This window comes from Microbulbifer maximicatervae (SeqCode) (genome assembly GCF_052467505.1).
The window spans coordinates 3,465,001-3,580,343 of sequence record NZ_CP174313.1 but is presented as its reverse complement, the minus strand read 5'-3'; the positions used below and the strand labels follow the sequence as shown (position 1 = coordinate 3,580,343).

Here is a 115,343-nt window from a genome sequence, read left to right as displayed (position 1 = left end):
CTGCTTTGTGGAACGAGATGGCTGGCCGGGCATGGCCGAGAGCACTTTCAAGGCATTTTTCGATGCTTTTACATCATCTCCGGAGAGTACCTGGGAGCGATTTTGCTCGCTGCAGGCGCGGGGTGATAGCGCCATGCGCTCTTTACTTAAAGACCTTAAGGCACAAACACCTCAAATAAATAGTGATGCCTGGCGGGAAGCATTGTGCTGTCTGGCAGAGTTGGATAATCGCAAATACCTGGAAAATCTGTCCGTGCCGGCACAGCATCTGTTTGGCAGCAGGGATGCCCTGGTTCCCATTGAAGCTGCTCGGTCCATTGAGGCGTGTGGGGACACCGTCAAAGTCATACCCGAGACGGGCCATTTACCCCATTGCACCAAGGCTGACATCGTCGCTGAATATCTATTCGAGCTTCTTGAGTCTATTGGAAATCCCCCGGCTGAGCCGTTTGATAAGGCTGCGGTAGCTCGCTCTTTTACCCGGGCAGCACAGGGCTACGATGATTGCGCCCATCTGCAGCGGGCAGTCTGCCGGCAACTGTTGGCCCAAGCCGATGACAGCTGGGCACCCCGTACGATCCTCGATTTGGGCAGTGGCACCGGATTCGGTACTGAACTGTTGCGGCGGCATTTTCCTAAGGCGCAAATTATTGCCCTGGATCTGGCGGAGGGGATGCTGAAATTTGCCCGGACGCAAAGACCCGAAGCTGATGGTTACATTGCGGCCGATGCCGAACAATTACCCCTGGCGGCGGGTAGTATTGATTTGGTGTTTTCAAGTATGGCGCTGCAATGGTGCTACCGCCTGCCACAGTTGTTTGCTGAGTTGCAGCGAATACTGGCCCCTGAAGGGCGGTGCCTGGTTGCCACCCTTGGCCCTAAAACCCTGGTGGAATTGAAACAGAGTTGGGCTCAAGTGGATGGGGGTGTACATGTCAATCAGTTTCTGGCCGCCGAGCAATGGCGTGAAGCGGCGCTGCACAGTGGTCTCGGCGGATTGGTTACGGATGAACTGCGCCTGCTGCACTTTGATAGCCTGCGGCAGTTGATGCGGGAGCTTAAGGGAGTGGGTGCACACAATATTAACCGGGCGGCGGATAAAGGTATGACAGGTCGCCGCAAACTGCAGTACTTGTCCGTAGCCTATGAAAATAAGCGGGAAGAGCGAGGGTTGCCGGTAACTTACGAGGTGATCTATATGAATCTCACCGCTTGCAGGGCAAAAAAATCCGGCTGACCTGCGCCTATTGCAACGCAGGGAGCCGGGTGCAAGATTGAAGAGATCAGGGGTAGATGTCGATAGGGATTGGCGTCTTCACCAGAGCCCAGATTTCGTCCATTTCACGGTTGGAGGCCACCGCGATGCAACCATCGGTCCAGTTGGTGCGGCGCAGATGTCTTTCCATATAGGACCACTGGGGCTTGATACCGTGGATCATAATGTCACCGCCGGGACTGACTCCCATTTTGGCTGCCCGTGCACGGTCCTGCTTGTTGGGATAGGACACGTGGATTGAACGGTAAAAGCGGCTGTTGGGATTCTTCCAGTCCAGTGTGTAGCGGCCTTCAGGGGTGCGCTCGTCCCCCTGGCGAACTTTGTGTCCCCTGGGGTTATCCCCAAAAGACACGGTATAGCTTTTCACGACACGGCCGTCCCGTATCAGCTGCATGAGTTTCTTGGACTTATAAACTACGACGTGGTCAACGGGATCAACTTTCGCTGAAGCAAAGATTGGCACCAGCAGGAGCAGGGCAAAGGTCAGGTATCGCATGGTCTTTAAGCAGTTCGGGTAGTTGTCGGTTATTTCGCAATGACACCGCATCCCTGCTGTCTGTCCCCTTTAAAAGGGGGTTATTGTGTGAGCGCAATCCCGTGCCTTCTTATCGATGTACGGCTTGATTTGTTCAAAATTTGCGCTACCGGGTTAATTTATCACCATCTAAGTGGCGTGAAAAGTCACGTCATGAAAAAAGTTAACTTTTATTGGAGGAGGGGGTTAGGCCTTGGCAAAAACCTATTTTATCGCCGGTACTGACACCGAGGTCGGCAAGACATATGTGAGCGCCGCACTGCTATCGGCAGCGGCGGAGGCAGGCTTGCAAACGGCGGCAGTGAAGCCTGTGGCGTCTGGATGCGAGCACACGGATGGTGGCCTGCGCAATGAAGATGCCCTTTTGCTCCAGGAAGCGATGACTCTGAAGCTGCCTTACCAGCAAGTAAACCCCTTTGCCCTGGAGCCCGCTATTGCCCCACATATAGCGGCCGCAGAAATTGGCAAACAGTTAAATGTTGCGCGGATGGCTGGCGTCTGCCGGGGAGTGATGTCTGCAGGGGCCGACCTGGTTTTGATTGAAGGTGCTGGTGGCTGGCGCACCCCGCTGGGCCCAAGAAGCTTCCTTTCACAATTGCCTCGGGAGCTGAATTTACCGGTAATACTGGTGGTGGGTATGCAGCTCGGTTGTATCAACCACGCACTGCTCACCGCTGAAGCGATCCGTCGCGACGGTCTGCCGCTGGCGGGTTGGGTAGCTAATTTCGCCCGTGATGGGATGGCTCGAGCCGATGAGAATCTGCAGACATTGAAGGCCCTACTGCCCGCCCCTCTGCTAGGTACCCTTCCATTCGACACCGCTGCGGACTATCGCAATGGTGCACAATATCTGGATATAACTCCGCTTCTACCTCACTGATCGCTGCAGATGTCGGGCTCGCAAGGGCCCGAGACTGTTGACATTGGGACGCTTCGGCCCTAGATTCAAACGAGCGTTTGAAACACTTGAATGAGGACCGGGAGCATGGCCGACTATAAGGCGCCACTAAGGGAGATGAACTTCCTACTTCACGAGGTATTTGCTGCGGAAAAACTCTGGGCGAAATTGCCCGGGTTGGCTGGAGCGGTAGATCGTGAGACCGCAGATGCGATTCTCGAAGAGATGGCCAAGCTGGCTGCCAACACCCTGGATCCGATCAATCGCACTGGCGACGAAGAGGGCTGCCAGTGGAATGATGGTGTGGTGACCACGCCGAAAGGCTTTAAAGAAGCCTATGCCACCTTCTGTGAAGGTGGTTGGGGTGGACTGCTGGGCAATCCGGAATACGGCGGCATGGGTATGCCGAAAATGCTGGGCGCTCAGGTTGAGGAGATGATCAATGCTTCAAATATCTCTTTTGCACTCTACCCGGTTCTGACTAACGGCGCCTGCTTGGCAATTGATGCCCACGCCAGTGATGAGCTGAAAGAAAAATACCTGCCCAAGATGTATGAAGGCACCTGGGCTGGTGCCATGGGCCTTACCGAGCCTCACGCCGGTACAGACCTGGGTATTATCCGCACCAAGGCTGAGCCCCGTGGCGATGGCAGCTTTAGCATCAGCGGCAGCAAGATCTTTATTACCGGCGGTGACCAGGATCTATCCGAAAATATTATCCACCTGGTATTGGCAAAATTGCCGGACGCGCCCAAGGGGCCGAGAGGCATTTCGCTGTTCCTGGTGCCCAAATACAAGGTGAACGAAGACAACAGCATCGGCGAGCACAACGATGTGAACTGTGGCTCGATCGAGCACAAAATGGGTATCAAGGCCTCCGCTACCTGTGCGATGAACTTCGACGGCGCCCAAGGCTGGCTGGTCGGCGAGGAGAACAAAGGACTCGCGGCCATGTTTACCATGATGAACTACGAGCGCCTGGGTGTTGGTATCCAGGGCCTCGGCGCCTCAGATCGCTCCTATCAAAATGCTGTTGAATACGCTCGCGACCGTATCCAAAGCCGTTCTCCAGCGGGCGCCAAGCAGCCGGAGAAAGCCGCAGACCCCATCATTGTGCACCCGGATGTGCGCCGTATGCTGCTCACCCAAAAAGCTTTGGTGAACGGCGGCCGCGCTCTGTCCACATACGTGGCCAAGTGGTTGGATATTTCCAAGTTCGGCGAGGGTGAAGAGAAAAAGAACGCGGAGAATATGGTTGCCTTGCTGACCCCGGTAGCCAAAGCCTTTACTACCGATATGGGATTGGATTGCACCATCCTCGGTCAGCAGGTCTTCGGTGGCCACGGTTATATCCGCGAATGGGGCCAGGAACAGTTGGTGCGCGATGTGCGTATTACCCAGATCTATGAAGGAACCAATGGTATCCAGGCTCTGGATCTGGTGGGTCGCAAGACTGTAGCTACCGGCGGTGCTCTGTTCGAGTTGTTTGCTGCAGATGTACAGGGCTTTATCGATGCCCAGATTGATCGCGAGGAAATGGCCGAGTTTATCCAGCCGCTTATCGCTGAGATGCAACGCCTGCGTGAAGCAACTGAGAATATGGTTGCCGCCACTCAGCAAGACCCCCACGCACCGGGTGCGGCTTCTGTAGAGTACCTGCACCTGTTCGGCTACGTCGCTTACGCCTTTATGTGGGCGAAAATTGTGTCTGCGGCGCTGCCGAAAGCGGAAGCGGATAGCTTCTACAACGGCCAGATAAAGACAGCGCGCTTCTACTTCGCTCGCCTGTTGCCGCGCACCCAGGCATTGGCCGGCAGTGTCAATGCAGGCAGCGCTAGCTTGATGGACTTGGAGGAAGAGCTGTTCTAACAGCCCCCAAAGAAAGTGTTAAAAAGCCCCGCATCGCGGGGCTTTTTTGTGGAGCTGTAGAAAGCTTTCTCCTAAACTCAGGGCACAAAAATAACGAGCGAAAGTGCCCATGTTAGATCCCTCCGAAAAGAAACTCTCCGATGAAGACCAAGCCAAGGTCGATAAATACCTGCAGTCCGGCATCAACAGTGTCGAACGCAAGCCTTTCCGCCCCTGGGTACTGTTACTCGGCTTGTTAGCGTTATTGACCTTGCTATCGTTGCTGAGCCTGTATATCGCCCAGACAAAAGGTATCGTTTAGCGCGGCGTGGAGCTTCCCAAGTGCTGGAGTAGCTGCCATTCATCACCGGAAACTGGCTGGATAGACAGGCGCCCCTGTTTTACCAGCACCATCTCAGCCAATTGGGGGATGCCTTTGATTTCTGCGAGGGGCACCGGCCGTTGGAACTCACTTCGCCAGCGAATATCGACGCAGTACCAGCGCGGTTTATCCTCGCTGGCCTTGGGGTCAAAGTACTTGCTTTCCGAGTCGAACTGGGCCGGATCGGGGTAGGCAGAGCGAACCACTTCAGCGGTGCCCACAACTGCCGGCACCTTACAGGCACTGTGATAAAACAGCACGCCATCTCCTTCCTTCACCTTATCGCGCAAAAAATTGCGTGCCTGGTAATTGCGGATACCATCCCAGCGACCGCAACCGCTGGATTCGGCAGCGAGGTCCTGGAGGCTGTATTCATCGGGCTCAGATTTAAATAACCAGTAGGTCATGCGGCAGTTTGTCTCTTTGCTGCGCCGGTTGGTGTTTCGCCGGCTTTCGACGCCATTTAGTATGAAGCTGCCGATTAGTGTCAAATCGGCGCATAGATTTTTACCCAATAAGCGGGAGATTATGGGAAGCAAAACACTTCAGTGGCTCTCACAGAAGCTGGCCAGTCGTCGTTCACAGTACTGGGCCCTGCAGCTCTCTGGTTGGGGGGGATATACGCTGTTGACCTTTGTAGGCAGTTTTTTCTGGGTGAATGACCACTGGGTTCACTCTGGCTACATCATAGTTGCCACTACTGCGGGGGTTATTCTCAGCGAGAGCATGCGTTTGGGTTTTCACCGCCTGTGGAGCAAGCCTCCAGCAATGCGATTGCTAGGCTCTTTACTGCTGGTGGTCATGGCGGCGGTGATTTGGGCAGCAATAAAATTCACCGGCTCCCTGTGGCTTTATGGTCACGATGGTGATGAGCACCCGGCACTCCTGGCTATCTACTGGTTCACCTATTCATTTCTGATTCTGATGACCTGGGCGGCGCTCTATTACGGCATCAAGTATTACCGCTCCTCTCAGGCCCAGCAGGAGAAGGCGCTGCGGGCGGAATCAATGGCGCACCAGGCTCAATTAAAAATGCTGCGCTACCAGTTAAACCCGCACTTCCTGTTTAATACGCTCAACGCAATTTCTACTTTGATCCTCGATAATGACGGGCGCACGGCCAACAATATGGTGACGCGCCTGTCCCAATTCTTGCGCCACTCCCTGGATAATGATCCTATGCAGAAGGTCACCCTGGCGAAGGAAGTTGAGGCGCTGATGTTGTACCTGGACATTGAAAAGGTGCGCTTCGCCGATCGCTTAGGGGTGAATTTGGATTTGCAGGGAGAGTCCCCCCAGGCCTTGGTGCCGAGCCTTCTGTTGCAACCGCTGGTTGAAAACGCGATCAAATATGGGATTTCACAGCTGGAGTGGGGCGGTGAGATTGGCATCAAGTCACGGGTTTTCGCCGGCGAATTGTTGTTGGAGGTCAGCGATAACGGTCCCGGCATGTCGGAAGAGGAGCTGCGCCTGATTGGCAAAGGCTACGGAGTGGGTATTCGCAATACCTGTGAGCGCCTTAAGGCCCTTTATGGCGATGACCAGAGAGTGCGTTTCCGCAACCGCCCAGAAGGGGGCTTGTCGGTAAATATTCGTATTCCCTTTGAACAGGAATAAAGAGATGAGTGGAGTAGAGACCCTGAGGGCGATCGTTGTCGATGATGAACCCCTGGCTCGTCGCGGATTGCGGCTGCGCCTGGAGCAGATGGCTGATATCGAGGTAGTTGCAGAGAGCGGCAATGGTCGCGATGCGCTGGAGAAAATACTGGAGCTGAAGCCCGATGTAGCATTTGTGGATATCCAGATGCCCGGCGTAAACGGTTTGCAACTGGTTCAGTTGATTCCGGTGGACTCTCTACCTCATGTAGTTTTTGTCACGGCCTACGACCAGTATGCGGTAGAGGCTTTTGAAATCAATGCGGTGGACTACGTATTAAAACCCATCGAAGAAGAGCGCTTGGAGTTGGCTCTTACCCGAGTCAGGGAACAGAGAGCCAACGCTGATATCGCTAACCAACGAGAGCAATTACTCGAAGCTGTTGCCGATTTGACCAAGGAATCCCCTGATGTGCTGGAGCAGAAGCTGGTTAGCGGGCAATTTGCCGGCAGTGCCTATCCGGACAAAATTGCAGTGAAAGATGCGGGCAAAATAACTTTGGTGCCCTCCAGTGAAATCGACTGGATCGATGCTGCCGGTGATTATATGTGTGTGCACGCTCGGGGTGAGACCCATGTGATGCGTATCACCATGAAAGAACTGGAGCAGCAGTTGGACCCGAAACTTTTCCAGCGCATACATCGTTCGACTATCGTCAATTTAAGCCGGGTAAGGGAAATACGTGCCCATATTAATGGCGAATACCATCTGGTATTAGATAGCGGCGAGTGTTTAAAAATGAGCCGCAGCTATAAAAATAAAGTCCAGCACTTCCTCTGATCTATAAATTTTTTATGGCTCTCAGGTGAGGCAGCAAAGCAGATGGGTTTTCCACTGTAACGCTGCCTCTTAAGGCATGGATTTCATTTTGTGAATTTTTATTTTCTTTCCGGCGAATAAACGGGCTCTTCATGGCCTGATCGAATTTTCCTGGCAACTAGTCGCAACTGCCTTGTAAGGAATTCATATTCCGCTAGCCTTCAATCCCAATAAAAAACTGGGGCTGAAGTAATGGCATTAACACGCGCCGCGTTAAAAAATCCCGCTGCTGCGGGGGTCGCTGTGGTTATGGCTGTTCTGCTTGGAGCTTTCCTCGCCAGCCAGCTGCCGGTTCAACTTTTCCCCGATATCGACAATCCTCGCATTGCTATCCAGGCGGGCTGGAGAGCGGCCGCACCGAAAGAGGTGGAGGCGGAAATTGTCGAGCCGATCGAATCCGTATTACAGGGCCTCACCGGTCTGGAAATGATGCAAGTCAACGCCGGTCGCGGTGGCGCCTGGGCAAATCTGGAATTTGCCATGGGCACCGATATGAACAAGGTGCTGATTGATGTTATCAGTCGTATGAGCAGTCTGCCGCCATTGCCCCGGGATGCGGAGCCACCCCGAGTAATGCTGGGTGGCTGGGGTGGCGATGCCACAGCGCTGACCTATTTCTTTCTGCAAAAATTACCTGATAACCAGAATAACCTGGATGACTACGCTGGCCTGATCGAAGATGTACTGCGCCCGGAGTTGGAGTCGGTGCCCGGGGTTGCCAGTGTCCAGGCCCAGTCTGGGAGTGCGGCACAGGAAGAGTTGCAGATTATTTTTGATCCCTGGAAAGCAGCTGAACTGGGAGTAGAGCTGCCTACAGTGAGTCGGCAGCTGGCGTCGGCCAGGGATGTCTCCGGCGGATTTACCGACGTGGGGCGGCGTCGCTATACCCTGCGCTTTGTCGGCGAGTATGAACCCAAAGACTTATCCGAATTAGTGTTGGAATGGCGCAATGGACAGCCGGTGCGCCTGGGCGATATTGCTGAGGTCAAGGTGGGGCCTTCCGAATCCCGCGGTGTCACTACGCAAAATGGCAACCCAGCAGTTTCCCTCCGTATTAACCGCACCAACAATGCCAATATGCTGGCTACTTTGGAGCGGGTTAAGCAAAAAGTCGCTGAGCTGAATGAAACTAAATTGAAAGCTGAGCAGCTTGTACTGGTGCAATCATTTGATGCATCAGTATTTGTTTATCGGGCTTTAAATCTGCTCGGCGGTAATATGATTTTAGGTATCGTATTAGCTGTCGGAGTGCTCTGGTGGTTTATGCGACGCATGCGTGCGACCTTGATCGTTGCCGCAGCGATTCCAATTTCATTACTTTCGACCTTTGTGGTGCTGTCGGCCGCAGGCCGCAGTGTGAATGTAATTTCTCTGGCGGGACTGGCCTTTGCTACCGGTATGGTGCTCGATGCTGCGATAGTAGTGTTGGAAAATATTGTGCGCCTGAGAGAGAAAGGTCGGGGGGCAGAGGAGGCTGCGGAGCAGGGTGCAGGCCAGGTGTGGGGTGCACTGTTGGCCAGTACTGCGACAACCGTTGCGATATTCCTTCCTGTATTTTTCCTTAACAGTGTCGAAGGGCAGGTCTTCGGTGACCTGGCACTGACTATTGCTGTGGCTGTGGTGTTTTCCCTGTTGGTTGCGGTGGCTGTGGTTCCCCTGGCTGCGCGTCTGTGGCTACCCACTATCTCTACTGAAGACCGTCTCTCCCGAGTGTGGGAAAAAATAACTTCGCGGGTAATGGCTTTGACGAGTACCAGGACCCGCCGTTGGCAGGTGATCGGGGGGCTTTTATTAATGCCCATGGTTGCGACTTATTTATTCTTACCAAACCTGGATTATTTACCGCCGGTAAAAAGAGATGCAGTTGATGTGTGGATGAATTTCCCCGCATCCACTAATACCAAAACTTTAGAAACAGAAATCGTCAACGAGTTGGATAAGCGCATGGCACCCTACATGAGTGGTGAGCGCGAACCAGCCCTGAAGAACTACTACGTGATCACTTGGCCCAATGGCGGCACTATGGGAGTGCGGGTTAAGGATATGGATCAAGCCAAGGAGATGGAGAGAATCCTGCGGGAAGAAATCCTGGTGGATATTCCAGATTTCCAGGGATTCGCCGCGCGGGGTAATCTGTTTGGCCAATTCGGTGGTGACCGCAACATTGCTTTACATCTGCAATCCCGTGATGCCGAAGCATTGATGCGTGCGGCTGCCCTTGGGGTTGAGGTTGTTGAAGAGGTGATGCCGGGAACGCCGGTGCAGACCAACCCAGGCTTATCTTTATCAGAACCTGAATTGACAGTGCGCCCCAATGATCGCGCAATGCTGGAGCAGGGCTGGAATCGCCAGGATATGGGCGGACTGGTTCGAACGCTGGGCAATGGTCTCTATGTCGGCGAGTATTTTGACGGTGAAAAGCGCCTGGATATTATTTTTAAAGCGCAGCCCTGGAGTACTCCAGAACAACTGCAAAATACGCCGTTGGTAACGCCCCGTGGAGAAGTGGTGCCGCTCAGTCAGTTGGCCAGTGTGGAGCGGACTGTGGGGCCGGGCAGTTTGCGCCGGGTCGATGGTCGGCGCACTATTACACTGAATATAGTACCGCCGGAAGATGTGTCCCTTGAAGAGGTGCGCGCACAGCTGGAGGCGGATGTATTGCCGAAGATTCGCGAAGCTCTTCCTGCTGACGGGAGTATTTTGGTGGGAGGAAATGCCAGTGACCTGGATAAGGCGTTGGCTTCGCTTTCCAAGAATTTCCTGTTAGCGCTGCTAATTTTATTCCTGCTGATGAGTGCACTGTTCCGCTCCTTGCGGGATGCCTCTCTGGTACTGCTCACCGTGCCCCTGGCGACAGTGGGCGGCGTGTTGGCGCTACAAATTTTAAACTTGATCGATTTCCAACCACTGGATCTGCTCACCATGATTGGCTTTGTGATATTGCTAGGCCTGGTGGTGAATAATGCTATTTTGCTGGTACACCAGACGCGAGCGGCAGAAATGGCGGGTAGCACTCGGGTGGACGCTGTAGAGCAGGCCTTGCGCCTGCGTTTACGCCCTATTTTTATGAGTACCCTGACCAGTGTATTTGGCATGTTGCCACTGTTGGTTGCTCCCGGTGAGGGCAGTGTTATTTACCGCGGCCTGGCCGCAGTGATTGTGGGCGGCATGGCAGTGAGCACGCTCTTTACCCTGGTTTTATTGCCGGCATTACTGCAAACCGGCAGCCTGCCACTACCCAAATTTACGGCTATGCGTGAAAGGTTTGCCCTGAGGAGTTCACAATGAAGAAATTGCTCGCAGGTATCGTTTTATCTCTGGGCGCTAATAGCGTTTGGGCGCAGGGCGATCCAATTGCGGTATTGGTGGATCGGGCCCAAGTTCGGGAAATTGCTCCGAGCCAGTGGTCTGCAGGTGAGGTGGTGAGCCGACGAGATATCCTGGTTTCTTCTGAACTGGATGGTGTGTTGGAATTTGTCGCTGAACCCGGCAGCTTTATTAAAAAGGGTGAGCGCCTAGCCGAGTTGGACAGTACTCATTGGCGATTACAGCTGCGCAATAGTGACAGCCGTATTGCACAATTGCGTGCGCGGTTGACCTATATGGATGCTCAGTTAAATCGACTGAGTAAGTTGGCGGAAACCAATAGTACCTCCCGAGCCGCATTGGAAGAGCAACAGGCTGAGCGCGAGGCAATGGCTCAGGACCTGATTGCAGCTCAAATTGAGCGCGACCGACGGGCCTATGAATTATCTAAAACAGCCATTGATGCACCCTTTGATACTTTAGTGGTGAGCCGCGAATTACAGGCGGGAGAATATGTGCGCACCGGTTCGGAATTACTGCGAGCCCTGGATATGTCACAGATGGAAGTGGAGGCGGATATTCCCCTGACGGCCCTGCCGCTGATTCGCATCGGTGACACAGTGGCGCTGCGCAGTGATTCTGTCTCTCTGCCGGGAGAGGCTCGGGTGGATGATCAATTATTTAGCGGACGGGTACGCCAATTTGTGCCTGTGGCAAGCGATCGCTCCCGGCGAGTTAAGCTGATGGTAACTTTGCCACAGAGTGCGCCGGAGCAGTGGGACTGGATTGTCGGTATGCCGGTACAGGTCTCTGTGCCCATTGCGCAGGCGCAGGCCACCATGTCTGTGCCAAGGGATGCCTTGGTTTTAAGAAATGGCGATACCTTCGTATATCGAGTGGGCGAGGAGGATAAGGCTGAGCGATTATCTGTGCGTATCGGCAGTGGCGATGGTGAATGGGTGTCGGTAAGCGGTGATCTCACCAAGGGCGATCGTGTGATAGTGCGTGGTGCTGAGCGCTTGCAGCCTGGACAGGAAGTTAAAGTGCTGTCGGAAGTGGTGCGAGATAAAGAGCCATTACAGGCGGGCAGTGGCTAATTCCTGATTTTCCCTGAAGGCCTTCTGATCAAATACAGGGTGACTCGCTGCTTGTGATCGCCCTGGCCCTCCTGATCTTTCGCCAAGCAATGATGTTCCCTCCCCATCCAAACTATTTGTGGGTACATCAATTAAATAATAATCATTCTCATTGACTGACGTATATTTCTTCAAATATCATCCGCTCCGTTTATGGTGCCCCTGCACCGTTCACTGATTTGGAATGAGGTTTTAGCCGATGAAAATTAACGGCTTAATGAAGAAAAAAGCGCTGTCAGCCTGGGTTGCTGCCGCCGTGCTCGCCCCGCTGGGAAGTTCTGCTTGGTCTGCTGAAACCATGGAAGAAGTCAGTGTCTACGGAGAGCAGGAGGAGACCAGTACTGCCTCTCGCCTAAGCCTATCTGTTTACGATACTCCGCAAACGGTAACAACTGTATCCCAGGCTCAAATCCAGGACTTTGCCCTACAGGATATTAATGAGCTGCTGAAATATACCCCTGGGGTAACCGTAGAGAACGTAGAGACGGATCGTACTTATTACACTGCTCGTGGCTTTGATATTGTGAACTTCCAATACGATGGTATCGGTGTTCCCTTTTCCTCTGGTTTATCCCATGGGCATCAAGACACAGCGATATTTGATCAGGTTGAAGTGGTGAAGGGCGCAGCAGCTCTGACCACAGGTCTGGCTAACCCCTCCGCGACGGTTAACTTTATCCGCAAGCGTCCGACAGAAGAGTTCAAGGCGGGTGTAGACCTGGTTGTCGGTGAAGAGGGACGTTTGCGCACCCAGGGAGATATCTCAGGTTCTATCAGCGATAACGTCCGAGGACGGTTGGTGGTTGCAGAGGATCAGGCTGACTCTTATCTTGACCGCTACGAAACTGACGGCAGTGTCTACTACGGTATTGTGGAAGTAGATTTGACTGATTTCACCATCCTGACCTTAGGCCACAGCCAAAATCGCAGTGAAGCCGATGGCAGTATGTCTGGTGCCCTGCCACTTTTCTATACCAATGGCAGCGCTACCGATTACGATGTTTCCACAAGTACGGCACCAGACTGGGCTTTCCGCAATGTAGACAGAATCCAGACTTTTGTTGAACTGAAGCAGGATCTTTCCGCAAACTGGTCCGTCACTGCATTACTGACCCAGAATGAAATCGATATGGATGTCGAGGAGATGTATGTCTACGGTACTCCAGACAGAGAGACCGAACTGGGTTTATATGGATATGCATTTGGCTACAAGTTGGATGAAAAGCAGAAGATTGCGGATGTATTCCTGTCAGGAACCTACAATTTGTTCGGCCGCGATCACGAATTGGTGGTGGGTGCCAACTATGCAGATATCGAACTAACCGGCCAGTCTTTCTACAGCTACTCCGACGGTTATCCGGTTCTTGGCAGTGACTGGGCTAATGGCACAACGGCGCGGCCTGACTTTGTTGATTTTGATCCTCATGAAGATGGCCACGAAGACGATCAAGAACACAAGTCCCTGTACTTTGCCACTCGTTTGAATATTACCGACAGCCTGTCTTTATTGGCCGGCGCACGCAAAATGGAAGTGGAACAATCCGGCTACAATTATGGTGTTGATGCTGACACTTCGGCGGATGAAACTGTTCCCTATGTAGGGGCCACTTTTGATTTGAACGATAGTTTCTCATTCTACGGTAGCTATACTGAAGTCTTTACCCCGCAGTCTTGGGTTAACCCTGAATTTAAACCACTGGGCGCCGCAGAGGGAGATAGTTCCGAGGTGGGGTTTAAGTACACCCTTGCGGGTGGACAAGCAACGGCTAGTGTTGGGCTATTTGAATCCAACCTGAATAATCTCGGTGAATACCTAGATAAGGTTGATGGAAAGAATGTTTACGAGAGTGGTGATTTCACTACAAAGGGCGTTGAGCTGGAGCTAATCGGTTCAATTACCGAGAATTTCAATGTTAGTTTTGGCCTTACTCACTTAAGTGAAGTAGTCAATAAAGACGGTGAGGAAGATCGCACTTATATTCCGCGCAACACCCTGAAGGTGGCCGTAGCTTACGATTTACCTCAAGTCCAAGGCTTGAAGTTCGGCGGCGGTATTAATTGGCAGGATGATATATACATTGAGCCTGTCGAGGGTGTTCGTGTAGAGCAGGATAGCTATGCGTTGCTCAGCGCCTTTGCCAAGTACGATATTTCTGATGCTTTAACGGTTGGCCTCAATATTGATAACCTGACCAACGAGAAATATATCAATAGCCTCTATTGGACCCAGGGCTATTACGGCGCTCCGCGTCAGGCACAGTTGAGTGTGAGCTGGCGCTACTAAGGCGCTTAGTTAACTCCGTTGCAGTTTAACCCGGTACTTGTGCCGGGTTTTCTGTTTTTTAGTTTTAGGTAAATGTTATGCGTCAAACCCTGGTTCTTTTACATCGTTACCTGGGGCTTGCTACTGCGGTCTTCCTGATAGTCACCGGGCTAACCGGCGCTATTATCTCCTGGGATCACGAACTGGATGAGTGGCTTAATCCCCACTTATATAAAACTACTTCCAGCGGCGAACCCTTAGCCTCTATCGAGTTGGCAGAACGGCTTGAAGAGTCCTTGCCGCAAGTCCAAATATCCTATTTTGAATTGGTACAGGAGCCTGGGCATACCCAGTATTTCTGGGTAGAGCCTCGAATTGACCCGGCTACCGGTAAATTCTTTGCGGTGGATTATAACCAGGTATTTGTCGATCCGACCAATGGGGAAATTATTGGTAAGCGCGAGTGGGGACGTGTCTGGCCAATAACAACTGAAACCCTGATGTCGTTTTTGTACAAGCTGCATTACAGTTTTCATATACCCGAATTTTGGGGCACTGATCACTGGGGGATTTGGCTGCTGGGCGTTATTGCACTGGTATGGACAATCGATTGCTTTGTGGGGCTAGCGGTGACTTTACCTCGTCGCAAGAAATCCACCCGAAAGCCATCTCGGACTTGGTGGCAGCGATGGAAGCCCGCATGGATGATTAAGGCCGGCGCTGGGCGTGCCAGGCTCACATTTGATTTACATCGTGCGTTCAGCCTGTGGACCTGGGCGTTGCTGCTGACAATTGCATTTACGGCCTTCTCACTGAATCTCTATCGAGAAGTGTTTTTTCCTCTGATGTCGCTGGTATCAGATGTGACTCCGTCGCCCTTGGAAGAGCGCACACCCAACGATCACAGCAATCCAATTACCCCCTCGTTGTCTTTTGGGGATATAGCCGCGATTGGAGAAAACCAAGCTGCGCAGATTGGCTGGCAACAACCGCTGAATTCCCTATGGTATGCCCGGGAGTGGGGGATATATCGGGCTGAATTTTTTGATGCCAGCGCAGGGCATGGTGCCGGAGGTGTTGGTCACAAGGCTCTATTTTTTGATGGCCACAGCGGCGAATATCTCGGAGACTTTATCCCCTGGGAAGGGACGGCAGCAGACTTATTTGTACAGGCGCAATTTCCAGTGCATTCCGGTAGGATCCTCGGTCTCCCTGGTCGCATACTGATTTCAATTATGGGGGTGGTGATTGCGATGTTGAGTGTGACTGGAGTTTTAATCTGGTTACGTAAACGTCGTGTGGCAGTCAGTAGTCGGATGGATAGCAGGTCTCCCTTGCCGAATACAGCTGTATAATTCTATTGGTTAGACCAGTGGTAATTGGAGCAATTTAATGGCGCTCTAGTTACCGCTTGGGATAGCCTTGGGGATGACTTGTTCGCACCATACCCTTGGCGGATTGCAATTTGCTGATGATATTAGCCATGCGATCCCTGCTTACCCTATTTCTTATATTCTTCTGTTCTGTTTCGGAGTCTCAGGTTCGATCGGACCACCTGCCTCCCGGAGCTGAGCCTATCGAAGTGAATAACCAGACAATTTTTTATAAAAATGGTTATTTCTACCGCAAAGGCCCTGACGCCTATACCCGGATTGAGCCGCCTCTGGGGGCTCGGGTCTCCCGAGTACCTTTTGGAACCCCCATTACATTGGGTAACAAGCATTATATGCTTGCGGGTAATGGTACCTTTTTCTTATTAGACCCCAGGGACAATCAATATGTGGTGGTCACGCCCCCTCCCAATTGGCAGCATGTTAATCGCAATCCCCTAGCTCCGAAAAAGAAAATATACCCCCGAGCGTATCCGCTCCGCCATTTGCGGCACCGCTCAGAGGGTAAACGAGTCGATCGTAAGGATTGGGGTATTTACTGTGAAGCCCGGGCGGCAAATTTGTTGCGCAGTACGGGGGAGCCTGGAAAAACAGCAAGGCGGGCTATGCGTGAATATCGCAAAGTATACAGGAAATGTTTGCGTCAAAGTCGCCGCTTCAGGTAAATGCATGGGGCAGGGAAGTCCCTGGGCTACACTGAACAATATGGCCCAGTAGGCGCCTATTTTATTAGTGCCGGATTTTTTCACGGATAGAAGTATTTTATGCCGGGTGCCAGCCTTTTCATCTCTCGTTGTAGTGCCGGCAAAGAATTTCCTTTTCTTCACCTCGCCCTTTCATTTCTCCTTTTCTTTAGCGTCGCCTGTCTCTCTGTTTCCAGTGTCGCCCAGCTTCCCGGTAGTAAACCCAAGGAGTTTAAGCCGGAGGTTCCGGATTTTGCTGACCCCTCTGCAGATTGGTGGACTGGATGGACCAGTGCCTCTCCCGAAGAGCGACGAGAATGGCTTAGCTTGGTCACAAAGAGCTGGGAGGAGTGGGAAAAGGATTTGCCGGAGGATGAGGCCTTACAGGACGGTGCAGAAAAGATTAGCCAAAGTTTACAAGGGATCGCAATTACCTGGAAAAAACGAGAGGAGTACCTGAAAGTCCCTTTAATGCCGGATGTGGATTTTCCAGAGAACCCAACGGTATTGAACTGGGCCAAGGCTGATTCTGCCATCAGCCGTGGCCGACGTAGGTTGAAAGGTGTAGAACTGGAGGCTCGCCAACTTAAATCAACCCAGTCCCAGTCTCTATCTTTACTGCGTAAACAAGTGATTGTACTGCGCGATTCCAGTGGACGAGAGGAGGATGAGGCGGCGCAGGCCCTACTTTTAGCTCAAATAAATCACCTGAATATTATTGAGCAGTTGAGTACCGTTAATACTTTCCTGGGAACCTGGCGGGAAAAGATTAACAGCGCAGAAATCAAATTGCGGAGACTTCTGGATACCCTTGTCTACTCCAGTAAAGATGCAGAGGAAATAGATAAGGATATTGCGGCGAACGAAAAGAAAATCGAACGTATTTCTGCGACCCGCACCAGTATTCAAAGCACTACAGAACCCTCCACTGACCCCACCATCAATATGCAGAAAGACCTCACCCTGATGCAGCTTGAAGTGGATTTGTTGGAGGAGCAGTTGGAAAAACGCAAAAGTGAATTGCTGCAATCCATCAATGAGGTCCTGAATGAAGAGGGCGAAGAGCGCCCCCTGATTATCAGTCGGGATTTATTGGAAAATGCCAACTCTGTGATTGAAAGTGCGTCGCGGGAGCTGGCGGTGCGCCAGCGCCAGGTGGTGGCCTGGCGCGAAGATGAAGAGAACGAAGACCTGAGTCGCTGGTGGTCTTACTTTGAGCGTATTGGCAGTGGCCTGGCCCGCGCCAATGACCTCGAGCAGGATATTCAGCGCTATGAAAAGGCCCAGCTGGAGGTTTACAAGGAGCGCCAGGGTTGGTGGGCAACAGTGCGCGAACGAGTCGCACTGGGCGCAAGACAAGCTTATAACCGCTGGCGTAAGTTGGCGGATTATCAGCTATTTACTGTTGCCCAGAACCCGATAACCCTGCGGTTGATCGCCAAGATGATTGTGGTCTTGGTGGGGGCCTGGCTATTGTCTGGACTCACCCAGGCCTTCCTGCGCCGGCTTGTGCGCAGGGAGCATGCCAGTGAATCCTCTATGTACAATCTTGGGCGGGTGTTGCACTACATCTTTATTTCCGCGGCCCTGATTGTGGTGCTCAGCATGTTGGGCCTGGATACCTCCAAGTTGGCCCTGGTCGCTGGAGCCCTATCAGTAGGTATTGGCTTTGGGCTTCAGGCGATCTTCTCGAATTTTATCTCTGGTTTGATTCTGCTGTTTGAGCGCCCTCTCAAAGTGGGTGATCTGGTGGAGCTGGAGTCGGGCGTTTTTGGCCGTATCCGGGATATCAGCGTGCGCTCAACCCGTATTACCACGCGGGACAATGTGGATATCTTGGTGCCCAACACTGAGTTTGTTGCGGGCCGGGTTATTAACCACACACTGGATGACCCTGTGCGCCGTATTCACGTACCCTTTGGTGTGTCTTATGCCTCGGACCCAGACTTGGTGCGGGAAGCTGCCCTGGAAGCTGCCGCTCGAGTCAATATCACCCATACCGACTGGAAGCGAAAAACCGAGGTGTGGCTGATGGGGTTCGGGGATAATGCCCTCGACTTCAAGTTGGTGGTGTGGGTCAACAGCAATATGGTGACTTCCCTGGGAGACTCCTATGCCCTGTACAACTTGGAGTTGTTGCGGGAATTTCGCGATAAGGGTATTGAGGTACCTTTCCCTCAGAGAGATCTGCATCTGCGCAGTTGGGATGTTCCGGCGATCATTGGCCGTACTGCCAGGAAGTAAGTGAGGTCCGGCTGGCATGACACCTCCGGGATTTCATAGTATTTTCAGCCCACTGGCCTTTGTGTTGGTGCAAGTTCATTTACCGGTGTTACTGCGTTTTCTCACAGGGCGCTGATGAAATCACAATAAGGGAAGCCCGTGCTGATCATCCCCATCCAAAACAAACCCGACTGGCGCCGGCCGCCATTAATGTGTTTTGCGTTGATTGCCCTTAACTTGCTGATGTTTGTTTTCTATCAAGGGGGGGATGAAGCACGCTGGCAGGAAGCTGAAGATTACTATTTTGAGAGTGACTTACCGGACCTCGAGGAGCAACGCTTTCTTGTGTATGTCAATGAAATGCACCCAGAGTGGAGAGCTCAGATGGGTGTGGAAGGGGAAGAGTTTTTTTACCGGGAATCCCTCGGTAACCCTGAGTTCCACCACTGGCTGTTGCCGAAGCTCGAAGCAGAGGGTGAGACCGAGTGGTTACGACAGAGGCAGGAGTTTGCCCAACTGCGGGATAGGGTCAGTAGCAACGCACTGGGGCTGATACCGGCAGACCCGAGTATTGCTGGGGCCTTTGGCCATATGTTTCTACACGGAAGCTGGGATCACCTTATAGGCAATATGGTGTTTCTGCTGTTGTTTGGCTTGTCTGTTGAACTAGCCCTGGGAGGGTTGTGGTTTATAGGGCTCTACCTGGTGGGAGGATTGGCGGCAGCAGGTCTGCATGTGCTGGTGGAGTCCGGCAGTCATGTACCGATGGTGGGTGCCTCCGGTGCGGTCTCGGCAATTATGGGCATGTTCGTCGCGGTTTACGGTGTGCGCCGGCTACGTTTCTTTTACACCATTGGTTTCATGTTTGGCGAATTCAGTGCACCGGCGCTGCTGGTGTTACCGCTGTGGTTGGGTAAAGAGATTTTCGGTTATTTGTATGGAGATGCCAGCATTGCCTACTGGGCCCATACTGGTGGTTTACTTGCGGGTTTTGCCCTGACTTTGGCGGTGTTGTATTGGCGCCCGATGGTGGAACCTATGCCGGAGGAAGAGGAGGCCCCGTCCCCCCAAAGGGTAGCCTTGGCGCGGATTGATCGTTTTTTGGAAGAGGGAAAAATCCTGGAAGCCACTGAAGCGGCAGCCTCAGCGGTGCGGCAATATCCACAGGCGTTAACACTGATTGAGCGCTATATAGAACTGACCTCAGCGGCGCCAGAGAGTGAAGGTTACCACCGGGCCAATCTCGCTTTATTTGCCCAGGCAGGAAATCTGCAGATCGATGGCCATACCCTGGCAAGTGGCTATCGCCGCTACTTGGCGGCAACAAAAAGTCCAAAGGCGCTCACCGGAAAGGCAAACTTATTGATGGCACGGCGTGCAGCGGAGGAAAAGGACTGGCCGTGGCTAGAGGAATTACTGCGCCACTTGAAACAGCAGCGAGTGAATCACCCCTTGATTCCGAAGCTGGGAATGGTTCTGGTCAATTACTATCGTCGCCTGGGTGAGGAAGGCCGCGCGCGCGAGGTGAAAGAGATGACCCAAGATATGGCTGCCTCAGGTTGAAGAACATAATTCGGTATGTCTTATAAATAATTAAGTAATGTATTGGGGGCAGAGTGAGTCGCTATATTTTGACCGGGACCGAAATTGCAGGGATGGAGGGGGAGCGCAAGGTACATTTCCTCAATGCCAATGCGGTGCGTAAAAACAAGTCCCTGGGTGATCTTACCGGCATATCCGGCTTTGGTTTCCATATGATTGAAATCGAGCCAGGTTATGAATCCACAGAATTCCATTGTCACTATTTTGAAGACGAATGTGTTTATATCCTGGAGGGTAGGGCCGAGGTGCGTATTGGTGACGATCACCACCAGGTTTCTGCAGGGGATTTTATTGGCTACCCCGCTGGCGGCCCAGCTCATGTGATGCGCAATGTGGGAGAAGTGACCTTGCGTTGCATAGTTGTAGGCCAGCGACTGCAACATGATGTTGCCGACTACCCAGAAAAAAATCAGCGGATCTACCGAAATAGTGGTTTACCTTGGGAGTTGGTGAACCGCGATGATATTGACCACCCGAAGTAGTTTTCGCCGGTAGAAAAGAGTGGATTTTTAGCTTATGCCTGAAAAGATTCGGGTTTTTTATAATTCTGCTTGTCCAGTCTGTAACGCAGGAATTTCAGCACAAAAGAAAAAGTCCAACTCCTGCCAAGTGGATTGGGAGGATGTTCATATTGATGAAGATAAAGCGAAGGAACTGAATACAGATTTAGAGTTTGTCCGTGAGCGGTTGCATGTATTGGATGCGGATGGAAATCTGAAAGTAGGCTACGAAGCTTTTATTACGATTTGGGAGAACTCCCCCAAGGAATTGTGGAAGGCCAAGGTGTCGAAGCTCCCTGGCCTGAGGTGGTGCCTAAATATCCTTTACAATATTTTTGCAAGAGGGTTGTATCTCTGGAATCGAGCTTTCAAGCACTGGTAGTCGTGCTCAATGTATATCTGCTGTCGAGTTTAATACGTTCCACAAGGTGTTGATCTGAGAGCGAAAGGCGCTGTCGGGGAATTTCTGTCGGAGAAAGTGAAGCAGTTTTTTTGCTAAGTCTTCCCGGCCTAATCCATCGATATAGACTTGAGCTAATAACAGGTAGGCGGCGTCAAGCTGTGGATAGGCTTCTTTGTGTAGATTATTTAATAGTTGTGCAGCAAGTTGGTATTTATGTTGATGATATAGTACCTGCGCGATAGCGTGGCGAACTTCAGACTTGCGCACAGCTGGAGTGGGCTCTGTAGCTATATAAAGCTCCGCCGCTTTGTGTGGACGATTTATCTGTACAAATTTCTCTAAAAGATGCGGCCCCAGCTCCAGTAGGGCTTTTTTATCTTTGGTTGCTAATAACAGACGGTAATAGCGTTCGTTTAGTATTTCGTCGCTAGGAAAGCGGCGCAGTCCCTCGACTAAAGCCTGACGAGCGCTAGTGAAATCTCCTTCACGCAAAAATATTTGTGCTTCTGCCTGAGCTCGTTTACATAGGAATTCATTTTCCTCTAAGTAATTGTCGTCATCTTCGTACAGTGCAGCTACCCCGAGTTTTTGTTGTCGAGTCAAGCAGATATAACCCATTACTGCACTTGAGACTATGTAAAAGTAAGTAACAGTAGCTGCTGTTGTTGGCATAATTGCCCAGGAGGGAAGCTTGTCGCTAACAATAGCCATTAAAATGGTTGGAGCGAAAGATATGACATTAGTAATAATTAATAACAACCAATAAGGCCAGCCTATAACCAAAGTAAATTCAAGTAACTTAAGTGGATTGATTGCTGCCTTCAAGCTGTGTGTGATAGCCAGGGCAATCATAGAAGCTGGCGTTAAAAAAGAAAGCACTGCCATATAAATAGCTAAAACTCCAAGGCTGCCGGTAGATTGCACAAGTTTGTAACCGACAAATATTGCAATCAGCGTCATTCCGACGACTTTGAGGAGTAATACAGCCCCATTTCCGTCCAGGGCCTCCGTAAGAGCCGGGGCTTCCCGTTGGCCTGCGGCGAGCTTTTCAATCACTAAAAGGTTGTAACGGACTACCACCGCCACAACTGCCACTAATGCAATGAGGCTGAGAAGCCCAATGGAGGTAATTGCCAGGCTTCCGGCAGCGGCTACCGCCATCAGAGTTAATGGACCTGGTTTGAGGGCATAGAGGAAATAAAACAGCCCCATCTGCCAAAATGGTTTTGCACTGTTACTGGCCCCAATATATTCCAGGCTCTTCCGGCAGAGGGGACAGTCGGGCCCTTGCTCGTGATAATTTGCGCTGGATCCGGGAATACACTCGCCACAGAACTGACGGTTGCAGGGCTGGCACTGCCAGGATGCAGTCTTGCTAGTGTGATAGTGGCAGGAATCAGCCATTTATTCTTCCCTAACGAATTTCTCTACTTAATAGTTATTTTGTCGTGGTTCACAGTTTATCTGTCGACTCGGTTGCGGTGCAATCATCAAGTATTTTTAATGTCCTGTTAGAATGCAGGAGAAATACCGATAAAATTGGTACACAAGTTTCAAAATAGGTGTTGTATGACAAAGGCTATGCATATTCATTTGGTTGAGGGCTTTGCGCCGGAACCCTGGGGAGAATCAGCACTGCTGAGCTTTGATGGTAGCGCTGCCAATATTCATATTAGCGCTGCGAAAGGCGCTGTGTTGGTTGCAGCGCAGCGAGCTGCCCGAAAGCTCGATGGTATGGGGGTCAACGATGTTGTCCTCAAAGGAGAAAGCTGGAGCATTGAAAGCCGCTGGGCATTTTGGGCAGGTTTTTTTAACCCGCGTAAATCCAACAAAATTGACTGGGGGACTGATGACAGCGCCGAGTTAAAAGAACTCGCCGCCCGTGAAAATGCCAGTCGCTGGGTTCGTGAAATTACTAATGGTACTCCTGATGATGTGTCTCCGCGTGTATTGGCGGAGAGCGCTGCAGAAATGCTGCAAAAGCTGGCTCCCAGTGCGGTAACTTACCGTATAGTTGCCGGGGATGACCTGCTGCGTGAAGGGTTTGTCGGTATCCACAACGTTGGGCGTGGTAGTGTACGTGAGCCCGTGATGTTACAAGTGGACTTCAACCCGACGGGTGATGACCAGGCGCCGGTTGATATGTGTTTGGTAGGTAAAGGAATTACTTTTGACTCCGGCGGCTACAGCATTAAGCCTTCCAACAACATGGCCACAATGAAATCCGATATGGGTGGCGCGGCCATGGTAACTGGAGGTTTGGCTCTTGCAATAGCCAGAGGTCTCAACAAGCGGGTCAAACTCTATCTCTGCTGCGCAGAAAATCTGATCTCCGGTCATGCCTTTAAATTGGGCGATATTATTAAATATAAAAACGGAGTGAGTGTAGAAATACTGAATACCGATGCTGAAGGGCGCCTGGTGCTGGCCGATGGTTTAATTGCAGCTTCGGAAGAAGAGCCTCGCTGGTTATTGGATGCCGCTACTCTGACCGGTGCAGCAAAGATGGCTGTAGGTCGGGATTTCAACTCTGTCTTTAGTTTTGAAGATGAAGCAGCCCAAAAGGTATTGTCTGCAGCTTCTGAGGAAAATGAAAAGGCGTGGAGACTGCCTTTAGAGCGTTTCCACCTTGAGCAAACCCCGTCCAATTTTGCCGATATCGCCAATGTTGGTATTGAGGGAAGTCCTGGTGCATCTACGGCAGCCTCCTTCCTGGCGCGCTTTGTACGGGATGAAGGTCGCAATTGGGTGCATATGGACCTTTCCGGCTCTTACCAGACCAGTGGCAATGATCAGTGGGCGCCAGGTGCTAAAGGGCACGGCCTGCGTACAATTGCACGCTTCCTTTTGGATAATTAGCAACCGGCAATTTATGCCAAATTCCCTTCGAAACGCGCCTAATAGTCGGCGCGTTTCTTTTACCTCTCCCTTAATACCTATAAGTCATTAAAAAAATTGTACTCCAGCTGATATTCGGGATATTAGTAGGGTTCTGCTAATTGAGGTATTTCGGTTCTGGTTCGTTAGCAGATACTTGGGCCTGGAAGCTTTTGCCAGGTAAATAAGATAATCAGTGATTCGGTGAGCGGTAATGAGCACTGCAACCTCTACAAATAATTCGGATTATAATCCAAACCATTGTGCCAATTGTCATGCAGAGCTATTGGGGCCCCATTGCTACGCCTGTGGTCAGCCGGTTAAAGGCATGGTTCGTCATTTCTCCTCAGTAATTGGAGACTTTTTTGATACCCTGCTTGCTTTTGATTCCCGCACATGGAAAACAATACCCTCTCTGTTTTTTAGACCTGGATTTTTAACCGCTGAGTATTTCTCTGGTCGACGGGTGCGTTATGTCAGCCCTGTACGCTTGTTTATCTTTCTATGTATCACCAGCTTCTTTGTAACCCAGATAAATAGTGATTGGGCTATTAATTTTGGAAATGTAGACGTTGAGTCAGTCGATGTTGAAAAAGCGAGCCAAGGTTATAACGACGCCATCGAAGATATTCGAAAAGGCAAAGAAAAGCACGTTAACAATAGTTATGCTGTCGCTGTTTTGGAAGATGTTGAGAAAAATCTGATTAGCGAACAAGAGAAGCTTACCGGTGGTTTGCATAAACTCAATGAAGATTTAAGTGAGATTGATGGAGGCCAGAATGGATCGGAAAACCTTTCTAAAGAGGAACTGGCCTCAGGATTGAATGAGACTATTAGTGAGTTAGATAGAGAGTTTCTTCAAGTTGATTGGCTTCCCAAACCATTAGAAGATTGGGTTAACCGTAAGGTAGAGAGCGCCCATAAAAATGTAGAAAGGGTGACTGATGATCCAAATCGTTTCAAAAAAGCATTCTTGGGAGCTCTTCCGTCAACTCTTATAGTCATACTGCCAATATTTGCCATGATGCTGTGGGTGCTTTACGTCTTTAAACGCAGACTTTATATGGAGCACCTGATTGTAGCGTTACACAGCCAGGCTTTTATCTGCCTGAGTATTCTGATTGGCAACCTGTTTTATAGTATTAGCAGCCAACTGGAAGGATACGCATTTATATCCTCATCTCTCAATAGCCTGATGGCACTATTAGTTCTTTGGGTTCCTGTATATCTTTTTTGGATGCAAAAGCGTGTATATCAGCAGGGTTGGATCATGACCTTGTTTAAGTACTCTTTTTTGGGTTTAGCCTATCTAGTTTTATTATCTGTTGGTGCGGCTCTTACTGTATTTTGGAGTTTAGCAGAGTTATAAGGATATATTCTAACAGGATTCCAGCCATTAAACGCATAAGCGTTTAATGGCTGGTGTAGGTGAAACTGTGCTGTTTAGATGTTAAGTTGTTCAAGTTAAAGAGTTCGCTCGCAGCACCATCTATATTCAGAATATTGTATTGTAAATTTTTATATCCGTAATTCAGTTCAGAAAATTGGACTTTCGGATTACTGGTGGTAAGTAGTTAAAGGGAATGTCGAAGGAAGTAGGTCTTGAGTAGTACGACATCAATAGCAAGTGTTTGTAATGAAGATAATAAGTGCGCAAACTGCTGTACACATTTGTTAGGCCCCCATTGTTATGCTTGTGGTCAACCTGTTAAAGGTATGGTGCGGCATTTTTCATCTGTAATCGGTGATTTCTTAGATACCTTATTGGCGTTTGACTCCAGAACATGGAAAACCATACCTGCGCTATTCTTCCGACCAGGATTTTTAACAACAGAGTATTTTTCTGGTCGTCGTGTTCGATATGTAAGCCCTGTACGGCTATTTATTTTTCTCTGTATCACCAGTCTTTTTGTAACTCGTTTGAGTGGAGACTGGACAATTAATTTTACGGATGTTGATACTTCAAACGAAGGACCTCAGTTAGAAGCGTCGGGTGTCGACCTCCTTTTACAGGCGGATCGGCCAGTACATACGGAAATTCCTGAACGAAAAGGCCTGCTAGGAGAAATTAAGAAGGCTGAAACAAGCCTTATCGAAGCTAAAGAGGAGGTTGAAGAAGGTATTAAAAGAGGTATTAAAAATGAGATTGTTAAAGGCAGTAATGAGGGGCGAATAATTTCTCAAGAGGATTCGGAGCCGGTTTGGCAGTCATCAGCCAATGATCCAGATAATAAATTAATAAGAATGGATATCAAAGGCCTGCCAAAGCCCATGCAAGACTGGATGGATGCCAAGATTGAAAATGCCAACCAGAATATTAAACAAGTTACTGAAAATCCAAATAGATTCAAGAAAGCATTTCTTAAGACGCTTCCTTATGCACTGTTAATCATGTTGCCAATGTTTGCCATGATGTTATGGGTGCTCTATATCTTTAAGCGTCGACTATATATGGAACACTTAATTGTAGCTTTGCATAGTCATGCTTTTATATTTCTAAGTATCCTGATTGGAAATATCTTATACCTGCTAAGTGTTAACATGGCTGGGTATACTCCTATAACATTAGCTTTAGAGGTCCTGATAACCTTATTGGTTTTTTGGGTTCTGGTTTATCTCCTTTGGATGCAAAAGCGTATATATAGGCAAGGCTGGTTTGTAACCTTTTGTAAATATTCAGTACTGGGGATGGCTTACTTGTGTCTATTATCAATTGGAGCGGTTTTTGCCATCGTTTGGAGCTTGGCTGGATTGTAATAACGGTTTTAGCGATATAAATTGATGGACATTTAAAGTTTACAGTTATATATAATCGGAAGATATAGTGGGTATTAAAAGTCGAAAGGAAGCCTCGGTAGAGAGGCAAGATTATTGCTCTAACTGTAATACAATTTTATTGGGGCATTTCTGTTATGGCTGTGGACAGTCAGCAGAAGGTATTGTGAGACGCTTATCAAGTGTGATTAGAGACTTTCTAAATACCCTTGTGGCATTTGATTCACGCTTGTGGAGAACACTGCCAGCTTTACTGTTATCCCCAGGATTTTTAACGATAGAATATTTATCTGGAAGGCGAGCACGATATGTAAGCCCGGTAAAGCTGTTTATCTTTCTTTGCGTAAGTGCCTTTTTTCTGATTCGTATTAGTAGTGATTGGAGTATTGCTCAAGAGCAGTCTATCCGTACTAGTGAGAATGTTGCCGCAAAAATGGTTCCGTCATCCACAGGTGATACAGAAAAACAATTTGACTGGGATCTGCCCGGTGGCAGGAAATTGAAAGTTCGTGGAGCAGAAAATAAGCAAGAAGTATGGTCGATATCTTTTAATCGAGTACTCTCAATTATTGAAGAAAAAGTCTATGCCGTAGAAATTATGCCTCAGTCATGGCGTCATTGGTTTGATATCGAATTCAAAAAGGCGAGAAGTAATATTGAGCGAGTGTCGGAAAACCCTACAATCTTTGCCAAGGCTTTCTTCGGATCTCTTCCTACAATGCTGTTACTTATGCTGCCAATATACTCAGGTATATTGTGGCTACTTTATGCGTGTAGAGAAAAATTGTATATGGAACATGTTATTGTATCGCTCCATAGCCATGCCTATGTGAGCCTAACGTTGTTGCTAGGAACTGCTATTTTTCTCTTGCAAGAATTTGTTGAGCCTTTGTTCTGGATGGAAATTTTATGTTATGGGGTTTTGCTGCTGCTTTTCCTTTGGATGCCAATAAATTTACTAGTGATGCAAAAGAATATCTATAAAGAGGGGTGGGTCTCGACCTGTATTAAATACTCGGCTTTAAATTTTGTTTATCTGCCACTAATTATACTATGTACGGTAATGGCCGCATTTTATAGTTTGGCTGAATTATAAATTTCTGGTTATTCCAATTTGTGATTCTTGATCCAGCTGCGTAATTTTGTTATTTATAATTGTATGATAGATGGATTTCTATTCTAATTGTTATTGGAAATACGCGGTTTTAAGGTGTTTGTTTTTTGTTTTCATTCAATAGAAAGCAAAATTAATGCCCGCCAGAATTTTACTGTCTCCATAGATATTCATTAAGCACAGTTTACAATCGCTCTGCCCATAAATTCAGTCTAAGTTACATGAATCTGGATGGGTAAATTTATAGGTGTATTCACTTAAATGGAGAGCGTTATGTTTAAATCTATATTGCGTGTAGTTATCTTAGGGATTTTAGCTTCTAGCAGTTATGCAGATCCAATTCAAGATTTAAGTATGCAAAACTATGAAGCGGGTTGGTTTCCAAATTATTGGCAGGGGCAGGGTCCACTGACATGTCGTCGGACTTGTGCAATTTGGGTTGGAGGGGTGCCTGAGTCAGAGGTTGCTACTGACCTGATAGATGATTTTGAATCTACCAGTGTTTGTAAGGTAACTCGCGACCCTGAAATAATCGAGAAACCTGTCAATGACCCATCATCTCACTGGCTCTATGGTAATCAGTTTGACGATAAGTCGGTTTGCTATGTCGGAACCCCTTATGGTGTCAAAGAAGATGATCACTTTATGTGTCTGTGTGTATGTAATAAACCTGACCTGATAGTGAGCCAAATCTATGATCCGATCTGGAATCCTGGAACCGGGCAATCCATCATCGTAGTCGATATCATTAATATAGGTGCTCTGGCAGCGCCAATCAGCCAGGCTCGCCTTTTAGATATTGATACACTAGCCAACGATGTACAGGCGACGCCTGCAATTCCAACAGGTGGCACTGTAAGTATTGTATTTACTTTGGGTTACTGGGTTTTTGATCCGGATGCGGTTTTAGAGGTAACTGCTGACTTTACCAATCTCGTCGATGAGTGTAACGAAAATAACAATACACTGACTTATGCTGAGCAAGGGTAGTAGTAGATAGGGGGAGAGCTCCCGGAACTAAGCCGTAGGGAGCTTTGAGATACTAAATAAAATTAGCTCGAAAGAAACACATTAATAACCTGGCAGCTTTCTTTATCCACCGCAGCATTAGGCTTTTCATTACCGACTGTTTGCTCCCCTGGTATTTTAGGTAGCACGAGATACATTCGTGGATAGTCTCGGACTATATAATCTTTTTTATCTGCACTCAGCCAAGGGTATTCAGCGGCAATGGCTGTTACTCCACGGAGTAAAGCGATACCATCTGTACAACTATTTGGAGTAGTAGCTGTGGTGAGCATGGCAAAAGCTAATGAAGAGAAGTTCATAATCTCTGCTATCCCAATGGGTCTTCAGACTGACGTTATGTTTATTCTGGGGGCAGTATAGCTGAGCTTGATTATGAGCAACAGATAGCTCTATTAAAGCGGCCAGCCGAAGCTGGCCATCTTCTGCACTATGCGTGCTTTACAGAGGTTTCTTCGACTTTCTCCCAGAGGCGTGTCTCTGTCGGACTAATTAATTTGGACAAAAGGTTAGGGGCCACAGAGGTTAGCCCAATAAAACCAACTATCGCACGGAAAATAAATGAGTCAAGCCAGTAGATAAGGCCTATTAACAGTATTGCTATCACAAGTAACGGTAGAGTGGCTTGCAAACGAGACCGCTGAATATGCTGATAATCCATTGTCTCAGGTAGTTGTTTCTCGATACGCTCTAATGCGTGCGCTTTTACTGTTTGGTTTAAGAACTCAACAGAATGGGTCTTATCCCCGTGCTTGATCGTTATTACATCTGAATTGTGGTCACTGCTAAGTGAATTTATTTCATTGAGAGGGATTCGTGCTGCGGTATCAGGTTTACACAAATGATATATTTCTTCAGGGGATTTCCCCGCTTGATAGGCGGATTGAGCAGTTGAAGCCTGTTTTTTCGGGATATCAAAATAGACGAGTTCATCTCCTTCTAAGGCGACGAGGTAGTTATCATCGATATCAAGCCAGGACGTCTCAGTATAAAAGCCCTCGGGTAGTGCTTTTTTTGACTCCCTTACAAACAAGAAGCTTAAAATCCAATATAAGACGAGGCAGATACCTATAGTGATAGGTGCTGCTTGAATCAGGTTTCCTACAGGTGTGTTATTTTCGACATCTCTTTGAGCATTTTGCGCTAATACATGCCCGTAGATGTCGCCCTCTGGAAACCATACTTCGATAGGTTGACCTTGTTCATATTGACTATAAATTCCTTTTGGAACCTCTGCGGAGGATTCAAAGTCTTCATCTTCATAGTTAAACTGGTAGTCAATATAGTAATTTGTACGATAGCGCTTTTTACCTTTGCGGCCACGGTACTCTTCTTCCTCCTCTCTTAACGCTACTACTTCAGCATCTAGAGCTTGATGACTTTCGATCCAACTTAATGATTCATTGTTGGCACGAGAGTAATAGTTTGACAGAAAGTAAGTCAGAATAAGGAAAACTAAAATGCATACTGTACGTACCATTGATTTTCTTTTTTGTCCAGGGGACTTCTGTAACGCCATTTAATACATCCTTACTGTATTTCTTGTGCTTTAGGTATTGGTACTTTTGGAGTAATAAGTTGTTTTTTATGGGGTGAAAATTTGGTGTGGGTGAAAAATACAACTGCAGTTTGTTTGGTGAATAAAACTGAAGGTTAACTCTAAATTAATTTTTATTACTTGACCGGCGTCATGGTTGGTTCAGTTGCATCTTGAGTATTTTTATAATGCTTATTTGTTATTGGGTAAAACTTCCTATTTAGGATAAGAGCTGACCAACTTGGTACGAACAGTTTGAATAATAAGAGCCTTACAAATATTGAGCAGCTGAATGGTAGAGTTTTAATTGCTTTGGAATTTGGACTGACTAGCTAATCTTTTGCCAGCCTTATGAGGTTGGGTGGTTCAGTTTCATGGAGGTAGTTCTATGTTGAACTAGTTTAGGTGAAGTACCAATGTCGTTTTATGTCGTAAATGTGTCATAGCAGACGCGCCCACTGGAGTACAATTCCCTGTGTGGAGGAGATGCTATGACCAAGAAGATAGGTTTTTTTGTTGCAGATGGATTCCAGGCGTTAGACCTTTTTGGGCCCTTGGATGCCTTTATGGAGACTAATAGTTTCGTTAGTGAGGCCTATACAAGTCGTTTGATAGGTTTAACCAATGCATCAGTTAAAACCGCGTACGGCCAAGCCCTATCAGTGGATTTTGATATTTACCAGGATAGGGAAATTGATTACCTGGTCATTACTGGCGGTACTGGGATGCGGCAGCTGCGCTTAAGTCCTAAGCAGGTAAATGCGCTGCGTGCAATCGCAGACAAAGCAGAACGTGTCTTGAGTATCTGTACAGGTGCATTCTTACTAACAGATATATTTCCGGAACAAAAGCACCGCATTACCACTCACTGGCGGCATTGCCGGCAGCTTGCCGAGCAAGCAGTCAATTATCAGGTTGAGCAGGACCCCCTGTTTATTGAAAGCGGAAAACTGTGGTCTTCAGCGGGAATTCTATCTGGAGTCGACTTGGCCTTGGAAGTGATTCGCCAGGATTATGGCAATACTATTGCGGCCAGTGTGGCTAAAGATCTGGTCGTTTATCTTCAGCGCAGGGGAGGGCAGTCACAGTACTCTGATCTGCTTAAAGTGCAATCCAGCGACAGTATGAGGCTCAATCCTCTATTGGAGTGGCTGTCGGAGAATTACCAGAAATCAATCAGCGTTTCCGATATGGCGGAGCGTATTTCCGTCAGCGATCGCCAGTTAACTCGCTTGTTCAAACAGCATCTTAATAGCACCCCCGGACATTATCTAAACCAACTCCGTTTAAACCGGGCGCGGGATTTAATCACCTGTGAATCAGCAAGCCTTGTTCAGGTGGCTCGGCAGGTAGGGTTTGCAAGCTATGATAGCTTTCGCCGGGCTTTTTATGGCCAATTTGGAGTTTCCCCCTCATATTTCAGTAGGAATCGTTAAGCCGCGCTCTCACAAGTGTCTTAGCTTTAAGAGTGCGGCGAGATTGAGAGCTATTCCATTACCACTCGACGCAGATCTTGCCAAAGTGCGACCCGCTGGCCTGGTACTCAAATGCCGCAGCCAGTTCCTCCATAGGGTAAGTCTTATCAATCACTGGCTGTATCTGGTTGGCTTCCAATGCGGTGACATATTCCCGTTGATCCCTACGGCTTCCAACGATCAAGCCCTGTAACCGGGCCTGCTTGGCCATCAACAGTGCTGTGGGCACTTCTCCCGAGCGGCCCGTTAAAACACCAATCAATGAAATATGGCCGCCAACTCTGACTGAATGGATCGATTGCTCTAGTGTACCGGGGCCACCGAGCTCAATTATATGGTCCGCACCTTTGCCTTCCGTCAGCTCCAGAACCTTTTTTGACCACTGTGTATGGGTGCGATAGTTGACGCCATGATCGGCGCCTAATTTTTTAGCGCGCTCCAGTTTCTCGTCGGAAGAAGAAGTAACAATAACTTTGGCCCCCAGTATTTTGGCAATCTGAATTACCGTAATAGATACTCCGCCAGTGCCTAGAGTCAATATTGTGTCGCCAGGTTTTACCTTGCCGTCTACTACCAATGCCCGCCAAGCAGTAAGGCCTGCGGTAGTAATGGTTGCCGCCTGAGTGTGGCTCCAGCCTTTTGGGGCAAGGGTAAAATCGCTCTGATCGCGCACAACAAACTCAGCGGCCATCCCATCGATACCGTCACCAGGCGTATTGGCAAAGTTACCCACGGAAGCCATAGGCGTACCTGCTGGCCACTGTGGGAAAAAGCACGACACAACAGAATCGCCGACCTGAAAACCGGTAACTCCCTCACCAACTGCATCCACGATACCGCCGCCATCAGACATTAGAATACGGCCGTCTTCTGTGGGAATACTGCCATTAGCAACCAAAAGATCATGGAAGTTGAGGGAGGAGGCTTTAATTGCAACACGGATTTGGCCTGGGCCGGGTGCTCCCGGGTCAGCGATGTCGCTAACCGAAATGTTTTCTAGCCCGCCTGGCGCTTTTAGTATCAGTGATTTCATAGATTTCCATTCTCCTAAAAATATTTTTAGCTCAATTTAAATAGTAGATATGGCTGATAACTATGCCAGTGCTAGAAGTATGCGGGATGCATAATCGCAGTTTCATAATATTAGTTGAGATTCGTGTGCTGTGATGAAGTATATATGGCAAGTTTTAGTTTACTGGTCTCGGAAAATGTACCGTGAAAATATAGCCATAAGACGCTGGTACTAACTGTTATGGCGTAGGCCTGCCACTACTAATTTGCAGCAGGTTATACATAGAATTTTTAATTAAATAGTCATGACTGTCAGATTTTGAATCTTGAGAATTGATTTCATTTCTGAAAGTTGTGCCTTCTTCTGATAGTGTTGCGTAAATTTTTCACGGCACCATTTTGATATTCATATGCGATTTACAAGTGTATTTTTGCTTATCCTTCTAGGCCTATTTTGTGGGCAAGCTTTTGCAACAATTACTACTTCCAGCGCCTCGAGTAATACCGGAAAGTATACAGTTACATACTCGTATTCATTGCCGCCTTTTGATTGGATGAGCCATCTTTCATCACTAAAAGTAGTAGAATTAAAAAATGGTACAATTACTAGAACTTTTAGTGATTTAAGTACAACTAACCCTTCTGGCAGTCTATCAATTACGGTGGATTCTACCGCGCAATATACTTATAAACTGGTAGCGATGGTTGCTGACTGTATAACGATAGAAGAAACTCGTCCGATATCTTGTGGTCGCTGGACTTTTCCAAAGGAGACCGATGTCGGGGTGGCTGAAATAAATGTAGCTTTCAAGCCCAATTCGCCTTCGAGTATTGGCTATGATCCTGAAACCATAGAGATTGATACCACAGATACAGATGGTAAGTATACGATTAAGTGGAATGCATCCAGCCAGGGGCCGCTTGTTTCTGGGTATCAATTGTGTCAGGAAACCAATGGCAGTTGGCAGTCTGATAGCAGCTGTTTAAAAGAAGAAAAAACTACATATCTTAGCGAAGCTTTTCCGGCTTCTGGAACGGGTACAATGCCTAGTGGCAAGTACAGGTATCGAGTGCGAGCCTATGCCAAAAGCGGGAGTTATTATCAGTACAGTGATTGGAGTACTTCTCTCTCGTTCTATGTGAAACACTATCCTGTTCAGGTCACTGGTTGGCAAGAGCCGGGCGGCAGTACGCTACCTGGGGCTAGTTTCCAGCTTAAGTGGAATGCTGTTTCAGATCCTGATCCCTCGGATCCGGTTATCAATTATGATTTGGAATGGAGTGTAAACGGCAGTGGTTTCAGTGATGTTTTTACAATTAATCCCACTTCTGAACTCGTAACTATTAACAAGGCCACGACTGGCAAGGAGATTTCTGCAGATAACTATGAGTTCCGGGTTAGTGCCTGTAATAGCTCTGGGTGTGGTCCATGGTCGTCAATAAAACGATTAACTCCTCCCTCATCATTAGAGCCTGAATTTTCAGAGAATCACCCTACACAATTCTTTAAACTGGACCAGGAAATCAGCTGGAAAGATATTGGAGCAAGTAGTTACCAGCTTGAGCGAATTCGCGAGGGGGAGTCTGACTGGACCACTGTGGTCGCAGCCACCACTGATCTCAGTTATTTCGATGGAGGCAGTCAACCTGGCACTTACCAATATAAGCTGAGCGCCTGTAATGGCTTTGAATGTGCCTCTGTATTAAGCCCCTGGATCAAAGTACACAATCTGGCCAATACAGATAGTGAGCCGGCGGTGGCTACTGAGGAAGCGTCTACTCCGGGAACGCTACCTTATAGTACCGATGTGAGTGCCACTGGAAATGCGATTATTAATATCCCCTTGCGCCCAGCGCCTGGCGTTAATGGATTGCAGCCAGACTTATCCTTGTATTATACCAGTGCCCGTTTCCAGAAACGTATGACTCAAACTCTGCCAGAAGATACTCTTGGTTATGGTTGGCGCCTGGGTGGATTGAGTAGTATCCGTCGCTGTGTTGTTAACAGGCCCAACGGCGATAAGGTGCAACTGAGGAGTACGGACTCTCTGTGCTTAGATGGTGAGCCATTAGTGCTGGCTTCCGGTACGCACTGGGAAGAAGGAGCCCAGTATCGCACCCTGCGAGATAGTTTCCGCCTGATTGAACTACAAAAAAATAGTGATGAAAAAATCTGGTTTAAAGTCAAAACCCCAAGCGGCTCAATCAATGAGTATGGGAGCACGGCGGACAGTCGCCTGCGCGGCGAAAATACCACTCATTTTGCCTGGAGTTTAAATAAAGTTACCGATGCCTTTGGTAATACGATGGAGTACAAATACCATCGAGATCTTATTGAGGGTATTAATTATCCCTTGGAAATTACCTACGGAAACCAGGGCGATGCAAAAATAGAGTTCCAGTACGGCATCCGCACCGATGCACCTCCAGTGCCGCTACAGGAAATCCAGCAGGAGCAGCTGGTGTTATTGCACCATATCCGCGTGCATCTGGATGGCAAATTGCAGCGGGAATACAAGCTGATCTCTGAAGAAGAGCCAGCCGACTCTGAAGAAGTCCATTATCGTCGCCTGAAACAGGTGCAGCTGTGTGCTTATGATGTCGCTGGCACTAATCGTCAGTGCCTGAATCCGCTGGTGTTCAGCTGGAAATATACCGACCACGCCATTGAAGATGACTTTGAACATGGTATTGAAACGGTAACCAATGGTCTCGGGGCTCAGACAAAGTTCACTCTGGAGCGTATCTCCGATAACCCCGGCGAAGAGAACGTCGGCCGCTTTGATGAAGGCACCACCTTGTTTGGTGCGGTAGTGACTATTCCCGACGCTAGACCTACCAGTCGGGCGCAAATGGGGATTACCGTACGGTAGTGACCAAGGTGGAACGTTCCAACGGCTACAGCCTAGGCTGGCACTCTACTGAGTACGCCTATCAGGGTGTTGGTCTAAGCAGTGATAATGGCTGGGGCTTTCTCGGTTATACCGCCCAACGTATTTACGACCCCGAAGCGAATATCGTTACCTACCGCCAGTTTCGCCAGGACTTTCCTTACTTAGGCAAGATGGCGCGCCAACTCCAGTATTATGGCGACTACCAATATGGCGAGCTGCTCACTCACCAACGCTTCAGTTACGATGTGCTCGAATTAGGGGGGGACAGTGCTACTACTTATTTCCCTTACGTGGCCCAGAGCCTGGATACTCTGCTGGAGGGAGGGCAAACACTGGGCTATGTTGTGCGCGATAATATGCCCCAGACTACGTCTTATGGTGACACGGGGGGCCTGCTGAGTGGTACTTTCAATACGACCCGGACTATAGAAACCACCCAAATCAATGACAGCCAGAGTGTCTGGGGTGAAGTGCTGCCAATCACTAGTTACGGCAATACCCAGCGTAGTATGGAGAGCGCCACACTGATGGAGAATCGCGTCAGTGATCACTGGCTGATCGGCTTCCCCAGCGCCAAGGAGGTGCGGTACTTTAGCGGCAATCCTACTGGCAGCCCAGATCAACAGTCCAGCAGTGTCATGACGCCTTATGGCAATACGAATAAAGTGCACACGGCTATCCAATATCCAGGTGATGCTAAATACCAGATGGTGGTGACCTATGATTACGATGCCTATGGCAATGTAATTAGCGAAAGCGCCAGGGGTAAGGTGGATGCTGTGATTAATAGTTCTGGTTCTCAGACGCGCGGGACCCAAGTAAATGGTGCCTTTGCCGATCGACGTTACCCTACCAGCTTAAGTAACGCCCTGGGCCATACCATTACCATGGACTATGATCCCCGTTTTGGCAGCGTCGCCCAACTCACCGATGCCAACAATCGATTCACCAGCATTCAGTATGACCCTTTTGGTCGGCAAGTGAGCACTACCAATACAGATGGAGTGGAGTTCACTAGTCAGTACAACTTCTGTCACGGCCTTTGTCCTACGGTCGCTCAACTTGAAGTCCCCTACTGGGTGCAGACGAGCTCGGCAATTACCCCCACTTCAAAATATTACTATGATCAATTAGGCCGCTTGGTACAGCAGGATGTTCAGGCATTCGCCGGTAGCAGTGATTCCCGTCGCGAGTACAAATACGACACTCTAGGGCGTCTTAATACCGTGACGGCCCCTTACTTTATTGGCAGTGATAAACCCATAACCAATTATGAATATGACCTGCGCAATCGCCTCAACTTTATCGAGAAAGCAGGTGGCGGCACCGTGGATATTGATTACAGCGTTTTCACCAGCGGTAGTGGCAAGCAGGTAAAGGTTAGTTCCACGGAATTAGTCGAGGGGTTGGGTAGCACCAGTACCCAGGTACAGGAGAGCTATTACGATCTCAGTGGCGATTTAGCGCGAACCGTGGATGATGCGACCGGTGAAGCGGTCACTACCGACTACACCTACTACGGCAGTGGCTTGCCAAAAACCGTGTTGGTTAATGGGGGCAGCCGCAATATTGAATCCAGTTTTGTTTTCGACTATGCCGGCTTCCGCACCAGCCTGACAGATCCGAATTTAGGCACAGTAACCAGCAGCTACAACGCTTTTGGTGAACTGGATCGACAGGTCGATAACAAAAGCCAAAATATTACTTACCTCTACGACCAATTAGGTCGTTTACTTGAACAGAGTGATGATGATGGCCTGGCAAAATGGGAATACGATGCCACCAATGCAAAAGGCAGTTTGGACAGTCGTAGTTATGCAGAAAATGGTACAGAAGTATTCTTCGAAAAATACGCCTATCGCTCTGATAGTAAGCTGGACAGTATTACGACATCGCTAGTGGTTGATGGGGTAAACCCCAGCTATCGCCATAGGTACGACTACGATAACTATGGCCGAACGGATAAAGTAATTTATCCCAACGGCGTGGAGGCTCATTACTTATATAACGAACGGGGTTACCTTCAGGGTCTGAGCAGTGATGCTGCTGGCAATAATTCCCTTCAAACGTTCGACAGCATCAATGCCTGGGGACAAGTGGAGCAGGAAACCTATGGCAATGGATTGATCACCAATCGCACTTATGACCCCAATACAGGCCGCTTGCAAACTATCAAGACCGATGGGGGGCAAATACAAAACAATGAATACCGCTGGCGCTCCAACGGCACTTTGGAAAGTCGCCTAATTTACAGTGGCTCCCAAGCGTTGCAGAAACAGGAAAACTTTAGTTATGACGGTCTCAATCGCCTAAAAGATGCCGCGATGGTTGTCGGTGGCGATCGAGTATTAAGCACTCAATACGACAAATTAGGGAATATCCAATCGAAAACCTCGAGTGTGAGCAGTGACACACAAGTAACGGGCTATCAGTATGGCGAGTTTGGTAATGCTGGTCCCAATGCAGTCAGCAATGTCACTATTGATGGTATATCGCACAGCTTGCATTACGATGCCAATGGTGCGATTGAACACTATGACGCAGCCACCGGTGACGACAAGTGGATTAGCTGGAATGCCCGGCAGTTGCCCACAGAAATTGTTCTAGGCAGCAGCCAAAGTGATAGTACCCCCACCGCTAGGGACCGCTTTAAATATGGTCCGGATGGCCAGCGCTATTACCGCGAAAGCAGCTGGATGGAGAATGGCCAGCTCAAAAGCGAAAAAGTCTTTATTGTGGGGAATTTCGAAGCAATATGGCCTTTGCACGATGCTTCTATTGCCGTGGTCAAGCGTACCAGCATGAGTGACTCGGTTCAGCATGTGGCTATCACTGATTCGCTGGGAACTGCTGCTACTGGCGAGTATCAGTACCTTCACCGAGACCACCTGGGTTCTGTTGAGAAAATTACGGATAAGGAGGGTGTGGAAATATTAAGCACCGCCTTTAACCCCGATGGTAGCCGCCGGCAGGAAGATTGGAGTAAAGACCTTAGTGAACTACAGGTATCAGACCTGTTGGCAGTACAACATATCACTACCAACCGAGGCTACACCGGCCACGAGCATTTGGATAGAACCGGCCTAATTCATATGAATGGGCGCATCTACGACCCGACCCTGGGCCGCTTCCTCAGCCCGGACCCCCTTGTTCAAGCACCGAGTTATAGCCAGAGTTGGAACCGCTATAGCTATGTGTTTAATAATCCATTGAGTTTTACTGATCCCAGTGGCTACGAAGCGCAGGATAATGGGGAGGACTCAAAGCGTCCGAAAGATATTGGGGGGCATAATGGTGACGGCGATATGGATGAGGTCACAGTCGTAGGGCAACCACTTAGCAGTCCCTCGGACCTTGTTACTATTTACTTAGTAGATAATCTTGGAAATTTAGTGCCACTTAACCCATTCGATAGCTTACGCCCAGAGCTTCCATCTTCCTTTACTGAGGTGGATGAAGGGGAGGAGGATGAGGAGGATGAGGAGGATGAACAGGAGAAATGTAATCAAAATGGTGGTTGCGTTTCGGTAACTATTGATTTTGACACAAAAAAAGTGATTAGTTTTTGCTCGGATTTTATGTGTACTTACGAGGAAATTATTACTGGTGGAACATCAAGAGTAAGGGTAGGACCGCTCAGCGAAGACCACGCTAGGAAGTTAACGGATGCAAATACACTTAGACGTGGTGCAAAAATATTGGGGGCAAGTGCCCTGATTTTTGGAGCTAATGCTATGCTACCGGAGATTGGTGCTTCTGCAGGAGCTATTAAATTTGGAAATATGGCGACGGGTTTCTCTGGATCTATGATTATGGGGATAGCAGGCCTTTTTGCTGGATCTGGTTTTGATTTTCGGTCTGGTGATGTTATCAACTTAACAATAAAATTCCAGGCTACTACTTTATTTCATAATGAAGATGGCTTGTTTATTGATCGTACTATGAGTATTTCTAGAGGGGGGGATACTTATACGTTTGAAAGTAAAAATTATTAGGCGCCAATTTTAATGATAATTGTAATTTTTATGTTTTTTTACGCAGGTACTTGGCTATTACTGAAGTGGTCTTTGCAATTTCGTCGTCGTTTTTCCAAATTTTTTTACTTTGTATTTTGCGGTGTTTTAATTTGGAATATTTTTTCGTTGTTTAAATATGGGATGTTGAGTGTGGAAAAATATGATTTATCAGTTTCTACTGTGATTCAGTTGTTTATGTATGCAGCAATGTTTGCTATGGCTTCTACAATTGTTTCTGAAAAGCTAAGGAGTCACCGTGAATAAATATTCCTCGATAAGATGAGTAAGTACTGGTTGGTGAACTGCATAACGCTAGTTTCTCAGTAAAATCAGTATAGAGCTTCGTTAATAACAATGATGATTACCTTGATGCCTCGCCAAATTTAATAGAGCTTTTAAAGATAAAGTATCATCCGAAAATAGTGGCTGGCATAGCTCATTCGTTTGCCATGCCGATCCTTTCAGGGAATGATGATCTTTGGCAATCTCTTGTAGGCTTGTATAAAGTAACTCTGCCAGATAATGAGATTCATAATTCTGAAGAGCATAGGGCTCAGCAAGCAATTGTGATAGCCCTTGAGCTTTAGTTGTCCGCCAAAGAGCTAGAAGCTTAGAGGGTGTTGTAAAAACTATCCTCAAGGAAATGGAATTGTTTGGTTGCGAGATAAGTTAAAAGGGATTAAGTAAAATTAGATTTAAGTGAGTCAACTCGCTGACAAAGTAAGGTGTTAACTGTTGGCAGTTAGCGCTCGAATAGCCGCAAAGTATGGTTCACATGGTTGCTGAGCGATAATCAAATCGATCGCCCGGGTCACTGCCTCCTTGTTTTGATCATCAAAACCTCCGTAAGTTTTAAGTGCTTAAATTGCACTTCATTGCAGATGGCACTTTTTCCATCGACTGCCCCATTTCGGATAGTCTAGTGACATCTTAAAAATAATAGAAATATTTGGGGATTTGTGAATGACACGATTTTCCTTACGAGGCCTTTCCCCGCATCAATAGTGGGCCAATAAATACTTGAGCTTTTAGCAATCGACAGGCCCTAGAAAGCTACGAATATTTCTTTAGCTAAATTTTTATAAGGTGGCGAGTAAGTGGTCGCTTCCCCTGAAAGCTAAGGATAGCGGGGGAGTTGAATTACCTAGAAATGGCTGGGATTTATAGGGGATTAAAAATGGTGGGCCCTCCGGGACTCGAACCCAGGACCTGCCGATTATGAGTCGGATGCTCTAACCAACTGAGCTAAGGGCCCACACATTGCTTGCGAGGATCGTTGCAAGCGGTTGGGAAAAGTACAAGATTTTCCCTTGCAAATCAATGCCTTTGTTAGCACTCAAAGCCGATATGGGCAAATTCTAGAAATCTTCTTTCCCTGTTGCTCAAGCTTTCGCCAACAACTGATCTTTATGGAATAGATGCCCACCTTGTGAAAGCTGCCAAACACCTTAATTGGTTCGATAGTCTTAACTAGAAGCTGTAATTGGTACAGCTGTCTTGTTTATGTGAAATGGAGGTCAAAATCCCATACTAAAGTATTTAAATCGGCAGTTTGGGGATAAGAATACAGCACCAAACCAGGAACGCAGCGAAGAGAGCGACGGCCACGGCGGCGGAGCCTGTGTCTTTGGCAATCTTGGCCAGCGGGTGTTTCTCGGGGCCGATGCGGTCCACGGTCGCCTCAATAGCGCTGTTGATAAGTTCTATTGGGAGGACAAACATCACGGCTGCAATCAATATGGCGCGCTCTGTAGGTGTCTCCCCGGCCCAGAGTGCGAATGGGACTAGCAGGCATATACCAATGACTTCCTGGCGGAAAGCCTCCTCATTGCGCCATGCAGCGACGAGCCCCTGACTGGAGTAGCTAGTGGCAGCCAGGAGACGAGCAAACCCCTTCTTGCCGGGCTTGTTGGCAAGCTCTTCAGATTTTTCCTGCTTATTCGCCATTTCTTTTTGCATGCTTATCTCCTGCTTTCACTAAGCCTGCGCGGGGAGGTCATCTTTATGTCACAAAAAAAAGCCCGGTTGAACCGGGCTTTAGTCTAGCGCTTACTCGTCGAGGAAGCTGCGTAAATGCTCCGACCTGGAGGGGTGTCGCAGTTTGCGCAATGCTTTCGCTTCGATCTGACGGATACGCTCGCGGGTTACGTCAAACTGTTTGCCCACCTCTTCCAGCGTGTGGTCGGTATTCATATCAATACCGAAACGCATACGCAGTACCTTGGCTTCACGGGCGGTGAGGCCGGAGAGCACAGAGCGGGTAGCGTCGTGCAGGCCAGTTTGAGTGGCGGTATCCACCGGCGAGGATTGATTTTGATCCTCGATAAAGTCACCCAGGTGGGAGTCTTCGTCGTCGCCGATAGGCGTCTCCATGGAGATCGGCTCTTTGGCAATCTTGAGGACTTTGCGCACCTTGTCTTCCGGCATTTCCATGCGCTCGCCCAGTTCTTCCGGAGTGGGCTCGCGACCCATTTCCTGCAGCATCTGGCGGCTGATACGGTTGAGCTTATTAATAGTCTCAATCATATGTACCGGAATACGGATGGTACGGGCCTGGTCCGCAATAGAGCGGGTAATGGCCTGGCGAATCCACCAGGTGGCATAAGTGGAGAACTTGTAACCGCGGCGGTATTCGAACTTATCCACAGCCTTCATCAAGCCGATGTTGCCTTCCTGGATCAGGTCCAGGAATTGCAGGCCGCGGTTGGTGTACTTCTTGGCGATAGAGATAACCAGACGCAGGTTGGCTTCGACCATCTCTTTCTTGGCGCGGCGTGAACGGGCCTCACCAATGGACATGCGGCGGTTGATCTCTTTGATCTGACCTACGTCCAGCTTAGCGCGCTCCTGGAACTGAGCCAGTTTGCGCTGGGCGCGAACAACTTCGTCTACGACGTGGCGCAGGGCATCGGAATAATCGCGCTTTTTCTTGATGATTGCGGGAATCCAATCATCATTGGTCTCGTTGCCGGGGAATTCCTTGATAAAGGTCTTGCGCGGCATGCGGGCGCGTTTGATACACATGGCCATAACCACGCGCTCTTGCTCGCGCACGCTATCGAGTACGTAGCGAACTTCGCCGTACAGCGGGTCGAACTGGCGGGGAGCCAGTTTAAAGAAGCGGAATACATCGCCAACGGCTTCGAGGGCCTGGCCAGCTTCTTTGGAATCGCGACCGTGGGCGGCGATGGCTTCGTCGGCAGCTTTCTGTGCGGCGATCAGCGCGTTCATGCGCTCGGCGAGCTCTTCGGGGTCGATACCGCCGGTAGCTTCCTCTTCTTCTTCGCTGCTGTCGTCATCGCTGTCGTCGTCTTCGGCGTCGTCATCGGAATCTGATGACTCCGGCGCGCTGGCAGCGGCGGCGGCTTGGCCAGCCTGGGCTCCGGGCGGAACCTCGTCGGCGGGGTCGAGCCAACCGGAGATAATATCGGGGATGCGGCGCTCTTCTTTCTCGATCAGAGCGTACTCATCGATGATCTGCTGCACTGCACCCGGCCAGTAGGCCAGGGCGGCCATCAGTTCGCGCAGGCCCTCTTCGATACGCTTGGCAATGGCGATCTCGCCTTCGCGCGTGAGCAGCTCTACGGTGCCCATTTCGCGCATATACATGCGTACTGGATCGGTGGTTCGGCCTACGTCGGACTCTACGGCTGCCAGGGCAGCGGCAGCTTCGGCTGCGGCGATTTCATCAGCGGAGCTGTCGCCTTCAGCCATCAACAACTCTTCGGCATCCGGTGCGGTTTCAAACACCTTGATGCCCATGTCGTTGATCATGCCAATAATGTCTTCCACCTGATCGGGATCGGAAATATCTTCCGGTAGGTGGTCATTTACCTCGGCATAGGTCAGATAGCCCTGCTCTTTACCGCGGGCGATCAGTTCCTTAATGCGGGACTGTTGCTGGGTTTTGTCGGTCATGCACAACCCTGAATTCTGGGAATGAAAATACGGGACAAAGACGCGGGATTATAGCGTATTTGCACTAGCAATAACCACTCTAGCTGTCAAGTAACGGCGTAGGTGCGATGTTTAGGGTGCTGGGGTTCCCGATCCCGCCCGGCGGGGGTGAGTGAATATAGTGCTGAGCCCGCAGTTTTCAAGGGGTTGGCGCTTATTAATTCTGCTTTTTTCGCCAATTGGCTAATAGAGCCAGTTGTTCTTCGGGGCTCAACTGGGCGCTGTTCTTGAGTTGATCGAGTAAATCGCGGTTGCGCTGTTTGTCTGCAGCTTGTTTCAGGCGCAGCAGACAGTCGTTAAATTCGGTGTGCGGATCGTATTCCAGGTTGCTGTCATCCTGGGCGAGTTGCCGCGCGACCGATACCAGCGGAGATATAGCGAGCTTGGCCAGGGTATCGCAAGATTCTGCGCTGTGGTGTGCACGCCAGTGGCCGATCAATTGATAGAAATTTAATTGGGGGCGGCTTTTGTACAGTTCCACCAGTTGGATAAACAATGCCAGGTCTGCATTGCCGTCGATGGGGAATTGCTGTGGATTTTCGATTTGTGTTGCCAGCTCCGGGTGGTGCAACAGCAGGGCGATCAGCATGCGCTCTGGCGGCAGGAGATATTGGCTCTGGCGGCGCGGACTGTCGTAATTCGGTGCTGCACTTTCACTGAAGTTGTTGTCGCGCTGCCAGGGTTCCGGCGGTGTGCGGTGCTCCAGCTCCTCGTGAGGGGAGGGTGCTTGGCTTGGCTCTCCCGGTGCAGCTGTAGGTTGCGGGTGGGGCTGTTGCGGCGTGCGAGCTTTTTCTGTGCGGATAACCTCTTGCAGGGTTTCCTTGTCGAGCCCGGTGCGCGAGGCCAGTTGTTGGAACATCAGCTGGCGGTAGACGCCATCGGGCAGCAGGTCCAGCAGGGGGGCGGCGAGTTTGGACAGGCGCGCGCGGCCGTCCATGGTCTGCAGGTTGATATCTTCGCTCAGTAGGTCGAAGAGAAAATCTTCCAGCGGTAGGGATTGCTCCTTAATTAGCTGCTGGAAACGTTCACCGCCCAGTTGGCGTACCAGGGTGTCCGGGTCCTCGCCTTCCGGCAGCAGCAGGAAGCGCAGGCTGCGTCCGTCCTGCATCTGCGGCAGGGCCGACTCCAGAGCGCGGCGGGCGGCAGCGCGGCCGGCACGGTCGCCATCAAAGCAAAACAGCAGTTCCGAGGTGTGGCGGAAGGCGAGTTGAATATGGTCTTCGCCACAAGCGGTGCCCAGGGTGGCGACGGCGCAGCGGATATCGAACTGGGCCAGTGCCACCACATCCATATAGCCTTCAACCACAATTAGGCGCTCTAAATTGCGGTTGGCCTGGCGCGCTTCCCACAGGCCGTAGAGTTCGCGGCTCTTGTGGAAAATCGGGGTTTCCGGGGAGTTCAGGTACTTGGGTTTGTCGTCGCCCAGTACCCGCCCGCCAAAGGCGATGGCGCGCCCGCGCTGGTCGCGGATCGGGAAAATAATACGGTTGCGGAAGCGGTCGTAGTGGTGGCGCGCGTTGGGCTTGGTATTGCCATCACTGTCCTGGCGGCGAATGGCCAGGCCTGCCAGTTCCAGTTGATCCGCTTTCTCGGGGGTATCGGCTAATGCATTGAGCAGGTTGTCCCAGCCCGGGGGCGCAAGGCCGATACCAAAGTCCCGGGCAATCTCACCGGAGAGGCCGCGATTACGCAAGTAGGCCACCGCATTGCCTGCGGCGGGGTGGTTACGCAGCTGTTCACGGTAGTAGTCGGCGGCTTTCTCTGTGAGCTGGTAGAGAGATTGACTCTCCCGCTGGCGCTTTTCTTGCCCCGGTGCCAGTTGTTCCCTGGGAACTTCCAGTCCACGGGTGGCCGCGAGTTTTTCCACCGCTTCTGGGAAGGGCAGGCGGTCGTACTCCATGAGGAAGCCGATGGCATTGCCATTGGCACCGCAGCCGAAGCAATAATAAAACTGCTTGTCCGCACTCACGGTAAACGATGGGGTTTTCTCGTCGTGGAAGGGGCAGCAGGCAGAGTAGTTTTTGCCTGTTTTACGCAGCTTGACCCGGCTGTCCACCAGCTCAACGATATCTGCCCTTGCGAGCAGATCGTCAATAAAGTGCTGGGGTATCTTGCCGGCCATGGGGATTCGCTCAGCTTAGGCCAGTTGGGCCTTCACCAGTTTGCTCACCGCGCCCATATCTGCACGGCCCTGCACCTGGGGTTTAACCTGGGCGATGACTTTGCCCATATCCGCCATGCTGTTGGCACCGGTGTCTTTGACGGCGGAGGCAACGATATCGGTGATCTCAGCTTCGCTCAGCTGCTTCGGCAGGAATTCCTGGATAACTTCAATTTCAGCCTGCTCTACTGCTGCCAGCTCAGCCCGGCCAGCTTTCTCGTACTGGGTAATGGAGTCGCGGCGCTGCTTGGTCATTTTGTCCAGCAGGGCGAGGATGCGGGCGTCATCCAGGTCGATGCGCTCGTCGACTTCAACGCGTTTGATCTCGGCGTTGATCAGGCGCAGGGTGGCCAGGCGCTCTTTGTCTCGCGCTTTCATTGCGTCTTTAGTGGCTTGAGTCAGGGTTTCCTTGAGAGTGCTCATAGTGAGTGTTCCGAGATTGTTGGCAATGAATTTTGGATCAGGGGCTTAGGATAGCTTGTCTGCTGGGCGGGGGAAATGCGTTAGCCCAAACGAAAAACGGCGCGCGAGTATGGCTCGCACGCCGTTCTTTATAGCTCCGCTACGGGCTAAGCCCGTCCGGCCGCCTCGCTGCGACAGGCTTATGCAGCCTGCGGCTCTTAGTAGAGACGCTGGAACTTGCGGTTTTCGCGCTGAAGCTTTTTAGCGTGACGCTTTACAGCGGCAGCAGCTTTGCGCTTACGAACAGCGGTGGGCTTCTCGTAGAACTCGCGACGACGTACTTCAGACAGTACGCCTGCTTTTTCACAGGAGCGCTTGAAACGGCGCAGGGCGATATCGAAAGGTTCGTTGTCTTTGATTCGTACAGAGGGCATTAGGATACCTGTTAAAATTCGTTTCTCTCGGCCATTCCGGCAATGCTCTCGCAGTTGCATCCGGTGGCCGGTTCACAGCGAGGGCGCAAATTCTAAACACTCCTATACGGGATCGCAACCCCATTTTCCAGTATGATAACCACCCCTCGAAGTAGTCACGAGAATGAGATCAAGTGCGCGTCCTTGGTATAGAAACTTCCTGCGATGAAACTGGCGTCGCTATTTACGATTCTGAGTCCGGTTTGCTCAGCCATGCCCTGTTCAGTCAAGTGGACCTGCATGCCGATTATGGCGGCGTAGTCCCCGAGCTGGCGAGCCGTGATCATGTGCGCAAGCTCTTGCCGCTGGTTCGACAGGTAATGAAGAAGGCCGATACCAGCCCTTCAGACCTCAATGGTATCGCCTATACCGCAGGCCCCGGTCTGGTGGGAGCGCTGATGGTCGGGGCCTGCGCGGCCCGTGCACTGGCCTATGGCTGGGATATCCCGGCGGTGGCGGTGCACCATATGGAAGGCCACCTGCTGGCTCCAATGCTGGAGGATAATCCGCCCGCCTTTCCTTTTGTGGCCCTGCTGGTTTCCGGCGGACACACCCAGCTGGTGGAGGTGCGGGGGCTCGGCGATTACGAATTGATGGGTGAATCCCTGGATGATGCCGCCGGCGAGGCCTTTGACAAGGCCGCCAAAATGCTCGACCTGGATTATCCCGGTGGCCCGCGTTTGGCTGCCCTGGCGGAGAAAGGAGATCCCAAACGCTTTAACTTTCCGCGTCCTATGACGGATCGACCGGGGTTGGATTTCAGTTTTTCAGGTCTTAAAACCTTCACCCTGACGACGGTGCGCAAGCATGCCCTCGAGGATGGTTTACCGGACGAGCAGACTTGCGCAGATATTGCTGCGGCTTTCCAGGAGGCGGTAGTGGACACCCTGGTGATTAAATGTCGTCGCGCTATTAAGGCTTCCGGCTATAAAACCCTGGTGATTGCCGGTGGAGTTTCCGCAAATAAATTATTGCGCGAGCGTTTGGAAATGAGCCTGCGAAAGGATAACGCCAGCGTCTACTATCCGCGCCATGAATTCTGCACTGATAACGGCGCCATGATCGCCTACGCCGGTAGTTTGCGTTTAAAAGCAGGGGAGCAGACGAGCCTTGCGGTAGATGTGCGTCCGCGCTGGCCTATGACAGAATTGCCCAAGACCGAACTTTAAAAATCCCAGGAATAGCCTGGCAGTAAAAAGAAAAGAGCCGATAAATGGATATTGTTTATATACGGGATTTAAAGGTGAATACCATTATTGGTATTTACGATTGGGAGCGGGAAGTGCGACAGACGGTCAGTCTCGATTTGGAGATGGCCTTCGATATTAGTGAGGCGGCGCGCACAGACAATATCGAGTACACACTTAACTATAAAGCGGTGGCCAAGCGCTTGATCGCTTTTATTGAAAGCAGTGAGTTTCTGTTGGTGGAGACCATGGCAGAGCAGGCTGCGGCAATTGTCAGGGAAGAGTTTTCTGTAAGCTGGCTGCGACTGCGGTTGTCCAAGCCGGGTGCGGTCAGAGGGTCCAGGGATGTGGGTGTCATTATTGAGCGCGGCGAGAGGCCGGCAAAAGGTGCAGCAGCGATGTCTGCGGGAGTGTAAACGTGGCTCAGGTGTATCTCAGCCTCGGCAGTAATATCAATCGTGCGCAATATATCCGCGCAGCGCTGGATGCCCTGACCGGGCGGTTTGGCGAATTACAGGTGTCCCGGGTCTTCGAAAGTGAAGCGGTGGGTTTCCAGGGCGATAACTTTTACAACCTGGTGGTTGGGCTGCAAACTGACCTGCCGGTAGGGCAGCTGGCCCTGTGTCTGCGAGGTATTGAAGATGCCAACGGCCGCCTGCGCTCCGGGCCTAAGTTCAGCGCGCGCACTCTGGATATTGATATTCTCACCTATGATCACCTGACCGGAACTGTCGATGGGGTAAAATTGCCTAGAGGTGAGATTGTAAAAAATGCCTTTGTTTTACAGCCTCTGGCAGAGATTGCTCCAGAAGAATTGCACCCGGTCGAGCAGAAAACTTACCGTCAGCTGTGGGATGAGTACGACCAGGCTTCACAAAAATTGTGGCCGGTGGAATTTATTTGGCCGTGATTCCAATAAATTTCTAAAAAAAGTAGATAAAAAAGCAGCCCTTTGAGGCTGCTTTTTTGTTAGGAATAATTAACTTAGGCTCATTAGCGCTTCTTTGGTGAACGGAGTGATTTCCTCCGCGCGATCTTCACGCACCTTGGCGAACCAGTGTGGGTCTTGCAATAGCGCGCGGCCAACGGCAATCAGGTCGAACTCCTGATTGTCCATACGGCGGGTCAGCTCGCCTAAATCGGTAGGATTGGCAGTACCGCCCATGCCTTGGTTATTGCCGCCGATAAAATCATCGTCAAGGCCGACACTGCCGACAGAAATTACCGGTTTTCCAGTCAATTCCTTGGTCCAGCCTGCCAGGTTGAGATCAGAATCCTCAAATTCTGGCACCCAGAAGCGTCTTGTAGAGGCGTGGAAAATATCAACGCCGACCTCAACCAACGGTGTCAGGAAGCGTTTCAGTTCTTCCGGGTTTTGCGCCAATTTGGCTTCGTAATCCTGCTGCTTCCACTGGGAGTAGCGCAGCACTATGGCGAAATCTTCGCCTACGGCTGCACGTACCGCTTTGATAATGTCCACTGCAAAGCGGGTGCGATTTTCGATGGAGCCACCGTACTCGTCATCGCGCTGGTTGGTACCTTCCCAGAAAAACTGGTCGATCAGGTAGCCGTGGGCGCCGTGAATCTCTACACCGTCAAACCCAATTTCCTTGGCTGCTTTCGCCGCGTCTGCAAAAGCTTGTACAACTTCCTGGATGTCCTCTTTGCTCATCGCCTGGCCATTGGGCTTGCCGGGTTTGAATAAGCCTGAGGGGGAATAGCCGGGCACTGATTTATCCGGGCCTATGCCCTCTTTGCGCACGGAGCCTACGTGCCATAACTGCGGGATAATCTGGCCACCGGCAGCGTGTACTTCGTCTACCACCTTTTTCCAGCCGGCGAGAGCGGCTTCACCGTAGATTGCCGGTACATTCTCGTAGCCGTTGGCGGCTTTATGATTAACGAAGGTGCCTTCGGTAATAATCAGTCCCACTTCACCTTCAGCTCGGCGGCGATAATAGCCGGCCACTTGGTCATTGGCTGAATAGCCCGGTGACATAGTGCGGGTCATGGGGGCCATTGCGACCCGGTTGCGCAGCTTTAGGGATTTATGCTCGAAAGGACGCAGTAGGTTGTCCAGGGAACCACTCATATTTCTCTCCTGAATGTCTCGATTCAACACTGGGACTTATTGGTCCCACTAGGTCACAACTAAAATGGTTGCGTTATAAGACCTTATCTTGAGGTTGAGTTCAACATTTGGTTTCGTATTGCAACCTTTTTACCGGTATACTGGGGGTATGTCACGTAAACGCTTTGATGATCTCAATTGCTCCCTGGCTTGCGCTCTGAATGAAGTGGGGGACTGGTGGTCCCTGCTGATAATTAAGCAGGCGATGCTGGGTACCCGCCGTTTTGTGGATTTCCAAAGAAACCTGGGAATCGCCAAAAATATCCTTGTGGATCGGTTGTCCCGTCTGGTGGATAACGAGGTGTTGGTACGCTTTGATGCGGGTGAACACGGCACTCGCTACGAGTACCGCTTAACGGAAAAAGGCCGGGACCTGTTTACGGTGGTAATTGCCCTGCGCCAGTGGAATCTGCGCTGGAACGGCAATAAAGATGGGATGCACCTGGTCGATAAAAACAGTGGTGAGCCTATCTCCGAAGTGGCTGTGCAGAATGCCCAGGGACAAAAACTCAGTATTCGCGATGTATTATTTGTGGATGAAAATGGCCAGCCCCTAGAGCAGGCTGGCTAGCTGGCTTTTTGAGGAGCTCTATCAATCCTGGCTCTTGGATAGCAGTCTGATTATGTCCAGAGCCCTGCCCGGCTCCCAACGCATAACAGAGACAACGCCGTGCAGGGCCAGTAGGCGCTGGTCTATTTCCCCTTTCTCCTGCAGCTTGTGTAATTTCTCTGTGGCCTCGGTAAAGCCGCGCTGCTCATAAGTGAGTAGTAATTTGACGGTCTGCTCCGCCGGAGTGATTTGGCGTGGAACAGGGGTATACCCCATCGCGCTTACCATACTCTCAGCTGCCAGCCAGGTGGACCAGGGGTTTTGCCCGGTAATAAGTTGGCCATCCACGCTGACTTGTTCCAGGTAAGTGGGCCCAGCCTGAAAAAACGCGCCTTGCTCACGTAAGCGATCCTCAAGCAGGAATGGAAATCGTTGCTCGGCATCAGGGATAAGAAAAAGCTCCTCTTCGTTAGTAAAAGCACTGATCTGCCGATCGGCGATTAAGGGCTTGCCATTATCCAGGGTGACATTGGCAAGGGCTGCTGGCCCGTGGCATACCGCTCCGATAATTTTGCCGCTGTTATAGATTTCCCGCACCAGGGACTGGATATGGGGATTGTCGGGGAAATCAAACATGGTGCCTTTACCGCCGACAAAAAATACGGCCTGGTAATCTTCTGCTGATACCTGATCAATAGGAATACTGTGATTGACCTTTTGTTGTGCCTCCGGGTCATTGAGAAAGGCATAGTCGAAAGGCCCCAGATCATCTTTATCGATCACCGCAGGCGGTTTGCCGCCTTTGGGACTGGCAATATCGACAATAAATCCGTTGGCTGAGAAGATGTAATAGGGGCGTGCCAGTTCAGTTAATTCATAACCAGTTGCCTTGCCATTATCTCCCATCGTTTCAGTACTGGTGACAACAGCTAAGATTTTTCCTCGGCTTTCCCTGGGTAATTGTTGTAAATACGGCAGGTCACTTACTGTCGTAGTGGAAAAGTCCTGCTCTTGGGGTGGAATTAGGCCCTTAATCCAAATAATAAAACCAAAAAATATGGACAAAGTCAGAGCCAGGGAAATAACAATTTTCTTCAACATATTAATCTCCAAAATTGCAGTAGCAGACGGAAAATCTTCTAGTGAGTTCGTAGGAGAATAAGGGATGGAAGGTGAAATTCAGGTGAGATTACAATTGCTATTTAGGAAGAAAGAAAAAGCTGCGCTCGAGATCGTATAAGGTATGGATGCTGATTCACTGTGCATCTCGAGCGCATACGGTAAAAATTTGAATCTTAGAACGCTACTGTGTAAAAGATAGAGAGCACTGATAAATATTTTTTTTACACTGGATAGAGATGGTCCAATTTAAGGCTTCACAGATTCTCTTGGCCAGGAAAAGGCCTTGACCAATGCCGTCACTGCCTTCCCTCTTTTGGCCGGGTAAGAGGGAGGTTTCTAGATCTAATTGGTTGTCTGTGGCGTTCTCAAAAAAGAGTGTGTCCCCCTTATAGGTAATAACCAATTCAGGGCTGGTAGCGTGCTGTAATGCATTGCTGATCAAGTTGTCGAAGAGCAGACTTACCAGGTGTCGATTGGCCAGGACTCTGACTTTGTGCCCTAACTTTAAATCAACATTAAAATGCTTTTGTACAATTAACTGGTGTTGAGCTAAAAGACGTTCCTCTAGTAAAGCGCACAATGGGATATCTTCCGACTGTAGAGACTCAGAGCGGGCGAGGGCTAATAGTGTCTTAACGGTTTTTTCCATACCGGTAACAGTTTCTAAGAGCTCATTTTTCTCAGCTAAAGTCATTTCCCGATTTTGACTGAGAGCCAGTGTGCTTTTCAGAATGGTTAGTCCGGTGCGCAACTCATGGCTTGTATCCCGGGTAAACTCAGTTTCCCTGCGCAATGTTAGCTTGAGCTGGTTAAGTGTATCTTGCAGCGTACTTGCGAGATAACCGATTTCATCTTGTTCATTGTTATAGGGCAGGGAAATTTGAGAATCGCAGTTTCTCTGCTGCTGAACTGCTTTAGCGAGGGTTACTACAGGCGCGATGGTTTTACGGGAAATACGAAAAGCACAATAGAGGGCTAAGAGTAGGGTCAAGATACAGGCGCTGGCAAAGAGCCAGAGAAGCTTTGAAGATTGTCGGGTAACAGTGAGCAATTCACTGACTTCAGCTACGAGAACGGCGGAATGGTTGTCCGGAAAATGTACTCTGCGTAAATGGAAGTGATGTTCAGTATCACTAAACCACTCAGCCTTTTCTGCATAGCTTGGTAAGGCTGTGCGCAGTTCGGCCGGAATTACTTTGCTTTCAGTGTATAGCGTTAAATAGGGTAGGCGTGGCTCTGGGGTCGTATTAGTCAGTCTTGCCTGCTGTTCGAGGTAGCGGACTTCTCCGGCCAATAAGTTATCGAATAAATGGTCTTCAACTACATAGGCCACCATCATACAAATGGCAAAAAACACCAAGCATAGCAGCAGGGTAAAACTGCCAAAAATAGCGAAGACCTTCCTCTGTAAATTACTGGTTTCGCGCATTGGGAGTTTCCAACTGATAACCGAGATTGGTGATGGTTTTCAACATAGGGGCCTGGAAAGGCTTATCCAGTGTTTGGCGAAGACTATAAATGTGGGATTTTAAGGCGTCTGTTTCTGGGGGTTCATCACCCCAAATATGGTGGATTATTGCCGAGCGACTTACTGGTGCTGGCGACGCCTGGGCGAGCATAGTGAGAATGCGAAAACCGATAGTTGTCAGGGGCAGAGGTTGTTTATCCCGGTAGGCCGTTTGCTGGCGCTGGTTTATCTGTAAATCACCGACCTTAATTTCTTCACTGGTATGCAGCTGGTGTCTACGTGCCAGGGCGCGGCATCTCAGTATCAGTTCCCTTGGTTCGAAGGGCTTACATAAGTAGTCATCGGCACCGATACCAAATCCGCGTTCTTTATCTGCGAGAGCATCTCGGGCAGTTAACATCAGAATTGGCATGTTAACTGGCGCTTGTGCCTTGATCTTTTCGCAGACCTCTAAGCCGTCCATATCCGGCAGGCCCAGGTCGAGAATAATCAGGTCGAAGATTTGTTCCAGGGCCAGCTGTAAGCCCTGGCGGCCCCGCTGGGCATAATCTATCTGCCAGCCCTCAGCGTGCAGGAATTCGGCAAGCTGGCGGGCGATAGTGGGGTTATCTTCAATCAACAATATCTTCAGTGAGCGCACCGGCAAATCTCTTGTGGCAGAGGAAGTTACAAAGCATTCTGACAGAGTGCCGGTGAAATTGAAGTGAAGCCCCGTTGTTGGACTGTTTTAGATATTGGTTGGACCGCCCTAGATATTGAGGTTGCGGCCGCCGTCAACGGCAATAACCTGGCCGTTGATATAGGGGGCGTCACAGATCAGGAAGCGCACGGTTTTGGCGATATCGCTGGGGTCACCGGTTCGGGCCAAAGGAATGCGCTGGGTGATTTGTGCTTTCTTGGCTTCGTTAGTTGCCTCTTGTTCCGGCCAAAGAATGGCACCGGGGGCGACTGCATTGACCCGCACCTGGGGCGATAGCTCCAGAGCGAGGCTTTTTGTCAGCATTACCAGTCCAGCCTTGGCGGCGCAGTAAATAGTATGCTTGGGCATCGGGCGCTCGGCGTGAATATCCGCCATATTAACAACGCAACCCTGTTGTTGGCAGAGTGTTTCTTTCAGGGCCTGAGTGAGAAAGAAGGGGGCTTTGAGGTTGCTGCCTACCAGCCGATCCCAGTCCTCCTCGGTTGCACTTCCCACAGGTGTGGGGTGAAATGCTGAGGCACTGTTGACCAGAACATCAATACCGCCCCAGGCCTCTTGTGCACGTTGGGCCAGATTGGAACAGGCTTCGGCGCTATTCAACTCACTGTGCAACGCTATGGCAGAGTTGGGGCGACGTTGGTTCAGCTCGTTTGCCAGGGCCTTGGCAGCATCAGCCGAGTTGCGATAGTGAATAACAACTCTGTGATCTCTATGCAGCTCTTCAGCAATAGCACGGCCCAGGCGTGCGGCGGCACCGGTAATCAACACATTACGCAATGTAGTTATCCTTTACTCTGGCGATTGCCTTGATGCGCTCCCGGTCCAGTGCTTGCCCCAGTTTCGCACCCTGGTAGCCCTGTTTAATCAACTCCTCGGCAGTTACTGCCGCTGCCCCATCTCGAGCGGCGCGCAAAAATTCCACCTGTGGATAATCTCGATTCTCCAGCCCCTCACGACCTCGGGCATCTGCCTCACAGGCGCGAAGAAAGTTTTCAAATCGCTCGGGACGTCGCAAGGCATCCAGACTGCGGATCATTTTCATAATGGTTTGTGGGCGCAATTCGAAGGCTCTGTGGCAATGCAGGTGATATTCGCAGACCCCGACAGCTAGTGCAGTCAGGTCTTTTGGGGTACGCCAGCGCTCACAGACGGCCTTTACAAGAGGTACGCCTGCGGCCTCGTGGCCGTGGTGGCTGGGGAGAATCTCTTCGGGAGTCAGTCCTTTGCCCAGGTCGTGTAGCAGTACTGCAAAACGCAAGGGGAGCTCTGGCGGTGCGGCGCGCAGGGCTAGCAGTACGTGTTCTCCAGTGTCCACTTCGGGGTGGTGTTTGGGCGGCTGGGGAACACCAAACAAATTCTCTAACTCTGGTAACAGTACCGAGAGGGCGCCGCAGTCTCGCAGTACCCGAATAAAAATATCGGGGTCTGGCTCGGTAAGTGCCCGGCTTACCTCTTTCCAGACCCTCTCGGCCACCAGGTATTCCACTTCACCTGCTTCTACCATCTGGCGCATGAGTATCATGGTCTCAGGGGCAACGCTAAAGCCAAGGTGATGGTAGCGGGCGGCAAAGCGGGCCACTCGCAGTACTCTTAGCGGGTCTTCGGCAAATGCAGGGGAAACATGGCGCAAAAGCCGAGCTTCAAGATCTTCCTGCCCACCGTAGGGGTCAATTAGATTGCCGTCTCTGTCTTCTGCAATGGCATTAATAGTGAGATCTCGCCGCAGGAGATCCTCTTCCAGAGTGATATTGGCATCGGCGTTAACGGTAAAACCGCCATAGCCGTGGCCGCTCTTTCTTTCGGTTCGAGCGAGAGCGTATTCTTCACCGGTTTCAGGGTGTAGGAATACTGGAAAATCTTTGCCGACTGGGCCGTATCCGAGGTCCTGCATTCTATCTGCATCTGCCCCAACTACTACCCAGTCGCGCTCGGTGACTGGACGATTCAAAAGTCTGTCGCGCACTGCGCCGCCAACAAGGTAAATCTTCAAAACATTTGCTCCAGAGCTGGAGGGTCCAGTGATCTGATAGGTGATTGTACTGCCATAAGTCCATTTGTTCCGGCGTTGTTCCAGGTTTGTCTGCTGGACGGAGGATGAGCGGTAGGAGTGTAAGAAGCTTCGGCAAGATAAAAAAAAGGCCCCGAAAAAACAAGGGGGCCCAGGGTCTTAGGGTATTCGCTTAGCAAACATTTCTTTGCCAACTGTGGGGGCTCTGACTTAACGGCCACACCACTGGAAAGGATCGCGTGACAAGTCCCAAGTCACGAATCTAGTGTCATTCTAAGAAACCTGTCTTACCTGTCAACTATATCTATTAGTATTTTTTGAGGGGGTTGTTCCGCTGTTCGTTAATAAATTACATGGACCGAATTTCGGGCTGGGTTTGCAGCATTAAACAGCATAATTTATAGGGGCGGTTCAGCTGGGCAGGATAATTTCACGTGTAACTCTGTGGGGCAGAGGATACTTTCGGGAAGTTGACTGTTCTTCTTTTTAATCGCAGTTGTTGGGGAGAATAAAGATGAGCGAATTACATGTGCTAACCACCGGGGAAGCAGCCAGGTACTGCGGTGTTAACTTCCGAACGGTGATTCGCTGGATTGAGCGTGGCCAGCTCAAGGCATACAAACTTCCAGGGCGTGGTGACCACCGTATCTGTGTTGAGGATTTCGTGGGCTTCCTGCGGGACAACTCAATGCCAGTTCCGAACGACCTGGCAGTTCCCAGTCGAAAAGTGCTTTTGTTAACGACTGATCCTGAGCTGACTTCAGGTGGACGCCAGGCGCTTCAGCAGATGGGGTGTGAAGTAGAAGTAGCTAGTGATAGTTTTTCCGCCGGTATCTTGATGGCGAGTGCCAAGCCTGCGTTGTTAGTGGTTGACACTGGGTTGCTTGGGGAGAGTGGGTTTCAGGTGCTGGACTACCTCAGATCCCGCAGTGAGTATTCAAATTTGAGCATTCTGGTTGTGCCTTCTGATGACGATGGCGAGAAAGCCCGTTGGCTGGATGCTGGAGCTGATGCTCTTTTAACTCACCGTTCTGAGCACGGTGAACTTTCTGCAAAGGCCAAGCTTTTGTTGGAAGCTGATGCCTAAGTAGCGCGATTCGCAAGTGGGTATTATTTCCCCATTCTGTGCGGGGCTGGTATTTCAACAGTTCCCGCGCTGAAACCTATATGGGTTTTGGTATTAACATAGACTCTTCTTCACCCTCCGGTCGGTCCCGACCTTGCTCTGGGCAGTGACAACTGGCCGTTATTTGATCCCCGTTCAAGCTGTTCAGGTGAATATCGAAGCCCCATAGCCGGTGAAGATGCCTTAATACCTCTGCTGTATCTTTACCAAGAGGGCGACGGCGGTGTTGTGTGTGGTGCAGGGTCAGTGAACGGTCACCACGGGTATCTACTGAATATACCTGGATGTTCGGTTCCCGATTGCCCAGGTTGTACTGTCCCGCAAGGTTCTCTCTTAACTGGCGATAACCGCTCTCATCGTGAATTGCGCTGACAATGATATCGTTCTCTTTATCGTTGTCGCTGATACAAAACAGTTTCATGTCTCGCATAACCTTGGGAGACAGGAATTGTAAAATAAAACTTTCATCTTTGAAGTCGCGCATGGCGAATTGAAGGGTTTCACGCCAGTTACTTCCAGCAATGTCTGGGAACCAGCGGCGATCCTCTTCAGTGGGGCTTTCACAGATACGCCGTAAGTCAGTAAAAATACTGAAGCCCAGGGTATAGGGATTGATACCGCTGTAGTGAGGGCTGTCAAAAGAGGGTTGGTAGATAACATTGGTGTGGCTTTGAAGAAACTCCATCATAAAGCCTTCAGTCACCCGCCCGCGCTTGTACAGCTCGGTTAAGAGAGTGTAATGCCAGAAGGTAGCCCAGCCCTCATTCATTACTTGGGTTTGCCGCTGTGGATAAAAATATTGGGCCAGCTTACGTACAATACGCACCAGCTCCCGTTGCCAGTTTTCCAGGAGAGGGGCATTTTTCTCAACAAAGTACAGGATATTCTCCTGAGGCTCTTCGGGGAAACGTTTCTCCTTTGTCTCCTCTATACCGTCACCGAGTTTTGGGATGGTCCTCCATAAATCATTGAGCTGTCTCTGGCGGTACTCTTCTCGCTCTTGCTGTTGGCGTTCTTCTTCAATAGCCGAGATTGGGTAAGGGCGTTTATAGCGGTCTACACCGTAGTTCATTAGGGCATGACAGGAGTCGAGAATGGCCTCGACTTCATCAAGCCCGTAGCGCTCTTCACAGCGGGAAATATAATTTTTGGCAAAGATCAGATAGTCAATAATACTGCTGGCATCTGTCCAGGAGCGAAACAGGTAATTCCCTTTAAAGAAAGAATTGTGCCCATAGGAGGCGTGAGCAATCACCAAAGCCTGCATTGTCATGGTATTTTCTTCCATGAGGTAAGCGATGCAGGGATTAGAATTAATGACTATTTCATAAGCCAGCCCCATCAATCCGCGCTGGTAATTATTTTCCACGCTGATAAATTGCTTGCCAAAAGACCAGTGGTGATAACCCACTGGCATTCCTACCGAGGAGTAGGCATCCATCATCTGCTCTGAGCAGATAACTTCAATCTGATTTGGGTAGGTATCTAACCCAAACTCTTCTGCCAGTGCGCCGATGGCGCGATCATATTCCTGAATTAATTCAAAAGTCCATTCTGAGCTTGTTGATATGGGCTGACGCGACTCAGATTCAGATGCTTCAGCGCCACTGGCAAATTTGTCGAGCATCAGGCAGTCACCTTTTGGCGGAATAGTTGTCGGAACACCGGATAAATATCCTGTACATCGACAATCTGCTCCATAGCAAAGTGATCGGGGAATAAAGTGCGGACACTTTCATACTCTTCCCACAGGGCCTGGTGATCTCTGGGAGTAATTTCCACATAAGAGTAATACTGCACATGGGGCATAATATCGTCGATAAGGATTCGGTGGCAGGTACTGGAGTCGTCGTTCCAGTTATCACCATCTGAGGCCTGGGCTCCATAGATATTCCATTCGCTGGCGGGGTAGCGATCTCTTATAATGCGTCGCATTAATTTGAGCGCGCTTGAGACAATGGTGCCACCAGTTTCCCGTGAATAGAAAAACTCCTCTTCATCAACTTCTTTGGCGCTAGTGTGGTGTCGAATAAAAACGACTTCTGTATATTCATAACTGCGCTGTAGGAACAAATATAAAAGTAAGAAGAAGCGTTTGGCCATATCCTTTGTGGCTTGGTTCATCGAGCCGGATACATCCATCAGGCAAAACATCACCGCCCTAGATCGAGGTTTTGGTTGTCGAATCAGCAGGTTATATTTCAGGTCGAAATCATCAAGGAAAGGGACTCGATTGATACGGCTGCGAAGTTCGGCGATTTGGTTTTTAAGAGCCTCAATTTTGCGCTGATCTCGCAGAGCAGTATCTTTGTTTTCTTCTTGGGATAGATCTTCCTCTAAATTACGCAGGTTTCTTCGCTTATTACTGGTCAAGGCTATGCGTCTTGCATGGGCAGCCCTGAGTGAGCGGATCACATTGAGACGACCTGGAGTTCCTTCATTACTAATTCCGGCACGTACTATTTGAAAAGACTCGTTGCCGGCCAGGCGTTGCTTGATCATATTGGGCAGCTGGAGCCCCTCAAACATAAAGTCCAGAAACTCTTCTTGTGATATCTGGAAGACAAATTCATCAACCCCTTCCCCGCTATCACTGGCACCACCACCATTTCCATCACCGCCTCGCTGACCTTGACGAGGGATACGATCACCAGCAGTAAATTGCTTGTTTCCGGGTAAAACTCGCTCTACGTGCCCACCGCTACCGTGAGAAAATAAGGGTTCGCTGATATCCCGAGTAGGGATACTGATTTGCTCTCCCTTATCCATGTCCATAATAGAGCGGCTATTCATGGCGTCGCCGACAGCTTTCTTAATGTGAGCCTTATAGCGCCTTAAGAATCGCTGCCGATTAACGGTACTCTTTTTCTTTCCATTCAAGCGGCGGTCGATGATATAGCTCATATTTCTGCCTTTGTTCTGAATAAAGCTCACAGGCATTCATCGCCATAAATCTATTCAGAATATTTCCTGCTGAATCCACCAAACACAATTATTGGTATCTTCACTATAGCGAGCCATTGAGGGTCCCGATGAGATGCTGTGAAATCACTCAAGTGCTCACTAAAAGTTAATGATCTAATCAGTATCCGGGTTTGGCTTCCTCGTGTTTTTCCAGTGACCTTAATGGAGGAAAACCTTACTATTGAGATTTTCTCACGCGTAGATACCATTCGGATAACAATCTAACCTGCTTCTCGGTATAGCCGCGTTCAACCATACGCGCAACGAAGTCTGCATGCTTGCGTTTATCATCTGCTGATGCCTTGGTATTAAAGGATATAACTGGCAGAAGATCTTCCGTATTGGAGAACATTTTTTTCTCGATAACGGCACGTAGTTTCTCGTAAGATCTCCAGTCGGGATTTTTTCCTTGATTGTTAGCCCTGGCACGGAGCACAAAATTGACTATTTCATTGCGGAAATCTTTCGGATTGGAAATTCCTGCAGGTTTTTCTGTCTTTTCAAGCTCTTCATTAAGGGCGCCGCGATCCAGTATTTCACCGGTTTCTGGGTCACGATACTCCTGGTCCTGTATCCAAAAATCAGCGTAAGTGACATAGCGATCAAACAAGTTTTGGCCGTATTCAGCGTAGGATTCCAGGTAAGCTGTTTGGATTTCCTTGCCGATAAATTCTACGTACCTTGGAGCTAAATATTCCTTGATAAACCCGAGGTAAGTCTCTTGCACTTCCGGTGGAAATTGCTCCTGCTCTATTTGCTGTTCCAGAACATAGAGTAGGTGGACTGGATTTGCCGCCACCTCAGTAGCATCGAAATTGAAAACTTTTGAGAGGATTTTAAAGGAGAAACGGGTGGATAGTCCGTTCATGCCTTCATCTACCCCTGCATTATCTCTGTATTCCTGAATGGTTTTTGCTTTGGGGTCGGTATCCTTTAGGTTTTCACCGTCATAGATACGCATCTTTGAATAAAGGCTGGAGTTCTCAGGGTTTTTAACTCTCGACAATACAGAGAATTGCGCCAACATCCGTAGGGTGTCTGGTGCACAGGGCGCTTTTGACAAGGAGCTATTTTCTAGCAGTTTCTGATAGATTCGTATTTCCTCCTGCACTCTTACACAGTAGGGCACCTTGACGATATAAATACGATCCAGGAAAGCCTCATTGTTGCGATTATTGCGGAAGGATTGCCATTCCGATTCATTGGAATGAGCGAGGATTGTACCGTTGAACGGAATTGACCCCAATCCCTCTGTACTGTTGTAATTTCCTTCTTGTGTTGCAGTTAGTAGGGGGTGAAGCACCTTGATAGGCGCTTTGAACATCTCGACAAACTCCATCAGCCCCTGGTTGGCCCTACATAAACTACCAGAAAAGCTATAGGCGTCAGGGTCATTCTGGGGGAAATCCTCAAGCTTACGAATGTCGATCTTGCCAACCAGTGATGAAATATCCTGGTTATTTTCATCACCGGGCTCTGTTTTTGAGATGGCAACTTGATCGAGAATAGAAGGACGAATTTTTACGACACGGAATTTACTGATGTCCCCTTTAAATTCATGCAATCGCTTAACAGACCAGGGAGACATAATAGTGTTAACGTATCGACGTGCAATTCCGTAGTCCTCTTCAAGGATGCGGCCATCCTCAGTAGGAGAGAAAAGGCTCAAGGGAGATTCAAATACTGGCGATCCCTTAATTGCATAGATGGGCACCTGCTCCATCAAGGCTTTTAGCCGCTCTGCAAGGGATGACTTTCCGCCACCAACAGGACCTAGCAAATACAGGATTTGCTTCTTTTCTTCCAGACCCTGTGCGGCATGTCGGAAGAAAGAGACAATTTGCTCTATGGCTTCCTCCATACCATAGAATTCACTGAAGGCCTTGTATCGCTTAATAACCTTATTACAGAAAATACGTGACAGGCGCGGGTCCCGTGAGGTGTCTACCAGTTCGGCCTCGCCAATGGCCATCAGCATCCTCTCAGCTGGTGACGCATAGGCACTGCGGTCTGTCTTACACAGCTCCAGGTATTCCTGAATACTGAGTTCTTCGTCCTGGATAGATTCGTATCTTTCCAAGTAGTGATTGAAAATTGTCATGGTGTCTACCTCCCTGTAGCCTACTGGAATTAGCTCAGTTTCCTGCTTTGGTTAGGATGTCGTACGCCCTTGGCTTCTCTTGCCCAAATGGGACGAGCGATGTATGAGCTGTAAAGTCCAGATCGTGTTTGGGATACGCTTGGCGTGAAGCACTATCGTTATTGCCGTTGTGAACCTTGTTCTTTGCTGGAGTAAGTGTTGAATGCTCTCCAGCTTTTCCAGCATAGCTTTCCCTTTGAATGAGACAGTGGAATGTCACTTATATAGGTTGAATTGGGCGGCTGTTTTACGCTTTACTACAGCCCATATTGGGTATTAGAGAAATATTGAGGAACCTAAATGGCGATTTTGGTGACTGGAGGTGCCGGATATATTGGCAGTCATACCTGTATCGAGTTGCTTGCTGCCGGCTTTGAGCCTGTAGTTGTGGATAACCTATCGAACAGCAGTGAGGAAGCCCTACGGAGGGTCGAGTTAATTGCTGGCAAAGATATCCCTTTTCACCATCTGGATATTAGTGATAAGGAAGGTTTACGCAAAGTATTCTCTGATCATAAGATTGACGCCGTAATTCACTTCGCGGGGTTAAAAGCAGTTGGTGAATCTGTTGTGCAGCCTCTGCGCTATTACCAGAATAATGTAGCTGGGACCTTAACTTTATGTGAGGTGATGGAGGAGTTTGGGGTTCATCGCCTGATCTTCAGTTCGTCGGCAACAGTCTATGGTGATCCTGAAACAGTACCAATTAAAGAAGATTTCCCTACTGGCGCAACCAACCCCTACGGCTCCAGTAAGTTGATTGTGGAAAACATGTTGCGCGATCTTTGTGCTGCGCCGAACAGCCAGTGGAAAGTGAGCTTGTTGCGTTACTTCAATCCGATTGGAGCCCATGAAAGTGGGACTATTGGTGAAGATCCCAGTGGTATCCCCAATAACTTACTACCCTATGTTTCCCAAGTGGCAGTAGGTAGATTGGAGCAGCTACAGGTTTTTGGTGGTGATTATGATACCGTCGATGGTACTGGAGTTCGAGATTATATACATGTAGTTGATCTGGCTCGCGGACACTTGGCGGCGCTAAACTTAATATGTAAAGAAGAAATTTCTGAGGGTTGTTATACCCATAATCTGGGGACGGGACAGGGCAGTTCTGTTTTACAAGTCGTTCGTGCTTTCGAGAGTGTCAGTGGGAAGGAAATTCCCTATAACATTGCTCCGAGGAGACCCGGAGATATTGCAGAGTGTTACGCAGATCCAGAGCTGGCTGAAACAGAGCTGGGGTGGAAAGCTGAGTATGATTTAGTACGTATGGTGAAAGATACCTGGCGTTGGCAGTATAAAAATCCTAAAGGCTACAGTGCAGATTAGGCAAAATTAAGTTGAGGAAATTTGATCCTATTTTTTGCCTCACAGAGGATTAGGTTTTTCTATCAACCTGATAATGCTCATTGCTTGCGCAGCTCCATGCGGATATTGCAGGCAATGAGTTTCTTTCATGTTCTAAATAAAATTATATCAACAGCACCTGTGTTAAGGGGCCATTATTCTACCGATAGATACAATCCTGTTGATTGACTTGAACGTTTCTGATTAGTGAAGAATAAGAATTATTTGTCTGTCTGGTTGTATTTATAACTCTCTATTTATAGTTATCAATATATGGAAGCATTTATTACTTCAATTTTTGTTTATTTTTCTCAATCTAAAAGGAGTTAAGATTGAAATATATTCAGTTTTTACTGTTAGTTTTAACTGGTTTTTCAGCTTTAGCTGAAGATATATCTGAGGTGGATATCGCGATTGAGAAGCAGGGCGATAAGCTCTGGAAGCTTACCTATCAAATGGATAGGCCGGCAAGTCGGATTAGCTTTGTACGTAACCCGGATGCCTCTCGTATAAAACGCTGGAAGCCTGTGTCACCAGAATTTGAAATAATTTCTATGGAAGGTGAAGAGTTTCTGGTTAGAAAAGATAGAAGTTCATTCGAACACATTGAATTTTTTTTGACGACTAGCTATATATCCCTTCCTAAAGACTATGCACCTTTCTCCCCCTATTCAGATGGTGGAAGTCTGATATACACAGGCCGCTTTTTTGCTTGTATTGATAACTGTGATGATAAAGCAAAAGCCTGGCGAATAACTATGCAGGTTCCCCCAGGTGAGCATATGATCATTAACGGGAAGATAAATGTTGGGACAGCCAGCTGGATTGATCGTGATAATGGAATGAATGTCTATGTTGGAACTCAAGAACCTATAAATACAGCAAGTGTTGTGGCTGTTGTTGATAGAGGTTTGCCAGAAAAATTGAGATTGTCTTTAGAGTCAGATATTCCCAGGTTAATGAGTTATTTTGAGCAAAAGCTTGGGGCACTAAGTGGAACAAAGCCCGCTTTGTATGCATCATATGCGAATGTCGATGATAACTCTTGGCAAGGGGGGACCTTGCCACATCAGGTTTTTATGCATTGGAATATGAATGAACTTGATGGGAAATTTGCCGACCCTAACTTTATTAATGAAACCATTTGGTTTTTTGCTCATGAGGTCGCACATTTATACCAGCAGGGTAGTGAAGTAGGATTGTATGGTGATGCGAATGAATCGTGGTTACATGAAGGGAATGCGGATTGGTTAGCAGCGCTGGCTTTATTAGATTTGTATCCCGAGTCATCAAAATATGTCTCTAATAAAATTAAGGCTTTTAAGGAAAGTTGTACAAAAGGTGTAAAAGAGATTCCTTTGGTTGAGGCCGCTAACCGGGGCAGGTTTGATCTGTATTATAGCTGTGGTCTGCTCATACATCGGGCAATTGATCTGTTTCTGCAAAGTGAAAATACTGATCCGTCAAATATTTTTTCAATGTGGAGCAGTTTTCGTCAAGAGGTCGAGGGCGGCGGAGAAAAAGGCGCTGATACTTTCTTGGTGCTTCTTAGCCAGAGGGAAGGAGCAGCGGAACTTGTTAACTCTATTGAGCTTTTACTTGATGGGAAACCGTCGAGTGTAGGAGTTGCTTTGGATCAATTAACTTATGGCTTATAAGGTTATTCAAGCTAGGTAAACTGACAGTTAAACTCCCAGATAATAACTGTCAGTTTATTTTTTTAGATTCGGTTGGTTTAAATTCTTCTTTTAGGCTTCAGGGCGAAGTGATTTTTATAAGCTGCAGTCTGTACAAAAAAATTCTTCATCACTTAATCGCATTGCAGTCAGGTATCCTCCCCAAACGCAACCTGTGTCTAGGGCATAGATATTCTCAGTATCTGCGCGGCCTTCCAGGGCAGCCCAATGCCCAAAAATAACCTTGTCATTTCTGGTTTTTCGGTTGGGAAAGCTAAACCATGGCTGGTATTCACCGTGAGAGGCCTGGACCCCCTTTTTATTGATTAGATCCAGAGTGCCATCAGCCTTACAAAATCGCATTCTTGTGAAGTAATTGGTAATGGACCGCAGGCGTTCGATGCCGATCAAATGATCATCCCAACAGTGTGGCTCATTACCGTACATGCCATAAAAATATGCCTTTGCCATAGCTTCGTCGGCGAGGGCCTTATGCACTTCAGTGGCGAGCTTTTGCGCTTTAGTAACGCTCCAAATGGGGGGGATACCCGCATGCACCATGGTGTACCCCTTCTTATGTACTAGAAGGGGTAGGCTTTGTAGCCACTCCAGTAACTTATCAGAATCTTTTGCTTTTAAAACCTTGGCAAGGTCGTGCTCTTTTTCAGACAGAGATTTAGTGCCATGGGCGATCGCCAGTAAATGGAGATCATGGTTGCCCAACACTGCTGTAACCTGCTGGCGGTGCTCATAGAGATAGCGAAGGGTGCTCAGGCTATCCTCACCCCGGTGAACCAAGTCTCCGGCAAGCCAGAGTTTGTCACGGTCAGCACTAAAATTGATTTTCTTGAGAAGGCTTTGAAAAGCTGCAAAGCATCCTTGAATATCTCCGATGGCGTAAGTTGCCAAGGTTCCCCCCAATAATGTGAAAAATAATTATTGTTGTTGCAAGTTTGTACAGTAGTCGGCCAGCTTAACAAAGTCCTCGACGCTTAAGGTTTCTGCTCTGCGGCCGGCATCAATGGGTAGCAGCTCGGGGTCGAGATCCGGGAATAGGGGTTTTAAAGCATTGCGCAGGGTCTTACGGCGCTGCTGGAAGGCTATATTGACGATTCTTTCCAATAATCCTTCATCTTTTGCGGTAAATGGCAGAGTGCTGTGGGGAACCAATCTCACGATGGCAGAATCCACCTTAGGGGCGGGCCGGAAAGACTGCGGGGGTACAGGGAACAGGCCCTGTACGCGACAGTAATATTGAACCATCACGCTAAGTCGCCCATAAGATTTAGTCGAAGGCGTGGCGCTGAGCCGATCTACCACCTCTTTCTGCAGCATAAAATGCATATCCTGGACTTGCCCGCGAAAACTGAGCAGATGGAACAGTAACGGTGTGGATATGTTATATGGAAGGTTACCGACAATGCGTAGCTGCTTATCTCCAGCAAAGGTGCCAAAGTCAAATTTTAATGCGTCCTTTTCAATGATGCTAAATTCCGAGTATTCCCTAAATTTAAATTCCAGCATCGGAATCAGGTCGCGATCCAGTTCGACAGCGGTTAGAGACGGGCACCGTTTTAGTAGTAACTCTGTAATTGCCCCTTGACCCGGGCCAATTTCCACTAGCGTATCTGATTCTTTAGGGCCTACCGCACGAACAATGCGCTCGATAATATTTTCATCGACGAGAAAGTTTTGTCCAAAGCGTTTGCGGGCTTTGTGTTGAAAGAAGTTATCCATTGATATATCTGTAACCTGGATGATTAATTTTGCGGTTAAGCCTTGGGGTGCTAGTGAGCATTTCAGTTGGATACCCTTTAGGGCCTTTCACTGCGCTCACGTGGTGAGGGCATGGTTTACACTTTCTCCAAGCAGGTTTTAGGCACTGGTTAGGAACTGCGCAATTTAGCTATCGCCACAGCCTGAGACAGTGCGGCTTTGAGGCTGCCGCAGTCTGCAATGCCTGTGCCCGCGATATTGAGAGCTGTGCCGTGGTCTACTGAAGTGCGGATAAAGGGTAGCCCCAAAGTGATATTGACGGCGTGGCCAAAACCCTTGAATTTTAACACTGGAAGCCCCTGATCGTGATACATAGCTAAAACGGCGTCACATTCCGACAAATGCGGCGGGGTAAAAAGAGTGTCTGCGGGAAGTGGACCTTTCAGTGATATACCTTGGTGGCGCAAGTGTTCGAGTGTGGGTTCAATTATTTCTATTTCCTCATGGCCTAAGTGTCCCCCCTCTCCAGCATGGGGGTTGAGGCCGCAAACGCTAATACGAGGATTGGAGATGCAGAAATGTTCCCGCAAACTGGCGTCGAGGATGGTAATAATCTGCTCTAGAAGCGGGGGGGTGATAGCAGCGCTCACCTCTTTGAGGGGCAGGTGAGTTGTCACTAGAGCAACTCGAAGGTCCTCTGCTGCTAGCATCATAACGACACGCTCAACACCGGCTTTTTCAGCAAAGAACTCTGTATGGCCGCTAAATGGAGTACCGGCATCATTGATAATGCCTTTGTGTACGGGCCCTGTAACCACGGCATCAAACTGGCCGGCCAGGCACCCCTCTGCCGCAACTGTAAGAGTTTCCAATACATAGGGTGCATTGACTGCATTCAGTAGGCCTGGTTTAGCTGACTCGGCTATGGGGACCGGTAGTATGTAGAGAGCACCGGCAGGTGTCCCCTCTTTGCCTGCTGTGGACAGAGGAAGGAGCTGAAGAGGCAACCCCAATGCCGCAGCGGTCTCTGTCAGTAGTTGGGGATCAGCAATTGCGACAATCTGTGCTGGAGAACTCTCTTGTGCAATCTTCACAGCGAGCTCAGGGCCAATACCTGCAGGTTCTCCGGGGGTGAAGGCAATTTTAGGAGCCATTGCTATATAACTTTCCTGTAGCTACAAAAAAAAACCGGGCACAGGGCCCGGTCTTTCCCGCTGAAAAAGCGGCTTACTATTGGTTTCCTGAGTCCTCGGTGGTCTCAGAGTCCGGCAATTTAATCTCAACGTATGCCTGGTCGCGAATCTCACGGCGCCAGTTTTGCAGTTCTTCTTCATAGCGGCGGTTGCGCAGCAAATTGGCTGCCTGATTGCGGATATATTTGTCGGTCATATCCTGTTTGCGCCGATCTTCAACCTGCAGGATATGCCAGCCGAACTGGCTGCGGAAAGGCAGGCTAATGCTGCCAATCTCAGTTGCATCCATAGCCTGGGTAAACTCTGGCACAAACTGTCCGGGCATAGACCAGCCAAGATCGCCACCGGATAGCATAGAACCTATATCCTCTGAGTTTTCGCGCGCGAGCTCGCTAAAGTTATCGCTGGCCATGGCCTCTTCACGCAACTCAATCAGCTTATTGTAAGCTTGGTCATCGGTAAGAATAGCGGACGGCTTAAGCAGGATATGGCGAACTTTTGTCTGTTCCACCAACTGCTCGCTGGCGCCTTTCTGCGCGTGAATCTTTAACAGGTGAAAGCCGGCATCACTGCGGAAAGGCTCGGTAACATCACCGGCTTTTAAGTCGGTAAGGGCATCGGCAAAAAGAGTGGGAAGCTCGACGGTTTTGCGCCAACCTAGGTCACCACCGGTAAGTGCATTTTGGCCGGCAGAGTTTGCGATCGCCAGGCGGCGGAAGTCAGCGCCGTCTTTGGCTTGCTGAGCTAGGTCTTCAGCTTTTTCCCGTGCCTGGGTAACTTCGCTGCTGGGGGCACTGGAACTTACGGGGATCAGAATATGGCCCAGCTCAAATTGAGGGGACTTCCAAAACTCCCCCTCCTTGGAGCGTAGGAAGTTATCGATATCTTGATCGGTAATCTGAATCCGGCGGTTAACGCTGCCTTGCTCGACCCGGCGAATCATCAGCTCTTGGCGAATCTGCTGACGAAAGCTCTTCATGCTCATACCGTCAGCGAGCAGCCGCTGGCGGAATTCTTCGGGGCTGACTCCGGCATTTTGTTGGACACGGGCGATAGCTTGGTCCAACTCCGATTCAGAAACGGTAACACCTGCGCGAGAGGCCATCTGCAGTTGCAAACGCTCGATAATGAGTTGTTCGAGAACCTGGCGGCGCAAAACATCCACTGGAGGAGCCTGCACCTGCTGTGCTTGGATTTGGCTGGCGATGGTATTCATGCGCTGGGCCAATTCACTGGCCATTACAACATCGTCGTCAACAACAGCGACTACCCGGTCAAGGTTTCTGACTTGTGCGGTGGCAGTGATGGCGATCAGAGCGCCAGCTGCTAGTACGGGTGCCAGGCCCAGTTTCGGTACGAATTTCTTAATTATTCTCATCACTGTTTCAGCTCTTCTCTCTGATCAAAGTTGGCAATCCCCTGGGTCAGCATTTCTGTCACGGTTGAACCAAAGCCCGCTAATCCTTTGAGTTCGACTTCAAGATAGATACCTTCGTCATACTCAAGGTCTTCAGCAGATACAACCCCTGCTAGATAGTTGTCCAGTGTGCGTCGCCACACCAATCGGGTACGGTAGCAGCAGTCGTCATATTCGATACCTGCAAGGTACTCCAGTTCCCGATTTAAAGTAAGATCATAGCTGGCACCAGCCATGAGTGAGGTATGAGTACCAAGCGGGAGGACGGTTGAGGCATTTAGTTGGCTTACGGTTTCATCTTCATCTTCGTCCTCATCCTCGTCATCCGTCGAGTCGGGGCGTTCGTAGTAATAGCTCAAGTTAAAAATGCGGAAGTCGTCGTCAAGATAGCGCAGGCTGAAATTGCCGCGATTAATATTGTGCTCACTATCTTCATAGACCAGCTCAGTCCCCAGACGCAGGGATTCGAAAGGGCGACTCTCGATTCGCGCAGCCAATTCTGACCGTTGGGTATCCTCAATGTAAGCGGTGCGACCAATTTGCCTGTCACTGGAGTAGTAGACCTGCCCGATACTGGCTGAGAAGAGGTCCCGGCCACTGACTGGATCTAGAAAGCGGGTTGTCAGGCCCAGGGCAAGTCTGTCTGCATCATCGATCCGGTCATTCCCGGTAAAGCGGCTATCACGGAATAACTGGTCGTAACTGAAAGTGTAAAGTGACGTGTCGTACAGCAGGTTGTTACTATCTGGGTCGATATCTTCGGCATCATCACTAATATCAAAGAAATCACTTTGATCAGCATTGCTACTAATTAGGGTAAACAGCCGTGGCTCCAGCGTCTGGATAAAGTCCCGATTAAACAAGTGGCTATCTCGCTCAAAGTAGAGACCTGTATCCAGAATAAACTGGGCGGCAGAGGCATCTGGAGTATCGTCGGCATCCTCGGGTAGAAATAGATCGCTGACACTGTATGCTAAGTAGCGCCCAGCTAGTCCTGGCTTGAAATATCCCCAGAGCCACTCTTTATCCCAGTAGAACTCATAGTCGAGGCGCAGCCGATCAGCGTTAATAAAGTCTCGAGTCCTGGTTATGACACTATCGGGATCATCGGTGTCTTCAATAAACCTTATCGTTTGTGTATCACTGTGATCCCAACTGGTGACTTCGTTCTGCATAGTCAGCAGCCAGTCATCCCAGCGGTAAGTACCGTCAATATCAAAGCGGGGGTATTGGGCAAATTCGTCGAATTTGTCGTTTTCCAATATTTGATAGTCCTGGGTACGCAGCGTCGCCTGCCAGTGCTCGCTACGCAGAAGTCCTTGGAATTTCTGGCTGACTTGAGTTTCCGCATTGATATCTAGGCTGGCGGGACTTAGGTCGCGAAAGTAGTCCGGGTCACTAACCTTGGTGTAGTCGATGTCAGTGCGCCAGATACTGCCGCTGTATCCGCCTTGCTGTTCCATACTGGCTAACCAACGATCTTCCCCTTTGTTGGGTAAAACTAGGTCTTCTGGAAAGCCCTCATCAATCAGCTCCTGAGCAAGGTCAATATTGCCGCCATCGTCGTCGGGCAGATCGGCCAGGCGGATTTCCGTACTAAACATTTCTGCCAGGTGCCTGAACTCTACCTCCAGCCCGGCTCCACGGTATTGGATGTAACGCGGGGAAATGGTGGCGTCCATCTGCGGGGCAATATTCCAGTAGTAGGGAATGGCGAGGTCCCAGCCATTCTTGTCGCTGTTGCTGAGTGTGGGAAACAGGAAGCCGGACATGCGTGCATCGCCCACAGGAAAGCGGAAATACGGCAGGTATAAGACAGGTACGTCCAGAATCTTCAGGCGCACATCTCGTGCAGTACCCTGGCTTTCTACTTCATCAATATTGATCTCGCGGCCCGTGAGTTGCCAGAACTCACGACCGGGTTCACAGCGGGTATATGTCCCTTCGGTCAGGGTCAATTCACCACTGGTTTGACGCGCAACCAGCTCGGCCCCGCCGTGGATAAAAGCATCGTGCACCACATAGGTGGCATCCTCAACAGAAGCCGCTTCGCTTTCGGTGTGAACTTCGGCGGAGGAACCACGGATCAGCAAACCGGGCTCCCGAAGCTCAATCGCACCATCTAAAGTGGCGATATTTTCCGGGCGATTCAGTTTGACCTGGTCGGCGAAGAGCTGCCGGTAACCCTGGGTAATATGTACATTCCCGCTCAGCTCGGCTGAACCATCTTCCAGCCACTGGGATTTCTCAGCAGTTGCTCTGAGCGGGGCTTCCCCAGGGGGCAGGTCAGAACCGGGATAGTTGCGCGGAGGCGCCACAAAGGCGCCAGAGCACACCGCCGGTAAATTGGCTAGCTCCTCCGGGGTTAGCTCAGAGCGGGGCAACCAGTCCAAGTACAAATAGGGGTTGTAGTCGGGATCAGGATACGGTTCGCCCTGATTGGCTTGCGCCCACAAGGGCTGAGCAGCGATCAGACCGAGAGCGATGGAGCGGGCTTGGGAGTTATTAGCAATCGCCAGAGCGAGGCGACGCCACCGGGAGACTTCAAGCATCAAACGATATGTTCCAGCTATCTTTTAGTGTTTCTTTATCGATAGATACGTGCGACAGCTTTCGAGCCGGGGCGCGCAAAATCATCGTCCGATTCTACTTGAATGTAGATGTGGTTAATAGCCGTACTGAAGCCGTAATGTTACAGCTAGAGGCTCAGCTTCGAAACGCAAATTACCTGGAACTCGTGTTCTGTTTTTACCTGAGGCAAAGTAGGGGCTCCAATTAATATAGTGATGGCGTCTCTGGACGCAGAGAGGCTCGGGGTTAAAATGCAGCTAGAAACAGTTGGAATATAAGATGAGCCTAAGATCGAGCAGTGAAGTTGAGCAAGGGTGCGAGATCGACTCCGATCCCAGACGCAATGCCTTGAGTGAGTGGGTTGGCGTGGCCCTGGGTATGGAGGCTCCGGCTGATTTATCGAGCCTGGCGGGGGATGCTGGATTTCGCCGTTATTTTCGCACTCTAACCGAGCCGTCACTGATAGCGGTAGATACTCCCCCCCAATTGACTAACCCCGCCCGCTTTGTGGCTCTGGCTGATTACTTGCGCCGCAACGGTATCCATACTCCGATGGTGATTGCTGCAGACACCGCGGAGGGGTACCTGCTGCTGGAAGATTTGGGGGATACCCAGTTATATAGCGTGCTCAACAGCGACAGTGTTGAAGGACTCTACGCAGAGGTGATGAGTGAACTTTTGTGCCTGCAGCAAATCCCTTTTGAGGAACAATTATTCCCAGCTTATAGCCGGGAGCTACTTCATAAGGAAATGCAGGTTATGCCTGAGTGGCTGATGCGAGAGCTACTTGGCTACCAGCTTTCAGAGCGGGAAGAAAAGCTGCTGGAGCAAACCTTTGAATTGTTGCTTAACAGTGCGGAGGAACAGCCTCACACTATTGTTCACCGGGATTACCACAGTCGCAACCTGATGATCCGCGACGGGGAAAGGCCGGGGATTGTCGATTTTCAAGACGCAGTGTGGGGGCCCGCCACCTACGATCTGGTGTCTCTGCTCAAAGATTGTTATATCCGTTGGCCCCGCGAGCGGGTAGAGCGTTGGGTGCTAGCTTACGTTGCGACCGCTGAAGCGGCGGGTGTTATGCAGCCTGTGGACCCACAACTTTATCTTCGTTGGTTCGACTGGATGGGGCTACAGCGTCATATTAAAGTGCTGGGTCTGTTCCCGCGCCTCAGTCTGCGTGATGGAAAGCAGGGATACTTGCAGCACCTGCCGCTAGTGATTCGCTATGTTTTGGAAACCGTTGAGCGCTACCCAGAGCTGGAGCCGTTTACTGATTGGTTCAGCGGCACCCTACTGCCGCAGATAGAGCCTTTGCCCTGGTACAGCGATTACCGCTGTGCCGGTGACTAGCCGAAGTAGGCCGTACGAAAACTGTACAGATTAATTTAATGAGCAAACCCAAAGAGAATTCCCCTTTGACTGCCATGGTATTGGCAGCAGGTTTTGGGCGCCGTATGCGCCCACTGACTGACCAAACTCCAAAGCCTCTGTTACCGATTGCCGGTAAGCCCCTGATTGAATATGCAATTGAGCGCTTGGCAGCTATTGGTGTGCAAAAGGTCGTGATTAACCTGGGCTACTTAGGACCCAAAATTCGTCAACAGCTTGGTTCTGGTTCCCGCTGGGGGTTGGATATACATTATTCTGTGGAGCATGAGGAGGAGCCACTGGAAACTGCCGGCGGGATTCTCAAGGCACTGCCACTGATCGGCGATTCATCGTTTTTGGTGGTTAATGGTGATGTCTGGTGTGACTATGACCTGTCGCAATGGATCGAGAGGCCGCTGCCGGAGTCTTGCCCTGGGCGTCTTTTGATGGTTCCTAATCCTCCCCATAACCCCGATGGAGATTTTGGCATAGAAGGTGGCTTGCTGTCGGGTACAGCCAAGCCCCGCTATACCTTTGCGGGTATTAGCTGGCTGCGAGCTGAAACCCTAACCGAATACCCTAAGCGTCGCGAATGCTTTGGGCTTGGGGAAGTGTTCACCTTTAATGAGGATAAGCTACAAGCTGAACTCTATGAGGGGGACTGGTGCGATGTGGGAACCCCCGAGCGCCTGGAAAATTTAGATCGCCGACTGACTGGCGAAAGTTGAGTTACCAAAGGATATTTTGATGTCAGATTACAAGATCGCCCCCTCTATTCTCTCCGCAGATTTCGCACGTTTGGGTGAGGAAGTGGACAATGTGTTGGCAGCCGGAGCGGACTGGGTGCATTTTGATGTGATGGACAATCACTATGTGCCAAATCTCACGATTGGCCCTATGGTATGCCAGGCCCTGCGCAAACACGGTGTTGAGGCTCCGATTGATGTGCACCTGATGGTGGAGCCGGTGGATGAAATGATTCGCATGTTCGCCGATGCCGGAGCTACCTATATTACGTTCCACCCAGAAGCCTCTCGTCACCCGGACCGCTCCCTACAATTGATCCGCAGTCTCGGCTGTAAAGCCGGGCTGGTGTTCAATCCAGCCAGTGGCCTCGATGCGGCCAAATATGTAATGGATAAGCTGGATATGATCCTGCTGATGTCGGTGAACCCGGGCTTTGGTGGGCAGAAGTTTATCCCCAATACCCTGACCAAGTTAAAAGAAGCCCGCAAGTTGATTGATGAGTCTGGGTTTGATATTCGCCTTGAGATCGACGGCGGTGTTAATCGCGACAATATTGCCGAAATTGCTGCAGCTGGAGCAGATACCTTTGTCGCTGGGTCTGCCATATTCAATACTCCGGACTACGCTGAAGTGATTGCAGCTATGCGTAAGAGTTTGGCTTAATTTACAAAACTGGCGGGCAATCTCTTGCCCGCCATAGACGGGATTTGTTAACTTGTGCGCCTGCACTGAGGGAATTTCCGTGAACCACTCTTTCTCCCTGACAAACAGTTGGCGATGGCGCCACTGACCTGCTGAGGCCCAATCGAGTTTGGCGATTGAGGCACCTTTCCCGTGGGCGCTGCTTATACTCTGGCGCCAATCATAAAGAATGAAAAATTGATCGGAGTCTCCATGACCCCTACTGAATACGCTCAACTTGCGTCTGAGGGTTATAACCGTATCCCCCTGGTAAGGCGCGTACTGGCGGATATTGAAACGCCACTGTCCACCTATTTGAAACTGGCCGGAGGCCGTTACAGCTATTTGCTGGAATCGGTTCAGGGCGGGGAGAAATGGGGGCGCTATTCCATTATTGGTTTACCTGCGCGGACTTTGCTCAGGGTTAAGGGCACTGACATCACCGTGGAAACTGATGGTGAGGTTGTAGAGAGCCACAGCGCCGCCGACCCTCTGGAGTTTGTTGAACAGTTTCAGCAGCGCTATCAGGTACCTGAATTAGCGGATCTGCCCCGTTTTAACGGCGGGCTGGTGGGCTATTTTGGCTATGACTGCGTGCGCTATATCGAACCGCGTCTGGCCGCCAGTACTCCGCCGGATACCCTGGGTAACCCGGATATCCTGTTGATGGTCAGCGATGAATTGGTGGTTTTTGACAATCTTGCCGGTGCGGTAATTCTGATTGTCCACGCAAATACCGCTGAAGAAGCAGCCTATGAAAAAGCCCAGCAGCGCCTGGACCAATTGGTTGGCCAGTTAGCGCAACCGCTACCGGATACTGTGCCCCTCGATTTGCATGGGCGCGGCATTGATGAGAGCGAATTCCAATCCCACTTTGGCGAGGACAACTTTAAGCGCGCAGTAGATCGGGTTAAAGAGTACGTGCTTGCCGGTGATGTGATGCAGGTGGTGCCCTCCCAGCGCCTGTCTGCGCCTTTCGATGCGCCGCCACTTAATTTTTACCGTGCTTTACGCAGTTTGAACCCTTCGCCGTATATGTATTTCCTCGATCTGGGTGACCACCATGTCGTGGGCTCCAGCCCAGAAATTTTGGTGCATTTAGAAGAGGGAGAAATGACTGTGCGACCTCTGGCGGGAACCCGCCATCGGGGAGCCACTGAGGAGGAGGATCTTGCCCTGGAGGAAGAGCTGTTGGCAGATCCCAAAGAACTCGCCGAACATCTGATGCTGATTGACCTGGGGCGCAATGATATCGGCAGGGTGGCTGATACTGGCAGTGTTAAAGTCACCGACCAAATGTTTGTCGAGCGCTATTCCCACGTGATGCATATCACCTCCAATGTTGTCGGCCAGTTAAAGCCGGGCCTCACCGCCATGGATGCTCTGCGCGCGGCACTGCCGGCCGGTACCCTGTCGGGCGCCCCCAAGATACGCGCTATGGAAATTATCGATGAGCTGGAGCCAGAAAAGCGTGGCATTTACGGTGGGGCGGTTGGCTACCTGGCTTGGAATGGCAATATGGATACCGCTATCGCCATTCGTACAGCAGTTATCAAGGATGGCCGACTATATGTGCAGGCGGGAGCTGGTCTAGTGGCGGACTCCGATCCGCAGTCAGAGTGGAATGAAACAATGAATAAGGCCCGAGCGCTCTTCCGCGCTGCCGGTATGGCGCTGGCCAAGAGTAGTGACCCTTTAAAGATCGAGCAAGATGAGCGAAGTTAGTATTTCTCAAAAGTTGACCCTGGCTGAACGCTGCGAGCGAGTTGTCGCAGCGCCGTTATTTAACCAAATCATTATCGGAATGATTCTGCTCAATGCCGTCGCTGTTGGGTTGGAGACTTCCACTTGGGTGACGGAGCGCTTTGGTACGCTGCTGGGCGCTATTAATCAACTGATTCTCGCCTCATTTGTTATTGAGGCGCTGGTTAAAATTTTTGCCCATGGGGCCCGTCCCTGGCGTTACTTTGCCAGTGGTTGGAATTGCTTTGATTTTACTATTATTGCACTGAGTTTGATTCCTGCTACAGGGCCGCTAGCTACCCTGGCGCGCTTGGTGCGGGTATTAAGGGTTTTGCGGCTGGTGTCTGCATTCCCGGAACTCCGCACACTGGTGGACACGCTTTTGCGCAGTTTACCAAGCATGATGCACATTGCTTTGTTGATGAGCATCATTTTCTATATCTATGGTGTAGCGGGTTATTTCCTATTTCACGATATTGATCCAACTCACTGGCGCACTTTACCCATCGCATTTTTGAGTTTATTCCGCATAGTCACCTTTGAGGACTGGACGGATATTATGTATACAGCGATGGATTCGATGCCTTGGGCCTGGCTTTACTTCGTCAGCTTTGTGGTCATGGGGGCGTTCGTAATGATTAACCTCTTTATCGGTGTAGTCTTGAATAACCTGGAAGAGGCCAAATTGCGACGAATGGATGAAATGTGTCTGCCTCCAAGCCAGACCGAAATCCTGCGCGAACTCCGCGCAACCCAGGCCTCTCTCGCACGCCTGCAAAAAAGAATGGAAGAATCCACTTATCAACCAGAGGCTAAGGGGGCCGCGCAATGATTTTAATGATCGATAACTACGACTCCTTTACCTGGAATGTAGTGCAGTACCTGGAAGAGCTGGGTGCAAAAGTGGTGGTGAAACGCAACGACGAAATTACCCTGGATGAAATCGAGGCAATGGCGCCAGAGAAAATTGTGATTTCGCCGGGTCCCTGTACCCCCAATGAGGCGGGTATTTCGCTCGATACCATTCGCCGTTTTGCCGGCAGTATCCCTATTTTGGGTATTTGTCTGGGGCACCAGAGTATTGGACAGGTCTTCGGTGGCAGGGTAGTTCGTGCCCGGCAGGTTATGCACGGCAAAACATCTCCTATAGTGCACAACAATTTGGGGGTGTTCCACGGTTTGTCCAACCCGTTTGAGGCGACTCGCTATCACTCACTGGTAGTGGAGAAAAGCAGTTTACCGGAATGCCTGGAGATCACCGCCTGGACTGAGACAGAGGATGGTGAAATTGACGAGATCATGGGCGTGAAGCACCGGGAACTAGCGGTAGAAGGGGTGCAATTTCATCCTGAGTCGATTCTCACCATGCACGGTCACGATATGTTGAGAAACTTTATCGAGTCTTGAGGGCCGGAAGAACAAGTGCGCGGCGGGCAGGCCCCGCCAGAATCAATAAGCAGAGCGGGGCAAAGGGGGAAAAATGAATATTCAACAGGCCATTGCCAAACTGGTGGATGGCGAACACCTTACTCGTGAAGAAATGCGCGAAACCGTGAGCCAGATTATGTGTGGCGAAGCGCTGGAGTCACAGATAGGCGCACTCCTTATCGCACTGCGCATTCGCGGGGAGACAGTCGATGAAATTGTCGGCGCTGTGGAAACCATGCGTGAGCTGGCGATAAAGGTTGAGCTCGATCTGGAAAACACGGTTGATATTGTCGGCACCGGCGGTGATGGCGCCAATCTGTTTAACGTGTCCAGTGCGAGCAGCTTTGTGGCAGCTGCTGCCGGAGCTAAGGTAGCCAAGCATGGCAATCGCTCGGTGTCGTCCAGTAGTGGTTCTGCGGACCTGCTTGAGCACGCCGGCGTATTTTTAGAATTGAGCCCTTCGCAGATGGCGCGTTGCGTAGAGACTATCGGTATTGGCTTTATGTTTGCGCCCAGCTTTCACAATGCAATGCGCCACGTTGGCCCATCACGAAAGGCATTGGGACTGCGTACCATCTTCAATTTACTCGGGCCGATGACAAATCCGGCGGGGGTAAAGCGCAAAGTAATCGGTGTGTATGACAAGCGCTACTGCCGCCTGTTGGCTGAGGTTTTGCAAAAGCTCGGTTCAGAGCATGTGTTGGTTTTACATAGTGATGATGGGCTCGATGAAGCCAGTATTGCTGCGGATACCTTTGCTGTGGAATTAAAGGATGGTGCCTTGCAGGAATATACCCTCAAGCCTGAAGACTTTGGCTTGCAGCGCCGTGACCTCTCTGATCTTAGTGTTTCTGGTTCCGAGGACTCCCTGGCCCTGATTCGCAATGCGCTGGGTAAGCGCAATACTGAGGCGGGGCAAAAAGCTGCGGATATTATTGCGCTTAACGCAGGCCTGGCAATTTATGTCAGCGGTGTTGCGCACTCTGCAGAGCAAGGTGTCGCTATGGCACAAGATGCTATCGACAGCGGTCTCGCCGGAGAGAAAATTAACGATCTTGCCGCGTTTACCAGTGCGTTTCGCCCAGAGGAAATTCAATCGTGAGTACACCGACCATTTTAAAAACAATTGTCGAGCGCAAGTGGCAAGAGGTTGCTGAGCGCAAGGCTGAGTGCTCCACCGACGAAGTTCGACTTCGCGCCCGGGATCAGGAGCCGGCGAGAGGTTTTGTTGATGCAGTGGATCGCAAGATTTCCACTGGTGAGGCTGCAGTAATCGCCGAAATTAAAAAAGCCTCTCCCAGTAAAGGTGTGATTCGTGAGGATTTCCTTCCTGCAGAAATTGCTACCAGCTATGAAAAAGGTGGCGCGGCTTGTCTGTCAGTACTAACCGATGTGGACTTTTTTCAGGGGGCAGATAATTACTTGCAGCAGGCCCGCGATGCCGTACGCCTACCGGTGCTGCGCAAGGACTTTACCGTTGATCCCTACCAAATCTATGAAGCTCGCGCGATTGGGGCCGACTGTATTTTGCTGATTGCAGCCTGCCTGGAAGATCCACAGATGGCGGATCTCAACGGGCTCGCTTTGGAGTTGGGTTTGGATGTCTTGGTGGAAGTGCATAACCACAAGGAGTTGGAGAGGGCCCTGGCATTACCTAACCGCTTAATCGGCATCAATAATCGCAATCTGCACACTTTCGATGTGCAGCTGGAAAATACCTTTAAGTTACTGGACTTGATCCCCGAAGACCGTCTTGTGGTCACGGAAAGTGGTATTCATACCACAGATGATGTTGCGGCGATGCGCGGTCATAACGTCAATGCTTTCCTGGTGGGAGAGGCCTTTATGCGGGAGGAGGAGCCGGGCAGGAAACTGATGGAAATGTTTAACTGACCGCTTACTCCAGTAGTAGAAATAAAAAAGGGCGATGTAAAAATCGCCCTTTTTTTATGCGGTGTATTTATTCAGTTACTAGCGAGTACCGTACACCACCATGGTTTTACCTTTAACGGAAACCAGGCCCTGTTCTTCCAGGGTTTTTAATACGCGGCCCACCATTTCCCGGGAGCAGCCGACGATACGGCCAATTTCCTGGCGGGTGATTTTTATTTGCATGCCCTCGGGGTGAGTCATTGCATCCGGCTCATTGCATAGGTCGAGCAGGGTGCGAGCGACACGCCCGGTGACATCCAGGAAGGCGAGATCGCCAACTTTGCGCGTGGTGTTGCGCAGGCGGCCTGCCATTTGGGTGGCCAGGGCAAAAAGAAACTCTGGGTGCTGGCGAGTGAGCTCTTGGAACTTGGTGTAGGAGATTTCTGCCACCTCACACTCGGTTTTGGTGCGGACCCAGGCACTGCGGGTGTCCTGATCGAACAGGCCCATCTCACCGAAAAAGTCTCCGTCGTTGAGGTAGGCAACGATCATCTCGCGGCCTTCATCGTCCTCAATCAGAACTGTAACGGAACCGCGCATAATGAAATATAGGGATTCACAGCGGTCGCCAGCATAGATAATTGTGCTCTTGGCCGGGTAGCGACGCCGGTGGCAGTGGGCCAGAAAGTCTTCAATATTGCCGATAGTCATGGGGTCTTCGATAGCAACCGTCACGGATTTATTCCTCATTTTTTGTCTTGTGCTCTATCCCGGCTTTAGCAGCTGAGCACTATTGAATTATCGCGCGAAAACAAAATCCCCAACAGGGGCTGACCGCGGCAAAGTTCCGCAGTGTGACCTGTGACACTATGGCTCTGGGTCGCTTGGACTTCATAAACCACGATGCGTTCATAGAAAAAGCATTTGATCATGCGTCATTCGGCTTTCGCGCGGAGGCGTACCAGACACTATACCGGAAACATACAGGTGCCGGGATAGACTTCGCCAATATGCTAAGCTTCACCGCTGAAGTTTTAATGGGAGTGGAGTGATGCAGGGGAAAGTAACCTGGGTAAATGATTTAACCTTCGTCGGTGAAGCCGGCAGCGGTAATTCGGTAGTGATGGAAGGCGGCCGCACAAATAATGGTGTGCGCCCGATGGAAATGATTTTGCTGGGCGTCGGTGGCTGCGCGGCTTACGATGTGGTGAGTATTTTACAGAAGGCGAGACAAGACATTATTTCCTGTCATTGTGAACTGGAAGGTGTACGCCCGGATACAACCCCATCGCCGTTTGAGCGAATTGAAATGAAGTTTGTAGTGCGCGGTCGCGGATTGAAGGAATCCCATGTTGCCCGTGCAGTGGAACTCTCCGCAGAGAAATACTGCTCAGGCTCCATCATGTTGCGCAATGCGGGTGTCGAGATTGTGCACAGCTACAGCGTTGAAGAAGTTTGAAGGAAAATTAGCCGGGAAGGGAGGGAGGATACTGGGCGTAACCTCCCTAAAATCCAAGTCGTTTTAATGAGTGAAGAGTAACGGTCAGATTTTATAACTGGCCGAGGTCATCACTTTGGATACCAGAGACATCACTCCTTTTACCGGAGCGGGGAAGCGGGCACCACCGGCGGCCAGTGCAGCGTGGGCGTGCTCGTCTTCGTCAATTAACATCTGTTCCACTACCGCACGGCTTCTCTTGTCGTCGGCGGGAAGCTTTTCGAGGTGGCTCTCAAGATGTTTACACACCTGGTCTTCCGTAGCGGCCACAAAACCGAGGCTGATTCGGTCGCTGATTTTCCCGGCGGCGGCGCCGAGCCCAAAGGACATGCCGTACCACAGTGGGTTGAGTAGGCTGGGGCGGCTGTCCAATTCCTTCAAGCGCTGTTCACACCAGGCCAGATGGTCGATCTCCTCATCGGCAGCGCGCTCCATTTCCCCCCGCACCTCGGGCAGCTTGGCGGTCAGGGCCTGGCCCTGGTAGAGCGCCTGGGCGCAGACTTCACCGCTATGGTTGACCCGCATAAGGCCAGCGGCGTGTTTGCGTTCGCTGTCGGTGAGGTCTGTCTCGGCTTCACCCTTGGCCGGGGATGCCCGGCCGTGGCAGGGTTCGCCGGGACTCAGGGTGCGCAGAGCCCGATCCGCTTGAATTAACAGGCGGTCGAGTCCGCTGAGGCTGCGTTTACTCATAGTCTTCTGCTCCCTGTGGGAGGCGACCGCTGATGAGCGGCCGCCGATGCCAGCTGTTAGTCCTGCTGCTCTGCAGAAACCTTTTCTCTTTCGACAGCGCGGTAGCCGATATCTTTCCGGAAGAACACGCCGTCCCAGTAGATAGCCCGAGCTGATTCATAGGCATTTTCCTGAGCTTCAGCGACGGTATCCCCCATTGCTGTCGCGCACAACACCCGGCCACCGTTGGTGACTACACGCTCACCATCCAGTGCGGTACCAGCGTGGAAGACCTTGGCGTTGTCACTGTCTGCTTTGTCCAGGCCGCTGATGGCATCGCCTTTGCGGTAGCTGCCGGGATACCCGTGTGCGGCAAGTACCACGCCCAGGGCCGGGCGGGGGTCCCACTCAGCAGTGACAGTGTCCAGCTTCTTGTCCAGAGCGGCCATGCACAGGTCGACCAGGTCCGACTTCAGACGAATCATAATCGGCTGGGTTTCCGGATCGCCAAAGCGGCAGTTGTACTCGATAACCTTCGGAGTACCGTCGCTATCGATCATCAGGCCGGCGTAAAGGAAACCGGTGTAGGGCGTACCCTCAGAAGCGAGACCTTTAACGGTGGGCTCGATAACCTCTTGCATAATGCGCTGGTAAATGGTGTCAGTCACCACCGGTGCCGGGGAGTAGGCACCCATACCGCCCGTATTGGGGCCGGTATCGCCATCGCCAACGCGCTTGTGATCCTGGCTGGTGGCCATCGGCAGGATGTTTTCACCATCCACCATCACGATAAAACTCGCTTCCTCACCCTGGAGGAACTCCTCGATAACCACGCGGCAGCCGGCTTCACCAAAGGCGTTTCCAGACAGCATATCGCGTACGGCGAGCTCAGCCTGCTCTTCGGTTTCGGCAACGATTACACCCTTGCCCGCAGCCAAGCCGTCGGCTTTAACCACGATGGGCGCGCCGCGCTCGCGAATGTAGGCAACCGCAGGCTCCACTTCGGTGAAATTGCGGTAGGCAGCGGTGGGGATTTTGTGGCGCTCGAGAAAGTCTTTGGTAAAGGCTTTGGAACCCTCCAGTTGCGAGGCGCCTTTGCTGGGGCCAAAAATGGCGAGGCCGCGGGCATTAAAGAAATCGACAACACCCTCTACCAGCGGTGCTTCCGGGCCGACAATCGTTAGTTCTACGTCGTTTTCCTCGGCGAAATCTGCCAGGGCGGCGAAGTTATCCACACCGATTGCGATATTTTCCAGCTTGGGTTCGCGGGCAGTGCCGGCGTTGCCAGGGGCAACATAGACGGTGCCGACATTTGGGTTTTGCGCTGCTTTCCACGCCAGGGCGTGCTCGCGGCCACCTGATCCGATAACCAATACGTTCATTCTTAAATCCCCCTAAGTCGACCGATCCGGTCCGTTGCACAGGTTATAGGTGTGCTAGTTTAACGTGGAATTGATTCTGAGGCCTGAGTCTCGCCCCTGGATTCCAATGATTTGTGCGGGTTGGAGAGGGTAGATACCTTCCAACCCGCTGATCATAGCCCGCAATGTTAAGTCTGTGCGGGCGCACAATCTTAGTGGCGGAAGTGGCGCATACCGGTAAATACCATGGCCATATTGTGCTCGTCCGCTGCGGCGATCACTTCTTCATCGCGCATGGAACCGCCGGGCTGGATGACCGCCTGGATTCCCACAGCGGCAGCATTATCGATGCCGTCGCGGAAGGGGAAGAAGGCATCGGAAGCCATAACGGACCCTGCAACAGCGAGGCCGGCATGCTCGGCCTTGATTGCGGCGATGCGTGCAGAGTTTACGCGGCTCATCTGGCCTGCGCCTACGCCTACAGTGCGACCGTCTTTGCCGTATACGATGGCATTGGATTTTACGAACTTGGCCACTTTCCAGGTAAACAGCAGATCGCGGATTTCTTCTTCAGTGGGCTGGCGCTTGGAGACTACTTTCAGGTCGGCAGCGGTGATCAGGCCGTCGTCGCGGTCCTGAACCAGCAGGCCGCCATTAACGCGCTTGTAGTCCAGTGCCGGGGTGCGCTCACTGCTCCACTGGCCGCATACCAGCAGGCGCAGGTTCTTCTTCTCGGCAACGGCCCGTTTAGCCTCTTCGGAGACTGACGGTGCGATGATGACTTCAACAAACTGTCGCTCGACGATAGCGCGGGCAGTGGTGCCGTCCAGCTCTCGGTTGAAGGCGATGATACCGCCAAAGGCAGATTCGCTGTCGGTAGCGAAGGCCAGGTCGTAGGCCTTGTGAATATCTTCAGCAATCGCCACACCGCAGGGGTTGGCGTGTTTTACGATCACGCAAGCGGGTTGTTCGAAGGATTTCACGCACTCCAGCGCGGCATCGGTATCGGCGATATTGTTGTAGGACAGCTCTTTGCCCTGCAGCTGGGAGGCAGTGGAAATACTGGCCTCAGCTGGGTTGGCTTCGGTATAGAAAGCGGATTTCTGGTGCGGGTTCTCACCGTAGCGCAGGTCCAGTTTCTTGATGAATTGGCTGTTGTAGGTACGCGGGAACAGCTGCTTTTCTTCGCCTTTAATGGCGCCCAGGTAATTAGCAATAGCGCCGTCATAGCCCGCCGTGTGCTCAAAGGCTTTTACCGCAAGGTCAAAGCGGCTGGCGTGGCTCAGGGCACCATCGTTAGCTTTCATCTCCTCGATGATATTGACGTAATCGCTGGCATTGACCACGATAGTGACATCTTTGTGGTTCTTGGCGGCCGCGCGAACCATGGTGGGGCCGCCGATATCGATGTTCTCGATAGCGTCTTCGAGGGAGCAGTCGGGCTTGGCAACGGTTTGAGCGAAGGGGTAGAGGTTAACCACCACCATATCGATTGGGGTGATACCGTGCTCGCCCATGATGGCATCATCGGTACCGCGGCGCCCCAGAATGCCACCGTGTACTTTCGGGTGCAGAGTTTTGACACGGCCGTCCATCATTTCGGGGAAGCCGGTGTAGTCGGAAACTTCTACCACGGGAATACCCGCTTCCTTGAGCTGGCGGTGGGTTCCGCCGGTGGAAAGAATCTCAACCCCCATTGCGGAGAGCTGTTGAGCGAACTCTACAATGCCACTCTTGTCAGAGACACTAATTAGAGCGCGGCGGATGGAAACCTTGTCTGTCATTGCACTTGATCCAACTGGTTTTCGAAAAGGATGTTTAAAGGGTTTTAGCGGTTGCCCACTGTGGCAACAAAAACGCTGCCGGGAAAATAGCGAAGGGGGATGAGTTACCTCATCCCCCTTCAAAATTTCGCTCGGTGGGAAGCTTACAGCAGGCCGTAGCGCTTCAGCTTCTTGCGCAGGGTGCCACGGTTGAGACCCAGTAATTGCGCGGCGCGGGTCTGGTTGTGGCGGGTGTATTTCATCACCACTTCGAGCATGGGCGCTTCGATCTCCGACAGCACCATGTCGTAGACATCGGTTACCATCTGGCCATCCAGGTGGCGGAAGTAGTTCTCCATTGCGTGCTCGACGGCATCGCGCAGGGACTGCTGCTGTGGCTGTGCCAGTTGAGTCTGTCCCCTGGAGGATACTTCTTCATTGCCAGTATCCGGAATTAATACTTCGTTGTTCATGCCGCTTGTGCCCCTCTCGTTATTCGGCGTTCAAACCACTCGTGAACGCTGGCATGTTGTACTTCTGCACTCTCTATTTGGAAAAAGGTCTTGCGGAAGGACTCGCTATCCGCGAGCGTCTTCAAGTACCAGCCCACATGTTTGCGAGCGATACGGACCCCCATCACTTCACCGTAGAATCGGTGTAGTTCGCCCAAATGGGCGAGCAAAATATTCCTGACTTCATCCAATGTCGGTTCGGGTAGCCGCTCGCCAGTGGCGAGATAGTGGGCTATTTCCCGAAAAATCCATGGTCGTCCCTGTGCTGCACGGCCAATCATGACCGCCGATGCGCCAGTGTAATCGAGCACCTCTCGGGCTCTCTCAGCACTGCAGATGTCGCCATTGGCAAAAACCGGGATTTTTACCCTGGATACAATTTCGGCAATGGTATCGAATTCAGCCTGTCCGTGGTAGCCACAGGCGCGAGTGCGACCGTGAACCGCCAGTGCAGCGATCCCGGAATCCTCGGCCATTTTGGCTACAGTGACGCCATTGCGGGAATCCGGGCACCAGCCGGTGCGGATCTTTAGCGTCACCGGGACGGAAACAGACTGGACCACGGCTTGAAGAATATCCGCTACCAGCTTTTCATCCCGCAGCAGGGCGGAGCCCGCTGCTTTCTTACACACCTTTTTTGCCGGGCAACCCATATTAATATCGATGATTTGCGCGCCGCGACGAGCATTCTCCCGAGCGGCTTCCGCCATCATCTCAGGATCACCGCCGGCGATCTGCACCGATATGGGCGCCGCTTCGCCACCGTGATCCAGGCGCAAGCGGGACTTGCGGCTGTTCCACAGGCGAGTGTCCGAGGTCACCATCTCCGAAACAACCAATCCGGCGCCGAGTTCTCGGCACAGCTGGCGGAAGGGGCGGTCAGTGACACCGGCCATGGGCGCCAGAATTACCGGGTTGTCGATAATATAGGGGCCAATGGCAGTAGACACGGTAGCTCCATTTGGGCTGTAGGAAGGGCAATCTGTGCCCCGGCAAAACAGCCGCCTATGATAGCGGCTGGCCCGTTAATGGCAAAGCGAAAAAGCGGGCAATTTGATCGAACACTGTTCATTTAGCCTGCTGAATGCGCAGGTTTGGTTGTTTATGGCGCCAAATCCCCTTTGCTAAAAACTCAGCCGGGGTGCTTGTGTGCGCTCAGTGAGTGATGTTCAACTCGTAGTTTACCGCTTCTGCACCGGGGTCAACCACCTCAATCGCGATATGAATGGGGCTGTCCTGGGGCATTAGTTTGCGTCCGGCCAACTCCCCCTGTAGGTACTCGTTCGGGGTAAACCGGCGACTGGCCACAGCCTTGTCCTTCAGGTCGCTGAAGTTCAGCAACAGGTTGGGGAAGGGTTGCGCGTAGGGGGCGGTATTTAGCAGCACTGCATCCACTACCAGGGCGCCCTGCAGCTGCGGGTGGGTACGCACCATTAAGTTTGTGGCCTGGATCGCCCGGGTATCTTTTAGTTGAGGTAAGGTGCAGCCGAATAGTGGGCAGGCGGCAGCATAGAAGTCGCGCCAGGGCTGTTTGCGGCTGAGGCTATCGAACTGGAAGTATGCAACCTGAATCACTATGCCGAGGATCGATAGGGGAATCAATGCACGCCATAGCCAGGGAGAGGCTGTGCGTTTCTTTTTGGGGACTCCCCACGACATCTCCACAGGCGCGGGCTGGATGGCTGAGATCAATTGCTCCCGCTGGGGCTCTTCAGCAGTGGTAGATTCGCCACCGAAGTAAGGCTCCTGGCGGCTTTCCTTAGTGGGGGGAGGTGTATCTACAGGCTCGGTTGATACTGCAGGCTCATTGTTGTCCCAAGACGATTCCTCAGCGAGGGAGCTAGAAGTTTCAAACTCCGGTACTTCAGGTTGGCCGTTGTACTCGGGCGAAGGGTCAGAATCAAAATCAGGAAGTTCTTCCCAGTCCGGCTTGAGGATTTTATCCAGGTCCTCTTCGGGTTCCGCTTCCTCTTCGGTGTGAGATGTTTCCAGCTCCTGCCACTCATGGTCGCCAAAGGCGTCACCAATTAATTCCTGCGCTGCTGCACTATATTCTTTTGGTTCAGATTTGGGCGCGCTGTCAGGTGCCCCCTCATTGGTTGCACTCTCCCGACCGGCAGTTTGATCTACAGCTGGTGGAGATGGCGGGGTGGCGGGTTCGTCCTCGTCGAGCTCGATATCGTCGTGGATCAGGAAGTCATCGTCTTCCAGCAAAGCCTCCAAATCATTGCGGCTCTCGCTATCACTTTCTGAGAAAACGATATTTTCGTCTGCGCGAAACACCTGCAGGCAAGACCCACAGCGAACGGCGCCGCGGGCAGCGCGCAGTTGCTGGTCATTAATATGAAATGATGTGCTGCAATGAGGGCAGCGGGTTACCAGTTGAGACATTCGACTAGAGCGCAGTTTATTTAGCAGCCAAGTTTATCAGCCCAAAGGGGTCCCGCGTAGTGCTGGGGAGCGCATTTAGCGCACCCGCTTGCCTGTCAGTCTGACCCATCCCTCGTGTTCGCCGTCAGGATCGAACTCAATCCATTCGCTGTAAGCATTTTTCACCTGCTCTGCCTGGGAACTGAGGATGCCGGACAGACAGATTTTTCCGCCCAATTGAGTGAGCTGTATCAGTTGAGGGGCGAGTTCTACCAGGGGACCGGCGAGGATATTGGCCAACATAACATCGGCGGCTTCGCTCGGCATTTGTTCTGGCAGGTAGACCGGGAAGCGCTCGGGGTTTATGCCGTTGCGCTGGGCATTGTCGCGGCTGGCGAGCAATGCCTGGGGATCGATATCGGTGCCGAGAACTCGCTCTGCTCCCAGTAGAAGTGCGCTAATCCCCAGAATACCCGAGCCGCAACCGAAGTCGATGGCACTCTTACCTGCGAGCTCCTGCTGCGCCAACCATTGCAGACATAGGAAAGTAGTTGGGTGCGTGCCAGTGCCGAAGGCAAGGCCCGGATCGAGCAGCAGGTTCACGGCGTCTGGCTGTGGTGGCTCACACCAGCTGGGGCAGATCCACAAATTGGGGCCGCACTGGATGGGTTTGTAGTGGGTCATCCACTCCCGCTCCCAATCCTTGTCCTCAAGTTGCTCCCAGCGGGCATTGGGCAGTATTTCGCATAGGAAGGAAGCTGCTTTTGCCTCGGTAACTGAGGTGTCGACTTCCGCATCGAACAACCCGGTAACCCGTGTTTGCTCCCATAGGGGCACTTCTCCCAGCCCGGGCTCAAGGATCGGTTGGTCAGCGTTGTCTTGCAGGGTGACAGATACGGCACCGGCAAAAAGCAGTGCGTCTTCGATTTTTTCCGCGTGATCACGGTCGGTGTCCACGCGGAGTTGTAGCCAGGGCATAATTATTCCGGAATTGTTGTAGCGATGTTTACGGCATTGTTGCGGCCGGGCCGCACTCAGATAACGACGGTTGCCACGCCATCCTTGGCAAGGTTCAGTGTCGTTATGTTTGCCGCAATTCTCGCTAACTTTGCCCCGGCTGGCGAGCGCTTAAAGACCTAACTTCTTCTCCAGGTAGTGGATATTGACCCCACCCTTGGCAAAGTTTTCATCTCGTACCAACTCTTCCTGTAGGGGAATATTGGTTTTGATACCGTCCACTACCAGTTCCGACAGGGCCACACGCATACGCGCCAACGCGGTTTCACGATCTTCCGCATGGGTGATCAGCTTGGCGATCATGGAATCGTAGTTGGGGGGTACCGAGTATCCGGAATAGAGATGGGAGTCGACCCGCACACCCAGGCCGCCAGGCATATGGAAGTTGTTTACCTTGCCGGGGCTGGGGAAGAAGGTCTGCGGGTCTTCGGCATTGATACGGCACTCAAAGGCGTGACCGTTGATTACGATATCTTCCTGCTTCAGGGATAGCTTCTCACCGGCACAAACCCGAATCTGCTCTTTGATCAGGTCGACGCCGGTTACCATTTCGGTAACGGGGTGCTCCACCTGGATACGGGTGTTCATTTCGATAAAGTAGAAGCGCTCATTTTCATACAGGAATTCAAAAGTACCCGCGCCGCGATAGCCGATATCGATACAGGCTTGTACACAGGACTCATGTACCTGCTCGCGCACCTCATCGGGAATACCCGGAGCTGGGGCTTCTTCCAAAACTTTTTGATGGCGGCGCTGCAGGGAGCAGTCGCGATCGCCGAGATGGATGGCGTTGCCCTGGCCATCGGCCATTACCTGGATCTCAACATGGCGGGGATTCTGCAGGAATTTTTCCATGTAGACGGTGCCGTCACCGAAGGCCGCTTGGGCTTCGGACTTGGTCACGGCAATCGCGTTCACCAGCTCCTCTTCCTTTTCCACCACGCGCATGCCGCGACCACCGCCACCGGCGGCAGCTTTAATGATGACCGGATAACCGATGCTGCGGCCGATCTCCATGCAGCGCTCGCTATTATCGGGCAGCGGGCCGTCAGAGCCTGGAACGGTGGGAACGCCAGCCTTTTTCATCGCGGCAATTGCAGACACCTTGTCACCCATCAGGCGGATCACATCGGGATCAGGGCCGATAAAGGTAAAGCCGCTCTTTTGCACCTGTTCGGCGAAGTCGGCGTTCTCTGCGAGAAAGCCATAGCCGGGGTGCACGGCTACTGCATCGGTGATTTCCATGGCGGAGATCAGGGCCGGCACATTTAGGTAGCTCTGCGGGGATGGATTGGGACCGATACATACAGATTCGTCGGCCAGGCGTACATGCTTGAGGTTGCGGTCTACCAAAGAGTGCACCGCCACAGTGGCGATGCCCATTTCTTTACAGGCGCGCAAAATCCGCAATGCGATTTCGCCGCGGTTGGCGATTAGGATTTTGTCGAACATTGTGACTTACCCCACTCAGACGATGGTCACGAGGGGCTGGTCAAACTCAACCGGTTGGCCGTCTTCCAGCAGGATCGACTCAATGGTACCGGCCTTGTCGGCTTCGATCTGGTTCATCATTTTCATCGCTTCGACGATGCACACAACATCGCCAACTTTGACCTGCTGGCCCACCTTCACGAATGCCTCGGCGCCAGGGCTGGGGGCAGCGTAATAGGTGCCTACCATCGGGGACTTCACCGCGTGTCCGCTGATAGCCGGCTTGGACTCTTTTTCAGCTGGGGCAGCAGGAGCGCTGGGCGCCGGGGCGGCGGGGGCGGCAACCGGTGCGGGAGGCGCGCTGTAAATCGGTGCAACGGGTTGGGCTGCGCTGCTGACGCCGCGACTAATGCGCACGGACTCTTCGCCTTCTTTGATTTCCAGCTCGCCGATATCCGATTCTTCGAGCAGCTCAATCAATTTTTTAATTTTGCGGATATCCATAGTTATTTACTCGCAGTTTGATTCATTGTTGTGCAGGTGTGGCATCCAGTTGGTGGATGGCTGCCTGTAAGGCCAGGGTGTAGCTGTTGGCGCCAAAGCCACAGATTACGCCGCAGGCCAGATCTGAAAGATAGGAATGGTGTCGGAAAGCTTCCCTGGCATGGGGATTGGACAGGTGAAGCTCAATAAACGGGATGGCAACGGCTGCCAGGGCGTCGCGCAAGGCGACACTGGTATGGGTGAACGCAGCGGGATTGATCACGATAAAGTCGACCCCACTGGTCGCCGCCAGGTGGATTCGTTCGAGCAGGGCTGATTCACTATTGCTCTGCAGGACTTCCAGTTCGTGGCCGGCGGCGTCGCACTGGCGCTCGGCGGCTTCATTGATATCCGCCAGGGTGGTAGACCCGTAGATGTGCGGTTCGCGACTGCCTAAAAGATTTAGGTTGGGGCCGTGAAGGAGAAGAAGTTTAGCCATAATTCGCCCTGAAGAAAGTTGCCGAAAACCCATATAAAGTGGGTTAAAATTGGCTATCTTGTGGGCAAACTCGAAATTTCGGCCTAGCTGCCCGAACTCATTAACCGAGTCTGCCGCAAAAGTGACTCCCTGTCCATGCCAGACTCGGAGTTTATCGAAGTTAGCAGCAGTTCGGCGATATTGGGCAAAAAATTAGTTCAAAATATCCGGGCTGTGGCCTGTTTACCTTGGGTTATTGGCTACAAAGGCGCCAAAAACTTTACTGAGTCACCCCAGTGCTCAAAGGGGAGTCCACAGCGTTCTCCAATTCCTGTAGTAAATCATCTTGAGAAAGTATTTGCGGCAGTACTTTTGCGTTGCCCCCATCGGCGGGATAGAGGAGATACAGCGGCACACTGGTACGCCCGTATTTGGCCAATAATTCGCTGATTCGCGGATCCTGGTTGGTCCAATCGCCTTTCAGCGCGACCACGTTGAGGCGCTCCAAAGCATCACTGACCTCGGTGCTCGACAGCACAGCTTTCTCATTCATCAGGCAGGTGATGCACCAGGCCGCGGTCATATTGGCCAGAACTGCACGCCCCTCACTGCGTGCAGTCTCCAGTCTCTCTGCCGAATAGGGCTCCCAGTAATCGCTGCTGGACAATTGTTCAGACTGATTGATGGTTTTCAGTTGCGGAAGTAGAAAAACTGCCAAGGCCAGGGAGGCCAGGGCCAGGGAACCGCGCAGCCAGTGCCATTGCGGACGCGGCCAAAGCCACAGGGCAAATGCAATGGCTACAGCACCAGCCAGTACCAGGGCAACTCCATCCCCCCCGGCTTGTCGGCCCAGAACCCACAGTAGCCATACCGCAGTGAGATACATCGGGAATGCCAACAACTGCTTTAGGCGATCCATCCAGGGGCCGGGTTTGGGCAGCTTTTCCGCCAGAGCGGGGATATAGGTCAACAACAGGAAGGGGGCCGCCATGCCGGCGCCAAGGGCGGCAAAAACACTTAGCGCAATTAGCGCGGGCTGCGTAACAGCAAACCCCAGTGCGGAGCCCATCAGCGGTGCAGTACAGGGACTGGCCACCAGGGTTGCCAGCGCGCCGGATGCCACAGAGCCCGACAATCCCTGACGTTTATTCAGGTTGCCGCCAATACCCATCAGGTTACTGCCGAGTTCGGTCATTCCAGACAGGCTCAACCCCATGATAAAAAACAGGTAGGCGAGTGCTGCCACCAACCAGGGGGATTGAAGCTGGAAGCCCCAGCCAACAGCCTCTCCGCCGGCGCGAAGGGCGAGCATCACAGCGGCGATAGCCACAAAGCTCAAAACTACGCCCAGTGTATAAGCCCAGCCGTGGTGGTGCCTTTGGCTTGCATTTTGTGCCGCCTGGCTCACTGCCAGTAATTTAATCGACAGTACTGGGAAGACACAGGGCATCAGGTTCAGGATCAGGCCACCGGCAAATGCGAGAAGCAGCGCCAGTGATAAGGTGACATTGCTATTGCCTGCGGCACCGCCAGCACTCGCTGGCGGAGTGGGCGCGCCTGTAATTAAGGCGCTGTCCTGCGGTTCTATATCCTGACTGGCAAAATCCACACTGTAGTATCGGGTCTGAGGCGGATAGCAAAGGCCGGCATCTGCGCAGCCTTGATAGTGGAGCTCCAGTTGGGTAGAACCGCTGGTTTCAGGGATATCCAGGGCAAATTCGAGCTGGCCTCGGTAGACCTCAGTCTCTTTCTCGAAATAGTCGTCCCAAATGACTTCACCGGTTGGCAGGTTCAGGGGGATGGGAGTTTTTTCACCATTATCGACCCTGTACAGCGCCAGTTTTTCGCGATAGAGGTAGTACTCTGGGGCAATCTGGAAGAGTGCACTGAGGCCGTTGGCATCAAAGAGCAGATCCTGTTGATAAGCTTCATCGACCGGCAGGAAAGTGTTTTCCTGGGCGCTGCTCAGCGAGGCAAAAGGGTTATCGGAATTCTGCGCTGTAGCTCCAATGCTGGTTATGGCCAGCAGGATTGTCAGCAGAACGAGGAAATTTTTTCGGAAACTTTTGGTCATCACAGCCATAGATGAAAAAATTCATTATAGTCAGGCGCATAGTTCAGACTGCTGCACCAGACGGGGGTTCAGTCGCCGCAGCAGTATAGCGACGCTAGTGGTACAAAAAAACAACAATAGGGGATTGTTTTGCCGTCATTTGAACGCCTTCACAGCCTTGGGGTTTTACTGCTACTGGCATTTTGCCTGGGGGCCTGCTCATCCAATAAGCCCGCACCCAAAACGGTTGTCCCTCCTCCCGCCCCTAAAAAGACGCCATCCCAAGACCAGGTTCGGCGCAACAATATTTCCTTTTTTTTGAGTCGTGCGGAACAGGCGCTACGCAAAGGGCATCTAACCCAGCCTGCCGGCGCCAGTGCCTACGACTATTACCTGCGTGTATTGCAACTGCAACCGGATAACAGCAAGGCAGAAACTGGTATTCAAACCATTGTGGTCACCTATGTTGAGCGGGCGCGGGACGCCCTGCGTCGCAGGGATTTTGGGGAGGTGAATACCCTGTTGAAACGGGCTGAGATGTTGGCCCCGGCCAATCCGCTGGTGGCTGAAGTGCGTACACAGTTGGTCCGTGAGCGGGGGAGAGCGCAGCTCGATTTACCGCAAGGGGAGGTGATAGGTCTGCCAGCCGGTGAACTCGCAGTAAGGTCTGCCGGGCTGGTGGAGCAGTTGCAGCGAGTAGCGGGCAGGATTCGCAGCGAGGAGCTGCGCGTCATTATCGTAGCGCGCAGTGATGCTGAGGGCCGTTGGGTTTATCAGCAACTGCGCGAGGCTGTGCCCGGGTATCGGGTGCGTGGAGATATCAAAGTCGGGAATCCGGCGAAACTGATTCTGATTAAGCCCAGTGGAGGGGCACCATGAAAAAAGTATTGGCATTTGCCTTTTTAATCACCGCATTCCTTATGTCTAAAGGCGCCTATTCCATAGGAATTACGGCGGAGGGGTATGCCCGGGAAACTCCTCCGGGACCTTCGATGAGCGCTGCCTTTGTGTCGCTGCACAACACTGGTGATTCGAGTCAGGTACTCACGGGTGTGGAGTTGCCGAGTGTTGAACAGGCTTCAGCAGACCTGCATACCACAATATCGGAGAACGGAATAAACCGGATGCGCCCGCTGGATCAGCTGACGATTGCCGCCGGGTCAAGTGTAGATATGGCTCCCGGTGGAGTTCACTTAATGATTAAAGGTCTGCGCTTGCAGGCGGGGGAGGAGTTGCCGTTGCGACTGCTTTTTGCCGATGGCAGCAGTGTAGATATTCTTGTGCCAATAGTTCGGATGAGTGATGAGGGTGAGCACCACCACCATCACCATGGCTGAATTGGCCGTTTTTTTGAAGTGAGGGGGAATTAAACATGAAGAAGTTATTGATTTTTGCCGGTGCGCTGTTACTCAGCGCTTGTGCTCACAGCCCGCTGCAAATTTGGCTGCAGCCTCAGGTCCAGGTTGCTCCTGAAGCGATAGGCGAAGGCTTTAGTATGAGTGTGATGGGAGTTAATGAACTGCCCTCTGGCGGCTTGGGATCATTGGGTGGTGTTTATGCGGATACTGCTCAGGTAAGTATTGGCAATGACGCTGGTGAGGCTATTGCGGCGGGATTGCGTGAGGGTTTTTCAAATTGGTCATTCCGAATTACCGATAGCGCGCCGGAAGTTCAGGCGATCGCAAAATTGGTAAAACTCACCTACAACAGTCCAAATACGGTTTATACCACCGAGATTGACACCTCTGCTGAAATTCACCTGGAAGTGAAAATTGGTCCTCGCACTTATTTCGGCACTTACAGCGCTTCCGGCAAAGATCGGAACCTGGTTAAGCCCAGCCGTGAAGAAGTCCAAAGCCGTGTGAATGGACTGCTCAGCACAACTCTACAACGAGTATTTGAAGACGAGAAATTAAAAAATTTCTTGCGCAGCAATCTGTGAATGTGCAATTTATACATTTGTAGAAAAAACTCGGCTGGGAGGCTGGATAATTGAATAAAATCGGCGATCGTGGGCGATGATGTCGGTAACCTTTTTCGGTTATGGCCTGTCGCAAGGCACCTCCCCGCTGCCGGGAAAGGTTTGCGCTTTGCTCTGTTGTGTTTTGAGTGAGTTTTCCCGTGACGCTGTTTAATCCAGAGGCGGCAAGTTATCTCGGCCCCCTCGCCCAGTTGGAAGAGGGGCTGCGTCCCTGTGAGCAGATCAGTTTACAGGCGGCGGAGGCGGCTCTCGGTGAAGTTGCCGATGGTGTCATTGTCACCGATGCTGCGGGCACGGTGGTTTACACCAACCCCCTGGTCAACGAAATGACCGGCGACCTGGTTGGACTGCTGCCCGGCCAGCCACTCAGTGAAGGTTTACGCCTGTGCAATAGCCGGGGCGATGCGATAGAGCCGATACTACCCGCATCCAGTGACCTGGGTGAAGTGCCCAGAACCAGAGAGTTTAATGCCTGTATTGAGCGCTCAGGGGAAGAGCATGTCCCACTTGAAGTGACCGTGCAGGTAATGGCTCTTTGGGATATGGGGGTGCTTAAAAATTATGTTTTGGTGTTGCGGGATACCTCTGCCGCACGCAGGGTTTCCACCCGCCTTATGTGGCAGAGTAGCCACGACGCCTTAACCCGACTGCCCAACCGACAATTCTTTGAGAGTGAGCTGCAAAGCCAACTCAGCCTCTGTGTCGATAAACGCCAGCACCATGTATTGCTCTACCTGGATGTTTATCAATTCAAAGTTATTAACGACACCCTGGGCTTTGTTGCCGGGGACCAGTTGTTGGTTCAGTTGGTGGAGTTAATCAAGCGCTGTCTCTCCAGCGACGATCTGTTTGCCCGGGTGGGCAGTGATGAGTTTGCGATACTACTGCGCGACTGCACCCTGGAAGAGGGTGGTCGTGTGGTGGCTCGGCTGCGTGACTCTGTGCAGAACTTCAGTTTTTTCTGGGAGGGGAATGACAACCGGGTCGCGGTGTCGATTGGTGTTGTTGGTGTCGATCACTTTACCCCCAGTGCCAGTCAGTTACTGGCGTCGGCCAATGATGCCTGTTGCAGTGCCCGGGAGCAGGGCAGAAATCGCGTTAAGCTGTTTGGCGACTCCCGCAAGGTATTGGAGAAGCGTCGCGAGACTACCTGGGTTGCGGAAATTCACGCGGCTTTGCGGGAAGATCGCCTGATGTTGTACCGACAGCCAGTGGTTTCACTAAAGGGGGACCGCAATGTCCACCACTATGAAATCCTGGTGCGGATGCGCGGCCGTGATGGTGGAGTGATTTCACCGGGGCTATTTTTGCCAGCCGCAGAGCGCTACGGCTTGATCGAGGAAGTGGACCGTTGGGTAATTCGCCGGGTCTTTGACTATATGGCCCAGGAGCAGCGCCTGGGGATGGGCGGAATTAATTATGCGGTCAATATTTCCGGTATCAGCCTGGGGGATGAGACCTTTGCTGATTTTGTGCTGCAGTCTTTGTCCGATGCCGGTGTAACGCCTTCGCGGGTTCAATTTGAAATTACAGAAACCAGCGCCATCAATAATCTCGAGCGAGCCCTGATATTTATCCACAAGCTGAGAGCCGCCGGTTGCAGCTTTGCCCTGGATGACTTTGGTCGCGGTGTTTCCTCCCTGGCTTATCTGCGCCAGCTGCCGGTAGATTTTCTTAAAATCGACGGAAGCTTTGTGCGGAATATGCTAGAAGATGAAATTGATAGCGCAATGGTAAGCACTATTGATCACTTGGCGAAGAGAATGGGTATCAGCACTATCGCCGAGTATGTAGAGAGCCCGGAGTTAATGGAAAAATTGAGCCAGATGGGGGTGGACTATGCCCAGGGGTTCGGTATTTCCGCAGCGACGGGGTTGCCGGAGCTGGATAGCTACCCGGGGATGCTCCACCATTCCAGAGGGCCCAAGCCTTAGGGGCCCCTGGAAATCATGTGTCTATAGATAGCTGCTATTAGGCAATTGCTATTAAACAACCGGTGCGAGTAATTCGGAGTGCTGTTCGGCTTCTAGTCGCGGGCCGTATTGGCTCACTACCTGGGCGGCAGCGCGGCAAGCGAGTTCGCCGGCTTCGGTAAAACTCATTTCGCGGTTGATACCGTAGAGGAAAGCACCGGCAAACATATCGCCTGCGCCGTTGGTATCGATGGCGCGGACTTCGGGGCTCTCTATGCGGTGAACGTCGTTGCCGTCCCATAGCAGTGCGCCATCGGCGCCCAGGGTAATCGCGAAACTGCGGCAGTAATCGCGCAGCGCTTCAACGGCGCCCTCCACAGAGTCGGTACCGGTAAAGCCCAGAGCCTCATCCCGGTTGCAGAACAGCATATCCACACCGCCGCCAATCATTTCCCGCAGCCCTTCGCCGAAGAACTGAACCATAGCCGGGTCAGACAGGCTGAGAGCGGTTTTAACTCCGTGGGCTTCGGCTTCTTCGCGAAGCTTGATCGCTGCGGCACGACCCGTTTCAGAGGAGACCAGGTAGCCTTCGATATAGGCCCACTTGGAGGCGGACAGTGCATCGCTATCCAGCTCAGCGACTGAGAGCTGTTCACTCATTCCCAGATAGGTGTTCATACTGCGTTCGGCATCCGGGGTGATAAGCACCAGGCATTTGCCGGTAGTGCCCTCATCAGCTTGCTTCAGTGTTTCGGGGTAGTCGACCCCGGCGCTGTTAAGGTTGTTTCTGTAGAAATCACCATTCTCGTCAGCGGCAACTTTGCACGAATAGAAGGTGCGGAGACCGAAATAGCTGGCAGCAATGACTGTATTGGCACCGGAGCCACCGCAGGCCAATTTGGCAGTGACCATATGGTTTTGAAGGTCGTCTACCAGTTGTTGCTGACGGGCATCATCTACCAGGGTCATGATTCCCTTTTCCACGCCAAGGCTGCTCAAATCCTGGTCCGACACTTCGATTTCTGTATCGAGTAGGGCGGCACCTATGCCGTAGAGATCGTATTGCTGCATATCATTCCTATTCGGGCTTATTGTCTACATTTCCGCCGCATTATGGACGTGATTTTGCCAAGTGCAAGGCATTGGGGAGGGCTGGCGACAGCAAACCCTCACATAGGCGCTTGTTACATCTTGGTGAACTTATAGGCGGTTGCTGCGGTCAATCCTCGCACAGGTGTAAATAGCACCTTCACGTAAACCGCCAGGTGATAGATACTGCCAAGCCTGGATTTTAGCCCGCTAATTGAGTGGGCCCGCCAGTGCTGAAAGGCACTGGCAGCAAGATACCAGCGGAGCTGCCACCTGCTGGTACCCTGCGTTCGACTCTTCGATTGGGGCTGGTTAGGTCTCATGAGTCGCTTGATGTACTGAGTTGGCAGCGGGACTGAATCCTCATATGGCATCAACGAAACGCCGGCGCGTCAGAGCGTCAAAGCCCAAACGACGATATCGCTGGCTCAAGCTGCTAGTGCTTTTAGCCCTGGTGGGCTCCCTGGCGCTGGCAGCGTATATGGCTTACCTGGATGTGCAGCTGCGCGAGCGACTGGATAGCCGTCAATACCAACTCCCCGCCCGAGTCTACGCTCGTCCGCTGGTGCTGCGCGAGGGTATGGCAATGCATCCGGATGAGTTGGAGTCCGAATTTGCTGCCTTGAATTACCGCAAGCAGGGCACTCTGAGTGAGCCTGGTTCCTGGGTTCAGGACGGAATGAATTACAAAGTCTGGCGCCGGGACTTTATCCATGCCAATGGCCGCCAGCCTGCTGCAGTGGTCTCCTTCCGTCTGCGCAATGATCAAATCAGCGGCCTGCGTGATGACAATGGCCGAAGCCTGGCAGAATTCCGCCTGGATGCGGCTAATATCGGCTCCCTGCTGGGGGGAGGCGATGACCGCAATCCAGTGCGTTTCGATGATATTCCTCCTTTGGTAGCCAATACCCTGATTGCTGTTGAGGATCAGGACTTCCTCAATCACTTTGGTGTTTCCCCTCGCGGTATTGCCCGGGCCATGGTGGCCAACGCAAAAGCCGGACGATTGGTACAGGGTGGCTCCACAATTACCCAGCAGTTGGTCAAAAATATCTTTTTTGACCATAAGCCCAGCCTAAGGCGTAAATTCAACGAGGCCCTGATGGCCATCCTGATGGAGGTGCACTACGACAAGCGCTATATCCTGCAGGAATACATCAACGAAGTGTGGTTGGGTCAGCAGGGTGCCAGAGGTATTTATGGCTTTGGGTTGGCCTCTGAATTCTATTTCCAGCAGCCCCTGGATACCTTGGAACCCCATCAGGTAGCGTTGTTGGTGGGGCTGGCGAAAGGTGCGTCTTACTACAACCCCTGGCGCAATCCCGAAAGAGCACTGCAAAGGCGCAATACCGTGCTGGAATTGATGCTGGAGCAGGGGCTGATTACCCAGGAGGAGTTCCAGAAGTATTCCGCCAAGCCTCTGGGGGTGGTCAAGGGTGGTGTCGGTGCGCAGAATCCTTACCCGGCCTTTACTGAGCGGCTGTTGATTGAATTGCGTCCCTACTACTCCTACGAGGAATTGCGCACTTCGGGTTTACGGGTTTACACCACCTTGGCCCCTTCGGTGCAGAAGTTGGCGGAGGAGTCCATTAGTCAGGGCGTTAGCCAGCTGGAGAAAGACCGAGGGATCAAAGCCAATTCACTCCAGGCCGCGACAGTATTGTTGGATAATCGCAACGGCAATGTGCTGGCTATGGTGGGAGATCGGAACCCGGACTACCCAGGTTTCAACCGGGCGCTGGAAGCCCGCCGCCAGGTGGGCTCCCTGATTAAGCCGGCTGTGTTTCTCACTGCTCTAGAGCGACCGGAAGAATACAACCTGGCCACCCTGATCGATGACGCCCCGGTGAGAATTGAAGAGGCGGATGGTGATGTATGGATGCCGCAGAACTTCGATAAGCGCGCTCATGGACAGATACCGCTTTATATCGCTCTGGCCAAGTCCTATAACCTGGCGACGGCCCATTTGGGATTGGATCTCGGCCTGCAGAATGTGCGCCAGACGATTCGCCGCCTGGGTGTTGAATCCAGGCTCCCCCGAGTGCCGGCAATGTTGCTTGGTGCTGTGGAGATGACCCCGTTCGAAGTTGCCGGTATGTATCAGACCATCGCGAACAATGGTGAGACGGTACAGCCGCGCACACTGCTGGCGGTTTCCGATGCCCAGGGCGGCCGTGTACAGCACTTCCGCCGCAAGGCTAATCGCGGTGTCGACCCCGTTCCAGCTTACCTGTTGCGCTGGGGGCTGGAGCAGGCCATGCGTGAGGGTACCGGACGCCGCTCCGCCAAGCGCTTGCCAAGTAGCATCGCCTTTGCGGGGAAAACCGGAACCACTAACAATAACCGCGATAGTTGGTTTGCGGGCTTCTCCCCGGAAGTAACCGCCGTAGTCTGGCTCGGGCGCGACGACAATGAGCGCACGCGCCTAACTGGCTCTACCGGCGCACTGCCGATCTGGACGGAGATTATGCGCAAGCTGCCCCATCAACACGGACCGGCAGAGATGCCCCGAGGAGTGGAGCTTAAGTCAGTGAACTCCCGGGGGCAGTTAATGGACCCGGATTACTGTCGCGGTGGTTATGAGATTCCTTTCTCCTACGAGAGCCAGCTGCAACCGGCGCCGGAATGTCGGGGGCAGAATCGCTGGCGCTGGTTCCGCAATCTATTTGGCAATGGTCGCGACGAAGCGGCTCCCAGAGAGGAGATGAGTCCCGGTTGGGGGGTGGATACCAGTGAGCAGCAGATGCGCGATCAGCGCCGCCAACAATTGCAGGAGCAACTTCGAGGTGACGATGCGGAAGAGTTTGGTGTAGATCCCGAGTATGGCTCCGGTTATGAAGAGGAGCCCCTGGAGCTGCCAAGAGATAATACTTTTGGCGGGAGGGCTCACAGCGTACCGGTAGAGGAAGCCCAGCCGGTGGGGCCTGACCTGGAAGATCAGTGGCCCTAAGGAAGGTAGCGCGCGATTGAATCGCGCGCTTTATCGCCGGCTATCAGTCTTGCAGCAACTGTGCGGCTTCTTCGGCGAAATAGGTGAGGATGCCGTCGGCACCGGCACGCTTAAAGGCTAATAGGGACTCCAGAATAACTGCCTCTCGCTTCAGCCAGCCATTTTCAAAGGCGGCGCAGTGCATCGCATACTCCCCGCTCACCTGATAGGCGAAAGTGGGAACCCGCAATTCTTCTTTTACCCGACGCACTATATCCAGGTAGGGCATACCGGGTTTCACCATCACCATATCCGCGCCCTCTTGCAGATCCAGGGCGCACTCGTGCAATGCCTCATCGGTGTTGGCGGGGTCCATTTGGTAGCTCGCTTTATTGCCACCTTTCAAGTTCCCGGCAGAGCCCACTGCATCGCGGAAAGGGCCGTAGTAAGCGGAGGCATATTTAGCGGCGTAGGACATAATCAGGGTATTGCTGTGGCCCGCGCCTTCGAGAGCATCGCGAATGGCTCCGATACGGCCATCCATCATATCCGAGGGGGCCACCATATCGGCACCGGCTGCAGCGTGTGACAGGGCCTGCTGTACCAATACCTCAACGGTTTCGTCGTTGACGATATAACCGCTGTGGTCCATCAGCCCGTCCTGGCCGTGGCTGGTAAAGGGGTCCAGGGCTACGTCGGTGATAACTCCCAATTCCGGTACCGCATTTTTCAGCTCGCGAACAGCCCTTTGTGCCAAGCCATCGGCGTCGTGGGCGGCACTGGCGCAGTCGGACTTTGCCGACGGGTCGACTACTGGAAACAGGGCTATGGCCGGGATTCCCAACTCTCGAACTGACTTCGCTTTCTTGGCCAACAGGTCTACGCTCAGGCGTTCAACACCCGGCATTGAGGCGACTTTTTGGGTTTCGTTACGCCCCTCAATAACAAACAGTGGCAGGATCAAGTCGTCACTGCTCAACTGGGTTTCCCGCACCAGTCGACGGGAAAAATCCTTTGCACGCAGGCGACGCAGGCGAGTGTTGGGGTAGGCACCACGGCCGAATCTTTGGCTCATCGGGAAATTACTCCGGCTATCCATAGGGCCGCAGAAACCCCGCAGCCGCAATTGGCAGCCATCATATCAAATTGCCGCAGTGGGTGATTTTCGATTGCTGAGGGAAAGCGGTTTAAAAATGGGGCTGATGTAAGTGCCTTACCAATAGTTTGCCGGCGGCTTCTATATGCTTTGCCAGCAGTGCGGCGGCTTGGTCCCCGTTTCCCTCTTGGAGTGCATTGAGTATTGCAAAGTGCTCGTCCTGACTGTTGTCCTGGTAATTCAGACCGTGGGATTGGTAACCGATATAACGCTCACATTGCCGGTGCAGTTGCTCGACGGTACTAAATAGCGTGGGTCTTGCAGCTGCCCGGTAAATACAGGCATGGAACTCCCAATTCATTTTTCCGATCTGCTCGGCGGAGAGTTCAGGTTTGGCTTGCATGGATTCCAGAATATCTCTGGCCCGCCCCAGAATCTCTCTATTAAGGTTTTCCAGTGCCAGGGATTGCAGCAGCGGCTCCAGGCGCATGCGCATCAGGTAGAGGTCTTCCACTTCAATAGGGTCAAACTGCGGCACTGCGACGCCGCGTTTTCCGTGTCCGGTTAACCAGCCCTCATTTTTCAATCTTTGTAGAGCGTCCCTAACCGGAATACGGCTCACGGCGTAAAGCTCTGCCAGTTCGGCTTGCTTTAGCACCTGGCCGGCGGCGAAGCGCCCATGCTGCAAGTCCGACTTAATTTTTTCGTAGAGGCCCATTGATGTTTATTAATTCCTGCGCTTGAAAAACCAGTAACACATCAGCCCCCCCAGCAGGCCCCAAAAGGCAGAGCTAATGCCGAAGAGGCTGATACCGGAAGCACTGATCAGAAAAGTGATAATTCCGGCTTCGCGACTGTCGGCCTCGGCTGTTGCGCCAGCCAGGCTGCTACCAATGACGCCAATCAGTGCCAAGCCGGCGAGGCCGGCAATCAGCGACTGGGGGAAGGCGCTGAATAATGCCACAACGCTAGCGCCACAGAGGCCCACCAACAGATAAAAAATACCGGCGGCAATGCCGGCGGTATAGCGTTTGTCGGGGTTGGGATGGGCTTCCGGGCCGGTGCAAATAGCAGCGGTAATAGCCGCCAGATTAAATGCAAAGCCACCAAACGGTGTCAGCAATAAAGAGGTGAGGCCGGTGCCACTAATAACAGGAGATATAGGCACTCTACTGTAGCCACTGGCGGCCAGGGTTGCCGCTCCGGGCAGGTTCTGAGAGGTCATAGTGACGATAAAAAGAGGAAGGCCAATGCCAATTAAAGTGGAGAGGCGGAATTCTGGCGTTACCCAAACAGGGTGTGCCGCTTGCCAGCCGATCTGGGCCGATGCAATGAGTTGCAACTTCCAGCAAGTCACCACTCCAGCCGCTAGTACCAAAATAATGGCATAGCGAGGCGCCCAACGGCGCCCGACTAGATAGGTCAGTAACATGATGCCGACCAATAGCGGTTGTGCCTGCAGAGAAGTAAATACTGAGAGACCAAATTGCAGCAGTATGCCTGCGAGCATAGCGCTGGCAATCGGTGCCGGCACCATTCGCGCTACCCGCTCAAAGGCTCCGGACAAGCCCACGAGGAGTGTTAACAGGGCGCTAAACGCAAAAGCACCAATCGCCTCAGCAATGGGGATGCCACTTAAACTGGTGGCCAAAAGTGCAGCACCTGGAGTCGACCAGGCAGTGATTACCGGGGCGCGGTAATACCAAGAGAAGGCAATACAGGTAATGCCCATCCCCAGGCCCAGGGCGCCAATCCAGGAGGTGATCATTGCTTCACTTGCGCCAGCTGCACGTGCGGCTTCAAAGACTATGGCGGCGGAACTGGCTACTCCCACCAGCACGGCGACAAAGCCTGCGCTGATGGCGGACAAGCGGGTATCTGAAAACGGTGAGCTTTTCAAAATGTATACCTTTTATATTTTGTATACATTTTTAGCTGTTAGCTTTTTTCAGCGCAATAACTTTGCGGTGAAGCGACTGGGGCTTTATTGGAGGGGGTAAAGTAAAACGGGTATAGAAGCAGCACCCGCAGGCTGCGGGTGCTGGAGAGAGGCGGGCAATTAGCCGAGACGGGCGAAGACGCGTTCAGCGGCAGTGATTGTGGCCTCAATATCCTCATCGGTATGAGCTGCGGACATAAACCCTGCCTCATAGGAGGCCGGTGCCAGGTAGACACCTTCTTCCAGCATGCCGTGGAAGAAACGGTTAAAGCGCTCGTTATCGCAGGCCATTACCTGTTGATAGTTAGTTACTTTAGGTTCTTCGGTGAAGAAGAAGCCGAACATGGTGCCGGCCTTGTTGGCGGTAATTGGGATACCTGCGGCTTTACCGGCCGTCAGGATGCCCTCCACCAAACGGTCGGTTTTGGCAATTAAAGGCTCGTAGAAGGCGGGTTCTTCCACTAAGCGCAGGGTCTCCAGGCCCGCGACCATAGCCACAGGGTTACCGGACAGGGTGCCCGCCTGGTAAACCGGCCCCAGGGGTGCGATTTGCTCCATGATCTCGCGTTTACCGCCAAAGGCGCCAACGGGCATACCGCCGCCGATGACTTTGCCAAGGGTGGTGATATCCGCTTCGATACCGTAGAAGCCCTGGGCCCCGGTCAAGCTCACCCGGAAGCCGGTCATTACCTCATCGAGAATCAACAGGGCACCGTGCTGGTCGCAAACTTCGCGCAGGGTTTCCAGGAAGCCGGGTACCGGCGGAATGCAGTTCATATTGCCGGCAACAGGCTCGACGATGATACAGGCGATTTGATCGCCCAGCTCTTCGAAGCAGCTGCGCACACTATCAGCATCGTTATAGCTCAAGGTGATGGTGTGATCTGCCAGGGCGGCGGGAACGCCGGGAGAGGAGGGTACACCCATGGTCAGGGCCCCGGAGCCGGCCTTAACCAGCAGGGAGTCGGAGTGGCCGTGGTAGCAGCCCTCGAACTTCACAATCTTGTCGCGCCCGGTAAATCCACGGGCCAGGCGAATCGCGCTCATGGTGGCTTCGGTACCGGAATTGACGAAGCGCACCAGGTCCATGTTCGGCCACAGGCGGCAGAGTTCTTCGGCCAGTTCGGTTTCCAGTTCGGTTGGTGCACCGAAGCTCAGTCCCGATTGGGCCTGTTCCACCACGGCTTCAATGACTTCCGGGTGTGCGTGGCCCAGCACCATGGGGCCCCAGGACTGTACGTAGTCGATGTAGCGTTTCTCGTCTGCATCGTAGAGGTAGGCGCCCTCGGCACGGCGGATAAACACCGGGGTACCGCCGACTGCGCGAAAAGCCCGTACCGGAGAGTTAACGCCGCCGGGAATATACTGCTGTGCTTCTGCGAAAAGCTGCTCGGATTTACTCATAAACTTAATTCAGGTTCTGCATAAAGGGCCTGGGGAGCATTATCGCGGGGGTGGCGCCTGAGGACAATGTGTAGATTGGCGACGACCGGTCACAGACTGTGTAGACAGAAGATCTCACCGCCACGGGAACGGTGAGACTGATCGGGGCAGGGGCGAAATTTGTGTCAGCAGCTCCAGGTTTAGCGTTCGCACCAGAACAGCCGGTTGGGGATCGGTCTTCCCATGCCCAGGCGCCGGCTGTCTTTGATCGCACTCCAGGCGTACTGCTGACTGCGGGTAACCGCTTCGATAATGGTCAGCCCGTGGGCGATATGGCAGGCAATGGCAGTAGCGAGGGTGCCGCAGACGCCATAGGCCGCTGGCTGCAAGCGCTCCCACTTGAACTCCCGCATCAGGCCGCGCTCATCGTAGAGCCGGTTCTGCAATTGTTGCTCGTGGGGCACGCCAGTCAGCAACAGGTAGCGACAGCCGGATTCGAGGATTTCCTGGGCCATGGCATCGAGGACATCGGCCTCCACAGCCATGGCGCGAGCTTCCCTGCGGTTGGGGCACACCATGGTCGCCTTGGGCAACAACAGCGACACCATAGCCTCCCACAGAGGTGGGGCGAGTACGCTATCTTTGTCGGCCAGTGTGGCATCGGGGTCGATAACGACGGGAATATCCGGGTAGTCGTGGAGTACGCTGTGAAGCGCGCGCACATTCTCCACAGAGCCCAGGTAGCCGACCTTGATCGCGGCGATCGGCATGTCTTCCAGAACGGCCCGGGTTTGTTCAATTAGCAGGCTGTCGTCGACTGGGGCGACACCCAGCAATTCACCGGTGTTACACACGCTGATGGCGGTAACTGCCGAGGCCGCATGGCAGCCGAGACTGACCGCTGTCTCAGTATCTGCGGCAATTCCGGCGCTGCCGCTGGGATCGTGGTGAGTAACGGTCAGAATAACGGGCTGAGGTGTATCCATAAGTGCTCTACATGACGGCCATTAGCTGTGCGCCTAATTCTAGTTGCTGAGCGCCTTTGACAAGGAATGAATACGCGCCAAATTAAAATGGCTTTACGACAACCAAAATGACGATGGCGACAAGTGCAACTGCTGGGAACTCATTAAATATTAGGAAGTAGCGGCGGCTGCGGGTAACGGTTCCCCGGGCAAACTTGCGAACATAGGCGCCACAGATATGGTGATAGCCCAGGAGGAGCACAACAAAAGTCAGTTTTGCGTGCATCCAGCCGGCGGAGGTGTAGTAGGCCGGGTTCAAGCTGTAGAGCCAGATGCCCAAGGCAACGGTAGCCAGCATGGAGGGAATGGCAATACCGCGATAAAGGCGGCGTTCCATAATACAGAAGCGGTCGCGGCTAACGGCATCAGTGGCATCGACATGGTAGACAAACAGTCGAGGCAGATAAAAAAGTGCGGCAAACCAGCACACCATCGCAATAATGTGAAAAGCCTTGATCCACAGCATTGAAAGTCCCCTTAAAAGAAACGGGAAGAAAAATTACTTCCGGTAAAAGTTGTTAATTTGTAGCGGCAGAATAATGCCCGCCGTGCGATTGTCCAGCGAGCCGCTTTTATGACGGCAGATATACAGGCCATCCGCGCCACTTCTCTCCAGCTTTTGCGAGGCCTCCAGCATTGTCGCTCGCCAACTTAGGGACGCCAGCTGTTTGCGTTCACCGGGTAGTCTTAATAAATCGATCATTTCTCCCGGGTCTAGTAATTTATCTGATGCGGAGGAAGCCTGTTTTTCGCTCTCGACCGCCTCATTCGCACCACCGCGAAGAAAAGTTGCCAAGTCTGCTGCACGCAGTAGTTGCGGTGCCGGCTCCTTGGGTAAATCGATAAGAATCCACTCGGGGTGTTGATTAATTAATTCTTTTGCCGCAGCGCGGGTAATTTCCCTAGGAGTCACAACAAAGCTCTGATTCATTTCGCTGGCAACTCCGACACTGCTCAGCATTTGCTGTCGCCAACTTGGCATTCCCGCTTTATTCAGGGCGCGCAGCGTTTCATGATAGAGACCGATAGTGGAAAAGAGTTGGCGGCTTACTAATGTGGCCACCACGATCATCATCATTCCAGGGAATAAAATATGTGGATTATAGGTAAGTTCCAAGATAGCGAGTAGCGCAGCTAGAGGTGCATTGAGCATGGCAGCCATCATTGCTGCCATACCCACCATGGCATAAAAGCCAGGGCTCGCTGTGTGCTCACCCAGCCACAAGTTAGCCAGGCCACCGGCAATACCACCGATACAGGCACCGATAATCAGGCTGGGGCCTATTACCCCACCGGGAATTCCGAGCCCTGCCCCCAAAGCGGTTGCGACTAACTTCGCGGCGACAATAGCAATGAGTGTCGCGACCCCCAACTCCCCCAGCATTGCCACCTGCAAGGTGTCATATCCACCGCCCAGGATTTCCGGTACCCAGATACCCAAGGTGCCAGTAACAAGGCCAACCAAGAGAAATCGAAGAAGTGGGGAGTAACGTTGCTGGGGAATCAAAATACGCTGGGAGCGGATAAATAATCCGGCGAGAACCCCAATAACCAGTGCGCACACAAAAAGTAGCGGCAGCTCGGCAAGGGAGTTGAGTTGAATCGCGGGTACATTAAAGTCCGGCTGGCTACCGAAAGTCAGCTGGGTGATGGTGCTACCGGCAACAGCCGCGAGAATTATCGGTAAAAAACCTGCCACAGTATATTCCAGCATCACGACTTCCATCGCGAATACCACGCCCGCCAGCGGGGTATTAAAGGAGGCCGCAATTGCTGCGGCTACACCACACCCCAGTAGGTTGCGACCGGAATTATTGGGGAGCTTCAGCGCCCTGGCTAACCAGCTGCCACTGGCTGCTCCCAAGTGTACAGCTGGGCCTTCCCGCCCCACCGAGTGGCCGCTAATTAAAATTATTGCGCCGGCAAAAAACTGTAGCAGGGCATTTTGCATTGGCATTTGCCCCTGGTGGTTGTAGAGCCGGTCCAGGACATGGACCACTCCCACCTGGCGGCGTCTGGGATTTAGAAATAAATAGATACATCCCACTGCCAGAGAGCCGATGACTGGCAATGCGAAGCGCCAGAATGGAGGAAGGGATTCGTAATTTTGTGGGATTGATAAAAACAGCGTGGTCGGCCACTCCATCGCCAGCCGAAAAAGTACAGTTACCCCTCCGGCCAGGATGCCGGTGATCAGGGCCATTCCCAGCAAAGGCGCCAGCGCGTCTTTGGAGGAAAGCTGTAAGCGCATATTTTCGAGGCTGCCAGGCCTGACTAAATAACGCGAAAATGACTTTTTTAGTGAGTTCCTTGGGGGCTGTGACACCGCACATCCTTAAAATGCTGGGGCTTGTGGTAGAGTGCCTGTCTGGTTTTACGATTATCGTCTCAGTTGGCGGATATACCGGAGATTTTAGCAAGGTGATAAAAGTAGCGATTGTCGGGGGCACCGGCTATACAGGGGTGGAATTACTTCGGCTTCTCTCAACACATCCACAAGCGGAAGTTACCGCAATCACCTCCCGTTCGTTGAATGGTACCCCGGTTGCCGAGCTTTTCCCTAGCCTGAGAGGGCACTCGCAGCTGTCTTTCTGTAGCCCCGATCTCGAACAGCTGGCGGATTGTGACGTTGTATTCTTCGCTACACCTCATGGCGTTGCCCAGGCCCAAGTACCGGCACTTATTGAACGCGGAGTTCGAGTGATCGATTTGTCCGCCGATTTCCGTTTGAAAGATATACCTACCTGGGAGCAGTGGTACGGCCAAGCCCACGCCGCTCCGGAATTAGCTCAAAGCGCTGTTTATGGTTTGCCAGAAGTTAATCGGGAACAGATTGCCAATGCGCAGTTGATAGCCTGCCCGGGCTGTTATCCCACCGCGATTCAATTGGGATGGATACCGCTTTTGGAAAAGGGCCTGGTAGAACCTGGTGAGCTGATCGCCAGTGCGGCCAGTGGTATCAGTGGAGCGGGGCGACAGGGTAAGACCGACTTGATTATGGCTGAGAATAGCGACAACTTCCGCGCATATTCTGCCGCCGGGCACCGTCATTTACCCGAGATTGAACAGGGGCTTCGTCGAGTGCAGGCCACTGAATCCTCTCCCGCGCAGGTGACTTTTGTACCGCATTTACTTCCCATGATTCGCGGTATCCACGCTACTTTATTTGCCCGCTCAGTGGGGAAGGTTGATGCCGATGAGCTTCAACAGATCTTTGAAAACCGCTATAAAAATGAGCCTTTTGTAGATGTGATGCCGGCGGGCAGCCACCCTCAGACTCGTACGGTTAGAGGGACCAATATGTGCCGCATCTCGGTATTGCAACCCCTGGAGCGGGATACGGTACTGGTATTATCGGCCATTGATAACCTGGCCAAAGGCGCGTCCGCCCAGGCAATCCAGAATATGAATATTATGTTTGGCTTAACTGAGACGTTGGGCCTGGATAGCCCGGCACTGCTGCCTTAGAATCGGGTGTTTCCCGACAATCGATAAATCCCGGATAAGACTTAGCAGATTTCATGGTGCTCAAAGTTAAAGGCAGCAAGCAGTACCGCATGAAAGTGGTGCCTCATAAACCCTTCTCTGGTGTCATTGCCGTAGTGGGGGTCGTTTTTTTGGTATTAGTGACCTCGGCGGGGTCCTATTTTGCCGGACAGTATCAGCTGCGCCAGAGCCTCGATCGCAAGACACTGGAGCATACTCAAGTACTCGATCGTGTTACCGCGCTCCAGAGTGAGAATGAATCCCTGCGAATGAGGGTTGCCACTGCAGAGCAGTCGCTGACTATCGGTGAGCAGGCGAGTGAGTCGGTACGTGCGGAACTGGTGCAGAAAGAGAGCCAGATCGCAGAGCTAAAGCAGGAAATTTCTTTCTATCGCGGCGTCATGGCCCCTGAAGATGGGGGTGAGGGGGTGTCCATTGGACGCTTTATCCTCTCGCAGACCGGCGATCCAAAAAGTTACCAGTACAAGTTACAGATCAAACAGTCCGCAGCGCGTCGAGATGTTGTAAAAGGCACGGCCACATTTACCGTAGTGGGCCGTCAGGATGGGGAACCGAAGAGTTACTCTCTGAAGGAACTGTCGGAGCAGGTGGATAGTGAGTCGATTCAGCTGCGTTTTAAATATTTTCAGAATATCGAGGGAGAGCTGCGCTTGCCGGAGGGATTTGTGCCCGAAGGTGTGGAGTTGTCACTTAAATCTTCTGGGCGCAAGGGCTTTAATATTGAGCAGCGCTACGGTTGGTTAGTACAGGAAAGTTAGCATAGGTGCCAAAGGCACGAGGTTTTGGGGATTATGTTAAGAAAAAAAGAGAAACAGATAACTATGGCCAATACCGGTAGTAACCACACGACTTTGATCGCTCGTCAGACTGAGATCAGCGGTGATATCCACTTCCGTGGCAACCTGGTCATCGAAGGTAAGGTGCGCGGCAATGTTACCGCTCACAGTGATAGTGATGCGCGCCTGCAAATTGTGGATGGCGGCATCATTGAGGGTGAAATTCGTGTGCCTCAGGTAGTGATCAATGGCAATGTGAAAGGGGATGTGTTTGCTGCGCGCCACCTGGAACTCGCTTCCAAGGCAATGGTAGAAGGCAATGTACACTATAAGCTGATCGAGATGCTGAAAGGTGCCCAGGTAAACGGTGCCCTGGTATCCAGTGCCGACCTGAGTAGCGCGGGTGAGCCCCATATGCTCGGCTATTCCGAAGATGAAACTGTCATTGAAGCCTCTTAAGTCCGGGTAGTACTGGCTGGCGCTGGTACTTTGTTGTACCGGCCTACCTGCCGGTTAATACTTGACTGAATTGCTGGGTTTAAGCAAGATGACGCCCCCGGGGCTGCACTCGTTATAACTTTTATACGAGCGGTGAATGTCCCGATGAGTTGAGAGAGACTTATGTCAGAAGCTGTATCCTTTTCTCCCGCGCCACTCGTGGTCACAGACAAGGCTGTGGCCAAGGTAAAAAGCCTGTTGGAAGAGGAGGGCAACCCGGAGTTGAAACTCAGGGTGTTCGTGACCGGAGGCGGCTGTTCCGGTTTCCAATACGGTTTTACCTTTGATGAATTGGTTGCCGAAGATGATGCCATCATAGAAAAGGATGGTATTCAGGTCTTGGTGGATGCGATGAGCTACCCCTACCTGGTTGGCGCCAATGTTGATTACGAAGAAGGCCTTTCGGGGTCGCGCTTCGTAGTACAAAATCCCAATGCGTCCGCTACCTGTGGCTGCGGCTCCTCTTTCTCTATTTGAGAAATCCTAACCCGCCCTATTATCAGGGCGGGTAAATAGCCCCTAGAACCGCCTCTTTCTGCGCGCCAGTCACTCCCGGGCAATTACCGGGCAGCCCTCTCAATGTCTGGCGGGCTAACCAGGCAAATCCAACGGCTTCGAGCCAGTCTGCGTCAATACCGTAACTGCCCGTGTCAGTAATAGACCAGGTGGGCAAGCGGCGCTGTAATCGCGCAACCAAGTCCTTATTTTTTGCCCCGCCCCCGCAAGTGAGCAACTCGCCGCCTTCGGCAAAATTATGCACGGCGTCGGCGATACTGGCTGCGGTCACTTCAGACAGGGTCGCCTGCACATCTACCGGCGCTACTTCCAAACCGGCGCAGGCCTGTTCGAGCCAGCTGGGGTTAAAAGTTTCACGGCCAGTGCTCTTGGGTGGCTCGGCGGAGAAATAGGGATCTGAAAGAAGGCGGTTGAGAAGTTCAGCATTGGCGCGACCGCTCGCGGCCCAGTCTCCATTTCTATCGTAGGGCTGGTTTTTGTGTAGGTTCACCCAGTAGTCGAGCAATGCATTACCTGGACCCGTGTCATAGCCGTAAACCTGGCCATCTGCCGTCAGCTCAGTGATATTGGCCATCCCCCCAATATTGACCACAGCACGGCTTCCATCAGTTTTGAAGGCGGCCTGGTGAAACGCCGGCATTAAAGGCGCTCCTTGACCACCGAGAGCGATATCCCGGCGACGGAAATCCGCAACGGTGCAGATGCCCGTCAGTGCTGAGATGGTGTTGGGGTCACCGAGTTGCAAAGTAAAGGGAGAAGTCACTGTGCCTGGGGGGCGGTGGCGTACAGTTTGGCCGTGACTGCCAATGGCGGTAACAGACTGACCCTCAACACCGGCTCGGGCTAGCAGGGTATTGGTGGCCTCGGCAAAAACCTGTCCCAGTTGCCGGTCTAACTGTCCAGCGCGATCCAACTCTGAAGGGCCGGGGGCACAGAGGCTGAGGATAGCCTCGCGCAGGCCGCTGTGAATCGGGTGGGCTAGCGCAGCCAGGATCCGGGTGTTTATTTTTTCTTCATCGCCAAAATCGACCAGCACCGCGTCAATGGAGTCAACGCTGGTGCCGGACATCAGGCCGATAAACAGATCGGGCATATTCGTTGGCGCTTGTTAGGGGCTTTCTTCATCCAGTTGAGCCAAAGCCGGCCCCTGGAAGTTTTCTAGTTTCGCCAGAAGTGGCTGGGTCTGGTTTTTAAAACGGATCATCTCAGAAGTCGGTACCGACTTTGCCTTGGGCAATTTGCGCACAATGGTGGCGGGGTTGCGATGTCTGCCATCCACCAGGAATTCGTAGTGCAAGTGCGGGCCGGTGGCATAACCGGTAGACCCCACAGTGCCAATAACCTGGCGCTGCTTAACGCGCTGGCCCTTTTTGACTTTGCGCTTGGTTAGGTGGAGATAGCGGGTTACATACCGTTCGCCGTGCTGGATAAATACGTAGTTGCCGTTGGGTTTGCTATAGCCGGACGCGATAACCCGACCATCGCCAGTAGAGTAAACGGGGGTGCCTCTTGGAGCGGCATAGTCGGTGCCATTATGAGGTCGGCGTGACTTGAATACAGGGTGCAGGCGGCTTGGGTTGAAGTGAGAGCTGATGCGGACTATGTCCAGCGGTGTGCGGATAAATGCCTTGCGCATACTTTTGCCTTCAGGCGTGTAGTAATTGGCATCACCACTGTTATCCACATAGCGTACAGCGCTAAAAGTTCTTCCCTGGTTGGTAAAACTGACCGCCAGGATAGGACCGTTGCCAATTTTCTCCCCATCCAGGAACAACTCTTCGAACATCACACTAAAGTTGTCGCCCTTGCGAATATCGAGGGCAAAGTCGATATCGGAGCTGAATACATCCGCCATCTCCATTATCAGGCTGTCACTCAGCCCAGCATCGCTGCCGGCCAGGAATAGGGAACTATCGATCTGGGCCTGTCGGTAAGCCGGGTGGCTGTCGGGCTCGCGAGTTATCAGTGCGTGTTCAAACTTATCTGCATTTGTGCGAGTAAACTCAATTTGATTGAGTCGGTCCCGCTGTAATTTCAGGGACTGCAGCTGGCCATCATTATTTGTTTGAAAGGTCAGCTCTTCACCCGGAGTTAGACGTGCCAGCTGTTTTGCCTCTTTGCCGCTACCCAGAAGCTGGTACATCTCTTTGGCGCTGATTTTTGCACGTTGAAATAGGTCTGACAGAGTATCCCCGTTACGTACTTCAAGACTCAACGACTTGACCGCCTCAACACTGACGTTAAGCAGTGGGGTCTCCGCCGGCGTATAAGTGAGTGCAGGTTTGGCTTCAGTGCTGTCGTCGCTTGTGACCTCTGAAAGTTTGACGGGTAGGGATGTGCGCTTAGAGGAAATCTCCGGTGAAGGAATCAGAACGGCCAGCATAAGGACAAAGGCTGCGATGCCAGCGGTCAGCGCATGAACGCGGGGAAAATGCTTGGGTAAGCCGCCAATACGGAGGCCTGTACTCGATTTACGATGGTTTTGCATGGCGTTAGCGGATGGTACTGGCGGTCGTTGTTATTTGCGCTTGAAAAACTGAGTGTCTAAAAAACAGGCATTGGAGGGGCTTTATAGCAAAAAAGCCGCCTTGGTTCACGAGATAATTGACACGTCTTTGCACGGTTTGGTTCCTCATGAATTTTGTTTTTAGTGCGGATACTGGGCTGCTGCACGCTTGTATTTGCCGCAAACTTCGGTAATGTTGCAGCGCATTTTGCCGCCGCTTGGTGGCGCTAATTTCAAGCCTATATATGAGGGGAAAGCATGGCTGGGGTCGACATGACACTGCTTGAAGACTTGGACCGTCGCGGATTAATTAATCAAGCGACTGGTGACGGCGAACTGACGCAGCATTTGTCGGAGAGTCGAACCCTGTATTGCGGTTTTGATCCCACTGCAGACTCCCTTCATATAGGCAGTCTAGTACCGTTGCTGACCTTGAAGAGGTTTCAGGCGGCAGGGCATAAACCAATTGCACTGGTTGGCGGTGCCACGGGGCTGATTGGTGACCCTTCTTTTAAGGCTCAGGAGCGCAGTTTGAATACCCCCGATATTGTTGCGGGTTGGGTAGACAAGCTGAAAAGCCAGGTTTCCCAATTTATCAATTTCGATTGTGGGGAAAATAGTGCCATTGTCTCCAATAACCTCGACTGGACTCGCGACCTCAATGTGCTCGATTTCTTGCGCGATGTCGGCAAGCATTTCTCTGTTAACAATATGGTTAACAAAGAGTCCGTTAAGCAGCGTATCCAGCGTGA

Annotated in this window: 97 protein-coding genes and 1 tRNA gene (2 of these 98 only partly in view); 50 read left to right on the top strand and 48 right to left on the bottom strand. The window is 51.5% G+C overall.

Annotated elements, in window-relative coordinates; all coding sequences use genetic code 11:
- Positions 1 to 1,237, top strand: partial view of a malonyl-ACP O-methyltransferase BioC gene (gene bioC / locus ACJJIN_RS15885; protein WP_444895358.1) — the 3' portion only. Its footprint begins 308 nt before the window's first position; the window shows 1,237 of its 1,545 coding nt (coding positions 309-1,545); the start codon falls outside the window, past its left edge; its stop codon occupies positions 1,235 to 1,237.
- Positions 1,238 to 1,283: 46 nt separating this feature from the next.
- Here the strand turns inward: bioC and ACJJIN_RS15880 are convergent, their stop codons facing one another.
- Positions 1,284 to 1,823 (bottom strand): L,D-transpeptidase family protein, encoded by a 540-nt coding sequence (locus tag ACJJIN_RS15880; protein ID WP_413664192.1) that lies wholly within the window; start codon positions 1,821 to 1,823, stop codon positions 1,284 to 1,286.
- A gap of 181 nt (positions 1,824 to 2,004) precedes the next feature.
- Between ACJJIN_RS15880 and bioD the strand changes: the two genes are divergently transcribed.
- From bioD to ACJJIN_RS15865, 3 genes are all read left to right on the top strand, one after another.
- On the top strand, positions 2,005 to 2,691 hold the full coding sequence (gene bioD / locus ACJJIN_RS15875) for a dethiobiotin synthase (RefSeq protein WP_444895357.1): 687 nt from the start codon (positions 2,005 to 2,007) through the stop codon (positions 2,689 to 2,691).
- 105 nt (positions 2,692 to 2,796) lie between these two features.
- Positions 2,797 to 4,578 carry an acyl-CoA dehydrogenase C-terminal domain-containing protein gene (locus ACJJIN_RS15870; RefSeq protein WP_444895356.1) on the top strand — a complete coding sequence of 594 codons (1,782 nt, stop codon included), beginning with the start codon at positions 2,797 to 2,799 and terminating at the stop codon, positions 4,576 to 4,578.
- 109 nt (positions 4,579 to 4,687) lie between these two features.
- The gene (locus ACJJIN_RS15865) at positions 4,688 to 4,879 is read left to right on the top strand and encodes a DUF3094 family protein (protein ID WP_413664201.1); all 192 of its coding nucleotides are present in this window, start codon (positions 4,688 to 4,690) and stop codon (positions 4,877 to 4,879) included.
- Here the strand turns inward: ACJJIN_RS15865 and ACJJIN_RS15860 are convergent.
- Positions 4,876 to 5,346: an EVE domain-containing protein gene (locus ACJJIN_RS15860; protein ID WP_444895355.1), complete on the bottom strand. Its 471-nt coding sequence runs from the start codon at positions 5,344 to 5,346 to the stop codon at positions 4,876 to 4,878. The two genes, ACJJIN_RS15865 and ACJJIN_RS15860, sit on opposite strands and share 4 nt — an antisense overlap.
- 121 nt (positions 5,347 to 5,467) lie before the next feature.
- Here ACJJIN_RS15860 and ACJJIN_RS15855 point away from each other — a divergent pair, with 121 nt between their 5' ends.
- From ACJJIN_RS15855 to ACJJIN_RS15805, 11 genes are all read left to right on the top strand, one after another.
- Positions 5,468 to 6,556: a sensor histidine kinase gene (locus ACJJIN_RS15855; RefSeq protein WP_444895354.1), complete on the top strand. Its 1,089-nt coding sequence runs from the start codon at positions 5,468 to 5,470 to the stop codon at positions 6,554 to 6,556.
- A 4-nt stretch (positions 6,557 to 6,560) separates the two neighbouring features.
- On the top strand, positions 6,561 to 7,376 hold the full coding sequence (locus ACJJIN_RS15850; protein ID WP_444895353.1) for a LytR/AlgR family response regulator transcription factor: 816 nt from the start codon (positions 6,561 to 6,563) through the stop codon (positions 7,374 to 7,376).
- A gap of 231 nt (positions 7,377 to 7,607) precedes the next feature.
- Positions 7,608 to 10,703, top strand: a complete 3,096-nt coding sequence (locus tag ACJJIN_RS15845; protein ID WP_444895352.1) for an efflux RND transporter permease subunit — start codon at positions 7,608 to 7,610, stop codon at positions 10,701 to 10,703.
- Entirely contained in the window at positions 10,700 to 11,818 is a 1,119-nt protein-coding gene (locus ACJJIN_RS15840) for an efflux RND transporter periplasmic adaptor subunit (protein WP_444895351.1), read from the top strand. Before ACJJIN_RS15845 ends, ACJJIN_RS15840 begins: the two co-directional genes overlap by 4 nt.
- 238 nt (positions 11,819 to 12,056) lie before the next feature.
- On the top strand, positions 12,057 to 14,141 hold the full coding sequence (locus ACJJIN_RS15835) for a TonB-dependent siderophore receptor (protein ID WP_444895350.1): 2,085 nt from the start codon (positions 12,057 to 12,059) through the stop codon (positions 14,139 to 14,141).
- Positions 14,142 to 14,218: 77 nt separating this feature from the next.
- Positions 14,219 to 15,475, top strand: coding sequence for a PepSY-associated TM helix domain-containing protein (locus ACJJIN_RS15830; protein ID WP_444895349.1), 1,257 nt, complete (start codon positions 14,219 to 14,221; stop codon positions 15,473 to 15,475).
- Positions 15,476 to 15,591: 116 nt separating this feature from the next.
- The gene (locus ACJJIN_RS15825) at positions 15,592 to 16,176 is read left to right on the top strand and encodes a DUF6515 family protein (RefSeq protein WP_444898266.1); all 585 of its coding nucleotides are present in this window, start codon (positions 15,592 to 15,594) and stop codon (positions 16,174 to 16,176) included.
- A 99-nt stretch (positions 16,177 to 16,275) separates the two neighbouring features.
- Entirely contained in the window at positions 16,276 to 18,438 is a 2,163-nt protein-coding gene (locus tag ACJJIN_RS15820) for a mechanosensitive ion channel family protein (RefSeq protein ID WP_444895348.1), read from the top strand.
- Positions 18,439 to 18,576: 138 nt separating this feature from the next.
- Positions 18,577 to 19,980 carry a rhomboid family intramembrane serine protease gene (locus ACJJIN_RS15815; protein WP_413664210.1) on the top strand — a complete coding sequence of 468 codons (1,404 nt, stop codon included), beginning with the start codon at positions 18,577 to 18,579 and terminating at the stop codon, positions 19,978 to 19,980.
- A gap of 53 nt (positions 19,981 to 20,033) precedes the next feature.
- Positions 20,034 to 20,501, top strand: coding sequence for a cupin domain-containing protein (locus ACJJIN_RS15810; protein WP_413664211.1), 468 nt, complete (start codon positions 20,034 to 20,036; stop codon positions 20,499 to 20,501).
- Positions 20,502 to 20,535: 34 nt separating this feature from the next.
- On the top strand, positions 20,536 to 20,901 hold the full coding sequence (locus ACJJIN_RS15805; RefSeq protein ID WP_444895347.1) for a thiol-disulfide oxidoreductase DCC family protein: 366 nt from the start codon (positions 20,536 to 20,538) through the stop codon (positions 20,899 to 20,901).
- Positions 20,902 to 20,907: 6 nt separating this feature from the next.
- Here ACJJIN_RS15805 and ACJJIN_RS15800 read toward each other — a convergent pair whose 3' ends face one another.
- Positions 20,908 to 22,134: a tetratricopeptide repeat protein gene (locus ACJJIN_RS15800; protein ID WP_444895346.1), complete on the bottom strand. Its 1,227-nt coding sequence runs from the start codon at positions 22,132 to 22,134 to the stop codon at positions 20,908 to 20,910.
- Positions 22,135 to 22,491: 357 nt separating this feature from the next.
- Here ACJJIN_RS15800 and pepB point away from each other — a divergent pair, with 357 nt between their 5' ends.
- The 5 genes from pepB to ACJJIN_RS15775 all read left to right on the top strand — a co-directional run bounded on the left by pepB (position 22,492) and on the right by ACJJIN_RS15775 (position 28,678).
- A complete protein-coding gene (gene pepB, locus ACJJIN_RS15795) occupies positions 22,492 to 23,781 on the top strand; it encodes an aminopeptidase PepB (protein ID WP_444895345.1) in 1,290 nt (429 codons plus the stop codon).
- Positions 23,782 to 24,013: 232 nt separating this feature from the next.
- Complete coding sequence (locus ACJJIN_RS15790; protein WP_444895344.1) at positions 24,014 to 25,168, top strand: DUF3667 domain-containing protein; 1,155 nt, start codon at positions 24,014 to 24,016, stop codon at positions 25,166 to 25,168.
- Between the two features lie 233 nt (positions 25,169 to 25,401).
- Complete coding sequence (locus ACJJIN_RS15785) at positions 25,402 to 26,556, top strand: DUF3667 domain-containing protein (RefSeq protein WP_444895343.1); 1,155 nt, start codon at positions 25,402 to 25,404, stop codon at positions 26,554 to 26,556.
- 67 nt (positions 26,557 to 26,623) lie between these two features.
- Positions 26,624 to 27,670 (top strand): DUF3667 domain-containing protein, encoded by a 1,047-nt coding sequence (locus tag ACJJIN_RS15780; protein ID WP_444895342.1) that lies wholly within the window; start codon positions 26,624 to 26,626, stop codon positions 27,668 to 27,670.
- Between the two features lie 291 nt (positions 27,671 to 27,961).
- A complete protein-coding gene (locus ACJJIN_RS15775) occupies positions 27,962 to 28,678 on the top strand; it encodes a CARDB domain-containing protein (protein WP_444895341.1) in 717 nt (238 codons plus the stop codon).
- A 62-nt stretch (positions 28,679 to 28,740) separates the two neighbouring features.
- Here ACJJIN_RS15775 and ACJJIN_RS15770 read toward each other — a convergent pair whose 3' ends face one another.
- Positions 28,741 to 29,016, bottom strand: coding sequence for a hypothetical protein (locus tag ACJJIN_RS15770; protein WP_444895340.1), 276 nt, complete (start codon positions 29,014 to 29,016; stop codon positions 28,741 to 28,743).
- A gap of 128 nt (positions 29,017 to 29,144) precedes the next feature.
- On the bottom strand, positions 29,145 to 30,233 hold the full coding sequence (locus ACJJIN_RS15765) for a hypothetical protein (protein WP_444895339.1): 1,089 nt from the start codon (positions 30,231 to 30,233) through the stop codon (positions 29,145 to 29,147).
- A gap of 509 nt (positions 30,234 to 30,742) precedes the next feature.
- Here ACJJIN_RS15765 and ACJJIN_RS15760 point away from each other — a divergent pair.
- The gene (locus ACJJIN_RS15760; RefSeq protein ID WP_282934496.1) at positions 30,743 to 31,687 is read left to right on the top strand and encodes a GlxA family transcriptional regulator; all 945 of its coding nucleotides are present in this window, start codon (positions 30,743 to 30,745) and stop codon (positions 31,685 to 31,687) included.
- 58 nt (positions 31,688 to 31,745) lie between these two features.
- Here the strand turns inward: ACJJIN_RS15760 and ACJJIN_RS15755 are convergent, their stop codons facing one another.
- Positions 31,746 to 32,759: a zinc-dependent alcohol dehydrogenase family protein gene (locus tag ACJJIN_RS15755; protein ID WP_444895338.1), complete on the bottom strand. Its 1,014-nt coding sequence runs from the start codon at positions 32,757 to 32,759 to the stop codon at positions 31,746 to 31,748.
- A 763-nt stretch (positions 32,760 to 33,522) separates the two neighbouring features.
- On the opposite strand from ACJJIN_RS15755, the gene ACJJIN_RS15750 reads away from it, so the two are divergent.
- From ACJJIN_RS15750 to ACJJIN_RS15740, 3 genes are read left to right on the top strand one after another with little or no spacing between them, the layout of a single operon-like run.
- Complete coding sequence (locus ACJJIN_RS15750) at positions 33,523 to 35,610, top strand: SpvB/TcaC N-terminal domain-containing protein (protein ID WP_444895337.1); 2,088 nt, start codon at positions 33,523 to 33,525, stop codon at positions 35,608 to 35,610.
- Between the two features lie 8 nt (positions 35,611 to 35,618).
- Positions 35,619 to 39,626, top strand: a complete 4,008-nt coding sequence (locus ACJJIN_RS15745) for an RHS repeat domain-containing protein (protein ID WP_444895336.1) — start codon at positions 35,619 to 35,621, stop codon at positions 39,624 to 39,626.
- Between the two features lie 12 nt (positions 39,627 to 39,638).
- Entirely contained in the window at positions 39,639 to 39,911 is a 273-nt protein-coding gene (locus tag ACJJIN_RS15740) for a hypothetical protein (RefSeq protein ID WP_444895335.1), read from the top strand.
- Positions 39,912 to 40,825: 914 nt separating this feature from the next.
- Here ACJJIN_RS15740 and ACJJIN_RS15735 read toward each other — a convergent pair.
- The 6 genes from ACJJIN_RS15735 to rpsU all read right to left on the bottom strand — a co-directional run bounded on the left by ACJJIN_RS15735 (position 40,826) and on the right by rpsU (position 46,601).
- Positions 40,826 to 40,902 (bottom strand) — tRNA-Ile (locus ACJJIN_RS15735).
- Between the two features lie 284 nt (positions 40,903 to 41,186).
- Positions 41,187 to 41,606: a diacylglycerol kinase gene (locus ACJJIN_RS15730; RefSeq protein WP_444895334.1), complete on the bottom strand. Its 420-nt coding sequence runs from the start codon at positions 41,604 to 41,606 to the stop codon at positions 41,187 to 41,189.
- A gap of 90 nt (positions 41,607 to 41,696) precedes the next feature.
- The gene (gene rpoD, locus ACJJIN_RS15725; RefSeq protein ID WP_444895333.1) at positions 41,697 to 43,565 is read right to left on the bottom strand and encodes an RNA polymerase sigma factor RpoD; all 1,869 of its coding nucleotides are present in this window, start codon (positions 43,563 to 43,565) and stop codon (positions 41,697 to 41,699) included.
- A 196-nt stretch (positions 43,566 to 43,761) separates the two neighbouring features.
- Positions 43,762 to 45,726: a DNA primase gene (gene dnaG / locus ACJJIN_RS15720; RefSeq protein WP_444895332.1), complete on the bottom strand. Its 1,965-nt coding sequence runs from the start codon at positions 45,724 to 45,726 to the stop codon at positions 43,762 to 43,764.
- Between the two features lie 15 nt (positions 45,727 to 45,741).
- Complete coding sequence (locus ACJJIN_RS15715; RefSeq protein WP_108731584.1) at positions 45,742 to 46,188, bottom strand: GatB/YqeY domain-containing protein; 447 nt, start codon at positions 46,186 to 46,188, stop codon at positions 45,742 to 45,744.
- Between the two features lie 197 nt (positions 46,189 to 46,385).
- A complete protein-coding gene (rpsU, locus tag ACJJIN_RS15710; protein WP_020411530.1) occupies positions 46,386 to 46,601 on the bottom strand; it encodes a 30S ribosomal protein S21 in 216 nt (71 codons plus the stop codon).
- Between the two features lie 173 nt (positions 46,602 to 46,774).
- On the opposite strand from rpsU, the gene tsaD reads away from it, so the two are divergent.
- The 3 genes from tsaD to folK are packed head-to-tail and all read left to right on the top strand — an operon-like array spanning position 46,775 to position 48,737.
- Positions 46,775 to 47,809: a tRNA (adenosine(37)-N6)-threonylcarbamoyltransferase complex transferase subunit TsaD gene (tsaD, locus tag ACJJIN_RS15705; RefSeq protein WP_444895331.1), complete on the top strand. Its 1,035-nt coding sequence runs from the start codon at positions 46,775 to 46,777 to the stop codon at positions 47,807 to 47,809.
- A 44-nt stretch (positions 47,810 to 47,853) separates the two neighbouring features.
- Complete coding sequence (folB, locus tag ACJJIN_RS15700; RefSeq protein ID WP_020411528.1) at positions 47,854 to 48,243, top strand: dihydroneopterin aldolase; 390 nt, start codon at positions 47,854 to 47,856, stop codon at positions 48,241 to 48,243.
- Between the two features lie 2 nt (positions 48,244 to 48,245).
- Positions 48,246 to 48,737: a 2-amino-4-hydroxy-6-hydroxymethyldihydropteridine diphosphokinase gene (gene folK, locus ACJJIN_RS15695; protein ID WP_444895330.1), complete on the top strand. Its 492-nt coding sequence runs from the start codon at positions 48,246 to 48,248 to the stop codon at positions 48,735 to 48,737.
- 69 nt (positions 48,738 to 48,806) lie between these two features.
- Here folK and ACJJIN_RS15690 read toward each other — a convergent pair whose 3' ends face one another.
- Positions 48,807 to 49,919, bottom strand: coding sequence for an NADH:flavin oxidoreductase (locus ACJJIN_RS15690; RefSeq protein ID WP_444895329.1), 1,113 nt, complete (start codon positions 49,917 to 49,919; stop codon positions 48,807 to 48,809).
- Positions 49,920 to 50,067: 148 nt separating this feature from the next.
- On the opposite strand from ACJJIN_RS15690, the gene ACJJIN_RS15685 reads away from it, so the two are divergent.
- Positions 50,068 to 50,529, top strand: a complete 462-nt coding sequence (locus ACJJIN_RS15685; RefSeq protein ID WP_444895328.1) for a winged helix-turn-helix transcriptional regulator — start codon at positions 50,068 to 50,070, stop codon at positions 50,527 to 50,529.
- A gap of 21 nt (positions 50,530 to 50,550) precedes the next feature.
- Here ACJJIN_RS15685 and ACJJIN_RS15680 read toward each other — a convergent pair whose 3' ends face one another.
- From ACJJIN_RS15680 to ACJJIN_RS15660, 5 genes are all read right to left on the bottom strand, one after another.
- The gene (locus tag ACJJIN_RS15680) at positions 50,551 to 51,609 is read right to left on the bottom strand and encodes a type 1 glutamine amidotransferase domain-containing protein (RefSeq protein WP_444895327.1); all 1,059 of its coding nucleotides are present in this window, start codon (positions 51,607 to 51,609) and stop codon (positions 50,551 to 50,553) included.
- A 202-nt stretch (positions 51,610 to 51,811) separates the two neighbouring features.
- Positions 51,812 to 53,059: a sensor histidine kinase gene (locus ACJJIN_RS15675; protein ID WP_444895326.1), complete on the bottom strand. Its 1,248-nt coding sequence runs from the start codon at positions 53,057 to 53,059 to the stop codon at positions 51,812 to 51,814.
- Positions 53,043 to 53,738: a response regulator transcription factor gene (locus ACJJIN_RS15670; protein WP_413664232.1), complete on the bottom strand. Its 696-nt coding sequence runs from the start codon at positions 53,736 to 53,738 to the stop codon at positions 53,043 to 53,045. The genes ACJJIN_RS15675 and ACJJIN_RS15670 overlap by 17 nt, the downstream gene beginning before the upstream one ends.
- A gap of 108 nt (positions 53,739 to 53,846) precedes the next feature.
- Positions 53,847 to 54,566 carry a pteridine reductase gene (locus tag ACJJIN_RS15665; protein ID WP_444898265.1) on the bottom strand — a complete coding sequence of 240 codons (720 nt, stop codon included), beginning with the start codon at positions 54,564 to 54,566 and terminating at the stop codon, positions 53,847 to 53,849.
- 1 nt (position 54,567) lies between these two features.
- The gene (locus tag ACJJIN_RS15660) at positions 54,568 to 55,788 is read right to left on the bottom strand and encodes a multifunctional CCA addition/repair protein (protein ID WP_444895325.1); all 1,221 of its coding nucleotides are present in this window, start codon (positions 55,786 to 55,788) and stop codon (positions 54,568 to 54,570) included.
- Between the two features lie 532 nt (positions 55,789 to 56,320).
- Here ACJJIN_RS15660 and ACJJIN_RS15655 point away from each other — a divergent pair.
- The gene (locus ACJJIN_RS15655; protein WP_413664235.1) at positions 56,321 to 56,893 is read left to right on the top strand and encodes a helix-turn-helix domain-containing protein; all 573 of its coding nucleotides are present in this window, start codon (positions 56,321 to 56,323) and stop codon (positions 56,891 to 56,893) included.
- Between the two features lie 76 nt (positions 56,894 to 56,969).
- Here ACJJIN_RS15655 and ACJJIN_RS15650 read toward each other — a convergent pair whose 3' ends face one another.
- The 3 genes from ACJJIN_RS15650 to ACJJIN_RS15640 form a co-directional block, all read right to left on the bottom strand.
- The gene (locus ACJJIN_RS15650; RefSeq protein WP_444895324.1) at positions 56,970 to 58,559 is read right to left on the bottom strand and encodes a SpoVR family protein; all 1,590 of its coding nucleotides are present in this window, start codon (positions 58,557 to 58,559) and stop codon (positions 56,970 to 56,972) included.
- On the bottom strand, positions 58,559 to 59,836 hold the full coding sequence (locus ACJJIN_RS15645) for a YeaH/YhbH family protein (RefSeq protein ID WP_413664237.1): 1,278 nt from the start codon (positions 59,834 to 59,836) through the stop codon (positions 58,559 to 58,561). Before ACJJIN_RS15645 ends, ACJJIN_RS15650 begins: the two co-directional genes overlap by 1 nt.
- Positions 59,837 to 60,074: 238 nt before the next feature.
- Complete coding sequence (locus ACJJIN_RS15640; protein WP_413664238.1) at positions 60,075 to 61,997, bottom strand: PrkA family serine protein kinase; 1,923 nt, start codon at positions 61,995 to 61,997, stop codon at positions 60,075 to 60,077.
- A 339-nt stretch (positions 61,998 to 62,336) separates the two neighbouring features.
- On the opposite strand from ACJJIN_RS15640, the gene galE reads away from it, so the two are divergent.
- Together galE and ACJJIN_RS15630 are read left to right on the top strand one after the other, a co-directional pair.
- A complete protein-coding gene (gene galE / locus ACJJIN_RS15635; RefSeq protein WP_444895323.1) occupies positions 62,337 to 63,365 on the top strand; it encodes a UDP-glucose 4-epimerase GalE in 1,029 nt (342 codons plus the stop codon).
- A 350-nt stretch (positions 63,366 to 63,715) separates the two neighbouring features.
- Positions 63,716 to 65,041, top strand: coding sequence for a M1 aminopeptidase family protein (locus ACJJIN_RS15630; protein WP_444895322.1), 1,326 nt, complete (start codon positions 63,716 to 63,718; stop codon positions 65,039 to 65,041).
- Positions 65,042 to 65,155: 114 nt separating this feature from the next.
- On the opposite strand, the gene ACJJIN_RS15625 is transcribed toward ACJJIN_RS15630, so the two are convergent.
- From ACJJIN_RS15625 to ACJJIN_RS15605, 5 genes are all read right to left on the bottom strand, one after another.
- Positions 65,156 to 65,968 (bottom strand): symmetrical bis(5'-nucleosyl)-tetraphosphatase, encoded by an 813-nt coding sequence (locus tag ACJJIN_RS15625; protein ID WP_444895321.1) that lies wholly within the window; start codon positions 65,966 to 65,968, stop codon positions 65,156 to 65,158.
- Positions 65,969 to 65,995: 27 nt separating this feature from the next.
- Positions 65,996 to 66,796 (bottom strand): 16S rRNA (adenine(1518)-N(6)/adenine(1519)-N(6))-dimethyltransferase RsmA, encoded by an 801-nt coding sequence (gene rsmA / locus ACJJIN_RS15620; RefSeq protein WP_444895320.1) that lies wholly within the window; start codon positions 66,794 to 66,796, stop codon positions 65,996 to 65,998.
- A gap of 149 nt (positions 66,797 to 66,945) precedes the next feature.
- The gene (gene pdxA / locus ACJJIN_RS15615; protein WP_444895319.1) at positions 66,946 to 67,929 is read right to left on the bottom strand and encodes a 4-hydroxythreonine-4-phosphate dehydrogenase PdxA; all 984 of its coding nucleotides are present in this window, start codon (positions 67,927 to 67,929) and stop codon (positions 66,946 to 66,948) included.
- Between the two features lie 76 nt (positions 67,930 to 68,005).
- Positions 68,006 to 69,346, bottom strand: a complete 1,341-nt coding sequence (locus ACJJIN_RS15610) for a peptidylprolyl isomerase (protein ID WP_444898264.1) — start codon at positions 69,344 to 69,346, stop codon at positions 68,006 to 68,008.
- On the bottom strand, positions 69,346 to 71,937 hold the full coding sequence (locus ACJJIN_RS15605; RefSeq protein WP_444895318.1) for an LPS-assembly protein LptD: 2,592 nt from the start codon (positions 71,935 to 71,937) through the stop codon (positions 69,346 to 69,348). The genes ACJJIN_RS15610 and ACJJIN_RS15605 overlap by 1 nt, the downstream gene beginning before the upstream one ends.
- Before the next feature lie 298 nt (positions 71,938 to 72,235).
- On the opposite strand from ACJJIN_RS15605, the gene ACJJIN_RS15600 reads away from it, so the two are divergent.
- The 8 genes from ACJJIN_RS15600 (at position 72,236) to trpC (ending at position 79,819) form a co-directional block, all read left to right on the top strand.
- Positions 72,236 to 73,309, top strand: a complete 1,074-nt coding sequence (locus tag ACJJIN_RS15600) for an aminoglycoside phosphotransferase family protein (protein WP_444895317.1) — start codon at positions 72,236 to 72,238, stop codon at positions 73,307 to 73,309.
- 38 nt (positions 73,310 to 73,347) lie between these two features.
- Positions 73,348 to 74,055 (top strand): nucleotidyltransferase family protein, encoded by a 708-nt coding sequence (locus tag ACJJIN_RS15595; RefSeq protein ID WP_444895316.1) that lies wholly within the window; start codon positions 73,348 to 73,350, stop codon positions 74,053 to 74,055.
- 19 nt (positions 74,056 to 74,074) lie between these two features.
- Entirely contained in the window at positions 74,075 to 74,737 is a 663-nt protein-coding gene (rpe, locus tag ACJJIN_RS15590) for a ribulose-phosphate 3-epimerase (protein ID WP_444892691.1), read from the top strand.
- Between the two features lie 231 nt (positions 74,738 to 74,968).
- A complete protein-coding gene (gene trpE / locus ACJJIN_RS15585; protein ID WP_444895315.1) occupies positions 74,969 to 76,480 on the top strand; it encodes an anthranilate synthase component I in 1,512 nt (503 codons plus the stop codon).
- Positions 76,467 to 77,330 (top strand): ion transporter, encoded by an 864-nt coding sequence (locus tag ACJJIN_RS15580; RefSeq protein WP_444895314.1) that lies wholly within the window; start codon positions 76,467 to 76,469, stop codon positions 77,328 to 77,330. The genes trpE and ACJJIN_RS15580 overlap by 14 nt, the downstream gene beginning before the upstream one ends.
- Positions 77,327 to 77,905 carry an anthranilate synthase component II gene (locus ACJJIN_RS15575; protein ID WP_444895313.1) on the top strand — a complete coding sequence of 193 codons (579 nt, stop codon included), beginning with the start codon at positions 77,327 to 77,329 and terminating at the stop codon, positions 77,903 to 77,905. Before ACJJIN_RS15580 ends, ACJJIN_RS15575 begins: the two co-directional genes overlap by 4 nt.
- A gap of 73 nt (positions 77,906 to 77,978) precedes the next feature.
- Positions 77,979 to 79,028: an anthranilate phosphoribosyltransferase gene (gene trpD / locus ACJJIN_RS15570; protein WP_444895312.1), complete on the top strand. Its 1,050-nt coding sequence runs from the start codon at positions 77,979 to 77,981 to the stop codon at positions 79,026 to 79,028.
- Positions 79,022 to 79,819 carry an indole-3-glycerol phosphate synthase TrpC gene (gene trpC / locus ACJJIN_RS15565; RefSeq protein ID WP_413665837.1) on the top strand — a complete coding sequence of 266 codons (798 nt, stop codon included), beginning with the start codon at positions 79,022 to 79,024 and terminating at the stop codon, positions 79,817 to 79,819. The genes trpD and trpC overlap by 7 nt, the downstream gene beginning before the upstream one ends.
- A 78-nt stretch (positions 79,820 to 79,897) precedes the next feature.
- Here the strand turns inward: trpC and crp are convergent, their stop codons facing one another.
- On the bottom strand, positions 79,898 to 80,548 hold the full coding sequence (gene crp / locus ACJJIN_RS15560; protein WP_051089460.1) for a cAMP-activated global transcriptional regulator CRP: 651 nt from the start codon (positions 80,546 to 80,548) through the stop codon (positions 79,898 to 79,900).
- Positions 80,549 to 80,849: 301 nt separating this feature from the next.
- Here crp and ACJJIN_RS15555 point away from each other — a divergent pair, with 301 nt between their 5' ends.
- Positions 80,850 to 81,257 carry an OsmC family protein gene (locus tag ACJJIN_RS15555; RefSeq protein WP_444895311.1) on the top strand — a complete coding sequence of 136 codons (408 nt, stop codon included), beginning with the start codon at positions 80,850 to 80,852 and terminating at the stop codon, positions 81,255 to 81,257.
- A gap of 84 nt (positions 81,258 to 81,341) precedes the next feature.
- On the opposite strand, the gene coq7 is transcribed toward ACJJIN_RS15555, so the two are convergent.
- The 11 genes from coq7 to ACJJIN_RS15500 all read right to left on the bottom strand — a co-directional run bounded on the left by coq7 (position 81,342) and on the right by ACJJIN_RS15500 (position 93,454).
- Complete coding sequence (gene coq7, locus ACJJIN_RS15550) at positions 81,342 to 81,986, bottom strand: 2-polyprenyl-3-methyl-6-methoxy-1,4-benzoquinone monooxygenase (protein ID WP_108731610.1); 645 nt, start codon at positions 81,984 to 81,986, stop codon at positions 81,342 to 81,344.
- Positions 81,987 to 82,042: 56 nt separating this feature from the next.
- A complete protein-coding gene (gene purD, locus ACJJIN_RS15545; RefSeq protein ID WP_444895310.1) occupies positions 82,043 to 83,347 on the bottom strand; it encodes a phosphoribosylamine--glycine ligase in 1,305 nt (434 codons plus the stop codon).
- A 191-nt stretch (positions 83,348 to 83,538) separates the two neighbouring features.
- Entirely contained in the window at positions 83,539 to 85,110 is a 1,572-nt protein-coding gene (purH, locus tag ACJJIN_RS15540) for a bifunctional phosphoribosylaminoimidazolecarboxamide formyltransferase/IMP cyclohydrolase (protein ID WP_444895309.1), read from the bottom strand.
- Between the two features lie 143 nt (positions 85,111 to 85,253).
- Positions 85,254 to 85,562, bottom strand: coding sequence for a DNA-binding transcriptional regulator Fis (gene fis, locus ACJJIN_RS15535; protein WP_020411495.1), 309 nt, complete (start codon positions 85,560 to 85,562; stop codon positions 85,254 to 85,256).
- Positions 85,559 to 86,551 (bottom strand): tRNA dihydrouridine synthase DusB, encoded by a 993-nt coding sequence (gene dusB, locus ACJJIN_RS15530; protein ID WP_444892695.1) that lies wholly within the window; start codon positions 86,549 to 86,551, stop codon positions 85,559 to 85,561. Before dusB ends, fis begins: the two co-directional genes overlap by 4 nt.
- A 205-nt stretch (positions 86,552 to 86,756) precedes the next feature.
- Positions 86,757 to 87,992 (bottom strand): DUF3426 domain-containing protein, encoded by a 1,236-nt coding sequence (locus ACJJIN_RS15525; protein ID WP_444895308.1) that lies wholly within the window; start codon positions 87,990 to 87,992, stop codon positions 86,757 to 86,759.
- Between the two features lie 75 nt (positions 87,993 to 88,067).
- A complete protein-coding gene (prmA, locus tag ACJJIN_RS15520; protein ID WP_444895307.1) occupies positions 88,068 to 88,949 on the bottom strand; it encodes a 50S ribosomal protein L11 methyltransferase in 882 nt (293 codons plus the stop codon).
- A 150-nt stretch (positions 88,950 to 89,099) separates the two neighbouring features.
- Positions 89,100 to 90,440, bottom strand: coding sequence for an acetyl-CoA carboxylase biotin carboxylase subunit (gene accC, locus ACJJIN_RS15515; protein ID WP_444895306.1), 1,341 nt, complete (start codon positions 90,438 to 90,440; stop codon positions 89,100 to 89,102).
- 15 nt (positions 90,441 to 90,455) lie between these two features.
- Positions 90,456 to 90,923, bottom strand: a complete 468-nt coding sequence (gene accB / locus ACJJIN_RS15510) for an acetyl-CoA carboxylase biotin carboxyl carrier protein (RefSeq protein ID WP_282934436.1) — start codon at positions 90,921 to 90,923, stop codon at positions 90,456 to 90,458.
- 22 nt (positions 90,924 to 90,945) lie between these two features.
- Complete coding sequence (aroQ, locus tag ACJJIN_RS15505; protein ID WP_282934435.1) at positions 90,946 to 91,401, bottom strand: type II 3-dehydroquinate dehydratase; 456 nt, start codon at positions 91,399 to 91,401, stop codon at positions 90,946 to 90,948.
- Between the two features lie 259 nt (positions 91,402 to 91,660).
- Entirely contained in the window at positions 91,661 to 93,454 is a 1,794-nt protein-coding gene (locus tag ACJJIN_RS15500; RefSeq protein ID WP_444895305.1) for a protein-disulfide reductase DsbD family protein, read from the bottom strand.
- 129 nt (positions 93,455 to 93,583) lie between these two features.
- Here ACJJIN_RS15500 and ACJJIN_RS15495 point away from each other — a divergent pair, with 129 nt between their 5' ends.
- The 4 genes from ACJJIN_RS15495 to ACJJIN_RS15480 all read left to right on the top strand — a co-directional run bounded on the left by ACJJIN_RS15495 (position 93,584) and on the right by ACJJIN_RS15480 (position 97,348).
- Positions 93,584 to 94,312: an N-acetylglucosaminyltransferase gene (locus ACJJIN_RS15495; RefSeq protein WP_444895304.1), complete on the top strand. Its 729-nt coding sequence runs from the start codon at positions 93,584 to 93,586 to the stop codon at positions 94,310 to 94,312.
- On the top strand, positions 94,309 to 94,770 hold the full coding sequence (locus ACJJIN_RS15490) for a copper chaperone PCu(A)C (protein ID WP_444895303.1): 462 nt from the start codon (positions 94,309 to 94,311) through the stop codon (positions 94,768 to 94,770). Before ACJJIN_RS15495 ends, ACJJIN_RS15490 begins: the two co-directional genes overlap by 4 nt.
- Before the next feature lie 35 nt (positions 94,771 to 94,805).
- Positions 94,806 to 95,375 carry a YajG family lipoprotein gene (locus ACJJIN_RS15485; protein WP_444895302.1) on the top strand — a complete coding sequence of 190 codons (570 nt, stop codon included), beginning with the start codon at positions 94,806 to 94,808 and terminating at the stop codon, positions 95,373 to 95,375.
- 179 nt (positions 95,376 to 95,554) lie between these two features.
- Entirely contained in the window at positions 95,555 to 97,348 is a 1,794-nt protein-coding gene (locus ACJJIN_RS15480) for an EAL domain-containing protein (protein ID WP_444895301.1), read from the top strand.
- 51 nt (positions 97,349 to 97,399) lie between these two features.
- On the opposite strand, the gene ACJJIN_RS15475 is transcribed toward ACJJIN_RS15480, so the two are convergent.
- A complete protein-coding gene (locus ACJJIN_RS15475) occupies positions 97,400 to 98,398 on the bottom strand; it encodes an adenosine kinase (RefSeq protein WP_413664263.1) in 999 nt (332 codons plus the stop codon).
- 385 nt (positions 98,399 to 98,783) lie between these two features.
- On the opposite strand from ACJJIN_RS15475, the gene mrcB reads away from it, so the two are divergent.
- Complete coding sequence (gene mrcB, locus ACJJIN_RS15470; protein WP_444895300.1) at positions 98,784 to 101,366, top strand: penicillin-binding protein 1B; 2,583 nt, start codon at positions 98,784 to 98,786, stop codon at positions 101,364 to 101,366.
- Between the two features lie 43 nt (positions 101,367 to 101,409).
- On the opposite strand, the gene hemB is transcribed toward mrcB, so the two are convergent.
- The 7 genes from hemB to ACJJIN_RS15435 form a co-directional block, all read right to left on the bottom strand.
- Positions 101,410 to 102,420, bottom strand: a complete 1,011-nt coding sequence (gene hemB / locus ACJJIN_RS15465) for a porphobilinogen synthase (RefSeq protein WP_444895299.1) — start codon at positions 102,418 to 102,420, stop codon at positions 101,410 to 101,412.
- A gap of 112 nt (positions 102,421 to 102,532) precedes the next feature.
- On the bottom strand, positions 102,533 to 103,159 hold the full coding sequence (locus tag ACJJIN_RS15460) for a GntR family transcriptional regulator (RefSeq protein ID WP_444895298.1): 627 nt from the start codon (positions 103,157 to 103,159) through the stop codon (positions 102,533 to 102,535).
- Between the two features lie 9 nt (positions 103,160 to 103,168).
- Entirely contained in the window at positions 103,169 to 104,341 is a 1,173-nt protein-coding gene (locus ACJJIN_RS15455) for a benzoate/H(+) symporter BenE family transporter (protein WP_444895297.1), read from the bottom strand.
- Positions 104,342 to 104,500: 159 nt separating this feature from the next.
- Positions 104,501 to 105,784 (bottom strand): glutamate-1-semialdehyde 2,1-aminomutase, encoded by a 1,284-nt coding sequence (gene hemL, locus ACJJIN_RS15450; protein ID WP_444895296.1) that lies wholly within the window; start codon positions 105,782 to 105,784, stop codon positions 104,501 to 104,503.
- Positions 105,785 to 105,963: 179 nt separating this feature from the next.
- Entirely contained in the window at positions 105,964 to 106,749 is a 786-nt protein-coding gene (gene thiD, locus ACJJIN_RS15445) for a bifunctional hydroxymethylpyrimidine kinase/phosphomethylpyrimidine kinase (RefSeq protein WP_413664269.1), read from the bottom strand.
- A gap of 82 nt (positions 106,750 to 106,831) precedes the next feature.
- A complete protein-coding gene (gene hemJ, locus ACJJIN_RS15440; RefSeq protein ID WP_282934420.1) occupies positions 106,832 to 107,254 on the bottom strand; it encodes a protoporphyrinogen oxidase HemJ in 423 nt (140 codons plus the stop codon).
- 33 nt (positions 107,255 to 107,287) lie between these two features.
- Positions 107,288 to 109,039 carry a chloride channel protein gene (locus ACJJIN_RS15435; protein ID WP_444895295.1) on the bottom strand — a complete coding sequence of 584 codons (1,752 nt, stop codon included), beginning with the start codon at positions 109,037 to 109,039 and terminating at the stop codon, positions 107,288 to 107,290.
- Between the two features lie 170 nt (positions 109,040 to 109,209).
- On the opposite strand from ACJJIN_RS15435, the gene argC reads away from it, so the two are divergent.
- The 4 genes from argC (at position 109,210) to erpA (ending at position 112,046) form a co-directional block, all read left to right on the top strand.
- On the top strand, positions 109,210 to 110,256 hold the full coding sequence (gene argC / locus ACJJIN_RS15430; protein WP_444898263.1) for an N-acetyl-gamma-glutamyl-phosphate reductase: 1,047 nt from the start codon (positions 109,210 to 109,212) through the stop codon (positions 110,254 to 110,256).
- Between the two features lie 53 nt (positions 110,257 to 110,309).
- Positions 110,310 to 111,053, top strand: a complete 744-nt coding sequence (locus ACJJIN_RS15425; RefSeq protein WP_444895294.1) for a DUF6776 family protein — start codon at positions 110,310 to 110,312, stop codon at positions 111,051 to 111,053.
- A gap of 33 nt (positions 111,054 to 111,086) precedes the next feature.
- The gene (locus ACJJIN_RS15420; protein WP_282934417.1) at positions 111,087 to 111,530 is read left to right on the top strand and encodes a bactofilin family protein; all 444 of its coding nucleotides are present in this window, start codon (positions 111,087 to 111,089) and stop codon (positions 111,528 to 111,530) included.
- 162 nt (positions 111,531 to 111,692) lie between these two features.
- A complete protein-coding gene (gene erpA, locus ACJJIN_RS15415; RefSeq protein ID WP_108731633.1) occupies positions 111,693 to 112,046 on the top strand; it encodes an iron-sulfur cluster insertion protein ErpA in 354 nt (117 codons plus the stop codon).
- Between the two features lie 22 nt (positions 112,047 to 112,068).
- On the opposite strand, the gene ACJJIN_RS15410 is transcribed toward erpA, so the two are convergent.
- Together ACJJIN_RS15410 and ACJJIN_RS15405 are read right to left on the bottom strand one after the other, a co-directional pair.
- Positions 112,069 to 113,178, bottom strand: coding sequence for an anhydro-N-acetylmuramic acid kinase (locus tag ACJJIN_RS15410; protein WP_282934416.1), 1,110 nt, complete (start codon positions 113,176 to 113,178; stop codon positions 112,069 to 112,071).
- Positions 113,179 to 113,193: 15 nt separating this feature from the next.
- Entirely contained in the window at positions 113,194 to 114,573 is a 1,380-nt protein-coding gene (locus tag ACJJIN_RS15405; protein WP_444895293.1) for an OapA family protein, read from the bottom strand.
- 276 nt (positions 114,574 to 114,849) lie between these two features.
- On the opposite strand from ACJJIN_RS15405, the gene tyrS reads away from it, so the two are divergent.
- Positions 114,850 to 115,343, top strand: partial view of a tyrosine--tRNA ligase gene (tyrS, locus tag ACJJIN_RS15400; RefSeq protein ID WP_444895292.1) — the 5' end (the start) only. The gene runs 811 nt beyond the window's last position; 494 of the gene's 1,305 nt are visible here — the first part of the coding sequence; its start codon is at positions 114,850 to 114,852; the stop codon falls past the right edge of the window.

Coding starts and splice junctions, on each gene's coding strand:
- ACJJIN_RS15880 (WP_413664192.1), bottom strand. CDS start 1,823: ATGCGGTGTCATTGCGAAATAACCGACAACTACCCGAACTGCTTAAAG.
- ACJJIN_RS15870 (WP_444895356.1), top strand. CDS start 2,797: ATGGCCGACTATAAGGCGCCACTAAGGGAGATGAACTTCCTACTTCAC.
- ACJJIN_RS15865 (WP_413664201.1), top strand. CDS start 4,688: ATGTTAGATCCCTCCGAAAAGAAACTCTCCGATGAAGACCAAGCCAAG.
- ACJJIN_RS15860 (WP_444895355.1), bottom strand. CDS start 5,346: ATGACCTACTGGTTATTTAAATCTGAGCCCGATGAATACAGCCTCCAG.
- ACJJIN_RS15855 (WP_444895354.1), top strand. CDS start 5,468: ATGGGAAGCAAAACACTTCAGTGGCTCTCACAGAAGCTGGCCAGTCGT.
- ACJJIN_RS15850 (WP_444895353.1), top strand. CDS start 6,561: ATGAGTGGAGTAGAGACCCTGAGGGCGATCGTTGTCGATGATGAACCC.
- ACJJIN_RS15845 (WP_444895352.1), top strand. CDS start 7,608: ATGGCATTAACACGCGCCGCGTTAAAAAATCCCGCTGCTGCGGGGGTC.
- ACJJIN_RS15840 (WP_444895351.1), top strand. CDS start 10,700: ATGAAGAAATTGCTCGCAGGTATCGTTTTATCTCTGGGCGCTAATAGC.
- ACJJIN_RS15835 (WP_444895350.1), top strand. CDS start 12,057: ATGAAAATTAACGGCTTAATGAAGAAAAAAGCGCTGTCAGCCTGGGTT.
- ACJJIN_RS15830 (WP_444895349.1), top strand. CDS start 14,219: ATGCGTCAAACCCTGGTTCTTTTACATCGTTACCTGGGGCTTGCTACT.
- ACJJIN_RS15825 (WP_444898266.1), top strand. CDS start 15,592: ATGATATTAGCCATGCGATCCCTGCTTACCCTATTTCTTATATTCTTC.
- ACJJIN_RS15820 (WP_444895348.1), top strand. CDS start 16,276: ATGCCGGGTGCCAGCCTTTTCATCTCTCGTTGTAGTGCCGGCAAAGAA.
- ACJJIN_RS15805 (WP_444895347.1), top strand. CDS start 20,536: ATGCCTGAAAAGATTCGGGTTTTTTATAATTCTGCTTGTCCAGTCTGT.
- ACJJIN_RS15800 (WP_444895346.1), bottom strand. CDS start 22,134: ATGGGGCTGTTTTATTTCCTCTATGCCCTCAAACCAGGTCCATTAACT.
- pepB (WP_444895345.1), top strand. CDS start 22,492: ATGACAAAGGCTATGCATATTCATTTGGTTGAGGGCTTTGCGCCGGAA.
- ACJJIN_RS15790 (WP_444895344.1), top strand. CDS start 24,014: ATGAGCACTGCAACCTCTACAAATAATTCGGATTATAATCCAAACCAT.
- ACJJIN_RS15775 (WP_444895341.1), top strand. CDS start 27,962: ATGTTTAAATCTATATTGCGTGTAGTTATCTTAGGGATTTTAGCTTCT.
- ACJJIN_RS15770 (WP_444895340.1), bottom strand. CDS start 29,016: ATGAACTTCTCTTCATTAGCTTTTGCCATGCTCACCACAGCTACTACT.
- ACJJIN_RS15765 (WP_444895339.1), bottom strand. CDS start 30,233: ATGGCGTTACAGAAGTCCCCTGGACAAAAAAGAAAATCAATGGTACGT.
- ACJJIN_RS15760 (WP_282934496.1), top strand. CDS start 30,743: ATGACCAAGAAGATAGGTTTTTTTGTTGCAGATGGATTCCAGGCGTTA.
- ACJJIN_RS15755 (WP_444895338.1), bottom strand. CDS start 32,759: ATGAAATCACTGATACTAAAAGCGCCAGGCGGGCTAGAAAACATTTCG.
- ACJJIN_RS15740 (WP_444895335.1), top strand. CDS start 39,639: ATGATAATTGTAATTTTTATGTTTTTTTACGCAGGTACTTGGCTATTA.
- ACJJIN_RS15730 (WP_444895334.1), bottom strand. CDS start 41,606: ATGCAAAAAGAAATGGCGAATAAGCAGGAAAAATCTGAAGAGCTTGCC.
- rpoD (WP_444895333.1), bottom strand. CDS start 43,565: ATGACCGACAAAACCCAGCAACAGTCCCGCATTAAGGAACTGATCGCC.
- dnaG (WP_444895332.1), bottom strand. CDS start 45,726: ATGGCCGGCAAGATACCCCAGCACTTTATTGACGATCTGCTCGCAAGG.
- ACJJIN_RS15715 (WP_108731584.1), bottom strand. CDS start 46,188: ATGAGCACTCTCAAGGAAACCCTGACTCAAGCCACTAAAGACGCAATG.
- rpsU (WP_020411530.1), bottom strand. CDS start 46,601: ATGCCCTCTGTACGAATCAAAGACAACGAACCTTTCGATATCGCCCTG.
- folB (WP_020411528.1), top strand. CDS start 47,854: ATGGATATTGTTTATATACGGGATTTAAAGGTGAATACCATTATTGGT.
- ACJJIN_RS15690 (WP_444895329.1), bottom strand. CDS start 49,919: ATGAGTGGTTCCCTGGACAACCTACTGCGTCCTTTCGAGCATAAATCC.
- ACJJIN_RS15685 (WP_444895328.1), top strand. CDS start 50,068: ATGTCACGTAAACGCTTTGATGATCTCAATTGCTCCCTGGCTTGCGCT.
- ACJJIN_RS15680 (WP_444895327.1), bottom strand. CDS start 51,609: ATGTTGAAGAAAATTGTTATTTCCCTGGCTCTGACTTTGTCCATATTT.
- ACJJIN_RS15675 (WP_444895326.1), bottom strand. CDS start 53,059: ATGCGCGAAACCAGTAATTTACAGAGGAAGGTCTTCGCTATTTTTGGC.
- ACJJIN_RS15655 (WP_413664235.1), top strand. CDS start 56,321: ATGAGCGAATTACATGTGCTAACCACCGGGGAAGCAGCCAGGTACTGC.
- ACJJIN_RS15650 (WP_444895324.1), bottom strand. CDS start 58,559: ATGCTCGACAAATTTGCCAGTGGCGCTGAAGCATCTGAATCTGAGTCG.
- ACJJIN_RS15645 (WP_413664237.1), bottom strand. CDS start 59,836: ATGAGCTATATCATCGACCGCCGCTTGAATGGAAAGAAAAAGAGTACC.
- ACJJIN_RS15640 (WP_413664238.1), bottom strand. CDS start 61,997: ATGACAATTTTCAATCACTACTTGGAAAGATACGAATCTATCCAGGAC.
- galE (WP_444895323.1), top strand. CDS start 62,337: ATGGCGATTTTGGTGACTGGAGGTGCCGGATATATTGGCAGTCATACC.
- rsmA (WP_444895320.1), bottom strand. CDS start 66,796: ATGGATAACTTCTTTCAACACAAAGCCCGCAAACGCTTTGGACAAAAC.
- pdxA (WP_444895319.1), bottom strand. CDS start 67,929: ATGGCTCCTAAAATTGCCTTCACCCCCGGAGAACCTGCAGGTATTGGC.
- ACJJIN_RS15610 (WP_444898264.1), bottom strand. CDS start 69,346: ATGAGAATAATTAAGAAATTCGTACCGAAACTGGGCCTGGCACCCGTA.
- ACJJIN_RS15605 (WP_444895318.1), bottom strand. CDS start 71,937: ATGCTTGAAGTCTCCCGGTGGCGTCGCCTCGCTCTGGCGATTGCTAAT.
- ACJJIN_RS15600 (WP_444895317.1), top strand. CDS start 72,236: ATGAGCCTAAGATCGAGCAGTGAAGTTGAGCAAGGGTGCGAGATCGAC.
- ACJJIN_RS15595 (WP_444895316.1), top strand. CDS start 73,348: ATGAGCAAACCCAAAGAGAATTCCCCTTTGACTGCCATGGTATTGGCA.
- rpe (WP_444892691.1), top strand. CDS start 74,075: ATGTCAGATTACAAGATCGCCCCCTCTATTCTCTCCGCAGATTTCGCA.
- trpE (WP_444895315.1), top strand. CDS start 74,969: ATGACCCCTACTGAATACGCTCAACTTGCGTCTGAGGGTTATAACCGT.
- ACJJIN_RS15580 (WP_444895314.1), top strand. CDS start 76,467: ATGAGCGAAGTTAGTATTTCTCAAAAGTTGACCCTGGCTGAACGCTGC.
- ACJJIN_RS15575 (WP_444895313.1), top strand. CDS start 77,327: ATGATTTTAATGATCGATAACTACGACTCCTTTACCTGGAATGTAGTG.
- trpD (WP_444895312.1), top strand. CDS start 77,979: ATGAATATTCAACAGGCCATTGCCAAACTGGTGGATGGCGAACACCTT.
- crp (WP_051089460.1), bottom strand. CDS start 80,548: ATGAGGAATAAATCCGTGACGGTTGCTATCGAAGACCCCATGACTATC.
- ACJJIN_RS15555 (WP_444895311.1), top strand. CDS start 80,850: ATGCAGGGGAAAGTAACCTGGGTAAATGATTTAACCTTCGTCGGTGAA.
- coq7 (WP_108731610.1), bottom strand. CDS start 81,986: ATGAGTAAACGCAGCCTCAGCGGACTCGACCGCCTGTTAATTCAAGCG.
- purD (WP_444895310.1), bottom strand. CDS start 83,347: ATGAACGTATTGGTTATCGGATCAGGTGGCCGCGAGCACGCCCTGGCG.
- purH (WP_444895309.1), bottom strand. CDS start 85,110: ATGACAGACAAGGTTTCCATCCGCCGCGCTCTAATTAGTGTCTCTGAC.
- fis (WP_020411495.1), bottom strand. CDS start 85,562: ATGAACAACGAAGTATTAATTCCGGATACTGGCAATGAAGAAGTATCC.
- ACJJIN_RS15525 (WP_444895308.1), bottom strand. CDS start 87,992: ATGTCTCAACTGGTAACCCGCTGCCCTCATTGCAGCACATCATTTCAT.
- prmA (WP_444895307.1), bottom strand. CDS start 88,949: ATGCCCTGGCTACAACTCCGCGTGGACACCGACCGTGATCACGCGGAA.
- accC (WP_444895306.1), bottom strand. CDS start 90,440: ATGTTCGACAAAATCCTAATCGCCAACCGCGGCGAAATCGCATTGCGG.
- accB (WP_282934436.1), bottom strand. CDS start 90,923: ATGGATATCCGCAAAATTAAAAAATTGATTGAGCTGCTCGAAGAATCG.
- aroQ (WP_282934435.1), bottom strand. CDS start 91,401: ATGGCTAAACTTCTTCTCCTTCACGGCCCCAACCTAAATCTTTTAGGC.
- ACJJIN_RS15500 (WP_444895305.1), bottom strand. CDS start 93,454: ATGACCAAAAGTTTCCGAAAAAATTTCCTCGTTCTGCTGACAATCCTG.
- ACJJIN_RS15490 (WP_444895303.1), top strand. CDS start 94,309: ATGAAAAAAGTATTGGCATTTGCCTTTTTAATCACCGCATTCCTTATG.
- ACJJIN_RS15485 (WP_444895302.1), top strand. CDS start 94,806: ATGAAGAAGTTATTGATTTTTGCCGGTGCGCTGTTACTCAGCGCTTGT.
- ACJJIN_RS15475 (WP_413664263.1), bottom strand. CDS start 98,398: ATGCAGCAATACGATCTCTACGGCATAGGTGCCGCCCTACTCGATACA.
- mrcB (WP_444895300.1), top strand. CDS start 98,784: ATGGCATCAACGAAACGCCGGCGCGTCAGAGCGTCAAAGCCCAAACGA.
- hemB (WP_444895299.1), bottom strand. CDS start 102,420: ATGAGCCAAAGATTCGGCCGTGGTGCCTACCCCAACACTCGCCTGCGT.
- ACJJIN_RS15460 (WP_444895298.1), bottom strand. CDS start 103,159: ATGGGCCTCTACGAAAAAATTAAGTCGGACTTGCAGCATGGGCGCTTC.
- hemL (WP_444895296.1), bottom strand. CDS start 105,784: ATGAGTAAATCCGAGCAGCTTTTCGCAGAAGCACAGCAGTATATTCCC.
- thiD (WP_413664269.1), bottom strand. CDS start 106,749: ATGGATACACCTCAGCCCGTTATTCTGACCGTTACTCACCACGATCCC.
- hemJ (WP_282934420.1), bottom strand. CDS start 107,254: ATGCTGTGGATCAAGGCTTTTCACATTATTGCGATGGTGTGCTGGTTT.
- ACJJIN_RS15435 (WP_444895295.1), bottom strand. CDS start 109,039: ATGCGCTTACAGCTTTCCTCCAAAGACGCGCTGGCGCCTTTGCTGGGA.
- ACJJIN_RS15425 (WP_444895294.1), top strand. CDS start 110,310: ATGGTGCTCAAAGTTAAAGGCAGCAAGCAGTACCGCATGAAAGTGGTG.
- ACJJIN_RS15420 (WP_282934417.1), top strand. CDS start 111,087: ATGTTAAGAAAAAAAGAGAAACAGATAACTATGGCCAATACCGGTAGT.
- erpA (WP_108731633.1), top strand. CDS start 111,693: ATGTCAGAAGCTGTATCCTTTTCTCCCGCGCCACTCGTGGTCACAGAC.
- ACJJIN_RS15410 (WP_282934416.1), bottom strand. CDS start 113,178: ATGCCCGATCTGTTTATCGGCCTGATGTCCGGCACCAGCGTTGACTCC.
- ACJJIN_RS15405 (WP_444895293.1), bottom strand. CDS start 114,573: ATGCAAAACCATCGTAAATCGAGTACAGGCCTCCGTATTGGCGGCTTA.